Origin of the sequence: Brevundimonas sp. TWP2-3-4b2 (assembly GCF_049897345.1) — a bacterium.
In the GTDB taxonomy this organism is placed as follows: domain Bacteria; phylum Pseudomonadota; class Alphaproteobacteria; order Caulobacterales; family Caulobacteraceae; genus Brevundimonas.
Genome location: NZ_JAFCWB010000001.1, coordinates 504,136 through 613,953 on the forward strand (window position 1 = coordinate 504,136; position 109,818 = coordinate 613,953).

The 109,818-nt window shown below is 66.1% G+C and carries 114 protein-coding genes, 1 tRNA gene and 1 riboswitch (2 of these 116 cut by a window edge); of the genes, 46 read left to right on the plus strand and 69 right to left on the minus strand.

Annotation, left to right across the window (positions count from 1 at the left end; genetic code table 11):
• The 3 genes in view from polA to ACP7AS_RS02405 are tightly spaced (at most 45 nt apart) and all read right to left on the minus strand, a layout consistent with a single transcriptional unit that may run on beyond the window.
• Positions 1-2,646 carry the 5' portion of a DNA polymerase I gene (polA, locus tag ACP7AS_RS02395; RefSeq protein WP_426027222.1) on the minus strand. It extends 258 nt beyond the left edge of the window, so 2,646 of the gene's 2,904 nt are visible here — the first part of the coding sequence; its start codon is at positions 2,644-2,646; its stop codon lies beyond the left edge, outside the window.
• Between the two features lie 45 nt (positions 2,647-2,691).
• Entirely contained in the window at positions 2,692-3,135 is a 444-nt protein-coding gene (locus tag ACP7AS_RS02400; protein ID WP_426027223.1) for a hypothetical protein, read from the minus strand.
• Positions 3,136-3,143: 8 nt separating this feature from the next.
• Complete coding sequence (locus tag ACP7AS_RS02405) at positions 3,144-4,805, minus strand: thiamine pyrophosphate-binding protein (RefSeq protein WP_426027224.1); 1,662 nt, start codon at positions 4,803-4,805, stop codon at positions 3,144-3,146.
• Positions 4,806-4,904: 99 nt separating this feature from the next.
• Between ACP7AS_RS02405 and ACP7AS_RS02410 the strand changes: the two genes are divergently transcribed.
• On the plus strand, positions 4,905-5,042 hold the full coding sequence (locus ACP7AS_RS02410; protein ID WP_426027225.1) for an entericidin A/B family lipoprotein: 138 nt from the start codon (positions 4,905-4,907) through the stop codon (positions 5,040-5,042).
• Positions 5,043-5,107: 65 nt separating this feature from the next.
• Here ACP7AS_RS02410 and truA read toward each other — a convergent pair whose 3' ends face one another.
• The 3 genes from truA to ACP7AS_RS02425 all read right to left on the minus strand — a co-directional run bounded on the left by truA (position 5,108) and on the right by ACP7AS_RS02425 (position 7,937).
• On the minus strand, positions 5,108-5,845 hold the full coding sequence (gene truA / locus ACP7AS_RS02415; RefSeq protein WP_426027226.1) for a tRNA pseudouridine(38-40) synthase TruA: 738 nt from the start codon (positions 5,843-5,845) through the stop codon (positions 5,108-5,110).
• 11 nt (positions 5,846-5,856) lie between these two features.
• Positions 5,857-6,816 (minus strand): methionyl-tRNA formyltransferase, encoded by a 960-nt coding sequence (gene fmt / locus ACP7AS_RS02420; protein ID WP_426027227.1) that lies wholly within the window; start codon positions 6,814-6,816, stop codon positions 5,857-5,859.
• A 68-nt stretch (positions 6,817-6,884) separates the two neighbouring features.
• Positions 6,885-7,937 (minus strand): alpha/beta hydrolase, encoded by a 1,053-nt coding sequence (locus ACP7AS_RS02425; protein WP_426027228.1) that lies wholly within the window; start codon positions 7,935-7,937, stop codon positions 6,885-6,887.
• A 265-nt stretch (positions 7,938-8,202) separates the two neighbouring features.
• Here ACP7AS_RS02425 and ACP7AS_RS02430 point away from each other — a divergent pair, with 265 nt between their 5' ends.
• Positions 8,203-9,132: a dienelactone hydrolase family protein gene (locus ACP7AS_RS02430; RefSeq protein WP_426027229.1), complete on the plus strand. Its 930-nt coding sequence runs from the start codon at positions 8,203-8,205 to the stop codon at positions 9,130-9,132.
• Positions 9,133-9,144: 12 nt separating this feature from the next.
• Here ACP7AS_RS02430 and ACP7AS_RS02435 read toward each other — a convergent pair whose 3' ends face one another.
• From ACP7AS_RS02435 to ACP7AS_RS02460, 6 genes are all read right to left on the minus strand, one after another.
• Positions 9,145-10,128: an ATP-binding protein gene (locus ACP7AS_RS02435; RefSeq protein ID WP_426027230.1), complete on the minus strand. Its 984-nt coding sequence runs from the start codon at positions 10,126-10,128 to the stop codon at positions 9,145-9,147.
• Positions 10,125-10,892, minus strand: coding sequence for a response regulator (locus ACP7AS_RS02440; RefSeq protein ID WP_426027231.1), 768 nt, complete (start codon positions 10,890-10,892; stop codon positions 10,125-10,127). The genes ACP7AS_RS02435 and ACP7AS_RS02440 overlap by 4 nt, the downstream gene beginning before the upstream one ends.
• A complete protein-coding gene (locus ACP7AS_RS02445) occupies positions 10,893-11,303 on the minus strand; it encodes a hypothetical protein (RefSeq protein ID WP_426027232.1) in 411 nt (136 codons plus the stop codon).
• Positions 11,304-11,431: 128 nt separating this feature from the next.
• Entirely contained in the window at positions 11,432-11,686 is a 255-nt protein-coding gene (locus ACP7AS_RS02450; protein ID WP_426027233.1) for a hypothetical protein, read from the minus strand.
• The gene (locus ACP7AS_RS02455) at positions 11,686-12,276 is read right to left on the minus strand and encodes a peptide deformylase (protein WP_426027495.1); all 591 of its coding nucleotides are present in this window, start codon (positions 12,274-12,276) and stop codon (positions 11,686-11,688) included. Before ACP7AS_RS02455 ends, ACP7AS_RS02450 begins: the two co-directional genes overlap by 1 nt.
• A gap of 59 nt (positions 12,277-12,335) precedes the next feature.
• Complete coding sequence (locus tag ACP7AS_RS02460; RefSeq protein WP_426027496.1) at positions 12,336-12,680, minus strand: acyl-CoA thioesterase; 345 nt, start codon at positions 12,678-12,680, stop codon at positions 12,336-12,338.
• 307 nt (positions 12,681-12,987) lie between these two features.
• On the opposite strand from ACP7AS_RS02460, the gene ACP7AS_RS02465 reads away from it, so the two are divergent.
• Both ACP7AS_RS02465 and ACP7AS_RS02470 read left to right on the plus strand, forming a co-directional pair.
• Positions 12,988-14,304, plus strand: a complete 1,317-nt coding sequence (locus tag ACP7AS_RS02465) for a tyrosine-type recombinase/integrase (protein ID WP_426027234.1) — start codon at positions 12,988-12,990, stop codon at positions 14,302-14,304.
• A 105-nt stretch (positions 14,305-14,409) separates the two neighbouring features.
• A complete protein-coding gene (locus ACP7AS_RS02470) occupies positions 14,410-15,039 on the plus strand; it encodes a GIY-YIG nuclease family protein (protein WP_426027497.1) in 630 nt (209 codons plus the stop codon).
• 156 nt (positions 15,040-15,195) lie between these two features.
• Here ACP7AS_RS02470 and ACP7AS_RS02475 read toward each other — a convergent pair whose 3' ends face one another.
• Positions 15,196-16,197, minus strand: a complete 1,002-nt coding sequence (locus tag ACP7AS_RS02475) for an HNH endonuclease (RefSeq protein ID WP_426027235.1) — start codon at positions 16,195-16,197, stop codon at positions 15,196-15,198.
• Complete coding sequence (locus tag ACP7AS_RS02480; protein WP_426027236.1) at positions 16,190-17,146, minus strand: hypothetical protein; 957 nt, start codon at positions 17,144-17,146, stop codon at positions 16,190-16,192. Before ACP7AS_RS02480 ends, ACP7AS_RS02475 begins: the two co-directional genes overlap by 8 nt.
• Before the next feature lie 294 nt (positions 17,147-17,440).
• Here ACP7AS_RS02480 and ACP7AS_RS02485 point away from each other — a divergent pair, with 294 nt between their 5' ends.
• The 3 genes from ACP7AS_RS02485 to ACP7AS_RS02495 all read left to right on the plus strand — a co-directional run bounded on the left by ACP7AS_RS02485 (position 17,441) and on the right by ACP7AS_RS02495 (position 24,806).
• Positions 17,441-18,988: a hypothetical protein gene (locus ACP7AS_RS02485; protein ID WP_426027237.1), complete on the plus strand. Its 1,548-nt coding sequence runs from the start codon at positions 17,441-17,443 to the stop codon at positions 18,986-18,988.
• Positions 18,985-21,333 (plus strand): hypothetical protein, encoded by a 2,349-nt coding sequence (locus tag ACP7AS_RS02490; protein ID WP_426027238.1) that lies wholly within the window; start codon positions 18,985-18,987, stop codon positions 21,331-21,333. The genes ACP7AS_RS02485 and ACP7AS_RS02490 overlap by 4 nt, the downstream gene beginning before the upstream one ends.
• 170 nt (positions 21,334-21,503) lie before the next feature.
• Entirely contained in the window at positions 21,504-24,806 is a 3,303-nt protein-coding gene (locus ACP7AS_RS02495; protein ID WP_426027239.1) for a DUF3427 domain-containing protein, read from the plus strand.
• Between the two features lie 835 nt (positions 24,807-25,641).
• Here the strand turns inward: ACP7AS_RS02495 and ACP7AS_RS02500 are convergent.
• A complete protein-coding gene (locus tag ACP7AS_RS02500) occupies positions 25,642-27,012 on the minus strand; it encodes a DUF6880 family protein (protein WP_426027240.1) in 1,371 nt (456 codons plus the stop codon).
• Positions 27,013-27,378: 366 nt separating this feature from the next.
• Here ACP7AS_RS02500 and ACP7AS_RS02505 point away from each other — a divergent pair, with 366 nt between their 5' ends.
• Positions 27,379-29,418 carry a caspase family protein gene (locus ACP7AS_RS02505; protein ID WP_426027241.1) on the plus strand — a complete coding sequence of 680 codons (2,040 nt, stop codon included), beginning with the start codon at positions 27,379-27,381 and terminating at the stop codon, positions 29,416-29,418.
• A gap of 289 nt (positions 29,419-29,707) precedes the next feature.
• Here ACP7AS_RS02505 and ACP7AS_RS02510 read toward each other — a convergent pair whose 3' ends face one another.
• Complete coding sequence (locus ACP7AS_RS02510) at positions 29,708-30,928, minus strand: hypothetical protein (RefSeq protein ID WP_426027242.1); 1,221 nt, start codon at positions 30,926-30,928, stop codon at positions 29,708-29,710.
• A 543-nt stretch (positions 30,929-31,471) separates the two neighbouring features.
• On the opposite strand from ACP7AS_RS02510, the gene ACP7AS_RS02515 reads away from it, so the two are divergent.
• Positions 31,472-32,146, plus strand: coding sequence for a hypothetical protein (locus tag ACP7AS_RS02515; protein WP_426027243.1), 675 nt, complete (start codon positions 31,472-31,474; stop codon positions 32,144-32,146).
• Positions 32,147-32,150: 4 nt separating this feature from the next.
• Here ACP7AS_RS02515 and ACP7AS_RS02520 read toward each other — a convergent pair whose 3' ends face one another.
• From ACP7AS_RS02520 to ACP7AS_RS02550, 7 genes are all read right to left on the minus strand, one after another.
• A complete protein-coding gene (locus ACP7AS_RS02520; protein ID WP_426027244.1) occupies positions 32,151-32,864 on the minus strand; it encodes a terminase small subunit in 714 nt (237 codons plus the stop codon).
• A gap of 297 nt (positions 32,865-33,161) precedes the next feature.
• Positions 33,162-34,541 (minus strand): AAA family ATPase, encoded by a 1,380-nt coding sequence (locus tag ACP7AS_RS02525; RefSeq protein ID WP_426027245.1) that lies wholly within the window; start codon positions 34,539-34,541, stop codon positions 33,162-33,164.
• Between the two features lie 41 nt (positions 34,542-34,582).
• A complete protein-coding gene (locus tag ACP7AS_RS02530; RefSeq protein ID WP_426027246.1) occupies positions 34,583-34,816 on the minus strand; it encodes a helix-turn-helix transcriptional regulator in 234 nt (77 codons plus the stop codon).
• Between the two features lie 54 nt (positions 34,817-34,870).
• Entirely contained in the window at positions 34,871-35,692 is an 822-nt protein-coding gene (locus ACP7AS_RS02535; protein ID WP_426027247.1) for a hypothetical protein, read from the minus strand.
• A gap of 149 nt (positions 35,693-35,841) precedes the next feature.
• Entirely contained in the window at positions 35,842-36,297 is a 456-nt protein-coding gene (locus ACP7AS_RS02540; protein WP_426027248.1) for a hypothetical protein, read from the minus strand.
• Between the two features lie 79 nt (positions 36,298-36,376).
• Positions 36,377-37,186 (minus strand): DUF3293 domain-containing protein, encoded by an 810-nt coding sequence (locus ACP7AS_RS02545; protein ID WP_426027249.1) that lies wholly within the window; start codon positions 37,184-37,186, stop codon positions 36,377-36,379.
• Positions 37,183-37,866 (minus strand): hypothetical protein, encoded by a 684-nt coding sequence (locus ACP7AS_RS02550; protein ID WP_426027250.1) that lies wholly within the window; start codon positions 37,864-37,866, stop codon positions 37,183-37,185. Before ACP7AS_RS02550 ends, ACP7AS_RS02545 begins: the two co-directional genes overlap by 4 nt.
• A 386-nt stretch (positions 37,867-38,252) precedes the next feature.
• Here ACP7AS_RS02550 and ACP7AS_RS02555 point away from each other — a divergent pair, with 386 nt between their 5' ends.
• Positions 38,253-38,411: a hypothetical protein gene (locus ACP7AS_RS02555; RefSeq protein ID WP_426027251.1), complete on the plus strand. Its 159-nt coding sequence runs from the start codon at positions 38,253-38,255 to the stop codon at positions 38,409-38,411.
• A 423-nt stretch (positions 38,412-38,834) separates the two neighbouring features.
• Here ACP7AS_RS02555 and metK read toward each other — a convergent pair whose 3' ends face one another.
• Both metK and ACP7AS_RS02565 read right to left on the minus strand, forming a co-directional pair.
• Positions 38,835-40,058, minus strand: coding sequence for a methionine adenosyltransferase (metK, locus tag ACP7AS_RS02560; RefSeq protein ID WP_426027252.1), 1,224 nt, complete (start codon positions 40,056-40,058; stop codon positions 38,835-38,837).
• Positions 40,059-40,108: 50 nt separating this feature from the next.
• A riboswitch (SAM-I-IV-variant riboswitch) is annotated at positions 40,109-40,213 on the minus strand.
• Between the two features lie 282 nt (positions 40,214-40,495).
• Positions 40,496-40,572 (minus strand) — tRNA-Arg (locus ACP7AS_RS02565).
• A 179-nt stretch (positions 40,573-40,751) separates the two neighbouring features.
• Here ACP7AS_RS02565 and ACP7AS_RS02570 point away from each other — a divergent pair.
• A complete protein-coding gene (locus tag ACP7AS_RS02570) occupies positions 40,752-42,050 on the plus strand; it encodes a hypothetical protein (protein WP_426027253.1) in 1,299 nt (432 codons plus the stop codon).
• Positions 42,051-42,146: 96 nt separating this feature from the next.
• On the opposite strand, the gene ACP7AS_RS02575 is transcribed toward ACP7AS_RS02570, so the two are convergent.
• Together ACP7AS_RS02575 and ACP7AS_RS02580 are read right to left on the minus strand one after the other, a co-directional pair.
• Positions 42,147-42,938 carry an SDR family oxidoreductase gene (locus tag ACP7AS_RS02575; RefSeq protein WP_426027254.1) on the minus strand — a complete coding sequence of 264 codons (792 nt, stop codon included), beginning with the start codon at positions 42,936-42,938 and terminating at the stop codon, positions 42,147-42,149.
• Positions 42,938-43,237, minus strand: coding sequence for a 4a-hydroxytetrahydrobiopterin dehydratase (locus ACP7AS_RS02580; RefSeq protein WP_426027255.1), 300 nt, complete (start codon positions 43,235-43,237; stop codon positions 42,938-42,940). Before ACP7AS_RS02580 ends, ACP7AS_RS02575 begins: the two co-directional genes overlap by 1 nt.
• Before the next feature lie 117 nt (positions 43,238-43,354).
• Here ACP7AS_RS02580 and ACP7AS_RS02585 point away from each other — a divergent pair, with 117 nt between their 5' ends.
• The 4 genes from ACP7AS_RS02585 to ACP7AS_RS02600 all read left to right on the plus strand — a co-directional run bounded on the left by ACP7AS_RS02585 (position 43,355) and on the right by ACP7AS_RS02600 (position 47,031).
• The gene (locus ACP7AS_RS02585) at positions 43,355-44,065 is read left to right on the plus strand and encodes a Crp/Fnr family transcriptional regulator (protein ID WP_426027256.1); all 711 of its coding nucleotides are present in this window, start codon (positions 43,355-43,357) and stop codon (positions 44,063-44,065) included.
• Positions 44,066-44,132: 67 nt separating this feature from the next.
• Positions 44,133-44,924 carry a class I SAM-dependent methyltransferase gene (locus ACP7AS_RS02590; protein WP_426027257.1) on the plus strand — a complete coding sequence of 264 codons (792 nt, stop codon included), beginning with the start codon at positions 44,133-44,135 and terminating at the stop codon, positions 44,922-44,924.
• A complete protein-coding gene (ubiB, locus tag ACP7AS_RS02595) occupies positions 44,912-46,510 on the plus strand; it encodes a 2-polyprenylphenol 6-hydroxylase (RefSeq protein ID WP_426027258.1) in 1,599 nt (532 codons plus the stop codon). The genes ACP7AS_RS02590 and ubiB overlap by 13 nt, the downstream gene beginning before the upstream one ends.
• A gap of 23 nt (positions 46,511-46,533) precedes the next feature.
• On the plus strand, positions 46,534-47,031 hold the full coding sequence (locus ACP7AS_RS02600; protein ID WP_426027259.1) for a hypothetical protein: 498 nt from the start codon (positions 46,534-46,536) through the stop codon (positions 47,029-47,031).
• 6 nt (positions 47,032-47,037) lie between these two features.
• On the opposite strand, the gene arfB is transcribed toward ACP7AS_RS02600, so the two are convergent.
• The 5 genes from arfB to ACP7AS_RS02625 all read right to left on the minus strand — a co-directional run bounded on the left by arfB (position 47,038) and on the right by ACP7AS_RS02625 (position 51,193).
• Entirely contained in the window at positions 47,038-47,442 is a 405-nt protein-coding gene (gene arfB / locus ACP7AS_RS02605; protein ID WP_426027260.1) for an alternative ribosome rescue aminoacyl-tRNA hydrolase ArfB, read from the minus strand.
• Positions 47,439-47,909, minus strand: coding sequence for a YaiI/YqxD family protein (locus ACP7AS_RS02610; protein ID WP_426027261.1), 471 nt, complete (start codon positions 47,907-47,909; stop codon positions 47,439-47,441). Before ACP7AS_RS02610 ends, arfB begins: the two co-directional genes overlap by 4 nt.
• Before the next feature lie 63 nt (positions 47,910-47,972).
• Positions 47,973-49,325 carry an amidohydrolase family protein gene (locus ACP7AS_RS02615; RefSeq protein WP_426027262.1) on the minus strand — a complete coding sequence of 451 codons (1,353 nt, stop codon included), beginning with the start codon at positions 49,323-49,325 and terminating at the stop codon, positions 47,973-47,975.
• Positions 49,325-50,818 (minus strand): amidohydrolase, encoded by a 1,494-nt coding sequence (locus ACP7AS_RS02620; RefSeq protein ID WP_426027263.1) that lies wholly within the window; start codon positions 50,816-50,818, stop codon positions 49,325-49,327. The genes ACP7AS_RS02615 and ACP7AS_RS02620 overlap by 1 nt, the downstream gene beginning before the upstream one ends.
• A gap of 96 nt (positions 50,819-50,914) precedes the next feature.
• Positions 50,915-51,193: a DUF167 domain-containing protein gene (locus tag ACP7AS_RS02625; protein WP_426027264.1), complete on the minus strand. Its 279-nt coding sequence runs from the start codon at positions 51,191-51,193 to the stop codon at positions 50,915-50,917.
• Between the two features lie 372 nt (positions 51,194-51,565).
• Between ACP7AS_RS02625 and ACP7AS_RS02630 the strand changes: the two genes are divergently transcribed.
• Positions 51,566-53,476 carry a PAS domain-containing protein gene (locus ACP7AS_RS02630; RefSeq protein ID WP_426027265.1) on the plus strand — a complete coding sequence of 637 codons (1,911 nt, stop codon included), beginning with the start codon at positions 51,566-51,568 and terminating at the stop codon, positions 53,474-53,476.
• Between the two features lie 203 nt (positions 53,477-53,679).
• Here the strand turns inward: ACP7AS_RS02630 and ACP7AS_RS02635 are convergent, their stop codons facing one another.
• Positions 53,680-54,609: an electron transfer flavoprotein subunit alpha/FixB family protein gene (locus ACP7AS_RS02635; protein ID WP_426027266.1), complete on the minus strand. Its 930-nt coding sequence runs from the start codon at positions 54,607-54,609 to the stop codon at positions 53,680-53,682.
• Positions 54,609-55,373 (minus strand): electron transfer flavoprotein subunit beta/FixA family protein, encoded by a 765-nt coding sequence (locus ACP7AS_RS02640; protein ID WP_426027267.1) that lies wholly within the window; start codon positions 55,371-55,373, stop codon positions 54,609-54,611. The genes ACP7AS_RS02635 and ACP7AS_RS02640 overlap by 1 nt, the downstream gene beginning before the upstream one ends.
• Before the next feature lie 122 nt (positions 55,374-55,495).
• On the opposite strand from ACP7AS_RS02640, the gene ACP7AS_RS02645 reads away from it, so the two are divergent.
• Complete coding sequence (locus ACP7AS_RS02645) at positions 55,496-55,828, plus strand: hypothetical protein (RefSeq protein WP_426027268.1); 333 nt, start codon at positions 55,496-55,498, stop codon at positions 55,826-55,828.
• 1 nt (position 55,829) lies between these two features.
• On the opposite strand, the gene ACP7AS_RS02650 is transcribed toward ACP7AS_RS02645, so the two are convergent.
• Both ACP7AS_RS02650 and ACP7AS_RS02655 read right to left on the minus strand, forming a co-directional pair.
• A complete protein-coding gene (locus ACP7AS_RS02650; RefSeq protein WP_426027269.1) occupies positions 55,830-56,402 on the minus strand; it encodes a cob(I)yrinic acid a,c-diamide adenosyltransferase in 573 nt (190 codons plus the stop codon).
• Positions 56,403-56,406: 4 nt separating this feature from the next.
• Positions 56,407-56,613 carry a twin transmembrane helix small protein gene (locus ACP7AS_RS02655; protein WP_426027270.1) on the minus strand — a complete coding sequence of 69 codons (207 nt, stop codon included), beginning with the start codon at positions 56,611-56,613 and terminating at the stop codon, positions 56,407-56,409.
• Positions 56,614-56,759: 146 nt separating this feature from the next.
• On the opposite strand from ACP7AS_RS02655, the gene ACP7AS_RS02660 reads away from it, so the two are divergent.
• Positions 56,760-57,881, plus strand: a complete 1,122-nt coding sequence (locus tag ACP7AS_RS02660) for a hypothetical protein (RefSeq protein ID WP_426027271.1) — start codon at positions 56,760-56,762, stop codon at positions 57,879-57,881.
• A 69-nt stretch (positions 57,882-57,950) separates the two neighbouring features.
• On the opposite strand, the gene ahcY is transcribed toward ACP7AS_RS02660, so the two are convergent.
• Complete coding sequence (gene ahcY / locus ACP7AS_RS02665; protein ID WP_426027272.1) at positions 57,951-59,342, minus strand: adenosylhomocysteinase; 1,392 nt, start codon at positions 59,340-59,342, stop codon at positions 57,951-57,953.
• A gap of 162 nt (positions 59,343-59,504) precedes the next feature.
• Between ahcY and ACP7AS_RS02670 the strand changes: the two genes are divergently transcribed.
• From ACP7AS_RS02670 to ACP7AS_RS02680, 3 genes are read left to right on the plus strand one after another with little or no spacing between them, the layout of a single operon-like run.
• Positions 59,505-60,845, plus strand: coding sequence for an amidohydrolase family protein (locus ACP7AS_RS02670; RefSeq protein WP_426027273.1), 1,341 nt, complete (start codon positions 59,505-59,507; stop codon positions 60,843-60,845).
• A gap of 42 nt (positions 60,846-60,887) precedes the next feature.
• Positions 60,888-61,883 (plus strand): biotin synthase BioB, encoded by a 996-nt coding sequence (bioB, locus tag ACP7AS_RS02675; RefSeq protein ID WP_426027274.1) that lies wholly within the window; start codon positions 60,888-60,890, stop codon positions 61,881-61,883.
• Between the two features lie 34 nt (positions 61,884-61,917).
• The gene (locus tag ACP7AS_RS02680) at positions 61,918-62,292 is read left to right on the plus strand and encodes a Tat pathway signal protein (protein WP_426027275.1); all 375 of its coding nucleotides are present in this window, start codon (positions 61,918-61,920) and stop codon (positions 62,290-62,292) included.
• Here the strand turns inward: ACP7AS_RS02680 and ACP7AS_RS02685 are convergent.
• Positions 62,289-62,552 carry a hypothetical protein gene (locus ACP7AS_RS02685; protein ID WP_426027276.1) on the minus strand — a complete coding sequence of 88 codons (264 nt, stop codon included), beginning with the start codon at positions 62,550-62,552 and terminating at the stop codon, positions 62,289-62,291. The genes ACP7AS_RS02680 and ACP7AS_RS02685 overlap by 4 nt on opposite strands.
• Positions 62,553-62,648: 96 nt before the next feature.
• Here ACP7AS_RS02685 and ACP7AS_RS02690 point away from each other — a divergent pair, with 96 nt between their 5' ends.
• Together ACP7AS_RS02690 and ACP7AS_RS02695 are read left to right on the plus strand one after the other, a co-directional pair.
• Positions 62,649-63,032 carry a hypothetical protein gene (locus tag ACP7AS_RS02690; protein ID WP_426027277.1) on the plus strand — a complete coding sequence of 128 codons (384 nt, stop codon included), beginning with the start codon at positions 62,649-62,651 and terminating at the stop codon, positions 63,030-63,032.
• A 175-nt stretch (positions 63,033-63,207) separates the two neighbouring features.
• Positions 63,208-65,379 carry an ATP-binding protein gene (locus ACP7AS_RS02695; protein WP_426027278.1) on the plus strand — a complete coding sequence of 724 codons (2,172 nt, stop codon included), beginning with the start codon at positions 63,208-63,210 and terminating at the stop codon, positions 65,377-65,379.
• Positions 65,380-65,557: 178 nt separating this feature from the next.
• On the opposite strand, the gene ACP7AS_RS02700 is transcribed toward ACP7AS_RS02695, so the two are convergent.
• Positions 65,558-66,532: an ABC transporter ATP-binding protein gene (locus ACP7AS_RS02700; protein ID WP_426027279.1), complete on the minus strand. Its 975-nt coding sequence runs from the start codon at positions 66,530-66,532 to the stop codon at positions 65,558-65,560.
• A 100-nt stretch (positions 66,533-66,632) separates the two neighbouring features.
• Between ACP7AS_RS02700 and ACP7AS_RS02705 the strand changes: the two genes are divergently transcribed.
• A complete protein-coding gene (locus ACP7AS_RS02705; protein ID WP_426027280.1) occupies positions 66,633-66,872 on the plus strand; it encodes a zinc-finger domain-containing protein in 240 nt (79 codons plus the stop codon).
• Between the two features lie 19 nt (positions 66,873-66,891).
• Here the strand turns inward: ACP7AS_RS02705 and ACP7AS_RS02710 are convergent, their stop codons facing one another.
• Positions 66,892-67,173, minus strand: coding sequence for a DUF427 domain-containing protein (locus ACP7AS_RS02710; RefSeq protein WP_426027281.1), 282 nt, complete (start codon positions 67,171-67,173; stop codon positions 66,892-66,894).
• A 185-nt stretch (positions 67,174-67,358) separates the two neighbouring features.
• Between ACP7AS_RS02710 and ACP7AS_RS02715 the strand changes: the two genes are divergently transcribed.
• Positions 67,359-67,736, plus strand: coding sequence for a hypothetical protein (locus ACP7AS_RS02715; RefSeq protein WP_426027282.1), 378 nt, complete (start codon positions 67,359-67,361; stop codon positions 67,734-67,736).
• Positions 67,737-67,753: 17 nt separating this feature from the next.
• Here the strand turns inward: ACP7AS_RS02715 and ACP7AS_RS02720 are convergent, their stop codons facing one another.
• From ACP7AS_RS02720 to ACP7AS_RS02730, 3 genes are all read right to left on the minus strand, one after another.
• Complete coding sequence (locus ACP7AS_RS02720) at positions 67,754-68,665, minus strand: hypothetical protein (protein ID WP_426027283.1); 912 nt, start codon at positions 68,663-68,665, stop codon at positions 67,754-67,756.
• A gap of 113 nt (positions 68,666-68,778) precedes the next feature.
• Complete coding sequence (locus ACP7AS_RS02725) at positions 68,779-69,555, minus strand: ABC transporter permease (protein WP_426027284.1); 777 nt, start codon at positions 69,553-69,555, stop codon at positions 68,779-68,781.
• Positions 69,552-70,496 carry an ABC transporter ATP-binding protein gene (locus ACP7AS_RS02730; RefSeq protein WP_426027285.1) on the minus strand — a complete coding sequence of 315 codons (945 nt, stop codon included), beginning with the start codon at positions 70,494-70,496 and terminating at the stop codon, positions 69,552-69,554. The genes ACP7AS_RS02725 and ACP7AS_RS02730 overlap by 4 nt, the downstream gene beginning before the upstream one ends.
• Before the next feature lie 102 nt (positions 70,497-70,598).
• On the opposite strand from ACP7AS_RS02730, the gene ACP7AS_RS02735 reads away from it, so the two are divergent.
• The 3 genes from ACP7AS_RS02735 (at position 70,599) to ACP7AS_RS02745 (ending at position 73,491) form a co-directional block, all read left to right on the plus strand.
• Entirely contained in the window at positions 70,599-71,504 is a 906-nt protein-coding gene (locus tag ACP7AS_RS02735) for a DUF1206 domain-containing protein (RefSeq protein ID WP_426027286.1), read from the plus strand.
• Between the two features lie 77 nt (positions 71,505-71,581).
• Positions 71,582-72,115, plus strand: coding sequence for a lipocalin family protein (locus tag ACP7AS_RS02740; protein WP_426027287.1), 534 nt, complete (start codon positions 71,582-71,584; stop codon positions 72,113-72,115).
• Positions 72,116-72,138: 23 nt separating this feature from the next.
• The gene (locus tag ACP7AS_RS02745; protein ID WP_426027288.1) at positions 72,139-73,491 is read left to right on the plus strand and encodes a PQQ-dependent sugar dehydrogenase; all 1,353 of its coding nucleotides are present in this window, start codon (positions 72,139-72,141) and stop codon (positions 73,489-73,491) included.
• A gap of 55 nt (positions 73,492-73,546) precedes the next feature.
• On the opposite strand, the gene ACP7AS_RS02750 is transcribed toward ACP7AS_RS02745, so the two are convergent.
• Both ACP7AS_RS02750 and ACP7AS_RS02755 read right to left on the minus strand, forming a co-directional pair.
• The gene (locus ACP7AS_RS02750; RefSeq protein WP_426027289.1) at positions 73,547-74,167 is read right to left on the minus strand and encodes a hypothetical protein; all 621 of its coding nucleotides are present in this window, start codon (positions 74,165-74,167) and stop codon (positions 73,547-73,549) included.
• 155 nt (positions 74,168-74,322) lie between these two features.
• Positions 74,323-74,787: a peptidase S1 gene (locus ACP7AS_RS02755; RefSeq protein WP_426027290.1), complete on the minus strand. Its 465-nt coding sequence runs from the start codon at positions 74,785-74,787 to the stop codon at positions 74,323-74,325.
• 258 nt (positions 74,788-75,045) lie between these two features.
• Between ACP7AS_RS02755 and ACP7AS_RS02760 the strand changes: the two genes are divergently transcribed.
• From ACP7AS_RS02760 to ACP7AS_RS02770, 3 genes are all read left to right on the plus strand, one after another.
• Positions 75,046-76,845 (plus strand): long-chain-acyl-CoA synthetase, encoded by a 1,800-nt coding sequence (locus ACP7AS_RS02760; protein ID WP_426027291.1) that lies wholly within the window; start codon positions 75,046-75,048, stop codon positions 76,843-76,845.
• 79 nt (positions 76,846-76,924) lie between these two features.
• Positions 76,925-77,794, plus strand: a complete 870-nt coding sequence (gene motA / locus ACP7AS_RS02765) for a flagellar motor stator protein MotA (protein ID WP_426027292.1) — start codon at positions 76,925-76,927, stop codon at positions 77,792-77,794.
• 120 nt (positions 77,795-77,914) lie between these two features.
• Entirely contained in the window at positions 77,915-78,178 is a 264-nt protein-coding gene (locus tag ACP7AS_RS02770; RefSeq protein ID WP_426027293.1) for a hypothetical protein, read from the plus strand.
• 94 nt (positions 78,179-78,272) lie between these two features.
• Here ACP7AS_RS02770 and ACP7AS_RS02775 read toward each other — a convergent pair whose 3' ends face one another.
• The 8 genes from ACP7AS_RS02775 to ACP7AS_RS02810 form a co-directional block, all read right to left on the minus strand.
• Entirely contained in the window at positions 78,273-78,596 is a 324-nt protein-coding gene (locus ACP7AS_RS02775; RefSeq protein WP_426027294.1) for a PilZ domain-containing protein, read from the minus strand.
• Complete coding sequence (locus ACP7AS_RS02780) at positions 78,593-79,405, minus strand: kinase (RefSeq protein WP_426027295.1); 813 nt, start codon at positions 79,403-79,405, stop codon at positions 78,593-78,595. Before ACP7AS_RS02780 ends, ACP7AS_RS02775 begins: the two co-directional genes overlap by 4 nt.
• An 8-nt stretch (positions 79,406-79,413) precedes the next feature.
• On the minus strand, positions 79,414-79,734 hold the full coding sequence (locus ACP7AS_RS02785; protein WP_426027296.1) for a 2Fe-2S iron-sulfur cluster-binding protein: 321 nt from the start codon (positions 79,732-79,734) through the stop codon (positions 79,414-79,416).
• Positions 79,735-79,775: 41 nt separating this feature from the next.
• Positions 79,776-80,579: a succinate dehydrogenase iron-sulfur subunit gene (locus ACP7AS_RS02790; protein WP_426027297.1), complete on the minus strand. Its 804-nt coding sequence runs from the start codon at positions 80,577-80,579 to the stop codon at positions 79,776-79,778.
• The gene (gene sdhA, locus ACP7AS_RS02795; RefSeq protein WP_426027298.1) at positions 80,579-82,363 is read right to left on the minus strand and encodes a succinate dehydrogenase flavoprotein subunit; all 1,785 of its coding nucleotides are present in this window, start codon (positions 82,361-82,363) and stop codon (positions 80,579-80,581) included. The genes ACP7AS_RS02790 and sdhA overlap by 1 nt, the downstream gene beginning before the upstream one ends.
• Before the next feature lie 6 nt (positions 82,364-82,369).
• Positions 82,370-82,777, minus strand: coding sequence for a succinate dehydrogenase, hydrophobic membrane anchor protein (gene sdhD, locus ACP7AS_RS02800; RefSeq protein WP_426027300.1), 408 nt, complete (start codon positions 82,775-82,777; stop codon positions 82,370-82,372).
• A complete protein-coding gene (gene sdhC / locus ACP7AS_RS02805; RefSeq protein ID WP_426027301.1) occupies positions 82,774-83,259 on the minus strand; it encodes a succinate dehydrogenase, cytochrome b556 subunit in 486 nt (161 codons plus the stop codon). The genes sdhD and sdhC overlap by 4 nt, the downstream gene beginning before the upstream one ends.
• 119 nt (positions 83,260-83,378) lie before the next feature.
• The gene (locus ACP7AS_RS02810; RefSeq protein ID WP_426027302.1) at positions 83,379-83,819 is read right to left on the minus strand and encodes an HIT domain-containing protein; all 441 of its coding nucleotides are present in this window, start codon (positions 83,817-83,819) and stop codon (positions 83,379-83,381) included.
• Between the two features lie 214 nt (positions 83,820-84,033).
• On the opposite strand from ACP7AS_RS02810, the gene ACP7AS_RS02815 reads away from it, so the two are divergent.
• Positions 84,034-84,588: a peroxiredoxin gene (locus tag ACP7AS_RS02815; protein WP_426027303.1), complete on the plus strand. Its 555-nt coding sequence runs from the start codon at positions 84,034-84,036 to the stop codon at positions 84,586-84,588.
• Positions 84,589-84,778: 190 nt separating this feature from the next.
• The gene (locus ACP7AS_RS02820) at positions 84,779-85,312 is read left to right on the plus strand and encodes a carboxymuconolactone decarboxylase family protein (RefSeq protein WP_426027304.1); all 534 of its coding nucleotides are present in this window, start codon (positions 84,779-84,781) and stop codon (positions 85,310-85,312) included.
• Here ACP7AS_RS02820 and ACP7AS_RS02825 read toward each other — a convergent pair.
• On the minus strand, positions 85,309-85,836 hold the full coding sequence (locus ACP7AS_RS02825; RefSeq protein WP_426027305.1) for an ATPase: 528 nt from the start codon (positions 85,834-85,836) through the stop codon (positions 85,309-85,311). The genes ACP7AS_RS02820 and ACP7AS_RS02825 overlap by 4 nt on opposite strands.
• Positions 85,837-85,885: 49 nt before the next feature.
• The gene (locus ACP7AS_RS02830) at positions 85,886-86,737 is read right to left on the minus strand and encodes a glutamate racemase (protein ID WP_426027306.1); all 852 of its coding nucleotides are present in this window, start codon (positions 86,735-86,737) and stop codon (positions 85,886-85,888) included.
• Positions 86,738-86,896: 159 nt separating this feature from the next.
• On the opposite strand from ACP7AS_RS02830, the gene ACP7AS_RS02835 reads away from it, so the two are divergent.
• A complete protein-coding gene (locus ACP7AS_RS02835; RefSeq protein WP_426027308.1) occupies positions 86,897-89,065 on the plus strand; it encodes a M3 family metallopeptidase in 2,169 nt (722 codons plus the stop codon).
• Between the two features lie 106 nt (positions 89,066-89,171).
• On the opposite strand, the gene ACP7AS_RS02840 is transcribed toward ACP7AS_RS02835, so the two are convergent.
• On the minus strand, positions 89,172-89,471 hold the full coding sequence (locus ACP7AS_RS02840; protein ID WP_426027309.1) for a UrcA family protein: 300 nt from the start codon (positions 89,469-89,471) through the stop codon (positions 89,172-89,174).
• Between the two features lie 432 nt (positions 89,472-89,903).
• Here ACP7AS_RS02840 and ffh point away from each other — a divergent pair, with 432 nt between their 5' ends.
• From ffh to rimM, 3 genes are all read left to right on the plus strand, one after another.
• The gene (gene ffh, locus ACP7AS_RS02845) at positions 89,904-91,442 is read left to right on the plus strand and encodes a signal recognition particle protein (protein ID WP_426027310.1); all 1,539 of its coding nucleotides are present in this window, start codon (positions 89,904-89,906) and stop codon (positions 91,440-91,442) included.
• A 24-nt stretch (positions 91,443-91,466) separates the two neighbouring features.
• Positions 91,467-92,078 (plus strand): 30S ribosomal protein S16, encoded by a 612-nt coding sequence (gene rpsP, locus ACP7AS_RS02850; RefSeq protein WP_426027311.1) that lies wholly within the window; start codon positions 91,467-91,469, stop codon positions 92,076-92,078.
• Between the two features lie 134 nt (positions 92,079-92,212).
• The gene (gene rimM / locus ACP7AS_RS02855; protein WP_426027312.1) at positions 92,213-92,746 is read left to right on the plus strand and encodes a ribosome maturation factor RimM; all 534 of its coding nucleotides are present in this window, start codon (positions 92,213-92,215) and stop codon (positions 92,744-92,746) included.
• A 3-nt stretch (positions 92,747-92,749) separates the two neighbouring features.
• On the opposite strand, the gene ACP7AS_RS02860 is transcribed toward rimM, so the two are convergent.
• The 5 genes from ACP7AS_RS02860 to ACP7AS_RS02880 all read right to left on the minus strand — a co-directional run bounded on the left by ACP7AS_RS02860 (position 92,750) and on the right by ACP7AS_RS02880 (position 96,546).
• Entirely contained in the window at positions 92,750-92,929 is a 180-nt protein-coding gene (locus tag ACP7AS_RS02860; protein ID WP_426027314.1) for a YegP family protein, read from the minus strand.
• A 112-nt stretch (positions 92,930-93,041) separates the two neighbouring features.
• Positions 93,042-93,839 (minus strand): enoyl-ACP reductase FabI, encoded by a 798-nt coding sequence (locus ACP7AS_RS02865; RefSeq protein WP_426027498.1) that lies wholly within the window; start codon positions 93,837-93,839, stop codon positions 93,042-93,044.
• A gap of 231 nt (positions 93,840-94,070) precedes the next feature.
• Entirely contained in the window at positions 94,071-95,300 is a 1,230-nt protein-coding gene (fabB, locus tag ACP7AS_RS02870; RefSeq protein WP_426027315.1) for a beta-ketoacyl-ACP synthase I, read from the minus strand.
• A 60-nt stretch (positions 95,301-95,360) separates the two neighbouring features.
• Positions 95,361-95,894 carry a 3-hydroxyacyl-[acyl-carrier-protein] dehydratase FabA gene (gene fabA, locus ACP7AS_RS02875; protein ID WP_426027317.1) on the minus strand — a complete coding sequence of 178 codons (534 nt, stop codon included), beginning with the start codon at positions 95,892-95,894 and terminating at the stop codon, positions 95,361-95,363.
• Positions 95,895-95,988: 94 nt separating this feature from the next.
• The gene (locus ACP7AS_RS02880) at positions 95,989-96,546 is read right to left on the minus strand and encodes an SH3 domain-containing protein (protein WP_426027318.1); all 558 of its coding nucleotides are present in this window, start codon (positions 96,544-96,546) and stop codon (positions 95,989-95,991) included.
• A 30-nt stretch (positions 96,547-96,576) separates the two neighbouring features.
• Between ACP7AS_RS02880 and ACP7AS_RS02885 the strand changes: the two genes are divergently transcribed.
• The 3 genes from ACP7AS_RS02885 to ACP7AS_RS02895 all read left to right on the plus strand — a co-directional run bounded on the left by ACP7AS_RS02885 (position 96,577) and on the right by ACP7AS_RS02895 (position 99,660).
• Positions 96,577-97,563, plus strand: a complete 987-nt coding sequence (locus ACP7AS_RS02885; RefSeq protein WP_426027320.1) for a 2-hydroxyacid dehydrogenase — start codon at positions 96,577-96,579, stop codon at positions 97,561-97,563.
• A gap of 149 nt (positions 97,564-97,712) precedes the next feature.
• On the plus strand, positions 97,713-99,272 hold the full coding sequence (locus ACP7AS_RS02890) for an alpha/beta hydrolase family protein (protein ID WP_426027321.1): 1,560 nt from the start codon (positions 97,713-97,715) through the stop codon (positions 99,270-99,272).
• A gap of 43 nt (positions 99,273-99,315) precedes the next feature.
• Entirely contained in the window at positions 99,316-99,660 is a 345-nt protein-coding gene (locus tag ACP7AS_RS02895; protein ID WP_426027322.1) for an alpha/beta hydrolase family protein, read from the plus strand.
• Between the two features lie 40 nt (positions 99,661-99,700).
• On the opposite strand, the gene ACP7AS_RS02900 is transcribed toward ACP7AS_RS02895, so the two are convergent.
• Both ACP7AS_RS02900 and ACP7AS_RS02905 read right to left on the minus strand, forming a co-directional pair.
• The gene (locus tag ACP7AS_RS02900; RefSeq protein WP_426027324.1) at positions 99,701-100,441 is read right to left on the minus strand and encodes a HesA/MoeB/ThiF family protein; all 741 of its coding nucleotides are present in this window, start codon (positions 100,439-100,441) and stop codon (positions 99,701-99,703) included.
• Between the two features lie 31 nt (positions 100,442-100,472).
• Positions 100,473-100,862, minus strand: a complete 390-nt coding sequence (locus ACP7AS_RS02905; RefSeq protein ID WP_426027325.1) for a BLUF domain-containing protein — start codon at positions 100,860-100,862, stop codon at positions 100,473-100,475.
• 143 nt (positions 100,863-101,005) lie between these two features.
• Here ACP7AS_RS02905 and hslV point away from each other — a divergent pair, with 143 nt between their 5' ends.
• The 6 genes from hslV (at position 101,006) to mmcB (ending at position 105,462) form a co-directional block, all read left to right on the plus strand.
• Positions 101,006-101,560 (plus strand): ATP-dependent protease subunit HslV, encoded by a 555-nt coding sequence (gene hslV, locus ACP7AS_RS02910; RefSeq protein WP_426027327.1) that lies wholly within the window; start codon positions 101,006-101,008, stop codon positions 101,558-101,560.
• Positions 101,561-101,636: 76 nt separating this feature from the next.
• Entirely contained in the window at positions 101,637-102,014 is a 378-nt protein-coding gene (locus tag ACP7AS_RS02915; protein WP_426027329.1) for a GxxExxY protein, read from the plus strand.
• 133 nt (positions 102,015-102,147) lie between these two features.
• Entirely contained in the window at positions 102,148-103,041 is an 894-nt protein-coding gene (locus tag ACP7AS_RS02920; RefSeq protein WP_426027330.1) for a hypothetical protein, read from the plus strand.
• 19 nt (positions 103,042-103,060) lie between these two features.
• Positions 103,061-104,362, plus strand: coding sequence for an ATP-dependent protease ATPase subunit HslU (hslU, locus tag ACP7AS_RS02925; RefSeq protein ID WP_426027331.1), 1,302 nt, complete (start codon positions 103,061-103,063; stop codon positions 104,360-104,362).
• A gap of 63 nt (positions 104,363-104,425) precedes the next feature.
• A complete protein-coding gene (locus tag ACP7AS_RS02930; RefSeq protein WP_426027332.1) occupies positions 104,426-104,950 on the plus strand; it encodes a lipocalin family protein in 525 nt (174 codons plus the stop codon).
• A gap of 53 nt (positions 104,951-105,003) precedes the next feature.
• A complete protein-coding gene (gene mmcB / locus ACP7AS_RS02935; protein WP_426027333.1) occupies positions 105,004-105,462 on the plus strand; it encodes a DNA repair putative endonuclease MmcB in 459 nt (152 codons plus the stop codon).
• Here the strand turns inward: mmcB and ACP7AS_RS02940 are convergent.
• The 6 genes from ACP7AS_RS02940 to rph all read right to left on the minus strand — a co-directional run.
• Entirely contained in the window at positions 105,447-105,920 is a 474-nt protein-coding gene (locus tag ACP7AS_RS02940) for a COG3650 family protein (protein ID WP_426027335.1), read from the minus strand. The genes mmcB and ACP7AS_RS02940 overlap by 16 nt on opposite strands.
• Positions 105,921-105,985: 65 nt before the next feature.
• Entirely contained in the window at positions 105,986-106,945 is a 960-nt protein-coding gene (locus tag ACP7AS_RS02945; RefSeq protein WP_426027336.1) for a magnesium transporter CorA family protein, read from the minus strand.
• A gap of 27 nt (positions 106,946-106,972) precedes the next feature.
• On the minus strand, positions 106,973-107,497 hold the full coding sequence (locus tag ACP7AS_RS02950) for a CHAP domain-containing protein (RefSeq protein WP_426027337.1): 525 nt from the start codon (positions 107,495-107,497) through the stop codon (positions 106,973-106,975).
• Between the two features lie 38 nt (positions 107,498-107,535).
• Positions 107,536-108,678, minus strand: a complete 1,143-nt coding sequence (locus ACP7AS_RS02955; protein WP_426027339.1) for an acyltransferase family protein — start codon at positions 108,676-108,678, stop codon at positions 107,536-107,538.
• A gap of 56 nt (positions 108,679-108,734) precedes the next feature.
• Positions 108,735-109,094 (minus strand): hypothetical protein, encoded by a 360-nt coding sequence (locus tag ACP7AS_RS02960; protein WP_426027340.1) that lies wholly within the window; start codon positions 109,092-109,094, stop codon positions 108,735-108,737.
• 67 nt (positions 109,095-109,161) lie between these two features.
• Positions 109,162-109,818: the 3' portion of a ribonuclease PH gene (rph, locus tag ACP7AS_RS02965; protein WP_426027341.1), read on the minus strand. 60 nt of this gene lie beyond the right edge of the window; 657 of the gene's 717 nt are visible here — the last part of the coding sequence; its start codon lies beyond the right edge, outside the window; the stop codon is at positions 109,162-109,164.

The following is a 109,818-nucleotide window of genomic DNA, read 5'->3' on the forward strand; positions in this document are numbered from 1 at the left end:
GGGGGCGTTGATGGCGGCGCGTTCGCCGAACTGGCGCTCGGCGCCCGACTTCGAGTGGATGGCGGGGATGTGGATGCGGCGGCCGAAGACGGTACTGACCATGCCGGTCTCGCGCACCTGGGTCTTGGTGGCGTCCATATAGGTGCGGATGCCGGGGAAGCGTTCGAAATAGGTCTTGATATAGTCGCCGGCCTCGCCCTGGCCGATGTTCAGCTGGGCGGCCAGGCCGAAGGCGCTGATGCCGTAGACGATGCCGAAATTGATCGCCTTGGCGCGGCGGCGGGTCTCGGGGTCCATCTGGTCGACGGGGACGCCGAACATCTCGCTGGCCGTGGCGGTGTGGATGTCGATGCCGGCGGCGAAGGCGCGCTTGAGCTCGGGGATGTCGCCGATATGGGCCAGCAGGCGCAGCTCGATCTGGCTGTAGTCGGCGCTGATCAGGACATGGCCGGGGGCGGCGATGAAGGCCTGGCGGATCTGGCGGCCGGTCTCGGTGCGGATCGGGATGTTCTGGAGGTTGGGGTCGGAGGAGGCGAGGCGGCCGGTGGTGGCGGCGGCCAGTTGATAGGAGGTGTGGACGCGGTCGGTGGTCTTGTCGGCGGCCTCGGTCAGGGCGTCGGTATAGGTGCCCTTGAGCTTGGCCAGCTGGCGCCAGTCCAGCAGGACGCGGGGCAGGTCGTGCGTGGGCGCGAGCGTTTCGAGGGTGGCGGCGCCGGTCTCCCACTGGCCGGAGGCGGTCTTCTTGCCGCCGGGCAGGTTGAGCTCGCCGAACAGGATGTCGCCGATCTGTTTCGGGCTGCCGATGTTGAACGGGCGGCCGGCGATCTGGTGGGCCTGGGCCTCCAGCTCGGCCATGCGCAGGCCGAACTCGGAGGACAGGCGTTTGAGGCGATCGGGATCGACGCGGATGCCGGCCCGCTCCATGTCGGCCAGGACCGCGGGCATGCCGCGCTCCAGCGTCTCATAGACGGTGACCAGATGCTGTTCGGCCAGCCGGGGCTTGAGGATGCGCCACAGCCGCAGGGCGACGTCGGCATCCTCGGCGGCATAGGCGGTGGCCGGCTTCAGCGCGACATGTTTGAAGGATTTCTGGGCCTTGCCGGTGCCCGCGACCTGTTTGAACGGGATGGGGTCGTGGCCGAGGTGGAGCTTTGACAGCTCGTCCATGCCGTGGCCGTGCAGCCCGCCCTCCAGCACGTAGGAGATCAGCATGGTGTCGTCGATCGGGGCGACGCGGATGCCGCGTTGGGCCATGACGGCCAGGTCGTATTTGCCGTTCTGGGTGACCTTGAGGACGGCGGGGTTCTCGAGCAGCGTCTTCAGGCGGGTGAGGGCCGTGGCCTTGTCGATCTGGGTCAGGGCTTCGCGCTGTTCCGTCTCGCCGCCGAAATCGAGGCCGCCGGCGCTGGCCGCGGGCTCGTGCTCATGCGTCAGGGGGATGTAGCAGGCGTCATTGGGCCCGATGGCCAGGGACACGCCGCACAGGCCGGCGTGGGTGGCGCTGAGGGCATCCGTCTCGGTGTCGAAGCCGACGACCCCGGCCTCGGTGGCGCGGGCGATCCACTGGTCGAGGTCTTCCAGCGTCTGGACGCAGGCGTAGGAGTCCGTCTCGACGGTCTGGGCCTCGGCGGGGCCCTCGACGGCCTGGCCGTAGCGCGGGGTGGCGACCGGAGCGCTGGGGGCCTTGGGCCGGGCCACGAAGGCGGTGCCGTTGGTCGCCGGGGCCTTGCCGTCGCCGACGCGGTTGCGCAGCGAGCGGAACTCCATCCGGTCGAGGAAGTCGGCCAGGATCTCGGGGTCGGGGTCGCGGACGGCGAAGTCGGAGATGGGCTCGGAGGCCGGGGCCTCGCAGTCGAGAGTGACGAGGCGACGCGACAGACGGATCTGGTCGGCGTACTCGATCAGGGTCTCGCGGCGTTTGGGCTGTTTGATCTCGCCGGCCCGGGCCAGCAGGGTGTCGAGGTCGCCGAACTCGTGGATCAGCTGGGCCGCGGTCTTGGGACCGATGCCGGGGGCACCGGGGACGTTGTCGACGCTGTCGCCGATCAGGGCCTGGACCTCGACCACCTTGTCGGGGGTGACGCCGAATTTCTCGAACACGGCCTCTTCCGCCAGGCGGCGCTCCTTCATCGGGTCCCACATGACCACCGAGGGGCCGATCAGCTGCATCAGGTCCTTGTCGGACGAGACGATGACGGCCTCGCCACCGGCGTCGCGGACGCGGCAGGCATAGGTGGCGATCAGGTCGTCGGCCTCCCAGCCGGGCAGTTCGATGCCGTGGACGCCGAAGGCGGCGGTGGCCTCGCGGACCAGGGGGAACTGGGGGATCAGGTCCTCGGGCGGGGCCGAGCGGTTGGCCTTGTAGAGGTCGTACATCTCATTGCGGAAGGTCTTTTCCGAATGGTCGAAGACGGCCACCAGATGGGTCGGGCCGTCCTCGCCCTTCATGTCGCGGATCAGCTTCCACAGCATGTTGCAATAGCCCTGCACCGCGCCCACCGGCAGGCCGTCGGACTTGCGCGTCAGGGGCGGCAGGGCGTGGTAGGCGCGGAAGATATAGGCGCTGGCGTCGATCATCCACAGCCGCACGGGGGAGCCGTCGTGGGGTGCGGAGGGAGCGGGCGAGTCGGGCGCGGCGTCGGTCATGGGCGGAACATAGGCGGGCGCGCCGCCGCCGTCACCGCTTGAGGCCTATGAGATCCAGCTGTTCTTGCACGCGCCGACGGTCCAGCCGGCGAAGCCCGAGATGACCCGGCACTCGTAGCCCATGCCGGCCAGGGGGCCGTGCATGATCGAGGTGGCCACCACGGCGCCGCGACCGTCGTAGGCCGGGCGGGCGAAACTGACCCAGCGCACCCGCTCGCGCGGATCGCCCGGGGCGTTCGGATCATAAGGCTGGAAGGCGAGGTCGTAGCGGCTCCAGTCGCAGCGCGGGGCGTAGTCGCCCTCGAACCGGATCGGCAGGGGCCGGTTGTCGGTGGTGTTGAAGCGGTAGTGCTCCTTTGCGATGGCGGCGATGACGGCGCAGTCATTGCCGTTGTCCGCCATGGGCGGGCCGCCGGGCGCGGGCTCCATCGGCGTGGCGCAGGCCCCGAGCAGGGCAGTGGTCGCGGCAAGGGCGGTCAGGGCGCGCATGGCGGCTCCTATTGTGAGCGCAGGCCGGTGATGGTGCGGGTCGGGGCGATATCCTCGGCCGAGGTGATCAGGTGAACGAGGGCCGGGCGGCCTGCGTTCCGCGCGGCGGCGAGGGCGGCGGGGAAGTCGGCGGTGGTCTCGCAGCGGATTCCGAAGGCGCCGAAGGCCTCGGCGTATTTGACGAAGTCCGGATTGACCAGATCGGTGGCGATCGTCCGCGCGGCACCGGGGTAGTGAGTTTCCTGGTGCATGCGGATGGTGCCGTAGGTGCCGTTGTCGACGACCACCACCACGACGTTGATGCCGTACTGGACCGCCGTGGCGATCTCCTGGCCGGTCATCAGATAGTCGCCGTCGCCGGCGATGCAGATGACCTCGCGGTCGGGGTGAACCGACTTGGCGGCGATGGCGGCGGGATAGCCATAGCCCATGGCCCCCGAGGTCGGGGCCAGCTGGGTGCGGCAGGCGCGGTGGCGGTAGAAGCGGTGCAGCCAGGCGGCGAAATTGCCCGCGCCGTTGGTGATGATGGCCGTCGGCGGCAGGCTCTCGCCGAGGTGGGCCATGCACTCGCTCATGTTCACGGCGCCGGTGACCGGCACGGGCGTCGAGAAGGCCTGGTAGTCGGCGTGGGCGGTGGCGGCCTCATCGTGCCAGGTTTGGCCCGGATCGATCGTGGACAGGGCGTGGGCGGCGAGGGAATTGTCGGCCGTCGCGCTGAGCGCCGGGGTCCAGACGCGGCCCAGCTCCTCGGCACCCGGATGGATGTGGATCAGGGTTTCGGCCGTCCCGGCCCGTGTCAGCAGGGTGTAGCCCTGTGTTGGGTTCTCGCCCAGCCGCGCGCCGATGGCGAGGATAAGGTCGGCGGCCTTGGCGCGGGCAGTCAGTTTCGGATTGCAGCCGAGGCCGAGGTCGCCGGCGTAGTTGGGCCGGTCATTGGACAGGATGTCCTTGCGCCGGAACGACAGGGCGACCGGCAGGCCGATGCGCTCGGCCCAGTCGCCGATGGCGGCGGCGGCGTCCTCGGTCCAGCCGGAGCCGCCCAGCACCAGCAGCGGGCGCTCGGCCGTGGCCAGACGGGCGCGAACCTGTTCGACGAAGGCCGGGTCCAGCGCGGCCTTGGCGGGCGTCACCGGCCGGATCGGGGCCGGGCCGCCGTCGGCGTGGAGGATGTCTTCGGGCAGGGCGATGACCACCGGCCCCATCCGGCCCTGCAGGGCCGTGGCAAAGGCGCGCTCGACCACCTCAACGGTGCGTTCCGGGCTTTCGATCTCGGTGGCCCATTTGGCCAGGCCACCGAAGACCTCGCGATAGTCGACCTCCTGGAAGGCGCCGCGTCCCCGGTCGCTCAGGGCGATCTGGCCGACGAACAGGATCATCGGGGTGGAGTCCTGGTGCGCCGTATGCACGCCGATGGAGGCGTGGGTCGCGCCGGGCCCGCGGGTGACCATGCAGACGCCCGGCTTTCCGGTCAGCTTGCCATAGGCCTCGGCCATGTTGGCGGCCCCCGCCTCATGGCGGCAGGCGATGACCTGGATTTTGTCGCGAACGTCCGCGAGGGCGTCCAGCACGGCCAGATAGCTTTCGCCGGGCACGCAGAAGACGCGGTCGATGCCGTTCATGACGAGGGTTTCGACAAGGCGGCGGGCGGCGGTGTTGGCGGGCTGGGTCATACAGGGCCGGTTAGCAGATCGACCCCCGGCTTGGCCATGCAACCCCTCTGCCACGCTTGCGTTTCCGGTGAAGGTTCACACTGCCCCCAAGGACATCCCATGAAAAAGATCATCGCCCTGACCCTCGTCGCTGCCGCCCTGGCGGTTTCGGCCTGCAACACCGTCTCGGGCGTCGGCCGCGACGTCTCGGCCGCCGGCAAGGCCGTCACCAGCTCCTCGGAAGAAGTCCGCCGCTAGGCTTTCGCCAAACCTGATGCCAGACAGAAGGCCCGCCGGGTTCCGGCGGGCCTTTTTTCGTGTCCTCAGTAGACGACGCCGGTCAGGTAAAGACCGTCCGACGGCGCGACCGGTCCGCAGGCCGCGCGGTCGCGCGCCGCCAATGCCGCCGCCACATCCTCGACCGCCCAGCGGCCCTGACCCACTTCCGCCAAGGTGCCGGTCATGGAGCGGACCTGCCGATGCAGGAAGCTGCGCGCCTCGAACACCAGATGCACCTCGTCGCCGCTGCGGCTCACCCGGGCGACGTCCAGCGTCTTTTCCGGCGATTTCGACTGGCAGTTCACATCGCGGAAGGTGGTGAAGTCGTGCAGGCCGACCAGCGCCTGCGCCGCCGCCTGCATGGCCCCGGCGTCGAGCGGCTTGCGGAGGTGCCAGACGCGACCGTGATCCAGAGCGGGGGGGCCGGGCCGGCTGAGGATGCGGTAGAGATAGCGGCGCCCGGTCGCCGAAAAGCGGGCGTGCCAGTCGTCATCCACGCCCGCGCAGTCCAGCACCGACACCGCCTCGCCGACCAGATGGGCGTTGAGCGCGTTCATGACCGTGCGCTCGGGCCAGGCCTTTTCGAGGTCGAAGCTGATGACCTGGCCGGTGGCGTGAACGCCGGTGTCCGTCCGCCCGGCGGCGGCGATGCGGACAGTCTGGCCGCAGAAGGCCGTGATCGCCGTCTCGATGGCACCCTGCACCGTCGGCTGACCGGGCTGGGCCTGAAAGCCGTTGTAGCCCGAGCCGTCGTATTCGAGCGTCAGCCGGTAGCGAGGCATGTTGGTTTCCCCTATCGCTCGCCCCGCGCGGGCTCGCTGCTTGAGGGGGACAGATTTGTGCCCGCCGGCAGGGGGAAGCCGCGCAGCAGTTCGTCGGCGGTCTGGGCCGCCTTGCCCGCGCGCTGGACCCGCGTCAGGCGCACCGTGCCCTCGCCGCAGGCGACGCGCAGGCCATCCTCGAGCACCTCGCCCGGCGCGCCGGCACCCGGTCCGGACACCTGCGACATCAGCACCTTGACCCGAACTGGCCCGTCCTCGCCCGGGACCTCGAACCAGGCCCCCGGGAAGGGCGACAGGCCACGGATACGGGCGTCGACCTCGGCCGCCGGACGGGTCCAGTCGATGCGGGCCTCGGCCGGGGTGATCTTCCTCGCATAGGTCGGCTCGCCGGACTGATCCGTGCCCTCGACCCCGCCGCGCTCGATCGCGGCCAGGGCACGCGGCCAGAGGCCGGCACCGATGTGCGACATGCGTTCGGACAGGGTGGCGGCGGTGTCGTCAGGGCGGATATCCAGCACCTCGGACAACAGGATCGCACCCTCGTCCAGACCCTCGGACATGCGCATGATCTGCACGCCCGTCTGCCGGTCGCCGGCCATGATCGCCCGCTGGATCGGCGCCGCCCCGCGCCAGCGCGGCAGCAGCGAGCCGTGCAGGTTGAAACAGCCGAGGCGCGGCGCGTCGAGCACCTCGGCCTTGAGGATCTGGCCATAGGCGACGACGCAGGCCGCATCGACGGCGAGGCTTTTGAACGTCTCGATCGCCTCGGCCGACTTCATCGAGGCCGGGGTGAAGACCGGCAGGCCCATGGTCTCGGCGAAGGCCTGGACCGGCGACGGCGTCAGCTTCTGGCCGCGCCCGCGCGGCTTCGGCGGCTGGGAGTAGACGGCGACGATCTCATGGCCCGAGGCGATGAGCTCGGCCAGCGACGGCACGGCGAATTCGGGAGTTCCCATGAAGGCAAGGCGCATCCCGGCGCTTTGCCCTATGCGCGGGACGGGGACAAGGCGGGGGGAAGACCTGTGTCAGGGCCGTGGGGTCACAAGACCCCCATGCCGAGCAGCCAGGTCCTGACCTGTTCGGGCCAGTCCGTCGTGACGGGATCGGTCGTCGGCCGCATCCCGAAGGCGTGGCCGCCCCTGGCGTACAGACGCATGTCTACCGGCCCGCCTGCGTCGTTGAGCGCCAGCGCATAGGCCATCGCCTGCCGGATATCGTCGACGGGATCGTCCATCGCGTGAATGATGAGCGTCGGCGGTGCCGTTTCGCTGATCCTGACCCAGGGCTGCAGCTGAAGGTCATTTCGGCCTCCGCTGTTGTCCAGCATGCGGGCGGTATAGGCGACGATCGCAAAGTCCGGCCGCCAGGATTGCCGGTCGGCCGCGTCGGTCAGCGGATAGGTCCGCTCATCCGTATTGCTCATATTGGCGACGAGATAGGCGCCGGCCGAGAAGCCGATCACGCCGATTTTCCGCGGATCGATCCCGTAGTCGGCGGCGTCCTGCCGCAGCAAGGACATGGCGCGCTGGGCGTCTTCCAGACCCAGCAGCACCTCCGGTCGCTGCTGCCGGCCGTTCCGCTGCGGCCACACCTGCGGCGTCCGGTATTTCAGGACCACGCAGGTCATCCCCTGCCGGACGACCCAGTCGCAAACCTCCGTGCCTTCCAGGTCCATGGCCACGGCATGAAATCCGCCGCCCGGCAGGACGAGCATGGCGGCCCCGGTGTTTCGTCCCTTCGGCCGGTAGACGGTCATGGTCGGCCGGGTGACATAGGTCGCCCAGTGCCATGGCCTGCCCCCGACCGTCGGCGAACCATTGCCGGTCGCCTCGGGACGATCGCCGCTGTCGGGTTTGGCGAGGGGGATGTTTGCGGGCCAGAGCGGTGTCTGCGTGCCTCCGGGGCCAGGCTGCCAGACGCCCTCCCGCTCCACCTTGGGGACCTCGACCCTTGCCGTCGAAGCCCCGCCGGCCGCAGCCGGAGCCTCGACGTTGGCCGTCCCAGGGTCGGTGTCGCTCGCGGGACCGCAGGCGGCGATGCTGAGGACAAGGGCAAGCAGGAGGAAGGGCGAGGTTATCGGCGGCCGTGACAATTGATGCCTCCTGTCGTGCGCCGTACATGCGTTGCTCAGCGCGCGTCCCGGTCGAACGTCTGGTGAATAAGTGTCAGGCTGGCGGATCGATAGTCAATCGAGCCCTCACGGCGACCGTCCGCGTCCCAGCATTTTGCTGACGCCGAAAAAGTCCGTCTCATCCTGCGGGAGGCCAGTTCCGTTTTGCCGCAGTGGTCGTTCAGTGAACCGTGGTGCACATTGGCCGCACCCCGGTCGCGGGGGCAATGGAACAGGGGTGCCGGCCATGACTGACGACAACCGGAAGATTCCCGCTCCGGCGATCGACCTCTACACACGCTTCATCCATGGCGAGATCGGGCGTCGCGCCTTCATGCAGGGCGTGGGGCGCTATGCCGTGGGCGGGCTGACCGCGACCGCGATTGTCGAGGCCCTGATGCCGAACTATGCCCTGGGCCAGCAGGTGCAGAAGGACGACGACCGGATAATTGCATCCCGCGTCACCGTGCCGTCGCCCGACGGTCACGGCACGATCGGGGGATATCTGGTTCGCCCGTTCAGCGCGGACTCGCGCAGCGCCACGCCCGCCCTGCTTCCGGGCGTCATCGTCATCCACGAGAACCGGGGACTCAATCCCCATACCGAGGACGTCGCCCGTCGCTTCGCCCTGGCGAACTTCATGGCCTTTGCCCCCGACACCCTGACTTCGGTCGGCGGCTATCCGGGCGACGATTACAGGGGCGGTCAGCTGTTCGCCTCGCTCGACCGCGCCAAGATGACCCAGGATCTGGTCGCCGCCGCCCGCTGGCTGAAGGCGCGTCCGGACTGCAACGGCAAGATCGCGGCGACCGGCTTCTGTTTCGGCGGAGCGCAGGCCAATGCGCTGGCCGGCATTCTGGGGCCTGAGCTGGCGGCGGCGGCTCCGTTTTACGGCGGCGCGACGCCCGCGGCCGAGGTGGCGAATATCCGGGCCGCCATCCTGATCCATCACGGGGCCCTGGATTCGCGGCTGGCCGCCGACTATCCGGCGCAGGTGGCCGAGCTGGCTCGCCACAACGTCCGCCACGAAGGCCATCTGTGGCCCGAGTCCGTGCACGGATTCTTCAACGACGCGACGCCCGAGCGGTACAATCCAACGACGGCGGCCCAGGCCTGGGCGCGGACGCTTGAGTGGTTCAATGAACACACGCGGGTGGCGGCACCGGCCCGGGCCTGACCGCAGCGGCGATCAGCCGGGCAGGCCCTCGGTCAGCCGCAGGGTCGCGGACAGACCGCCCTCCGCGCGATTTTCGAGCTCCACGGTTCCGCCGTGGAGGCGCGCGATCGACACCGCGATGGCCAGGCCGAGGCCTGCCCCGCCGGTCCCGCGGTTCCGTGACTGATCCAGACGGGCGAAGGGACGAAGGACGTGCTCAAGCTGGTCCGCCGGGAGGCCCGGACCGTCGTCCTTGACCCGGATGAGCAGGGTCTTGCCCTCGACAGCCACGCCCAGGCGCGCGCCGCCCGCATATCGGACGGCGTTGTCGATGAGGTTCCCGAGGGCGCGGCCCAGGAGTTCAGGCCTGAGAGGCCAGACGATAGCCTCGCCGGGCTCCTGCTCGACCGCCGCCCCCTGGGCCCTGAACTCGTCGACGACGCCGGACACGAGCGCCCGGACGTCGACCCGCGCCAGCGGCTCGGCTGACCGACCCGTCCGCGCAAGGGTGAGGATGTCCTCGATCATCCGCTCCATCCCGTCCACGGTCGAGAACAGGGCCGCCCGCTCGTCGACAGGCCGCATGCTCGCCGCGCGAATCTTCATCGAGGCGAGCGGGGTGCGCAGGTCATGGCCGAGCGCGCCGAGCATCTGGTCCTTTTCGTCCAGCAGATCCGAGATGCGCCGGCTCAGGCCGTTGAAAGCCTCGATCGCGCGCCGCATGTCCGGCGGGCCCTCGGGCTCCAGCGGCTGCAGCGGCTCCATGCCCGAGAATTTGTCGGCGGATTCCGTGAGCCGCTGAAGGGGCCGGGTCACGCGCGCTGACAGCCAGGCCACGGCGGCGAGCAGGGCCACGAAGATCAGCACGCTGACCGGCGTGAGCAGGTGGTTGCCGCCGTGCATGTGCCGCAGGCCGCTGGCCAGGATCATATTCAGCATATGGCCGACGACGAAGCCGCCCACCGCGATCAGCAGCAGTTGCGACCTCAGGGATGGAGACGGCAGGGGCAGCCTCATGTGCGGGTCACCTTCGCATCCAGCATATAGCCCGCGCCCCAGACCGTCTTGATCCAGCGGGGATTGCGGGGGTCGTCTTCGAGGCGACGCCGGAGCCGGCTGATCTGGTTGTCGATGCTCCGGTCGAAGGGTTCGGCGTCGCGGCCAAGGGTCAGATCCAGCAGCTGCTCACGGCTCAGAACCCGTCCCGGGCAGCTGACCAGGGAATGAAGCAGGCGGTACTCTCCGGTGGTCAGGGGCCGGGCCGCTTCATCGCCACGGCGCAGGGACCGGGTCCCGGCCTCCAGCGTCCAGTCGCCAAAGGTGAAGCGGTGCGAAGCCGGGGCGTCTACGGTCTCACGGGTCCGGCGGACGCGGCGCAGGACGGTCCGCATGCGCGCCACCAGCTCCCGCGCGTCAAAGGGCTTGCAGATATAGTCGTCGGCACCGAGTTCCAGTCCGACAAGCCGGTCGGCCATCTCCGTGCGCGCCGTGACCAGTATCACCGGAATGTCGGTGGTCGCCAGGACCTCGCGCGTCAGCGACAGGCCGTCCTCGCCCGGGAGCATGATGTCGACCAGCAGCAGGTCACAGGTGCCGTGCGCCAGGGCGTGGCGGGCGGCTTCCGCGCTGCCGACCGCGGTCACCTTGAAATGGTTGCGGGTCAGATAGCGGGCCAGGGGCTCGCGAATGTCGCCTTCGTCCTCGACGACGACGACCCGGGGCAGGGTACGGGCCGCGAGGCCCGTTTCCCCACCCCGGGCGATGTCGCCGGAAGTCCGCATTCAGTGCGCCTGGCCGCCATGCATCGCGGTACCCAGTTCGGCGACCGTCAACCGGCCGTCCCTGTTGGCGTCCATTTGGGTCGCATGGCCGCGGAGTCCCTCGCGGAACGCCTGCCGGTTGACGGGGGCGGGTGCATGGTTGGGGGCGTGTTCCATCGCCGCGCCGGCCGGCATAATCGCGTGCAGGGCGCGAAGTTCGTCGGCGGACAGGCTGCCGTCGTTGTCCCGGTCCGTCCGGGCAAACAGAAGGTCGGCGTGGGTGTCGAGCTCGGTCGTGGAGATGACCCTGTCGCCATCGGCGTCCAGTGAGGCGGGATTGAAGCCGTGACTCGCCTGCTGGGCCCAGGCGGCGGTGGCGACGGCGACCGTGGCCAGGCTGACGAGAAGGGTCCCCTTGAGAAGCTTTTTCATGCGCTGTGTCCTTTCACGGCGCGGAGGTGCGCCGGCGACCACGATGCTTCGGAGTTGTCGCAAAAGTATCCCGCAGGCCGAGGCGGTTGTTCCCGCCTGAGATCAGCGCGGCACCGCGAACAACAGACCTAGCGCCAGCGGGTCTCGACCCCGCCGCCTTCGTCCCATTCGCCGCCCGCGTCGAGCGCGTCGTCGAAATCAAGCAGCCGGTCCAGCAGGACACCGGCGATGACGCCGAGGGCGGCAACGCCGATCAGGGTCGCGACACTGGCCACGCCGAGCTTTTCATTGCGCGTCAGACGACGTCGGCCGGTGTGGTCGATGATGCGATCACGCGCGCGCTTGAGGCGGGTTCCGGGCCTTGTTCCAGGGCGGGGGGCCATCAGGCGGCCAGCCTTGCGTTCTTCTTGACCCTGGCCACCGCACGGTCCCGCTTCAGTCGCGACAGATGGTCGATGAACAGCACCCCCTCGAGGTGGTCCATCTCGTGCTGGATGCAGACGGCATAGAGGCCTTCGGCCTCTTCCTCGACGGCCTGGCCGGCATAGTCGAGATAGCGCAGGCGGACCCGGGCGGGCCGCTCGACGCTGTCGTAATATTCGGGGACCGACAGGCAGCCTTCTTCGTAGGTGAACAACGCGTCGGAGGCCCAGACGATCTCGGGATTGACGTAGTAGCGGGGGTTGCGACGCGCGAGCTCCCATTTCGCCCGGTCCTCGTCCGACAGCTCGGCGGGGTCCTGATCGTCCGCGACGCCGTCGCGATCGTTCAGGTCCATGACGATGACCCGGCGCGTGTCGCCGACCTGGACGGCGGCCAGGCCGATGCCGGGCGCGGCGTACATGGTCTCGAGCATGTCATCCATCAGCCGGCGCAGATCATCGGTCACCGCCCCTTCGACAGGGGTGGAGATCTGCTTCAGCACCGCCAGGTCGGCGGCGTTGTCGATGGTGAGGATGCGACGAACGGCCATGACCGCGAGGTAGGCGCGCAAGGCCCAAAGGTCAAGATTTCCGGGCGTCGAGGCCCCTTTCAGGCGAGCGTCGGCAAGGGCCTCGGCTTGCGGTCGTCGCCGATGGCGACATAGGTGAAGACCCCCTCGGTCACCCGGACAGAGGCCGCATGGGCCTGACTCCGCGGCCGTTTCCACGCCTCGACATGGACCCGGATCGAGGTCCGGCCGGTCTTGAGAACGCGGGCGTAGATCGACACCTCGTCGCCGACGGAGACCGGCTGGTGGAAGACCATGGCGTCCAGGGCGATGGTGGCGCAGCGGCCCTGGGCCAGCTCGAAGGCGGGCGTCGCCCCGGCCAGGTCCATATGCGCCAGTAGCCAGCCGCCGAAGATGTCGCCCTCGGGATTGGTGTCGGCCGGCATGGCGATAACCCGCCCGACGGGCTGGCCGATGGGCGCGGTCGGAAGGGCGTCGGTCACGCGGGGGAGGCTCCGGATATTCGGCGGAGAAAAATGGCGCACCCGACAGGATTCGAACCTGTGACCCCTGCCTTCGGAGGGCTACGGATGCCGATTATCGGGAGTAGCCGGTGATTTCCCTGAATGTCAATAAGACAAGAAAATCAGAGCTCTATCTTGCCGCCGCGTTCCTGTTGATTCATCGTATTTCCGAAACGGTGGTGACTAGGTGGTGACTCGCTACTGCCAGTCGCCACGGCAAGGAGGTTAGGTGGAACAGGATCGGCGCGTCGAACGGCTCGGCAAAAGGACGGTGGATGCGGCGAAGGCGGAAGCCACCGCCTACCGGGTCTGGGATGCGGACCTGAAGGGGTTTGGTCTCAAGGTGTACCCGGGTGGCCTAAAGACCTACTTCGTCTGGTATCGGGCGGGCCAGGGCCGGTCGGCCGCGCGGCGGGAATACACGATAGCCCGTCATGGCGAGATGACGCCGGACGAGGCGCGAGACGAAGCCGCCAAGATATTGAGCCGCGTCCGCCTCGGCGAGGACCCCCAGAACAACCGCCAAAACGCCCGGTCGGAAATGGACGTCGCCGCCCTATGCGAGTGGTATCTGAAGGACGGCGTGGCGCTGAAGAAGGAGAGCACGCTGGCCTCCGACCGGGCGCGGATCAAGGCGCACGTCCTGCCCCTATTAGGTCGACGCCCGGTGTCCAGTGTGACCAACGCCGACGTGGCCAGATTCCTGAAGGACGTCGCCGGGGGCAAGACCGCGACCTCGCCCAAGCCGACCACCGCCGCCTTGAAGGCGCAAGGCTTGAAGGGCCGCGCCCTGGCCCAGGCGGATCGCCGTCGCCGCACCGACCCGGCATCGAAAGGTGGCAAGGGCACGGCGACGCGCACTGTCGGCTTGCTCGGTGCGATCTTCGCCTTCGCGGTGCGTGAGGGTTTGAGGGCCGACAACCCTGTCCGGGGTGTCGAACGATTCCGGGATGGCCAGTCTCAGCGGTTCCTTAGCGCCGATGAACTGGCGCGCCTGACGTCGGCGATGGCGCAAGCGGAGGCTGACGGTCTGAATCCTCACGGCTTGAACGTCATTCGACTTTTGACCCTGACCGGTGCGCGAAAGAGCGAGATCGAAGGGTTGCGTTGGTCGGAGGTGGACTTCGCGCGGTCTACACTCAACCTCGCAGACTCGAAGACCGGCGCGAGGGGGGTCCCGTTAGGCGCGGCGGCGCTGGCTTGTCTCCAGGCGCTCCCACGGGTCGCTGGGCCCGCCTACGTTTTCCCTTCAGAAGGCAAGGCTGACCGCCACTACATTGGCACGCCGAAAGTCTGGGCTCGCCTAAAGGCCACCGCCGGTCTGCCTGGCGTGCGCATCCACGACCTCCGCCACACCTTCGCCAGCTTTGGTGTCGCCGGCGGCCTGTCCCTTCCGATGCTTGGGGCAATCCTGGGCCATCGCGATTTCAAGACAACGCAACAGTATGCGCATCTCGCGGACGATCCAGTTCGCAGCGCCGCAGATCGCACGGCCGCAGCGATAGCTGGAGCTATGAGGGGCGGGCCAGAGAACGTCGTAGCGTGAAGCGCTAAAGTGGTTTTAGGTCCGCTTGGTGCCAGAAACGAAAGTTGGATTCAGTCCGGAAAGCGGACCTTGCAGGGAGCTGAATGTTCTGGTCCGCTACGCCAGATGCACGTCAGGAGCTTTCCATTTGCCGTTCTAGCAGCCGAATTGCGTTCACGCGATGAGATCCTGAGTCGCCCGTCGCCCGTGCCGTCTGAGCCTGGTATCTACGCCTGGTTCTTCAAGCGAGTGCCGCTACTGATCGACGTGACCGGCTGTTATTCGACTGACGGCATGACTTTGTTGTACGTCGGCATCTCGCCGAAAGAGCCGCCCACCAACGGACGGGCGGCATCTCGGTCAACACTCCGCCAGCGATTGCAGACCCACTACAGGGGGAATGCAGAGGGCTCTACACTCCGCAAATCGCTTGGTTGCCTGCTCGCTTCGGAAACCGGGTTTCCTCTCCGGCGCGTCGGGTCTGGCCAACGGCAGACCTTTACCAACCCTGGAGAGCAAGCGCTCGACGACTGGATGAGCGAGAATGCCTACGTCACTTGGCATCCCTGCGACCGGCCATGGGAGGTTGAGCGAGAGATCTTGGCCTCAGGACTGCCGTTGCCTCTCAACATCCGAGACAATCCCTGCGAGGCACATACGGTCTTGGTTAGGGCCGCTAGGCGGAAGGCCGTCGCAGCAGCCCTCGCAATGCCGATCGTGACCGACAACGGCGGGCCGCGTCGTAGGATCGGCTAAGCGCCGCGGTCCGTCCACATGCACCCTGAGCAGTTTCGGGTGCGGTCTCCCAGCGTAAACGCTTCAACCCGCAGGTTCGCAAACTTCGAGAAGACCGGCCGCCCGGAGCACCAGAGCGACGCCAGCTGACCTCTCACTTCGCACCGCGAACGGCCCTCAGGGGCGCTTGTCCGGATCCGCAAGGAATACGTGGTCTCGATGGTGCCTGACGAAGACGCATTGCTCGGCATTGAAGGAGCCGACGTTTTTGTTCTTCAGGTGAGCGCAACCGAGAGCGTCGAGGTCAGGGCCGCTGAGGTGTGGCGACAAAACGATGTCGCCGCTGTCCTTGAAGCTGATGAGGCCGCGGTCAAATAGTCGGTCGATGTGAGGAGCGAGCAAGAGACCGTTGTCTGCAGTGAGACGCTCGTTGCCGGTGTCACAGACGCCCCACGGCTTGATATGGCTTGCAACCAGCAAGAGTTGGTTTGACAGACCAGTGACGCGGCACCGCGGGTCTCGCTCGAGCAAGGCGTCACGGAATTTCCCTTGGCCTCGGCGGGCCGCGATCAATCGAGATCGCGTTGTTTCATCGAGCGTCACATCTGACGCGATAGTCTGCTCCACGGTCTGCTCGAAAGCTTCTCGAACCGGGTCGCTTTGGCGCTCAGGAGAATGCACCGCCAAGAAAGCCAACAGATCTAATGTAGCCTTGCTCGCAATCAACTCAAAGACCGAGATCGGCACTTCGGCCAGATAGACTTTCTGGTTGCCTCGTCGAGTCTTCCGCACCAGCGGGGAGTAGCTCGGCAAGAGTGGTTCGATCTCCTCCCAAAACTCCCGGTGACGCACCGGCTGCGAGAGTTCGGTCCAGTGAATTGGGACATACCAGCCAATCCTGTTCCAGTTCGAGCCTGCCGTTCCGAACTCGCTGGGCTTTGGAGCTGCGCAGGCTATGTCGGTCGCACGCCCGACGTGCCGGTTCTGCTGCGACGCGTATGAAATGATCAGATCGCCAGGGCGGATCCGGAGCATGTTGTCGTAGGCTTTGCTGCGAGCGAGCTTTTCCCGTTGTGGCGACCAGAGGTAGCCGCCGCCGACCTCATGTCTGAAGGTCGCATTGTGGTTCACCCACCAAGCTCGCGGCACGGCGGGTTGATCGGTTGACGCGTCATTCATGGGGTTGAACGATCACCAACTGACAGTCGAAGCTCCGCGCTGCCCGGTCTGCGACCTCTCGCAGCAAACGTCGCTCAGGTGTCAGGGGCTTTGGCGTCCTCAACGCAACGGGAGCTGGCTCCGGCGTCTCGAGGACTGCTCCATAATCTTCGTCGTCCGTCAGCTCAGGTCGGAATGCTCTCGGGATCGGCTGAGGCGGCTCTGTTTCAAGGCCAGGATAAGGCCCGCCGATCTCAAACAATCGCTTACGCCAAGCCGCGGCTCGTTCTTCTTCGTTGCGCCGTCGCCGTTCCGCGATAAGCCCCCGTCCTCGCTCTTCTGCGCTTGCAAGCTCTTGCGCGAGCTCTGGGAGCTTCTCGCCAAATGGGCGATCGTCAGCCTTCACGGCATCTCTGAGCTTGTCAGCCAGCTGGCGACTGTTCAGACCTTCGATTGAGCGAGGCTCCGAACAGACCCAGAATCTCGAACCATCGAACGCGACCGTATGCTTGCCGGTTGGGAGCAGGCCAATCTGATGCGGCGCTACAAACTGCGATCGGCTCGCCACGGCATTGGCGTGCCAAGCATCATTGATCTCGTCCAAGCGGTGAAAGCGAGGGGCTGCGTAAAAGACGAAGTTCGGCGCAACATCGAGCGCGACCAACATCTCGTGCTGCTGTGAAAGCGTATCTTCGGTGATGGCGAAGCGGTAGTAAGGAATACCGATCTGCTGACCGCGCAGAGCAAGCTCCCGCGCCTCTCTACCGCTGCGCCGAGTTAGAAACTCAGAGCGCTTGAACTGAAGATAGAGCGGAACACCGGGTCGCTCGAGTTTAACGTCGTACCCCCCGCCAGGTCTGCCCTCTTCAAGCAGGCTCGGAAACACCGGCGCGGCCGAAAGCTCCTCCCACGCGACCAACTCATTCGTCAGCGCGAAGCCGTACGAGAACTCTGAGATCTGCGGCTTCAAGGTTTCCCCCAGGTAACTCCGGTCCGTCTGCGTAGGACGCCAGGTGCCGCATACGCAAGCGCAGATTGTTTGAGCGTGAGCTCAGAGCAGTCAAAGAGGTATTGGGGAATCTGATCAGACGATCGCCGCCACCTTGCGACGCGGACTCGCCTTTCCGGAATGCCGCTTTGCGTCAGGAACGGACGTTCGTCCTCCGCGCCTTGTGCGCGTAAGCGCGATTACAAAAGGTGCTACTGACATTGGCATCGCTTGAGTCCCGTAGCTGAGGCGAGGGCTCTGACAGAGGAATAGGCCTTGGCTTACGCTGCCCAACCGGAATGGACAGAACGAGCCGACAAGCGCGGCCTTGATCCCCTTGGGCTTCAGACTAGCGGCATTGCACTCTACCAGGAGCTCCTGCCGGGGGTCAGCAACGTCACCCTGCGTATTCGACCCTATGGGCTCTACGCTTGGCTGACCGCAGCCTACGCTAAACTGTCTGAAGGCAGCACGGATGCGGAGGCTTGGCGGCGTTGGGTGAGGCGGACCGAGGCGCTCTATGCTCTAACGGCCGCAGACGCTGGCGGAGAGACCGGCGTTGCCGGCGTGGAGTGGGCGACCCGTCGGCTTTTGGACGTTGGCCCCGACGATCTGATCGACTTTACCGCTGCTACGGAAACCTCCGGGAGCGGTTTGTACCTTCAACAGAGCATGGGCGTGTACGGGGGTGCCTACGCGACGCAGATGTTGGAGATGGGAGTTCTCGGTCAGGCCGAGGATGAACGAAACCAAATCTGGGTGCCGACGCCCCATCTTGGTCTGCCGTTGGCGACGGCCTTCGCCGAGAGTTTGGGGCCGGAGCGCGAGGCGTTCATGCTCGCGGCGATCTCCAAGCCCGTGGTCCGGCGCTCAGACCTGGCCAAACTTCATGGAATTTTGCCGTCAAGAATCAACCCGGAATCTTCAGAGGCATCCATCTATCTCAGCGCCCTTTTCGGACAGCATGACCTAACGAGCCAGCATGACGAGACACGGAACAAGACGCTCCTTCTTGTCTTGATGCTGGCCAAGAGTCTGGCCGCCAGGCCATCGGCCGATCAGGTGAGATGGGCCTTATTCAATGCGGAGCCGGGATCGTTCGGTGACGGGTTAGAGGCTACGCGCCTGCAGTGGGAAGCCTACCACACCCACGACCTGCTGCAGTTGGCCTTTGCCGTGTTGCTCCGGCTTTCGACCGAGGAACTGCGGATCGGCGGCACCGGACTAACGTTTCGGGATCTCGTTGCGGCGTCCACCGCCCGTACCATGGCCTCACTCCCAGGCACCGACGCCCTTACCTGGTCGACCTTTGTCTCAGGCCTCAAGGTCGAAGACCCTGCCGCATTGGCTACGCCTCTGACGCGACTTAGGCCCGATGGGATAGATCAACGGGTTGCTGAATCCGCCATCTCCCTGATCGGCATCATCCAATCCAGAGTCGACGCGCGCCCCGACCTGGCCGAAGAAATCGAACGGGTTTTCCCGCGGACCGGTCCAACGGTGTTCAACCGCTCGATCCGCAGCGAGCTGGCCTTCCTCAGAACGCGCAATGACGCCGACCTAACGACAGCCATCAGCGACCTATTTGCGGACCGGATTATTCGACGGCACTCCCAGGTCGCGATGACCAAATTCGCTCGTCAGAGGGACTACACCTTTCTGTTCGAAGCTAGCGATGGACGGCTGAAATACCGCGCCAACTATGGGCCGGTTCTGACGACGCCGCGGCTTGGCCCCGCGATCGCCTTTCTGGCGGACCTGGGACTCATTGCTGGCACAGGTCTGACAGCGCGCGGTGAAGCGTGGTTGGGGGATCGCTCATGAAACTGTTTGATCGCTTCGCTCATCAGCTGACCCACCGCGGCTTTCACAGTGCGATCGTGACCACGTTCGGTGTCGAATTCACCGCCTTCGAGCAGGTGCTTGTCCCCCAGTTCTTCGGCTCCGGTTCAGGCAACATTGTGCTTTTGGCCGATCCAGGGATGGTCGCGCTTGCGCTCGGCGACGGTGGAGCGATGCCTACCAAGGCCGGCGCTGAATATGTCGTCCACACCCCCCGAGCCCAGTCAGGCGTCTTCCATCCCAAAATCGTATTCCAGGCAGGCCGAGACGGTGCGCGGGTCGTCGTCGGTTCAGCAAACGCGACGTCTGCTGGGCTGGCCGGCAATCGCGAAGTGGTCACGGAGGTCGAATGCCGCGCTACACCGAGTCCAGAGCGCGCCTTTGCCGTCGCTGTCTGGCACTATCTCGTTGACCTCATTGACGGCGAACCGGGTCCGGCGCGAGACGCCCTGACCTGGCTCGAGGTTCGGACCCCGTGGCTGGTTCAAGCCGAAGACGACCCAAACGTCCGTAGCTGGGACCTGGCTGATGGGAGCCGGCTCGGCTTCTGGGCCAACGAGCCGGGGCAAGAGGTGTCGATCGCGGACCGCTTCGCCACAGAGCTTGGCGCTACGCCCATCGAGCAACTGGTGGTCATCAGTCCCTACTGGGATGGGGGGCTGATCGCGCTTCGCTCGCTCATCCGCGCCCTCAGACCCAAACGAACCATCGTCCTGATACAGCCCAAGGAGTGCCGCTTTCCAACGGATGCTCTTCGGGATCTGAATATCGAGATCAAGGCTTTCACCGCGGGCGATGGATCCGACGCAACGCGCTTCAGCCACGCCAAGATCGTTATCGCGACGGGCGGGGGCTACGACCATGTCTTGTCAGGCAGCGCCAACTGCACGGTCGCAGCCATGGGCCTACCGGGTCGGCAGGGGCAGAACGCCGAGGCCTGCGTCTACCGCAGACTTCCGGAAGGAACGGTCATCGACGAGTTGAAACTCGACAGCGCGCTTGCCGGTTCCTCTCTCAGCGTGGCGGATATTCCGGCGCTGGTCCTGGATGAAGACCTGCCCTTGGACGAGGCTGCATCGGGCTGGCCGGGCCTATTTGAGATGGAGTTCTCCAGCCTGACCTGGCGGCCGGCACCCGGGTTCGATGCTGCAAGCGTCACGATAGAGCTCCTGCAGGATCCCGACCTCGACCCCGTCGCAAGTATCGCCGCGACCGCCTGGCGGGCGTCAGCTGACGCGCTGAAAACTACCGTCGATGAAGAGGGGGAAACGGCACGATTTGCGCGCGCAGTTGGGCCGAGCGGGCGTTCAGGCCTTGCCATCATTTCCCGCAACGAAGTCCTGCGGGCGCGGCGGCGGGAGCGAAATGCCAGGGGCGTCGAAAGCGTGACGAGCCAGCTTCCTCAGATCGCAGGCCTCGACATGCGGCTCTTGGAACTCATGAGCATGCTCGAGCGCGCTGATCAGGAGGAACAAGCCACCATCGTGGCTCCGCGCCGTATGATCGGCAAAGGGTCATCAGCGTCAGAATCTGAGCCTCACATTCAGCTCGGCTATGACGCCTTCATGCGGATCCGTAAGCCCACACCTCAAACAGGGAGGGACGGTCTCGTTGGCGGACGCAACAGCCTGGCTGGAAGTAGCGTCGACCTCTTGCGCGGCTTCTTGAGCGACCTCGTTACCGGTCGTGTAGGACATTTGGACGACGAGATTCTCGAGGAAGACCAGCCTGACAATGTCGATGGCGGTGCAAGGACGCACGGTACTGGTCGACGGCACGTCGCCGATCCAGCCCAATCCGCTCAGTCCGTGCAGGCACAGGCCGCTCTTGATGCCCGTCAGATTGAAAAGGCGGTCGCCGATTACCGTAAGACCGTGCAGGCCCAAGCCGATGCTGGGGTCATAGGTGCCAATCACGTCTTTCGGCTGAGGCTCTGGTTGCTGCTGCTACTTCGGCACCGTGACCAGCTGGCTTGCGATGACAGCGAGACCGGCTGGCCGCGCCTGATCGTTCGCGTGCTTGCAGCCTTCTTCGCCGGGGTGGACGCTCCGATCAAGAAGCTAGCCGTTGACCCCCGCTATGACCGGTTGCCGATCGACATGATCGAGGCCTGGGTCACTGTCTATTTTGCCCTTGATGAACTGGCTTCAGCCATGCCGCGCCTGGCCCTGCTTCAAGGTGGCTCCAAACTGGCCCCTCATGTCGCGCGCCTTGATTCCACCGTCAAAAGTCTGATCGGCCTGACCGAAGTTGACTTGGCTGCAGCTGACGTCGTGAGCGCCAGGAAGACGCTTGATGACTTGCTTGACCGGTCAATAGACAAGTGAGGGGGAGGGCTCGATGCCAGACCCGCGGTGTCGCGCCGTCGGTGCCCCCTGTCGAGACTTCGCCCTTCCTGGTAGCGCGGTGATCACAATGCGCAGTTCCCCCTGGTAATCACGCGGCACTCTTGCCACGCTGACCACCTTGGGTAGGGGCGACACTTCATGGCCAGGCTTTGAACGAGGCGGATCCCTGCCCATTTTGCCTTCCCTCCGAGGATCGAGTCGCGTTCGTCACAGCGCTGACCAAAGGCATTTGGGACGCCTTTCCGGTGACCGAGGGCCACCTCCTGATCGTGCCCCATCGCCATGTCCCCAGCTGGGGCGACCTAAAGCCTTCTGAGCAGGCGGCAATGTTGGATGGCGTCGGGCGCGCTCAGGCTCTGATCGCCGAGCGGTTCTCTCCCGATGGCTTCAATGTCGGATTCAATGAAGGCGCAGCCGCTGGACAGACCATCCCGCATTTCCACATCCATGTGATCCCGCGCCGCGCCGGCGACATGGATGACCCCCGGGGCGGCGTCCGACACGTTATTCCTCACAAGGGCAACTATCTGGCGGACACATCGCCGGCGCCGTCTGTAGCCCCGCCGCTTGTGATGGGCACGCCTCATGACCGAGGGCTGATTGCCGGCGGTGAAGACGCCCTGATCCGACATCTACTGCCCCACATCGACCAGGCGCGCGCCGTCGATCTGGCCGTCTCCTTTGTGCTCGAGAGCGGTGCACGGTTGCTGCAGCCTCACCTGCAAGAACTGCTCAACCGTTCGGGTCGACTCCGCTTGGTGACCAGCGACTATCTGGACGTCACCGATCCGACCGCTTTGCGCCGATTGATGGATCTGGAAGGCGACGCCGAGCTTCTGGTGTTCGAGGCAGACAAGGTCGGTTTTCACCCCAAGTCCTGGGTCTTCCATCTCGAAGATCAGTCAGGCGTCGCCATCGTCGGCAGCTCGAACCTGTCAGCAACAGCCCTGCGCACCGGTGTGGAATGGAACTACCGGGTCTGTTCGCCGGACTCAGGTCAGGGCTGGCAGGATGTGCTCGATGGGTTTGAGGCACTGATCCAACGCCCCGAGATCCGGCCTCTCAATCACGATTGGATCGATCGCTACGAACAGCGCCGCGCCAAGGCACCGCCACCAACCACGCTGCTTGTCGATCTGGCACCCGAGCCGGATGCTCCGCCGCCGACGCCCCACGCGATCCAGGTGGCCGCCCTCGAAGCGCTTGAAGAGACGCGGTTCAGAGGATTCACCGCCGGCCTGGTGGTGCTGGCCACGGGCCTCGGCAAGACCTGGCTGAGTGCCTTCGACACCAACCGCCCAGAGTTCAAACGCGTGCTGTTCGTGGCGCATCGTGAAGAGATCCTCTCACAGGCCATGGAGACCTACCGTCGCTGCCGGCCGAAGGCGCGGTTTGGGCGTTATTCGGGATCGCAAAAGGATCTCGACGCCGACGTCTTGTTCGCGTCGATTCAGACCCTGGGCAAGGCTGCACATCTGCGGCAGTTCTCACCCGACGCCTTTGACTACATCGTCGTCGATGAATTCCATCACGCGGCGGCCCGAACCTATCGCGGCCTGATCGACCATTTCACGCCCAAATTCCTGCTCGGTCTTACCGCCACGCCTGACCGAATGGACGGCGCCGACCTGCTCGGCCTTTGTCAGGAAAATCTCGTCTATCGCTGCGACTTCCTCGACGGGATCGAGCAGAAGCTGCTGTCTGGCTTCCGCTATATGGGCGTCCCCGATGACGTAAACTACGCTCAGATTCCCTGGAGGGGCTCTGGCTTTGATGAGACTGCGCTGACCCAGGCGCTTGCGACCCAGGCCAGGGCGCAGAACGCCCTCGAGCAGCACCAACTACACGGCGGTAAGCGGACCCTGGGATTTTGTTGTTCGCAGCGACATGCCGACTTCATGGCCGACTACTTTGAGCAAAATGGGCTGCGGGCAGTCTCCGTGCACGCCGGGCCGAGCTCCGCACCGCGCGCCAGTTCGCTTGAACGGCTTGAGGCTGGTGAGCTGGACGCGGTCTTCTCCGTCGACATGTTCAACGAGGGCGTCGACGTCCCCAACATCGATACGGTTCTGATGCTGAGACCGACCGAGTCCACGGTCATCTGGTTACAGCAGTTCGGTCGTGGCCTTCGTCGGTGCGAAGGCAAGGAACGGCTCAACGTCATTGACTACATCGGCAATCACCGCGTTTTCCTGACCAAGGCTCGCGCCCTGTTGCACTGTTCAGAGGGGGATCGCGCCTTGGCCCTCAAACTCGAGGCGATGCGCCGTGGCGAGATCAAATGGCCTGAGGGCTGCGAGGTCACCTACGACCTTAAGGCCCTCGACCTGCTGGCGGGATTGCTAAGAAGCTCAAGTCGCGGTGACGCGCTCGAGGCCTATTATCTGGACTTCCGAGAGCGGACCGGCGAGCGGCCTAAGGCACTGGACATCTACCACGCAGGCTTCAATCCCCGCACGACGGGTCATGGCGGCTGGCTGGGCTTTGTCGATCACCACGGCCACCTGTCTGCGGCCGAGCGACAGGTGCTTGAGCGGCATCGCGGCCTGCTCGACACGCTGGCCACCACACAGATGACGCGGTCCTATAAGATGCTGCTGGTTCGGGCGATGCAGCGCGAGGGCGCCTTCCCAGGTGCCATCGCGGTTGATCAGCTCGCTGAACGCATGGCGCAGCTCGCAGCACGTAATCCCAGCCTACGTCGGGACATCAGCGCAGATCTGACGAATAAGACCGAGCTTCGGCGCATGATCGAAAAAGGGCCGATCGATGCCTGGGTGGAGGGCCGGGGATCCAGCGGACGCCGCTACTTCACCTACCAAGAGGGAGTGTTCTCCACGGCCTTCGAAGCTACGGGCGCGCAGCGTCAGAGCCTGAACGACCTTGTCGAGGAGATCGTTGATTGGCGGCTGGCCGACTATTTCCGGAGCGATCCCGCCGAGGCTGAAGTCGCTTTTGCAGGAGAGGCTGAAACGCCCTTCGAGGTCGCACAGTCATTGGCAACGCAGGGGGCGAGCTTGTGGCGCGAGTACATGCGCGAGGAGATTCCCGGTCTTTACGGATTGAAGTTCAGCACCGGGTCCTGGAACCAGGGCTTCGTCGTCCAAGGCAAGCATGTGTTCCTGCTGGTCACGCTCAAGAAGGATGACCTGCAGGAAGCGCATCGCTACGAAGATCGCTTCATCGACGCTCTGCGGTTCCACTGGCAGAGCCAGAATCGCACGACGCAGGCTTCCACTCATGGGCGGATCATTAGCGGGGAGGCGGCGGGCTTCGCCCTTCACCTGTTCGTCCGCATGGAAAAGAAGCGCGGATTGAAGGCCGCTCCGTTCGTCTACTGCGGCGACGTTCAGTTTGAATCCTGGGAGGGCGAGCAGCCGATCGGCGTGAACTGGCTGTTGGCGGAACCGGTGCCCGCGCGCCTGCATCGGACCTTTCAGATCGGCGGATAGCCGCCCCGTATGTTTCAACGGCCAGCTCGGTCGTGCACGATGGCCCGCCAGGTCTTAACCCGCCAAGCCCTCTAAGAAGGGTCTGGGCCGAGCCGATGCGCACGGTCGCCCATGCGGCTGTTCCGTGCGTCGGTGACAAGCTAGGTTTGAGATCGGATTGATCTGGCTGACCAGGGGCGGCGCATGGGACGTGGGGGTTATCTTGGTGGTTCGACGGTCGTGAAGGTTTGGCCGACCAAAAGAAGTCAGCCGCGACGAAAAGGACTTCTCCAACGCGAAGCTGACTTAGCGAAGCATGGCGTGGAGCCTGAAGGCCCGTTGCTCGTCCCAAAGCCAAAAAAGCCAAAAGCGAAACGAAAGACAGCCCCAGCTCCAAAGCCGATACCTTCAGCCGCGCCTAAAAAAGTCTCACCCTCTCCTCCTGCTGCAACCGCAATGGAGAGCCGCGCGAAAAAGAACGTCCCCGAGCCCTCTTTCAGCACCGAGCAGGTGCTCAGCTATCTCGTCACCCATCACCCTCGCTGTCCAAGGATCGTTCGCAAACGGATTGCGAAGATCGCCGGCGAAGGTCGTTGGAAACAGCTCACCATTGACGGTTTGGCTGCGCGCTCAGCGGAGCACTAGGTGGTGACCGACGTCTGCGGCGTTCTTCGGTTGATCGAATGTGGTTTCGACGCTCAGTCAGCCAACCGAATGATCGCACCACACTGCAAAGCCGTCTTGGCGCTCTGGGGCTTCTAGCATCACCACAGGACCGTCCTCAGTGCATTTGTCTTCATCTGCACTGAGCGACGGTTTTCACCGATTGGAGGGGGTTGGTTGCTGAGCTGCAGGCTCACCAGCGCCGACGTCGCGGCGACGCGAGCGTCTGAAGCTCACTCACAAACGATGCGTGGTCGTCGACCAACGCGTCGCCGCCGAGACCGCCCGCGAGCGCCTCCGCCTCCCCGATCAGACCTTGCACCTCTTCGGTGATCCCGCTCCCCAGCGTCACCAGCGCTCTCGCCCGCGCCCTGGTCAGCAACACCGCCGCCAACACATGACGGCCTGCTAGCCGTGACGCCCAAAGCGGTATGTCGTCATGCCCTCCCCTCAGCTCAGAGCGACGAGATACGACCAGCTCAGAGGCCTCCCGAAGCGCCGGCCAGTTCATCAGGAATGACAGGCCCTCCATCGCGTCGGGGTGACCTGCCGCGAGCGCGAACGCACGATCGAGTGCGACGACGTCTGCGAAGTCGGCGAGCTTCGCGATCAGAGCTCGCAGCGCATCGGCCGACAGCGTGCACTCAAACACGCCCCACCGCGCCTCATCCGCTTCATCGGTCCGCCCCTCTGCATCAAGCACCGCGATCTCTGCGATCCGCCAAGGTTCAGACGGAGCCGAGAGACCGCCCGGTCTTCCGCGCAAGCTAGCGGCAAGGGTGGCAGGGTTCCGAGATGCTTCGAGTGCGGCGCGCGCTTCAGCGGCTCGGCCGGCTTCGGCTAGGCGGCGTGCGATTTCGCCGGCAATGTCTGGTTTGCGATAATCGTCTTCAGAGATGGACTGGATCCAGGCATCGAGATCACCGATGCGATCTGCGAGCTTGCGGACCACCAGCGCCAATCGACCGGTCGGCTTGGGCCGCCCCTTGGTCAGCTCGACCAGCAGTCGCTGCGCGAGCTCTGTGCTCAGCTCGTGCGCGCCGCGCCCCATCCAAGAGGCCCATTGGTTCAGGCGCGTCGACAACGCCTCGCCCAACACCGGTGCTGCTACGTCAGGTCCAGCCCTCGATGCGAGTTTGGCAAGATCCGCCGAGGCCGCATCAAACAGCAACGGCAACTCCCCCTTTGCATCGCTGACGCGCGCGCTGAGCGATGGATAGAGATCGAACCAGGCGACCATGCGATCGAGTGCGAGCTTCACATCAAGCGGCACCAAGCGATCTATGATGATGGCGCGCAACGCGTTCACGTCGGCGAGCAACGCAGGTCGCTTCCGCCAGGAGATACGAGCGCGGCTGGTCGCGAGCGTGGTGAGACGCTTGTCGAGCTCGAACGCTAGATCAGCTGCACTGATTTCGGCAGCAAGCTCCATGCGGAGCCGACGTTTGAGGTTCGGATCGCTGTTTGCGGCGTCGAACAGGAGGGTAGCCAGGCGCTCAGGGCCAAGGGCGAGCAGGTTCACCTCGGTGACCGTCTTTTTCGGTGTGGGAGCACGCTTGGCCATTAGGCTGATAGATTGCGGCGGTGCGCGTCAAAGCAAGCCTTCTCGCTCGAGCTACGGAACAAATCCGACGCCAGTTCAAGCCGCATAGCCGAAGTCAGTGCACTTTTCACGATCTACACTGAGCGTGGAAACGTGGGGCTCGCGCCATCAGAGGACGTGAGCGCTCCGCCGAAAAGCCGACTTTCGGGCACCCTTCTCAGGCGGCGCTGCGGACCGGCGGGCGACACTCTAGAGCGAAAGGTCTCAACGCCAGCGCCCGCTCGCCTGACCGCCCTAGATGAGGCGTCGCCCCAGCCGTAGCCAGATCGCCTGACCGTGGTAGATGAACCGGAGGCTGCAGTGAGTGAGCCGTACGAGACCCGCGGGATGTTCAACCTACTTGTGTCTGGAGTCGCCGGCGCCTGGGAAGGCGCGCACTTCGACATGGACCTGGATCGGTTCAACACTTACAGCGGCAAGCAGGGCGAAATCGTTGACGTGGACGACCCCGCCAGCCTGAGCCAGCTAAATGGCGCACCCGTGCTTGCCATGTACGAGCTCGGCGTCGAAGGCCCGAACGCTGACGTAGTCCGCCACGGTCGGCTGAAAAGCGTTGCTCGATATGGCAAGGTCGTATCTTGCCAGATCGAGCTGGACGAGGAGCGACCCTACCTTCTCCGCGAGAAGATCGTGGAGTTCCAACGCCACTTGGACATGGACCGGTTCGAGCAGGGTCGTACGCACTGGGCCATCAAGGACGGCGAGCTTCCTCCGGCGCTGCTTGAGGCTGCATTGAAGGCCCTGCCCGTCCCGGATGACGAACCTGCACAAGCCGCCGTGGTGCCGGAGACCTACTTCGACGACGTCGCCATCCTAGCGGAGGGCGCGCGGGTGGTGGCGGTGATTGTCGGGCTCGAGGCGTATCGGCCCGGGCCAAATCAGATTGAGGCCGTCGCCTTCGCTCAGGCGGACGCCCAGGCATTTCAGCAGGCAGTCGAGACGGCCTTTGCCGCCCATCGCCCCGAGATCTGCCTGCTGACAAACGAAGGTGCCACCTACGGCGACCTGATCAATCAAATCGCTGCACGGGCCTATGGGCTTGGGCCGGCCGACCTCTTCATCTTCTACTATGCGGGACACGGCTTCCACGACGACAGCGGAAACCGGCTCACGGTCTGGGACACCAACCTCATCAACGTCAGCGGCACCACCATTGGCGTCGAGGAGCATATCCTTGGTCCGCTGCGCCGGAGCGAATGTCAGCGCGTCCTGGCTTTCGTCGACGCCTGCGCCAGCAGGGTCAAGCCACTCGGGCGCAAGGCCGTCACTGCCCTCGACGCCGCTGAGTTCGGCAAGCTGCTCAAGACGGCCGCCTTCAACGCGGTTTTTCTATCCTGCCGCGCTGGTGAAGAGTCCTTTCCAGACAGCGACCTCGGCCATGGGATTTGGACGTTCTACCTGCTGCGCGCCTTGAACGGCTTCGCCCCAGAAGCCATCGACCAGCGCGGCTTCATCACCGCCGCGACTTTGCAGGACTATCTGCGCCAAGAGGTCCCGCGCCACGTCGCCAGCCACCCGCGTCTTCAGGCCACCCAGACGCCGGAAGCCATCGTCGCGGCTACGAGCACCTTCGCCATTCGCCACGTGGCAGACTGGCAGTCGACGCCCGCAAAGGCGGGACAGCCCGAACAGGCAAAGGCGGACGCGACGGTGAATGCGGCGGAAGCGGTCAAAGTTCCCGTCCCCGACCACGCGCGCTATATCGGCTCCAGCACGGAATTCTTTGCTCGCAGGTTTGCTCGGGCTTTTCCTGGTGCGCGGAGTATCGCGTGGTTCGACGATCCAGCGGACATTCGCATGCGGATGATGCGTCTGTTGGAGGCTCCGCTTACCTTCGTGGGAGCCTCTCCGGTGTGGTGGTGGCGCGATGGTAATCTTCAGATCGAAAGGTTCTTGCCTCTGTCCAGCGGCCACTTCTTGATGGATGCGACCGAACTTGACATCCGACGGATCGCGGCAGCCCCGGGTCGGGGCTACTGGCAATCTTTCGTCTATGTCGAGACAGCCGGCCTGCCTCCGAGCGGGGCGTACAAGCCGAACCCGGATCGAGCTCGCCGGAGCGTTGAGGATTTTGGCTACGACTACGAGGAGTACGGCTTGGTCGACGGAGAGCATGTCGTGACCCGCGGCGAACTCGATGACGGAGCGGCTCTGCTCGGCGGCGAGTTGCAGGACATACATGATCGTGTCGAGGTACGAGTCCGACATCTCACGCCGTACAACTTCTTAATCGCCGCGAACGGCTCCCCGATAAACAACCCCGCATTTGACCGGGTTCTGGAGGACCGGCTGAACGCGATCCTTCGGACGGGCGATGGGGTCGATGAACTCGCTGCCGAAGTTTGGAAGTTGCCCCGCGTTCGGTAACCCGCCCGCGAATGGGAGCGAATGCTGCTGGGTACTGTCAGTTAAATGTCGATTTTTATTTTTCGCCCGTCGAGTAATCATATTTCGAATAAATAGAGAATTATTTGTTGCACCAACCTTGGACCGCTAGACAAATGCTGACGCTCCAGAATACCAGTTACATTCATGAGCTGCTCCTAGCCTCCAATATTTCGCAAGCGTCGGACGCACAGGTAGGGCATCTCACTTAAGGCGTTTCAGTGAGTGGGCGACCCAAAGCAGGTCTCTCGTGTCGCGGGAGACCGCGAGATCAGCGCTGGTAGGGCGCACTGAAGCCGTGGTCGTCGTCATCCCCAAACAGGTGGGCGGCAAGGAAGCGCTCCTCCAAGCCAGAGGCCGTCAGCGCTGCTTCGCGTCGCGAGAGCTCCTCATGCGCCCATCGAAGGAACTCGCGGAGGCGAACGGTGTCTTGTGTCGTCTGTGCCTGTTTGAGGTCGTCGAGCAGAGCCCGAAGATGACGGAGGGCGTCAAGCTCGGCCAGGATCTCCTCCAGGGCACCCGAGCGACGTTGCGCGATGTGCTCAGCCTTTAGCGCCTCTTGGCGACGCCGGCGCTCTTCCTCGTATGCCTTGTACTGCGCCTCGCGCCGGCGGCTCTCCTCGGATTTAGCGGCCGCAAGGATGACGAGGCCGACCGCGATTTCCCCCGACATCTCCTCAAGGCGTTGAATCTTCGCGTCGCTGAACGACCGCCGCGGGCTCCGGCCTCCCATGACATACACCGTCTCAAACTCGAGCTTTAGTCGGCCGGTGCAGGCATGGTCCCATTCCGGAAACCTCGGACGATCGAAACCAAATGACGACCAGGAGTTTCGGTGTTGGCGAGCTTGCTGCTTCTTCTCCCAAAGCTCCAGCTTGGCCGCTTCCGCCACGGTCAGGACGTGTTTCGTTCGCGCCACCACCTCCGTGATCGAGAAGCCCACACATTGGTCTTTCGCCTTGAAAGCCGCCGCCTTCTCAGTGGCTACGAGCGAGAACCCTTGAGCAGTAGTGGCGGAGACCAGATTGGTCAGGAACATTTTCAGACGATCTATAGAGCCCGGGCCGGTGGAGCACGTGATCAGCCCTGGGCCGGATGATGACACCAGAATTTCTCCTTTGGGCGGAGGCGCCCTGCGCAATCTGGCGATGGTCTTCTCCACGATCGGATGAGGCTCGGAGGCTGCCGGTGCTGATGAAGCGCGCACGCGGGCTAACTCTCTGACCTCAGCCAGCCGCAGATCGGTTAGGCCCAGGTCTGTCGCGACGATGCGGATCCGCGTCTCGTTCTCGACAGGCAGCAGCTGTGTGATGGCGACCGCCTTCCCAACCGCCTTCTTGGCCCACCATCCGGTAGGAGGGGTGGGGATGTCGTGCCTGCGGCAGATTTTGTGTAGCGCGACGTCCGACAGGCCGAACTCTTTGGCCAAATGCGTCATGGGTTTGGACCAAACGAGTTCGTGGAACTCGGCCCGACTGTATTCCCTAGCCATCACGATACTCCTGTCGCGCACCTTGAAGAGCCGAGGCTGTGACGTGAGTCACAGCCCTAGTCCCGGTCCTTGACCGTTCTCGTCGTGCTAGTCGGCTTTAGCGGGTTCGATGTGCAGTGAACGGTAGCTTCAGCGCGCTGGGGAGGGAGGAAGGCACGTTGCCAAGGTTGGGGTCGAGAGTTCGAATCTCTTCGCCCGCTTCAGTCTATAACTTGAAGAAATACAGTTGTTTGTCCTTACGGGACGAACAATTGTCGCTTCCTAATTTTAGCCCGCGGCTACCATCTCGGGCCATTTGGGCGAGCCGGATTATCCGTAGGCTCGACCGATCTGTTCTGATTTTTCCGTTTGCCAATGATTTTGGTGGCAGTTGGCTCGGGCATTGGCTGACTAGCTCGGCTTCGGCGGCCATGCCCTACCGCTTCAACTTCCAACATGGCGAGAGAGAAGCCGAGGTCCATCCTTGGCATTGCAGAGATCCTTTTCCGGTAGATAAACCCGAACACAGCAGTCTCCGCGAACGTGTCTCCTTGAAGGAACATCATGACTTGGAACCCCTTCGCCAAACCGAAGCCGACGCCGCTTACCGACGTGCTGGCAAAGATGACGGCTGCCCACATCGCCAAAGAGTTGGCAGAGCCCCCAGAGGATCACGCCGTTTTAGGTCGGGTCATCGCCTTCCGAACGATGATGGCAGCCAGCCACTACTTGGACGGATTCAGAGAATTCCGGGTGAAAGTGCCCGATTTGGACCTAATCGCGTTCGAGACACTGGCGTTCACCGGCTACGCTATTCGGGACGCCTACAATCCCATGCCACGGCTGGGCCATCCGGACTCCGACGAGCAGGAAGACGCCTATGAACGGCTTTACGACGCTGATGTAAGCGGGTCATTTAAGTTGGCGACTGCGATTTGCACCAGCCTCGCTGAACGCACCACTGGTTGGACTGACCTCATCGAAGTGACCAACCGCCGACAAATGCACTATGGCATGGCCAAGACCGAAGATGAGATGTTCACCCGATTTCTAGACGTCATCCGTGACTGTCAGACAGCATCAAGTCCTATGGTCAGGTACGACCAAGCCCTGCCGCTTGATCAAAAAACGAACGAAAAGCTGACCATCATGTCGATTGGCTACGCGACGATGATGATCCCGCCACAGGCGCGGGAGATCGATAAGGTTATCGAGGAATACGGCTTTCGAGCACCTTAGTGGCCTAATGGTTCGGGTTAGCCTTGGCTGCAGAACTGCTAGCTCGCCGGGCCTGGGCATCGACCGTGGGGCCACGACTGCGATTGGCCGCTTTTGCCGCTGCAGCTCGCGCGTCGGCCGCTCTCATCGCCTCCACGAACCCCTCGCCTAGCGGTGGCTCACGCCTGGCGGTCAGCAGGTTCAAATGCTTCATGAGCTGGTTTGCCGCGTCCAGCTTGTTGACGAGCTTGATCTTGACCCGCCGCACATTGCGTTTGGTTGGTCGGCCGTCCGGGCCAATCTCGCGGGCATCAGTGAAATCCTCGATCGTGGCCTCTTGAATACTGGCAAGCGCGCTGTGCGGGGCATTGTGCAGATCGAGGTAGGGTTCTCCATCAGGGGTCAGATGCAGGAACTGCCCCATGCTGGATCGAGCCGCCTCAGCCAGGATCGCCAGCACTTCGTCAGCGTCCATGCGCATCCGCCGAAACTGCTCAGCCTTGGCCGCATGCACGGCGGCCGCGATGTTAGCATTTGTTAGCAGCTTGCTCGCGGTGATCCTGGCTGATCCGGGCGAATAGCCCGCCTCCCGGGCTGCTTCTGCGCCGTTTAGGGTCCTGACATAGGCCGCAACGAACTTGAGTTGCCGGCCTCCCAGGGCACTGGAGATTTGGCTTGGTTTTGGCTGAACCGAACTCTTTCCAGTCCGGTTCGGTGCTGCTTGCGAAGGCGCTTTCATGTCGAGATTCTAGCATGGAGGGGTCCCAGCCGCTCGTTCCTCGGGCCGACATGACTTCAAAATACCGATCGCTCGCTTGCGATCAGCCTGAGTAACTCGAGGCACATCAAGGCGACGCGCTTGACTGTGTTTCAGCAGGTGAAGCTGTGAACGCGCACCCATTCCAAGGTGCGAAAGCAGTTCCGCTCCACCGCCACCGAGCCACCCCTTTAGGGGGTGGCGCGGGTGGCGCAGTGGCGCAGACGACGTTTGCTCCACCGCCAAAAACGGGGTGGCGCAGGGTGTCGCGGTGGCGCATCAAGCTGCCTCCGCCCAACGGCCAACCTCGATCACCGGTCGTTCTTTTCGTCCCTGATCCTTGGCCATCGTCCTGACCAGCGCCCCGGTCTTGATCCATGTGGCCAGCAGCCACTTTACCTTCTGCATGTCGCCCCGGTTTTCGAGGTCGAGGCCAAGGACTTCGGCAACGGCCCGCCCGACCCATTCGGTGGCCTGGTTGCTCTCGCGCCAGTGCCCGCCGGCGATGTGCTTCTGGACCGCGTAGAGGTCAGCGGCAGTCACTTCGACGACGGGGTCAGGCCTAGTCCACCGGGTAACGACGCCGACCTGATCGCCCTCATTGAAGGCGTCACCGTTGTCTAGATTGACGTTGACCATTTGGAACCAGTCGGACCCCTCCGGCGGCAGGGCCAAGTTCGACTTGCCGTTATCCACCCGGAAATATGAGCGATGACGCTCGACACCAGCCCGGTCGGCTTCCTCCTTCGACATGACGTTTAGGGCGCGGGCAGAGCGGGCGGCATACAGGAGCGCGCTCGCACCCCGCCCATCCTCAACGCCCGTTACATTCCCGTTAGATTTACGTGTGTGGTGGACCAGCTCGACCGAAACATTGGCCAGGTCGGCGATGCGCGCCCATTCCTTAACTACGAGGTTGATAGCGTTGTTATCGTTCTCGTTCACGCGGTGGGTCGACACGAAAGGGTCAATGATGATGACGTCCAGCCCCATCTTCCTCACTGCGTCCAGCACCCGCTCGACATCAGGTGCCCGGATTATGGTGCCACTAGGCTGTTGCTCCGCCAAAATCAGCGGCTGGTCGCGACCGCTCCCGAGAAATAGCCAACCCTCTACGTCGTCCGGCCGTAGGCTGAAGTGGAGCGCGGCGGCTACCGTGCGGCGCTCCACCTCTTCTATCGGGTCTTCACCGTTCCAATAGGCGACCTTCAGGCGGTTAGTGGGCGAGGTCCCCAGCAGTGGCTGATTACTTGCCATCGCTAGCGCCTCAGCAATCACCAGAGACGATTTGCCGACGCCGCCGGGCGCAAAAGTGGCGGATACGAACTTGCGGATGTAATGGCTCCCATAGAGCCATCCACGCGGCGGCAGGGTCGACGGGTCGCGCAGAACAAATCGACGGACCCACGCGTCGAGAGGTATATCGGCCGCAATCTCGAGGCCTGTGTCAGGTTGCCGAATGTCGACGGGCTGGTTTCCCAGCTTAGCGCCAAAGCCGGGCGCTTGGGTCCTGACCTTCGTCGCCATGATCTGCCCGGCAACTTCCAACTCTGCCTCAAAATCCCGCACCTCAATCATCCCCGCGTCGCGGTGATTCCGCAGGTCCAGAGCTGCCGAGCCAACTTGCTTGAGTGACGAAATTCCCGGCTCGCGGGCCAAGCCGCCGGGGTCTTTGGCGTCCCCCGTCAGGCATGGCGGGCCTACGTCCGGTCATCGCGCAAGTCTCGGCCCTGATCGGACGTCGAGGTACGTCGCCGCGACGTTAGCCAGTTGTCCAAATCTCTGGGGTCGTAAACTACTCGGCGGCCGAGCTTGAGGAAGGTCGGACCACCACCATGGACCCGGAGCTTGTTCATCGTACTGACTGAGAGGCCGACGATCAGTGCCGCGGATTTCACTGACAGCCGTCCGGGAAGCGAAGTAGGTGCAAGCATCGGAGTATCTCCAGTTTCCGGCCACTCCCGGTGTCCTGGTCACTCCCGCGGAATCTAGATGCTGTCGTCCGCATTAAGCTGGGCGGCGGCACGCCAGCTTCGTGCGACATGTTCCACGGCCGTGGTGGTTAGGGGGAATGCCAACCGACCATTCACCAGGGGTGCCAATCCCGCGACGAGTTTGCAGAACTCGTAGAAGGGGTCGTCAGCGGTATGCCGTCGCGCTGGAGTGACCATCGGAAGCTTGGCGGTCGCTTCGAACCAAATCCGGCAGAGTTGGAGCGCCAGTTGGTTGCCCCGGTTAAATGCCTTCGGCCGTCGACGCATCTCCTTTACCTCCCGACTCAGCTTGACGACCGCGGGGGTCATCGTTCTCAGGCTCAGCCGAACGCGCCGCAGCGCCTGCGTGAGTTCCTGATCCCGCAGTCCGAGCGGATCCGAAATGACCTCGCCGGTTTCGTTTCGGTGGACCTCTGCCGCGCGTCGGCGGAGTCGCTCCATTCTCATCCGGTCGAAGGCAGGAGGTGAAATGAGCTCCTCGAGGGCATCTAAAGATGCGCTTGCACTCTCAATCCGGCGAGCCGCGCTCAGAACGTATTTCTTGTAGGCCACCCAGTCGTTCGGGTCTGGGAGTCGCGCGTCTTTTCGGAGCGGGTTTGGCTCAAAATTATTCGTCAGGAGGAGCTCCGAAACGACGGACCTGCACTGAGCTATAACCAGACTGCGCCGCTGCTTGAGGTAGCCCTGACTTCGCAGAGCACCCAGGTAGAGAAAGAGGTTCGCTTGGCCGTCTCTATCAAGAGATTTAGCGACCCCCACAGTTGGGAGCAGAAGGTCGTCAACCGCTCCCGCCGCACGGCTACCCTTGATGGCCACCCCAGCTACCTTTCTGAAATCAGCGGTTCAGGACGTCGTCAGTTCGTAGGCGCCGTTCATGTCGCAGGCCATTCGAGACCGTTGGTGGCAGTCGCGATCACGGCCGTTCGAGTGTCACACGGGATTCTTCGGCGGGGCCTAGCTCCACGCTAATCTCCACCCAGGCATTCGGTCGCAAGAGCCCATGCATCTTCTTGCGAGACCAACCCTTCGGTATCGACCTCGTCAAACTGGCGGGTGTTCCATTGCTCTCGCTCCCATTTCCATGACGCCTCAAGAAGCGCCCGTCCGGCAGTAGCAGCGTCGCAGTAGGCCTCGTCGGATGTCGCCCGCAACGCCCAACTCCAAACCCCCCAGTTGTCATCGTACTCGTAGGCCCAGAGCGCCCAAGGCCAAGCTTTTGAACGTCTCTTTTGAATAAAAAGACCATCGCGTCTTTCACTGCCGGGCGAGAACGACCAGTTCACGGCAACTAAGAATTCGAGGTTCGATGGCGCTCTTCGCCAAGCGCGCTCGATCGGGAAAAACGCGGTGGCATGACTGTGCCATTTTTCTTTATGGTCTCTGATGTCCGGGTGTTCTCCATTTCCAAGCCAGAGCGTCATGTGCCGATCCCCGCGTTTAGCCGCGAACAAGGTTCGATGCCGGTCACCCGCCAACGACATTCTTTGTGCACGCCGATCCTCACTCTTGGATGTCGCATCGCAGTAGGGCCTCTCCCACCGTGCCGTCCCAACCAACCGCGGAATAGTCTCCCTCGTTGGGACGGCCATATCTGACGGCCAGTTCGCCATTCATCCCGCCTGAAAAATCCCAGTAGTCCCAGAAAAACTCACCTTCATAGCCGTAGCCCTTTCCCCGCACCGTCAAGGGTTTCCCTGCTTGGACTTTGGCCCACTTGCGAGACGACAGAGTGAGCTGAACGTGAACGCCGTCTCCCCAAGCAGCTTCAAACCGACCGGCTCTTGGGCTGGTGTTTGCCTGTTCGATTTTGGGCCCGACTGTCTGCTCTGTAGGTGTCGGCGCCTCGCCGACCGCACGCGTGCTGTCGGTTGTGTAACGGGGATGCAGGCGCAAAGCGGCTGGGCCGCCGGCCTCGGCCACAACGACGGCGTTCTGCTCGAACGCCTCCATCCAGCCGTCGAGCTGTTCGTCCGACGGGTCCAGGATCGCCAAACTGGGTTCCGGTACCCATTTCTCCTGAGCGTCAACGCCACTAGCGGGAAACCATTCCAGACCCGCCGCCGCGACAGCCTCGATGAGCAAAGCCTGCCTTGCATCGTTCTCGGCGTCCGCAAGGATATTGCTGAATGGATTGCAGGCCGTAACGATGGCTAGCCGATTGCGGCCGACAAATCCGTCGAAACCCACGAATGGCTGGCCGATGTTGAGAACTATCCGACCGGCAGGAAAATCGACCCAGTAGTGGGCGGCTTCATAGTCACGGATTAAATCTTCCGGGATGACCAGCCTCACCAGCTTGTCATGTGTCATGGGGTAACCTCCCTTGCGGCCCACCAGGCCTTAGCCCGTGCCCGCAGCGCGGCGTCAAAGTCCGGGTAGAAGGCTGATTCCCCTTTGAAGAACTCGAGCGCCTCCTCGAGCGAACTGGCCCCGATTGGGAAGTTCCTTTCCAGGACCCGGACCAGGTCCCACGCGCTCAGAAAGAAGTCGGTGAGATCGCCGAGCGACAAAGGACGTGAGGAAGTGCGCTTGATACGACCTTCCAGGCAGTCACCACCGTACTCATCAACGACGCGGTATCGGATGCGGTCGCGACCAGGCGAGGCATATACGCAGGTTACGTCCTGGGTGGTGGACTGGATTGTGATCCTTGCGATCTCGAGCTCGGTTGCCCTGCGATCGGGGAGATATTCACCGCCCATCATCGAGGGGTGAATAGCTCCCCATGAACCGCGAACGTCGTCTGGAAGCGACGGCTCGGCCAGGCCGTCGGCAAATGAATCGCCGCCGGTTCGCAATCTCGAAGCGACCAGATTTCGTCTCTCGGCACCCTTGATGGTGCTGAGCAGGTGGGTCTCCAGGTCCGCCGGTCCGAAATAGCGAGCGGGCCTGTAGCCCTGGTCGATTTGCCTCTGTTCAGAGCCGGTCATCATGATGCTCTCACGTTCGCCGCCGGTGAGGCGGATGCGGAGTCCCGAAGAGATGTCCAATCGGGTTCTGGAGGGGCAGTAAAAGCGAGGGTCCAGTACCGTGTGGTGACCCCGCAGGGTCGTTGGACCGGCTCCTCGAATTTGCAGTAGGCCTTTCGCGCGTCAGCAGGCGGAAGGGCGTGTTGAACCATTCTGCGACTGGCTCGAATCCGCCTTATCGCCAAGGCCAGATGACCGGGTTGCTCGATCTCGCTTGTTCTTGCTGCACGCCAAAACGCTGGAAAACACTGCGGACAGGAGCAGGCGTCAAATGCTTCAAGGTAGCTCTCTAGCCCCGCAAACACGGTTCGCTGGGACATCAGCTGCGCGACAGCCACGACATGGGCCGCCGTCGGGCTGCCGCCGAAAGCACCGATGTGATGATCTATGTAGGCGAGAAGCCTTGAGTGAAGCGCTCGGCCGCGCGCCAGCTTCTGGTACGCCGCCGCCATGCCAAAGCGTCCCTTCCACTGATGGAACTTTTCGGACGCCGCCAGTTCTGCGACATCAGCCGCAGCCGGTCCGGAACCGAACAGCGGCTCAATCTGCACACCGGCCTGGGCTAGCGATGCCCCTGCAGCGCCAACCGCAACGCTGGTCGACGCAGCCACGAAGACGCGGCGGCTAGACCCGACCATCGGAGGCCTCCTGACATGGGACAACTCGGGCCTGCGTCAGACGCAAGATGTCTGGAAAGTCGCTATCCAGTACCCACGGATTCATGCCGGTGGGGCTTCGGCCGTCAGGTGGCCGAAACTCGATCATGACCACCGATGCCGCCGAAAGGTGCTCGGGGCCCGGCGCGGCACCGGCCAACCCCTGATACCAGGTGGCGTAAGCCGCGAGACGGGCGGTGAAGTGCTCGCGTCGGGCGACCACGTAGGGCCCCGGCGCGCCCCCGGAAATCTTGAGACGCGCCAGGGCGTCAATGGATCTTCCGGTGTCTTCATCTAGCGGAGGGGTCAACGGACCGCTTCTGTCCGGGGCGCTCATGCCGGGCTCCTCGCTGGCTGTGATCTGCGGGCGAGCTTGGGGGCCGGCGGCGCGAGCGGCGAACTGCGAAGCTCCCCAAACAGCGCATCGGGAGCCGACCTCTCCCAGGCAAAGTCCGGGCGTCCGAAATGTCCGAAGGCCGCCGTCGGCAAGAACCTGGGTGAGGTCAGCGCGAGCCGGTCGATGATCGCGCGAGGCCGCAAGGCGGCGAGCAGACCGGCGGCTGCGCCGGCATCCAACTCGAGCCCTCGCCCTCCGCCCAGATCGAGGTGCACAGCAACGGGCTCGGCCACGCCGATTGCATAAGCGAGCCTCACCTCACAGGCTTCTGCGAGGCCGGCCTCGACTATGGTTAGAGCCAACTGCCGCGCGGCATAGGCCCCTGCCCGGTCGGACTTGGTCCCGTCCTTACCGGAGAAGGCCCCGCCGCCGTGTCTGGCAAAGCCGCCGTAGGTATCGACGATGATCTTGCGACCGGTCAGCCCGGCGTCGGCGACGGGACCACCTTCAATGAAGGTCCCGGCAGGGTTCAACAGCAGCTCTGCAGCGTCGGCGTCGGCGCCCAGGACCGGCCGGATCACCTCTTCGCGCAGCAACTCCCTGACGTCGGAGAGGGAGACGTCTGCCAGGTGCTGGCTGGAAAGCACGATCGTGTGCAGCCCGGCCGGCCGGCCATTCTCATAGCGAACGCTCACCTGCGCCTTGGCGTCGGGGCCAAGTAGTCCGAGCCGCTCTCGCACCTGCTTGTGGCGACGCATCAGCCGGTGAGCCAAGGCGATCGGCGTCGGAAGGCGCTCATCGGTCTCTCGGCTGGCGAAGCCGAACATCATCCCCTGGTCGCCGGCACCGGTGTCTGGTCCCCCGCCCACGCCGTCACCGATCTCGGCGGCCTGCAGGCTGATCGTGGTCCGGACGTCCAACTGGGCCAGGTCGATGCCCCATCGGTCGTCACTGTGGCCAATGCTGGAGAGCACGCCTCGGACAATCTCCGGAAAGTCGAGCGATAGATCTCGCCCGGTCAGCTCTCCAAACAGCCAGACTGAAGACCCCTTGATGGCGGCCTCGACAGCGACACGGGCCTGGGGGTCCTGCCTGAGCGCAGCATCCAGCACCGCATCGGACAACTGATCGGCAATCTTGTCGGGATGGCCGTCGGCCACACTCTCTGACGTGAACAGGCCCTCAACGGGGGCCAGGCGGCCTACAGACACTCGGCTCATGGGGAGCGCTCCTTCGCATCAGCGAGAACCGCGAACAGAGATGTGACCCGTAGAGCCCGTATAATTGCCGGTCGGCCACATCCCCTTTCGGGAGCCACCTTGCCCGGGAGGGCAGGTTGGCGACGGCCAACATGGCCGCTCTCTTAATGTCGAATGCAGGCTGGCGACGGGGGGGACGGATGTCAAGCGGAACGGTCGGGCCATCACCGGCTACGCACGGCAACAATGCCAACGTCAGAGAGGCCCCCGCTCGCCGCACCCATCGTAGGTGTTGATCCGCTCGTCCAGGTAGGAATGAGGTCAGGTCGATTTTTCGATCCAGTCGTCGCGTCTTTGAAGGAGGCCAGAAATCTGCCGACACCACACTTCGTGGTGACTATGTGGTGACTGAAGAGCGTATCTCCAGCCGGCTCTCAGTGCCAACATGTTGAAAAGAATGGCGCACCCGACAGGATTCGAACCTGTGACCCCTGCCTTCGGAGGGCAGTACTCTATCCAGCTGAGCTACGGGTGCGTCTGCGGCGAAACGCCGGACGGAGGGCCTTACAGCAGGACCGCGCCGCCCTCAATCCCGAATGCGCGCCGGAAGCGCCCGGGCACGTGGCCGAGCCCGGGCCTTTCTGAATGATTTGAAAGGTGCGGCCCGGCGCATCGTCATCTAGCGTGCGCGCCTCTTTGCCGATGGAGGTCTCGATGCGCGCCTTTCTGCTTGGATTGTTGATGCTGGTGGGGGCCTGTGCCATTCGGCCTGACGATGTGACGACCGGCCATCCCGGTGTCGCGCCTGACAGTCTGGACGCCATCGCCGAGTCCTATGTCGCCCTGATCCTCGAGATCGGCGAGCGCGAGCCGGGCTATGTCGACGCCTATTATGGCCCGGCGGAATGGCAGGCGGCGGCCCACGCCAACCCGCGCACCGTGCCGCAGCTGATCGAGGGTGCGGCGGCGCTGACCGCGCGATTGAACGCCGTCCCGACCCGCGGAGCAGAACCCATGGCGGTTCAGCGGCGCAAATATCTGCTGGCCCATGTCTCGGCGGCCTCGGCCCGTCTGCGCATGCTATCGGGCGAGAAGATGGGCTTCGCCGACGAGGCCGAGGCCCTGTTCGGCATCCGGCCTGAACTGCTGCCTCTCTCCACCTACGACCCCGTCCTGGCCGAGGTCGACGCCCTGCTGCCGGGACCCGGCGCGCTGACCGACCGGGTGACGGCCTTCAAGGCCCACTATGTGATCCCGAAGGAACGGCTGCAGACGGTGATGGACGCGGCCATCGCCGAATGCCGCCGCCGCACCGTCCAGCACATCGCCCTGCCCGCCAATGAGCGGTTCAGCCTCAGCCTTGTCGACGACAAGCCCTGGTCAGGGTATAATTATTATCTGGGTGACGCGGCCAGCCGCATCGAGATCAACGCCGACTTCCCCATCTATACGGAACGGGCGATCGATCTGGGTTGTCATGAGGGGTATCCGGGGCACCACGTCTACAACGCCCTGCTGGAAAAGACCTTCGTGCGCGATCGCGGCTGGGTCGAGATGAGCGTCTATCCGCTGTTCAGCCCGATGTCGTTCGTGGCCGAGGGCAGCGCCAACTACGGCATCGATCTGGCCTTCCCGGGCGAGCAGGGCACGGTGTTCGAGCGCGACGTGCTGTTCCCCCTGGCCGGACTGGATCCGTCGACGGCCGACAAGAAGGCGCAGCTGGCCGCGCTGCAGCGCCGTCTGGCACGGGCCGAGTACACGATCGCCGATGATTATCTGGCGGGCCGGGTCGGGCGCGAGGAGACCATCGCCCGGCTGTCCAAATACACGCTGGCCGAACCGGCCAAGGCGGCGCAGCGGCTGCGCTTCATCGACACCTATCGCAGCTACATCATCAACTATGGACTGGGTCGCGACGTGGTCCAGGCCTGGGTCGAGCGGCAGGGCCCGGATCGGTGGGCGGGAATGGAGACGCTGCTGTCGAGCCAGATTTTGCCGGTGGATCTGGACTGAGGGCAAGGGCTTAGGGCTTGGGGCTTAGGGAGTAGGCGATCGTTCAGGCCGAGCGCGATCGGCTAAGCCCTATTCCCTAGGCCCTACTCCCTTCGCTCACTGCGCCAGCATGCCGCCGTCGATCTTGAACTCGGAGCCGGTGACGAATTTCGACTCGTCGGCGGCGAGGTAGAGCACGCAATACGCCACATCGTCCGGCTCGCCGATCCGTTTCATCGGGATGCCGCGCGACAGGCGTTCGTGGGCCTTGGCCTCGTCGCCACCGGCCATGGCGATGAAGGGGTCGAGAATCGGGGTCTTGATGAAGACCGGATGGACCGAGTTGCAGCGCACGTTCCAGTCGCCCTTGGCGGCCTCCAGCGCGATGGTCTTGGTGTACATCCAGACCGCCGCCTTGGTGGCGTTATAGGCGCCCATGCCCGGGGCGGCGGCGAGACCTGCCACCGAACTGATATTGATGATCGACGAAGGTGCCGAAGCCCGCAGGTGGGGCATGGCGTGTTTGCAGCCCAGCATGATGGATTCGATGTTGACCGCCTGGACGCGGCGCCAGTTCTCCAGCGTGTCGGTCTCGACGAACTGAAGGTCTCCCGCGATGCCGGCATTGTTGACCAGGATCGACAGCCCGCCCATGGCCGCGACGGCCCCGTCGATGACCGAGGCCCAGTCGGCCTCGTCGGTGACATCGTGCTGGAAGGCGAAGGCGGCTCCCGGAACCTCGGCGTTGATCGCGTCGGCGAGGGCCGCGACACCCTTCTGATTGACGTCGGTGACGGCGACCTTCGCGCCCTCGCGCGCCAGCATCCAGGCCATGGCCTCGCCCAGCCCGCCGGCCGCGCCGGTGATCAGGGCCTGTTTGCCCGCGACCCGTCCCGCCTTGTTCGCCATCACTTTGCTCCTGTTTCGGTCGCGGCCTGGTCGATGAACCGGGCCATATCGGTGTCCTTGGCGGTGATACCGCCGGCGTCATGGGTGGTCAGAAGGATTTCGACGCGGTTGTAGACGTTCGACCATTCCGGATGGTGGTCCACCTTGTCCGCCAGCAGCGCCACCCGGGTCATGAAGCCGAAGGCGGCATTGAAGTCGGCGAAGACCAGGGACCGCGTGATGGCCGGGCGGTCACCCGCGTGTTCGCGCCACGCCGGCAGGCCCTGCAAGGCTTCCGCAACGTCAATCCGGTCCGTCATGTCGTCCTCCGCATCCCCCCCGCCCTATCCCGCCGGGCGGGCTGTCACAAGCGCCGGGAACGCGCGGCGAAGCTTTGGCGTTACCGAGCGTCGCTGTTCAGGGACCGGGAGCCAGCCATGGACAATATGTGGATCGCCGCGCTCGACCCCGTCGACCGCCGCAGGATCGAACCGCATCTGCATGAAAGGCCCTTCGCCCAGGGACAGATGCTCTACGACGCCGGCGAGGAGGTCACGGAGGTGTGGTTCCCGATGAGTGGCGTGGTTTCGTTGATGACCCTGCTCGACGGCGACCGGATGATCGAGACCGCCGCCATCGGTCGGGAAGGGCTGGTCGGCGTGACCTGCGGCCCCCTGAACGCCCGCGCCGCCAGCCGCGCCATCGCCCAGGTCGACGGGGTGTCGGCCTGCTGTCCGGCCGATGTCTTCGCGGAGGCCCTGCATGCCAGCGAGGCGATGCGGACGGCCCTGGCCAAATTCACGGAGAGCCTGTTCGCCCAGGTGCAGCAGACCGCCGCCTGCAATGCCCAGCACAGGCTGGACGAACGCCTGGCCCGCTGGCTGCTGACCATCCACGACCGCGCCGACAGCGACCGCTTCAGCCTGACCCAGGCCGATATCGCGGGCATGCTGGGCGTGCGCCGCGCCACGGTGTCCGAGGTCGGTGCAGACCTGGAGGACAAGGGGCTGATCCGGCGTGGCAGGGGATGGGTGGAGGTCACCGACCGCCCCGCGCTGGAGGCCGCGGCCTGCGGCTGCTACGCCGCCATGCGCGGCCTGATGAAGGACCTCGGCGTGCCACGCCCGAAGGCGGGGGCCGGGGCCTGAGCCACGGTTCGCCGCCGCGACGACGCAGCCCGGTGACGGCGGGCCGACGACGCGCTAGACCGCCCGCATGACCGACACGGCCCCACCCTCAGGCAAGACCTCATCCTTCGGCTTTCGCGACGTCGACGCGAAGGAGAAGGTGCAGTTGGTCCGCGGCGTGTTCGACAGCGTGGCCTCCAGCTACGATCTGATGAACGACCTGATGAGCGGCGGCGTGCACCGGCTATGGAAGGACGCGGCGGCGGCCAAGCTGAACCCCCGGCCGGGCGAGACCATCCTCGACGTCGCCGGCGGGACCGGCGACATGGCCCGCCGTTACTCGAAGATGGCGCGGGCGGCCCAGACGCGGCGCGGCGGTCCCGGACCGTCCAACCCCGACGCCTCGGTCTTCGTGCTGGACTACAACGCCGAGATGATCATGGCCGGCGTCCAGAAGGGCGGCGAGCCCGAGATGTCGTGGTCGGTCGGCGACGCCATGGCCCTGCCGATGCCGGACGCCTCGGTGGACGCCTATTCGATCAGTTTCGGCATCCGCAATGTCGCCGACATCCCCCAGGCGCTGAGGGAGGCGCGGCGGGTGCTGAAGCCCGGCGGGCGGTTCCTGTGCCTGGAGTTTTCGCGGCCCACGGCCTCGGCGATCCGCAAGGCCTATGACGCCTGGTCCTTCCACGCCATTCCCCGCATCGGCGGCTGGGTCGCGGGCGACCGCGAAAGCTATCAGTATCTGGTCGAGAGCATCCGGCGCTTCCCGGACCAGTCGACCTTCAAATCCATGATTGAGTCCGCGGGCTTCAGCCGGGTGACGGTGACCAATCTGTCGGGCGGTGTGGCCGCCATCCATCACGGGTGGGCGATCTGACCAGCGCGGCCGACTACAAGACCGCGCCCCCGCCGCCGGTCGCCGAACCGGTGCGCCATCCGGTGGATGCGACCCTGCGCCTGCTCGGCTGGGCCTGGGTGCTGGTGCGGCACGATGCGCTGGCACCGCGCGAGATCACCCATCTGCTGCCCGTCTGGGTGCGCCCCCTGATCCATCTGCTGCATATGTTCGCCGGCCGCGAAGGCCGCGAGGGCCGCCCCGGACAACGGCTGGGCAAGGCGTTCGAACACCTCGGGCCCGTGGCCATCAAACTGGGGCAGGTGCTGGCCACCCGCGCCGACATTTTCGGCGTCGAATTCGCCCGTGACCTCGGGCGGCTGAAGGATGCCCTGGCCCCCTTCCCGGTCGATCAGGCCCGGCGCGAGATCGAACGGTCGCTGGGCCGCACGGTCGAGAGCCTGTTCATCGACTTCGGCCCCCCCGTCGCCGCCGCCTCACTGGCGCAGGCGCACCCGGCCTGGCTGGCCGACGGCCGCAAGGTGGCGGTCAAGGTGCTGCGGCCCGGGGTCGAGCGCCGCGTGACGCAGGGACTGGATTCCATGCGGCTGGCGGCCCGGCTGGCCGTGCGTTTCGTGCCTCTGGCCCGCCGGCTGGAGCCGTCGGCCTTCGTCGAGACCATCGCCCGGGCCCTGCGACTCGAGCTCGACATGCGGCTCGAGGCCGCCGCTGCGTCCGAGCTGAAGGACATCATGGACAAGGGCCGCGAGGCCGTGGGCGGCCATATGACCGCGCCCGCCGTGATCTGGGACGGTGTCGGCAAACGCGTGCTGACGCTGGAATGGGCCCCCGGCGTGGCCATGACCGATCCGCGCGCGATCGAACAGCCCGGTCTGGACGTCAATGCCCTGGCCGACAATGTCGTGCGCGCCTTCCTGACCCAGGCGCTGGACCACGGGACGTTCCATGCCGATCTGCATGAGGGCAATCTGTTCTGCCACGCGCCGGCCGAGCTGACGGCCATCGATTTCGGCATTGTCGGCCGGCTGGGCCCGGCCGAGCGGCGCTATCTGGCGGAAATCCTGTGGGGCTTCCTGAGCCGGGATTATGACCGCATCAGCCGGGTGCATTTCGAGGCCGGCTATGTGCCGCCCGAACATTCGGTCGAGGCCTTCGCCCAGGCCCTGCGCGCCGTCGGCGAGCCGGTCATCGGCAAGGCCGCCTCCCAGGTGTCGATGGGACGGCTGCTGGGCCAGTTGTTCGAGATCACGGCCCTGTTCGACATGCATCTGCGGCCCGAGCTGATCCTGCTGCAGAAGACCATGGTCTCGGTCGAGGGGGTGGCCCGGCGGCTGAACCCCGACCACGACCTGTGGGAAGCCTCCCGGCCGGTGGTGGAACGCTGGATCCGCCGCGAGCTGGGGCCGCAGGCCCAGGTTCGCGACGCCCTGGAGGAACTGCGCGCCACGCTGAAGGCCCTGGCCCGGCTGGCGCAGACTCCGCCCCAGCCGCAGACCGTCGTCATCCGCGAGACCCGGACCCCGGCGTGGATGATCGCGACCGTGACCCTGGCGGCAGCGGCCTCGGCCGCCGCCCTTGTTCTGTCGCTTTGGCCCGGCATCGTCTGATCTCCAGTACCGGAGTTGACTGCATGAAGCCGCTTTTGATCGCCGCCGCCCTGTTGCTCGTGCCCGCCCTGGCACCGACCGTCGCCATGGCGCAGGTCGCCGCCGCCTCGATGCCCAACAGTTTCGACCGACCCGCGTCACAGGCCGCGCGCGCACCGGCCCAGCCCGCAGCTCCGGCGAGCCCTGCTGCCCCGGCTCCTGCCGCCGCTCCGGCCGTGTCAATGACGCCCGCCAACGCGCGATCCGAAGAGGTGCTGCGCGAGATCATCGCCGGCGGCCAGGCGGGAACCCTGCCTTATGCCCTGATGACCGAAGACCTCGGCGGCAAGGTCCGCGCACAGGAAGCCACCGTGCTGCCGCTGCTGAGCGGCCTGGGGGCCATCCAGGCCCTCGATTTCGTGGGCAGCCGCGATGGCGTGGACATGTTCGCCGTCACCTTCGCCACCGGCGCGACCCAGTGGGTCATCGGCTTCGACGACAGCGGCAAGGTCGCGGCCCTGCTGTTCCGTCCGGCGACCTGAGCCCGCTCAGTCGTCGCTGCCGGGCCGGCCGCGTCCGCTCTTGATCGTCGAGCGTTTGGCCTTGCCGTCCAGCCGCCGCTCCTTCGAGGCGCGCGTCGGCCGGGTCGGGACGCGATAGACCGGGGCGATCGAGGCCTTGTCGACCAGACCCTGCAGCCGCTCGATGGCGTCGGCGCGGTTGCGCTCCTGGGTGCGATAGCGGACCGCGGTGATCAGGATCACGCCGTCCAGCGTCAGCCGGCTGCCCGCCGCCTTCATCAGTCGCGCCCGCACGGGCTCGGTCAGGGACGGCGAATTGCGGGCGTCGAACCGCATCTGCACGGCGGTCGAGACCTTGTTGACGTTCTGGCCGCCCGGTCCGCCGGCGCGGAAGAAGCGGAACTCCAGCTCGCTCTCGGGGATGACGGTCACCCGAGCACCTTTTTTGCCCGCACCACGGCCTGGTCCAGCGCCTGCAGAAAGGCGGAGCGGTCCCTGGGCCCGAACGGCGGCGGCCCGGAGGTGGCCACGCCCATCGATCGCAAATGTTCGCCGACCATCCGCCCGGCGAGGGCCGAGCCGATCGAATCCGGGGTGAAGGGCTGGCCGTTGGCCTTCAGCGCCTGGGCACCGGCTTTCAGGCAGCGGTCGGCCAAGGGGATGTCGGCGGTGATGACGATGTCGCCGGCGACGGCCCGCTCGGCGATCCAGTCGTCGGCGATATCCGGCCCTGCGTCGACAACGACCTGCTCAATCCATTTTTCGCGCGGCGTGTTGATCCAGCTGTTGGAGACCACAAACACATGCAGGCCGTAACGGGCGGCCACGCGATAGACCTCGTCCTTTACCGGACAGGCGTCGGCGTCGATGAAGAGGCGGGGCGAAGCGGACGCGGTCATCCCGCCAACCTAGCGCGAATCGCGCTCAAGCAGCGAGTGACCGCGTCACGAGCGTTAGCGCCCTCACCGCGTATACGCCGGCGGCATCGCGCCTTCGCCGCCGCTGCGATAGCGGTCGCGGAGCAGGAACTGGCGGCTGGTCGGGGCCTGTTCGGCACCGCCGATGAAGATGGTCTCGGCGATGCTGAGCGGCTCCAGAGGGTCGCCGGACCAGACCACCACATCGGCCGCGGCCCCGGCGGTCAGCTCGCCGAACTGGCCGGCCATGCCGAAGATCTTGGCCGGATTGACCGTGATCGCCTCGATGGCGGCTTCGTACGGCAGGCCGTGAGAGACCGCATTGCCGGCGTTGTAGCGAGTCTCGCGCACCCGGTGGGAGCCGTCATTGCCCTTGATGGCGATGACCACGCCCGCGGCGTCGAGGGCGGCGGCGTTCTGCATCCGCGCGGCCCGGGTCTCGAGATTGCCCGGCAGGTTGGCGATGGGGTTGAGCAGCACGGGAACACCCGCGGCCCGGATCTGGTCGGCGACCAGCCAGCCCTCCTCGGTGCCGTCGAGGATGAGTTTGATCCCCTCCTCGCGCGCCAACCGCAGGACCTGCTGGATGTCCGCCGCCCGGTGCACGGTGACGATCAGCGGCAGGGTCCCGTTGGCGACGGGGATCAGGGCCTCGAGATCGGCGCGCGACAGGCTGAGGTCGCGCAGGCCGGCACGGTCGTAGGCGGCCTTGTTGCGGGCATACAGGCGGGCCTCGGCGAGGGTTTCCCTGAACTGGGTGAACTGGGCCCCCCGCGCGCCGCCCGAGATGCCGGCTCCGGCCTCGCCGAACGGGGCGATCATGGCCACGCGGGGTTTGACGAGGATATCGGTGCCTTCGGCCAGATGGATGATCGCGGCCTGGCCGGCGAACAGGCCCGGGGCCTGGTACCCGCCCGCGCCGACGCCGGCGAAGTCGGTGTCGCCGTCGTCGCGATGGTTGCCGCCGCCGCCGCCCGGATGGCTGGGCACGACGATGGCGCGGGTGATACCGCCGAGACGCGCCACCGGCAGGGTGAAGGACCAGGGGTCGAGGCCGTAGCTGATGTCGAACGAGGCGCTGATGGAGTTGGCGCCGTTGGACTGGTCGTCAGACCCGCCGACCGACGAGACTTCCGAAACGCCGAGGCCGGAGTCCACGGCGACGAAGCCGGGGGCGACGACCTTGCCGCGCGCGTCGATGATCCGGGCGCCCGACGGCGCGCCACCGGTCCCGACCGAGACGACCCGGCCGTTCTGGATGACGACGGTGCCGTTCTCGATCACCGAGGTGCCGGTCAGGACCCGTCCGCCGGTAATGGCGGTCAGGGACTGGGCCAGGGCGGGTGATGCGAGGGCTGCGGCGCAGACGGCGCCGAGGATGAGGCTCTTGAGGCGCATCAGCGGGCTCCCTGCGGCACGGTGGCGGCGGACAGGCCGAAGCCCGGCTGGCCCAGTTCGAAGTCGGACACCGGCTGATAGGCCGGGTTCATGCGGTCAAAGGTCAGGGCTCCGTCGATGAAGACCTGGTCGGCGCGGGCGTAGACGCTGAACGGATCCGCGCTCCAGATCACCACGTCGGCGCGCTTGCCGGCCTCGAGCGAGCCCGTCTGGTCGGCGATGCCCAGCGAACGGGCCGGGTTGAGGGTGATCCAGCTGATCGCATGTTCCTCGGAGATGTTCATGCCGATGCGGCGACCGGCGGCCACGGCGGCGGCGGCCTCCTGGTTCAGACGCTGGGTCAGTTCGGCGTCATCGGAGTGGATGACGGCGCAGGATCCCGGCGGCGCATCGACGAGGGCGGCATTGGCCTCGACCGCGTCCAGCCCCTCCATCTTGAAGCCCCACCAGCCGGTCCACATGTCGGCGCAGATGCCTTCGCGGGCCAGCATCGGCGCGACCTTGTAGGCCTCGATGGCGTGGTGGAAGGCGGTGATGCGGTAGCCGAACTCCTTGGCGATATCGATCATCACGGCCATTTCGTCGGCGCGATAGCAGTGGTTCTGGACCAGGATCGACCCGTCCAGCACGCCGACGAGGGTCTCGAGCTGCAGGTTGCGGGTCGGGGGCGAGCCCTCGCCGTCCTCGCGCCACTTGTCCCATTTTGCCCGGTAATCCTGGGCGGCGATGAAGGCGGCGCGATAGCCGGCGACATTGCCCATGCCGGTGGCGGGCGAGCTGTTGCGGCCGCCATAGACGCGGCTGGGGTTCTCGCCGCAGGCCATCTTCAGGCCATAGGGGGCACCGGGCATCTTCATGCCCTGCATGGTCACCGAGGGGATGTTGCGCACAGTGACGCCGCGGCCGCCGAACAGATTGGCCGAGCCGGGCAGGATCTGAAGGGTGGTCACGCCGCCGGCGCGGGCGGCGTTGAAGCCGGGGTCCTGGGGCCAGATCGAATGCTCGGCCCAGACCTGGGCGGTGTTGGGGTTGGTCGCCTCATTGCCGTCGCTCATCCCCGAAACGCCGGGCGAGGGATAGACGCCGAGGTGCGAGTGGACGTCGATGATGCCCGGCGTCACGAACCGGCTCCGCGCGTCGACGACGCGATAGCCGGCGGGGACGGCCGTCGAGGCACCGCCGACCGAGGCCACCTTGCCGTCGGTGACGATGACCACGCCGTTCTCGATCTTCTGGCCGGCCCCGGTCAGGACCGTGCCGCCGACGATGGCCATGTTCTCGCGCGGCAGGCCGCGATAGGTCGAGGGGAAGGGATCAGGGTTGGCCGCATAGTCGAGGCCCCGGGCCAGAGGCGTGCGGGCCTCATCGGACGGTTTGTCGGAGGACGGCGTGTCGGCCCCGCCGGTGGTGGCGCAGGCCGACAGGGCCAGAGAGCCCGCAACCGCGCAGGCGAGGACGGCGAGGCTGGAACCCCGCAAGGCGTGAAGTCTCATCGAACGCTCCCCTGATACGCCCAAGCCCGCGAGTGGGGAGCGTACGTTGTGACGGATTACAAAAGGGTCCGGCGCGATCCGTCAAAGCCGGAAACATTACAGATCGGTAAGGCGGGCTTTCAGTTCGGGTTCGGACAGACCTTCAACCCCGACCATCTTGGTCCGCGACTGCCCGCCGCGCTGGAGGGTCACGGCGGATTTCGGCACCCCCAGCGCCCTGGCCATCAGTTTGATCAGGGCCTCATTGGCCTCGCCCTCGATGGGCCGGGCGCGCACGCGCACCTTGAGGACGGGCCGGCCTCCGGCGTCCACGTCCCAGCCGTCGATACGGTCAGAGGAGGCGCCGGGGGTCAGTCGGACGGCGAGATGGGCCATGGCGATGGAAGATCAGAGGGGCGGCGGGATTTCAACACCGGTTTCGCCGGATGTCCGCTTTCGACCAAAAGCGGACATTCGCCGCGTCCCTTTTCAGGAGCAGCGATCACTGTACTTCCCACATTAAACGTCGTTAGTTTTCCGATGCGGCGCGGAGTGGGCGACGGCAGTTTCCGTCGGCTTCGGCGCTTTATGGATTAGTTTAGGCATGGTCCTCTGACGAATAATCCTGACGAACCATCGACGGAGAAGACCTCCATTTTTGCAGGCGGGGGCGAAATGGGCGCGTTGATGCGCGCCCATGACTGGTCCACATCCCCAATTGGGTACCCGGACACATGGCCCCAGGCCCTGCGATCGGCGGTCAGCCTGATGCTTCCGAACAAACAGATTATGTTTGTCGCCTGGGGTCCCGAGCTCGCTTCCCTCTACAACGACGCCTACCGGCCAGTGTTCGGCAAAAAGCATCCTTGGGCGCTCGGGCGACCGTTCCGGGAAATATGGTCGGAAGTCTGGCACGAAGTCGCGCCATTGGTCGACGCCGCCCTGGGGGGCGAGGCGACCTGGTCCGAAGACCTCCACCTTGTGCTGGAGCGCAATGGCTATCCCGAGGACTGTTGGTTCACCTTTTCCTACTCGCCAGCGCGCGACGAGAGCGGCAAGATCGCCGGCCTGTTCTGCGCCGCGACGGAGACGACGGCGCGGGTTCTGGCCGACGCGCAACTGATCGACCACGCGACGGAGCTGGAGCGTCGGGTCGCCGAACGCACCGCCGAATACGCCCGGGTGTGGAACAATTCGCACGACATTCTGGTGATCGCCGGAACCGACGGGGTGTTTCATGCCGTCAGTCCGGCGTGGACGACGATCCTGGGGCACGAGCCGTCGGAGGTGGAGGGGCGCAGCTTTCGCGACTTCGTCTGGGAGGACCACACCGAGGAGACCGCCGAAGCGGTGAAGGCGGCGGCGGCGGGCGTCGACGTCGAAGGCTTCGAGAACCTGTATCGCCACAAGGACGGCTCGCTGCGCTGCCTGACGTGGCGGACGTCGGAAGAGGGCGGGCTGATCTACGCCTATGCCCGCGACGTCACCGAACAGAAAGCCCAGGCCGAGGACTTGCAGGGAGTGGCCGAAAGCCTGCGCCAGGCGCAGAAGATGGAGGCGGTCGGGCAGCTGACCGGAGGCATCGCGCACGACTTCAACAACATGCTGACCGGGGTGATCGGTGGGCTGGACATCGTGCGGCGGCGACGGAGGGATGGCCGGCAGGACGATGTCGACCGCTTCATCGACGTGGCATACCAGTCGGCCGAGCGGGCCGCGACCCTGACCAAGCGGCTGTTGGCGTTTTCACGGCGGCAGTCGCTGGAGCCGAAGATTCTGGACGTCAACGTGCTGGCGGCGGGGCTGTACGATATGCTGCAGCGGACCCTGGGGGAGTCGACGCCGCTGACCCTGACGCTCCAGCCGGACATCTGGCCGATCGAGGCGGACGCCAACCAGCTGGAGAACAGCCTGCTGAACCTTGCCATCAACGCGCGCGACGCCAAGCCGGACGGCGGCTCGCTGACGATCGAGACGATCAACGTCAACGTGGACGCCGCCGACCGCGACCTGAGGCCAGACCTGCCGCCGGGGGACTATGTCCAGATCAGCCTCAGCGACGAAGGAATCGGCATGTCCCAAGCGGTGATGGATCGGGCCTTCGACCCCTTCTTCACGACCAAGGCGATCGGCCAGGGCACGGGTCTTGGCCTGTCGATGATCTACGGCTTCGTGAAACAGTCGCACGGCCATGTCGCCATCGACAGCGCGCCGGGACAGGGCACGCGGATCAAGCTGTGGCTGCCTCGGGCCGTGGGTGATGTGGCCTTCGACGAACTGACGGTCGCGGCCGTGGCGTCGCGTCCGCGCGCGGGCACCACGGTGATGATCGTGGAGGACGAACCCTCGGTGCGAATGCTGATCGGCGAGGTGCTAACTGAACTGGGCTATGATTTCGTGGAGGCCGCCAACGGCGACGCGGCCCTGCCGATCCTCCGCTCCGACCAGAGGATCGACCTGCTGGTGTCCGAGGTGGGCCTGCCTGGCATGAACGGGCGCCAGCTGGCCGAGATGGCGCGGGCGATCCGGCCGGGACTGAGGGTGCTCTTCGTCACAGCTTATGCGGAGGGGGCGGTGGTGCGCGGTGGATTCCTCGACGACGGAATGGACATGGTCGCCAAGCCCTTCTCTGTCGATGTGCTGGCCGAGAAGATCCTCAGCATGGTCCTCGACGCCTGACAGTCGCGGCAGAGTACGAGGCGTTCGAACGCTCGACAAAGTTTCTCGGAGGGGAACTGCGGCGCGGAAATGGGGTCCGCTGTGCGACCTGAGCGCCAAAGCCCGATTCCCACCCATCGCGGACAAAGGGTCCGGCTTCTGCCCATGAAAAAGGGCGCGGCCCTCTTCGGCGCCGCGCCCCTGTCGATCGGATTAATCTGACGCTAGCCCAGCGCCTTCATCAGCTCCGGCACCACGACCTTGTAGTCGCCGACGATGCCGTAGTCGGCGACCTGGAAGATCGGGGCGTCGGCGTCCTTGTTGATGGCGACGATGATCTTGGAGTCCTTCATCCCGGCGAGGTGCTGGATGGCGCCCGAGATGCCGATGGCGATGTAGAGGGCCGGGGCGACGACCTTGCCGGTCTGGCCGACCTGATAGTCGTTGGGCGCGTAGCCGGCGTCGACGGCGGCGCGGGAGGCACCGACGGCGGCACCCAGCCGGTCAGCCAGCGGGTCCATGACGGCGTGGAATTCCTCGGCCGAGCCCATCGCCCGGCCACCCGAGACGACGATCTTCGCCGCGCCCAGTTCTGGACGGTCCGACTTGACCATTTCCTCGCTGACGAAAGCCGCCTTCCCGGCGTCGGCGCCCGCCACGGTCTCGACCGGGGCCGAGCCGCCCTCGCCCGCCGCGTCGAAGCTGGTCGGGCGCACGGTGATGACCTTCTTGCCGTCGCCGGACTGGATCGTCTCCAGCGCATTGCCGGCATAGATCGGACGCACGAAGGTGTCGTTCGAGACGACCTCGATGATGTCCGAGATCGGCGCGACATCGAGACTGGCGGCGATCCGCGGCATGAAATTCTTGCCGTCGGTGGTGGCCGGCGAGAAGATGGCGTCATAGCCGCCGGCCAGACCGGTCACGGTCGCAGCGACCGCCTCGGCCAGCTGGTGGCCCAGGCCGGCGCTTTCGGCCAGCAGCACCTTGCGCACGCCGGCGATCTTCGCGGCGGCGTCGGCGGCGGCCTTCGAGCCCTGGCCGATGACCAGGATGTCGACATCGCCCGACAGCTTCAGAGCGGCAGTGACGGTCTTGTGGGTGGTGTCGCGGACGGTATCCCCGTCGCGGTCGGCGATGACGAGAACGGCCATTACAGGACCCCCGCGGTCTTGAGTTTGGAAACCAGTTCGGCGGCATCGGCCACCTTGATCCCGGCCGAGCGCGTCGGCGGGGCCGTGACCTTGACCACCGTCAGGCGCGGGGCGGTGTCGACGCCATAGTCGGCGACCGCCTTGACCGCGATCTCCTTCTTCTTGGCCTTCATGATGTTGGGCAGGGAGGCGTAGCGCGGGGTGTTCAGGCGCAGGTCGACCGACACCACCGCCGGCAGGGCCGCCGACAGGGTCTGCAGGCCGCCGTCGACTTCACGCGTGACCGTCGCCTTGCCGTCGGCCAGCACGATCTTGCCGGCGAAGGTGGCCTGGGGCCAGTCCAGCAGGGCGGCCAGCATCTGGCCGACCGCATTGTTGTCGCCGTCGATCGACTGTTTGCCCAGCAGGACCAGATCCGGCTTCTCCTCGTCGACCACGGCCTTCAGCAGCTTGGCGATCGCCAGCGGCTCGAGGTCGGAGTCCGACTGGATCAGCAGGCCCCGATCCGCCCCCATGGCCAAGGCCGTGCGGATGGTTTCCTGGGCCTGGGTCACGCCGATGGAGACGACCACGATCTCGTCCACCGTTCCGGCGGCGTGATGCTCCTTGCCTTCCTTCATGCGCACGGCTTCCTCGACGGCGATTTCGTCGAACGGATTCATGCTCATCTTGACGTTGGCGAGATCAACGCCGGTCTGGTCCGCCTTGACGCGAGCCTTGACGTTATAGTCGATCACCCGTTTGACGGGGACGAGAACCTTCATTGTGCTATCCACGAAAGCGCCGGAATGTTGCGTCAGGGAATGGTACGCCGCATCGGGCCTGTCAACGTAACGCCGCGTCAACGCCCCTGTTCGGTCCCCCGCCAACCTTCCGGAATCCGTAGATGAACCGCCTCCTGACCATGAAACGGCTCAGCATCGCCTTTCTGGTGACCTTCGCCGTCCTGATCGGCGCGATGTTCACCTATGACGCCATCGTCGTCGCCCCGGGCGACCGCTGCGAGGCGGGCGGCAAATGGTGGGATCCCGATGGCCGGGTCTGCGCCCAGCCCGTCTCCATCGCCGAGATCACCGGGCGACCGCTGCCGGGCACGCGCGCCCAGGCCTCGGCCGAGAAGAACCGCGAGCTGGTGGCCATCGAGGATGACCTGGCCGCCCGGCAGAAGGCCCGCGACACCGACGCCGACCGCCAGCGCGCGGCGCTGGCCGCCCAGTAGGTCAGCGCGTCGCGCCCGGTTTCCACTTCACGTCGTCGGCACCGTTGGCATTGGCCCGGCGGGCGGCGACGAACAGATGGTCCGACAGGCGGTTCAGATAGCGGACGGAGGCCGGAGTCACCGCCTCGCCTGCTTCCATCAGACGCACCGCGTCGCGCTCGGCCCGGCGGGCCACGGTGCGGGCCAGATGCAGATGCGCCGACAGGGGCGAGCCGCCCGGCAGGATGAAGCTGTCCAGTTCCTTGAGGCTTTCGTTCATCCAGTCGATCTCGGCCTCGAGCCGGTCGACCTGGCTGTCGACGATCCGCAGCGCCTCCCATTTCGGCGGCGGCTCCAGCGGGGTGGCGAGGTCGGCGCCCAGGTCGAACAGTTCGTTCTGGATCCGGCCCAGCATGGCGTCGATGCGGTCGTTCTGACCCGAATGCAGCCGGGCCAGGCCGATGATGCTGTTGAGCTCGTCGACCGCGCCATAGGCCTCGACCCGGGGATGGCTCTTGGACACCGGCGCGCCCGAGGCCAGCCGCGTCTCACCGCCGTCACCCGTCTTCGTATAGATGCGATTGAGGACGACCATGACGTCAGGCGCCGTGCGTGGATTTCCACCACATGCCGACGCACAGCAACACCACCGCCAGGGCCTGGAGCGCGACGCGCAGTCGCATCAGCCGGTTGGAATTCGACCGCGCGAATTCGCCGCCCCGGTACAGGGAATAGATGCCGAACCCGAGGGTTACAGCCACCGCCGCGATGGCCAGCAGGATCAGGATGTTCAGTACGTCGCCCATGGCCGTAATCTAGGCCCGCCCGAACCGCATGGCCAGCGCGCTGACGCCGCAACCCCCCGGGCGAGGAAGCTAAGCCGTTGGTCATCATTTCGGCTAGGCTGTTGGTCATCATTTCGTGGCTCTTTGCACCCCCCGAAGGGCGAACGATGACCGACCGCACCATCCGCAATCTCGCGCACCTGCGCCGGTCGGCCTCGACCGCCCGGGTTCTGAATCTGCTCAATGTCTATAACGAATACGGCCGCGATCCGGACTGGGCCGCGCGGCCGCTGTTCCGGACCCCCGCCCTGAACCGCGCCCTGATCATCAAACATCGCCTGCGCCGGGATGAGATGGATTCGTTCCGGGACCGCCGTCAGGTGGCGACGAAGATCGTGATTCCGATCGACGCCAGCGACCTGAAGACCGGCGGCCGGTACGTCTTTGTCGGCCAGCGCGGATTCAACCGGATCATGCAGGAAGCCTTCGGTCTGCCCCCCGGGCATCAGGACATGACGACGATGTCCCTGCTCGACCGGCTGCCGTCGCTGGACCCCTTCCTGCTGCGCGAGCAGCTGAAACGGGGCGGGATTGAACTGGCACCCTGCTATCTGTCGATCAGCGAATGCGACCTGAAGCGGATGGTTCTGTTCGTCGAGGACGAGATTCGGCCGCTCGTCACGCTCAGCCTCGGCGAGGGCCTGGGGGCTGTGGGCTCGACCCGCAGACTGGCGGGAAAGATCCTTTCCAACGACCCGCGCGACCGCATGGAGGCGCTGCGCCGGACCCTGCGCCTGGGGGAGGACGAGTACGAAGAGGGCATGTTCTGCTGGAAGGGCTTCCTCTACTACAAATGGGTGCTCAACAGCCTGGCGGTCGAGATCGCCGCGGTCGCGGACGCCGTCGCCACGGTCAAGCCGGTCGGCAAGATCGATCAGGGCTCGCGGGAGTATCTGGACCGGGGGCGCACCGTGCTGCGGGCCCGCATCCACAAGACCTGCCAGGACGTCGCTTCCACGCTCGGTATCTATGACAATGCCTATGCCGGCCTGACCGTCACGGGCCAGCCGGCAGGGTTCCGGGAGTTCCTGCTCGATGCCCCGCGCCTGTTCACCCGCCTGGGCGAGCAACTGGGTGCGATCCAGCATGTGGTCAGCTTCTGGCGGTTCCGCTTCAGCCCCGGAGCCTCAATGGTCAGCCCCGAAGAGCTGATCGACATTTTCATGGATTTCGAAACCGGTCTGGCGGAACGCGATCAGGAACCGGCCCGGATCATTCTGGCGGCCTGAGAAACCCCGCATGAAAAAGGCCGGGACGCGCGCGTCCCGGCCTTTTTCAGCTTCGATCGGCCATCGCGATCAATAGCGGTAATGCTCGGGCTTGAACGGGCCTTCGGTCGGGACCGAGATATAGTCGGCCTGTTCCTTCGACAGCGTCGTCAGCTTCGCGCCCAGCTTGGCCAGGTGCAGCATGGCGACCTTCTCGTCGAGGTGTTTGGGCAGGGTGTAGACCTGATTGTCGTAGGATCTGGCGTTGGTCCACAGCTCGATCTGGGCCAGCGTTTGGTTGGTGAAGGACGCCGACATGACGAACGAGGGGTGGCCCGTGGCGTTGCCCAGGTTCACCAGACGGCCTTCGGACAGCAGGATGATCTTCTTGCCGTCCGGGAACTCGACGTGGTGGACCTGGGGCTTGATCTCGTCCCACTTGAAGTTCTTCAGGCCGGCGACCTGAATCTCCGAGTCGAAGTGGCCGATGTTGCAGACGATGGCGTTGTTCTTCATCGCCCGCATGTGGTCGACGGTCAGGACGTCCTTGTTGCCGGTGGCGGTGACGAAGATGTCGGCCTCGCCGGCCACGTCCTCGACGGTGACGACCTCATAGCCTTCCATGGCCGCCTGCAGGGCGCAGATCGGATCGACCTCGGTGACCTTCACCCGGGCGCCGCCCTGGCGCAGCGAGGCGGCCGAGCCCTTGCCCACGTCGCCATAGCCGCAGACCACGGCGACCTTGCCCGACAGCATGACGTCGGTGCCGCGACGGATCGCGTCGACCAGCGATTCACGGCAGCCGTACAGGTTGTCGAACTTGGACTTGGTGACGCTGTCGTTGACGTTGATGGCGGGGAACGGCAGGTCGCCCTTCTTGGCCATTTCGTACAGGCGGTGGACGCCGGTGGTGGTCTCTTCCGACACGCCGCCGATGGCGTCGCGGATCGCGGAGTAGAAGCCGGGCTTCTCGGCGATGTAGCGCTTCATCACCTTGTAGAGAGCCTCCTCTTCCTCGTTCTGCGGGTCGGACAGCAGGGACAGGTCCTTCTCGGCCTTGGGGCCGAGCACGCACAGCAGGGTGGCGTCGCCGCCGTCGTCGAGGATCAGGTTGGGATAGCCGCCGTCAGCCCATTCAAAGATCTTGTGGGCGTAGTCCCAGTATTCTTCCAGCGTCTCGCCCTTGGTGGCGAACACCGGGGTGCCGTTGGCGGCGATGGCGGCCGCGGCGTGGTCCTGGGTCGAGAAGATGTTGCACGAGGCCCAGCGGACGTCGGCACCCAGGGCTTCCAGCGTCTGGATGAGCACAGCGGTCTGGATCGTCATGTGCAGGCTGCCTGCGATGCGGGCACCCTTGAGGATCTGTTGCGCCCCGAACTCTTCGCGCAGCGCCATCAGGCCCGGCATTTCGGTTTCGGCGATGGCGATTTCCTTGTTGCCGAAGGGGGCAAGCGAAATGTCGCGGACGATGTAGTCGGTCATGGAGCGGGGCTTTCCGGGAGAGTGTTCGCGCGGCCTATAGACCGGTCCCGGCCCGGGGGCAAGAAACACATAAGGATATCTTTATGTGATTGCCGTGACAGCGGCTCTGGCGAAACGGCACCGGTTGCGCTCAACATGGCGAAGGATCCGGAGAGGGTGACAATGAACAGACTGATGGCAAGCCTTGGCGGTGTGGCGCTTCTGGCCCTGACAGCGGCCGCGGCGGGCGCGCAGCCCGCGCCGGCTACACCCCAGCCAGGGCCGGTTACCCTGATCCAGGCCGGACGGTTGCTGGATCGCCCGGGGCAGGCCCCGCGCGGGCCTTCGACCATCGTGGTGCGGGACGGGCGGATCGTCGAGATTCGCGACGGCTTCGTCGACGCCTCGGCCTTCCCCGGCGCGACCGTCATCGATCAACGCGACCGTTTCGTCCTGCCGGGCCTGATCGACAGCCACGTGCATCTGGTCTCGGACCGCGCCGGTCAGGAGGGCCTGCTGGCCGGTTTCACCGACAGTCTGCCGGCCAATGCCTATGAGGCGGCCGAAAACGCCCGCAAGACCCTGATGGCCGGCTTTACCACGGTGCGGAATCTGGGCGACGGCGACGGGGTGACGCTGGCGCTGCGCGACGCCATTACGCGCGGCACCCTGCCGGGCCCCCGGATCATCGATGCGGGCACCAGTATCTCGACCACATCGGGCCATATGGACGGCCGGCTCGGCCTGAACGACGAGCTGCGCGAGATGATGGGTGACCAGCACAACGTCTGCAACGGCGTGGAGAGCTGCCGCGAGGCGGTTCGCCTCCAGATCGGGCGCGGCGTCGACGTCATCAAGATCGCCACCACCGGCGGGGTCAACAGCCGCATCGGGGCCGGCCTGGGCGCGCAGATCTTCGAGGACGAGGCCCGGGCCCTGATCGACACCGCGCATCTGTACGGCAAGAAGGTCGCGGTCCACGCCCATGGCGCGGACGGCGTGAATCTGGCGCTGCGCCTCGGCGCGGACTCCATTGAGCATGGCACCATTTTCGACGATGAGACCGCCCGCCTGTTCCGCGACAGCGGGGCGTATTATGTCCCCACCCTGTCGACCGTGAACGGCTATCGCGAGCGGCTGGCGGCCAATCCCAACGCCTATCCGCCCGAGGTCCTGCCCAAGATCCTGTGGCGCATCTCGATCACCGGCGAATCGCTGCGCCGCGCCGTTCCGGCCGGGGTTCGGATCGCCTTCGGCACCGACGCGGGGGTCTCCAAACACGGCCGTAACGCCGATGAATTCCCGTTGATGGTCGCCAATGGCATGACGCCGGCCACGGCCATCCAGGCGGCCACCGTCAACGCCGCCGACCTGCTGGGCCTGTCGGCGGAGGCCGGCAGTCTGGAGCCGGGCAAGCGGGCTGACATCGTGGCCGTCGATGGCGATCCATTGACGGACGTGACGGTGCTGACGTCGATGGACTTCGTCATGAGGGGCGGCGTGGTCTATCGCGACGAGCCGTAAAGGTGGCTTGGCGGGCCATCGCGGCGAGGCTAAGCAGCCCCCATGAGCCATGACCCGTCTACCCCCCGCCACGACTGGACCCTGCCGGAGGTCGAGGCCCTGTTCGCCCGGCCGTTCATGGACCTCGTCTATGAGGCCGCCACCGTGCACCGGGCGTGGTTCGACCCTTCGGAAGTCCAGAAGAGCCAGCTGCTGTCGATCAAGACCGGCGGCTGCGCCGAGAACTGCGGCTACTGCTCGCAGTCGGCCAGTTTCGACACCGGGCTGAAGGCCGAAAAGCTGATGGACACCACCGCCGTGCTGGCCGAGGCCATGGCGGCGAAGGCGGGCGGGGCCAGCCGGTTCTGCATGGGGGCGGCCTGGCGCGAGCTGAAGGACCGGGACACACCAAAGCTGGCGACCATGATCGCCGGGGTGAAGGCGCTGGGGCTGGAAACCTGCGCGACCCTGGGGATGCTGACCGCCGATCAGGCGCGCCAGCTGAAGGACGCCGGGCTCGATTATTACAATCACAACCTCGACACCGGGCCGGAATACTATGCCCAGGTGGTGACGACGCGGACGTATCAGGACCGGCTCGACACCCTGCAGCACGTCCGCGACGCGGGCATGGCGACCTGCTGCGGCGGCATCGTCGGCATGGGCGAGGCGCGGCGCGACCGGGCCAGTCTGCTGCAGGCGCTGGCGACCCTGCCCGAGCACCCGGACAGCCTGCCGGTCAATGCCCTGGTGCCGGTGACGGGCACGCCGCTGGGCGAGCGGATGCTGACCGAAGGCCAGATCGATCCGATCGAATTCGTCCGCACCGTCGCCGTTGCGCGTCTGGTCTGTCCCCGGGCCATGGTCCGGCTGTCGGCCGGGCGCGAGACGATGAGCGCCGAGATGCAGGCCCTGTGCTTCCTGGCCGGGGCCAATTCGATCTTCGTCGGCGGCAAACTGCTGACCACGCCCAATCCCGAGCAGGATGAGGACGCGGCCCTGTTCGCCCTGCTGGACCTCAGGCCGATGGAGCCGAAAGCGCTGGGGGCGGCCGCGTAACCACGCCTTAAGCCGCATGTGTCAGGGTCGCCGCATGGATCGCCGCGCCCTTCTCGGACTGAAGTCACAGACGCTCAAGACCAGCGGGGGCTCGGGCGCGACCCAGGCCAGCTATCTGCGTCTGCCCACCATCACCGCCAACATCATGCGGCCCGGCGGCCGGCGCGGTGTGATGACGGTCGAGACCGGGATCGACACCCCCGATGCGGCCCTGCGCGCGCGCGTGGCCCAGTCCGCCCCACGGCTTCGCGCCGCCTATGCCGCCGTGGTGCAGCAGTCGGCCAACGGCCTGCTGCCCGGCACGGCACCCGACGTCGAGCGTCTGGTGGCCCAGCTTCAGGCGGCGACCAATACGGCCCTGGGCCGGGCCGGCGCACGCCTGCTCATCGGCACGGTGATGGTGGTCTAGACCTTTCGGGCGGACAGAAAGCGGCTGTTCCTCAACAACGCCGCCGAAATGACCGACACCAGCACGCCGACCGGGAATATCTCCGAAAAGGTCATCGGCAGCCGGTACAGGGGATTGGCGTACTGGACCGCGAATGCGGCCATCTTTGCGCGCAAGGCCTCGATCTCGGCGGCACTGGCCCCCGCCGCCAGCACGGCTCCATAGAAGGCGATGCGCTTCCAGATGGGGCCTGAGACGGTCACCCCCCACAGCGCCGTCAACCCTTGAGGTCATGACCGGAGGCGGACGATGAGAGGGTCTGTTGAGGGTGGTGAGCGGACATTGGCTGACAGCACTGACAAAGTTAAGCTGAGCCAATGAAGCAACTATCTGCGCTTGAGATCGCTGTCGCTGTCCTTCTGGCAGAACAGATCAGCCCCGACGAAAGCCCCGCTCTCATCGAGCAGCTAAAGACGGCTGAGGTCTCTACCCGCGATTTCACCGGGATGGGCTTCTACACGGAGTTCAGCGTGGACAAGACATTGCCCCCAGCACTGGTCACCGTCAGTCCGGGCGGATGGGTTCGCTCCGAAGTGGGTCCGAAGGCCTACCCCTTGGAGTTCATGCTCTATGTCAAGGATGGCTACGCAGAGATGATCGAAGCCTACAGCTTCTTCGACGGCTACGGCGACCTCGACCTCTTAACCGCTTCCTTCACCGAGCCGAGAGCGTTCGACCCGGACAGATCAAAGGTCAGCTAAGGGTCGAAAGCAGCGTTCAGCGGCCGACCAAAAAGCGGACGCTCCGGCGGATCCCGGTGGCATTCCGAATATCATGTTCCCGGCCATGGATGAATTACCGCACCCTCGGCGTTAACCGAAAATGGAAAGCCCGTGTGCTTGCATCCGCTCGACGAACGACGATCGGAGAACTGTTTTGGATTTTGGGTCAGAAAAACCAATCGCCGGCCCGCCCCTCTCCCGGGAGACGCCCTCGCTGGACGTCCTTGGTCTGGATCTGTCTCTGTCGGGATCCCTCGAGGCCATCGTGAGGCTTGCCGAGCGGACTCATCCTGGCAGCGTGGCCAGCATCATGCTCGTTGACGCGGAAAGGGAGCATCTTCTTCTTGGAGCGGCTCCAAGTCTGCCGGACATCTACAACGAGACGATCAGCGGGTCCGCCGTCGGTCGGGAGGCCAACCCGTGCGGCACAGCAGCCTTCGGAAACTGCCTGGTTGTTGTCGAGGATATTCAGTCTGATCCGCTATGGGCCAAGTTCAAATCCTTCGCGGCAGAGTTGGGTCTGCGTGCGTGCTGGTCGCAACCCATCCGGGGCCTGGTGGGGCAAGTCCTCGGGGTAATCGCGTTATATCACCGGGAAGCTCGCTTGCCGACAGGCGCGCAGATTCAATCCATTCAGGACTTATCTGTCCTGGCATCAGGCGTCATCGAAAGGCACGCAACCCGGGCGACAACGACCGAGATCGAGCGCCGTCTGTGCGAGACATCTTCCCGCCTGACCGAAGTGGAGGCGCGGGCTGAAGGCGAACGTCGTTCGGTCGCAAAAAGAGAAGCGTTCTACGGGACGATCATGGAAATGATGCCGGCCCTGCTCATCGTGAAGGAGGCCCGCACCGGCAAGCTTGTCCTCATCAATCGAGCAGCTGAAGCGGCCACGGGCCTGTCGTCGGCCAAGGCCGTCGGCAAGACGGTTCATGAACTTTTTCCCGCAGAAGAGGCGAAACGATCCTGGAACGAGGATCAGGAGGTCATTCACACCAAACAGGTGAAGGTCGAGCAGGGCGCGCTGGTCACAACCCGGGACCTGGGCGAACGGTACTGGACGACCAGGAAAACCGCGACCTTTGAGGAGGGTGAGCCCGCCTACATTGTCACTGTCAGTGAGGACGTAACCGAGCAACACCAACTGAATGTTGCACTCCGGGCCGCCCTGGACGCTGCAGAGGCCTCCGGGCGTGCGAAATCGGCCTTCCTGGCGAACATGAGCCACGAACTCCGTACGCCGCTGAACGGGATTGTAGCGGCGTCGGACATTCTGACCCGAAAATGCGATCGGCGCGACCAGCTTGAACTGCTGGATATCATTCGCTCATCCGGCGAAACGCTGACGGCCTTGCTGGCGGACTTGTTGGATACGGCCAAAATCGAGGCCGGCGAACTCAAAATCGAAAGCGAAGCTTTTAATTTGGGGGAGTTGGCTGAATTCACTCTCGAAAAGTTCAAACTACAGAACACAAATCCAAACCTGACGTATGAACTCAACCTCGAAGACACCCTTGGCGGTTTTTATAGAGGAGACGAGCTGCGAATCCGGCAGATTTTGAGCAACTTCCTTAGCAACGCTGCCAAGTTTACCTCGGAGGGCAAGATCGTCCTTTCGGTCGAACGAACCTCAAGCGGGCTGATCCGTTTCTCTGTGTCAGACACGGGGATCGGCTTTGCGCCAGAACACAGGGACCGGCTCTTCAACAGATTCCAACAGGCGGATGAGACGATTACCCGCAAATTCGGTGGAACCGGCCTTGGTCTTTCCATCTGTCGCGATCTGGTGGACGTCATGGATGGCACCCTCGACTGCGAGAGCCAGCCGGGACAGGGGTCGACCTTCTGGTTTGAGCTTCCCCTGGACTCCGCAAATGCCCCGAGAGACACGAATTCGACTGCCACGACGCTAGAATCTCCGGATCGCCCCCTGCGGGTGCTCATCGCCGATGATCACCCCACAAACCGCAAGGTCGCCGAGTTGATGTTGTCCGGCGTGGCCGACGTCGTTTGTGTGGTCGATGGACAAGAGGCCGTAGACGCTGCGTTCGCTTCACATTTCGACATCATCCTGATGGACATGCAGATGCCCGTCATGGACGGCCTCACAGCCGTGCAGATGATCCGCGCGTCTTCATCAACCTGCCGGGACGTTCCGATCGTCATGATGACAGCGAATGCGATGCGGGAGCATATCGAGGCCAGCAGGGCCGCAGGCGCAGACATCCACCTCGCCAAGCCGATCACCGCCGAGACCCTGTTTGCGGCGATGAACGAGGCCATGGACAGAGCTGTCCCCGATCAGCAGAACGCAGGCTACGCGTGACGTTCGGGCCGGTCCTGCCAGCCCAGACTTCAGTCGCCCGGTAAGACGATCCGAGCCACGCTCCCGGCATGGCGAAAGCGGTCAGACGCTGAGGGTCCGCAATGGATCGAAGGCCGTCTTTCCCTGACAGATCTGGACCCGACGTCCGGCCACCCCGCGTGAGGCTCCGCCCGCGCCCTCAATCCTTCGTCGGACTGACCTGGCTCGCATCGCCATAGGTCAGGGCCAGGAAGACGTCTTCCAGATCGGGGTCCTCGGTGGTGATGTCGGCGATGGTGACGCCGGCGGCGCGGACGGCGGCCAGGACCTGCTCCACCGACGACTGGCCCTTGCGGTAGGTGACGACGAAAGAGCCGTTGGGACGGGCCACGGCCTCGAACCCCTTGAGCACCGGCAGGCCGTTCAGCGCGCCCTCGGGCGTGACCACGACGTTGCGGGTGTCGAGCCGGCGCAGCAGCTGCGGCGTCGGCTCGCAGGCCACGACCTCGCCCCGGTTCATGATGGCGATGGTGTCGCAGAGTTCCTGCGCCTCCTCGAGATAGTGGGTGGTCAGCAGCACGGTCACGCCCTCGGCGTTGATGCGGCGGACGTAGTCCCACAGCTGGCGGCGCAGCTCGACGTCGACGCCGGCCGTGGGCTCGTCGAGGATCAGGATCGGCGGATTGTGCACCAGGGCCTTGGCCACCATCAGCCGGCGTTTCATCCCGCCCGACAGCGCCCGCACATAGGCATGGGCCTTGTCGGACAGCCCCAGGGCGGCCAGCAGCTCGTCCGAGCGGCGCTCGTTCGCGGGCACGCCATAGAAGCCGGCCTGGACCTCCAGCGCCTCACGCGGGGTAAAGAAGACATCGGCCACGATCTCCTGCGGCACCACCCCCAGGGCGGCGCGGGCGTCGCGCGGCTGTTTGTCGATATCGCGATCCCAGATCGAGGCCGTGCCGCCGGTCTTGTTCACTACCCCGGCCAGAATGTTGATCAGGGTCGACTTGCCCGCGCCGTTGGGCCCCAGCAGACCGAACATCGAGCCGCGCGGAATGACCAGATCGACACCGCGCAGGGCCGTCTTGGGCGGGGCCTTGCGGGTGCCGGCGTAGGTCTTCTCCAGACCGTGCACCTCGATGGCGTTGACGGGCAGGGCAGCGGGTTCGGTCATCGGACGCTTTCAGGTATCGGAGCCGCCCCGTTTGACGATATGAGGCGCGGGCGCATACCTATGCCCGCGCACCTGCCCCGCCAAGACCAGAGCTGAACGAATGCCGCCGCGCCACCCCGAAGCCATCATCCCGCCGCCCGAGGACATCGTGGTCCCGACGAAGCGCGTGGCCTGCGACGGCGGCGGCGGGGCCCTGGGTCATCCGCTGGTCTATATGGACATGGGCGGCGAGGATTTCGTCGAATGCGGCTATTGCGACCGCCGCTTCGTGCTGGACGCCCATCCCCGGCCCGAGAACGAATATCTGAGCCCTGCCGCGCGGCCGCCCGAGGCACACTGAGCGCCCCCCGGACCGGACGTCAGCCGACCTCGACGCCCTTCCAGAACGCGACCCGCCCGGCGATCTCGGCAGCGGCCGGCTTCGGATCGGCGTAGTACCAGGCCGCGTCGCGGTTTTCGCTCTCGCCGACCTGGACGGAATAGTATTCCGCCGTGCCCTTCCACGGGCAGACGCTGGTCCGCGAGGACGGGTTCAGGACGCCCGGCTTCACGGACTCGAGGGGAAAGTAGTGGTTTCCCTCGACCACGACGGTCTTGTCGCTCTCGGCGATCGTCTCGCCTTTCCAGATTGCCTTGATCATAACCGTCTCCCTGATGCTGGACAGATGGGGAGCAGCGGGCGGAGTGCCAGAGCGGTGAGACGTTTCGCCCACGGCTGCGTCCGGAGCGCGCGACCGCTCCACCGATACCGCACCCGGATCCCACCGAAACCCCTCGTTAATCGACCGGGCGCACCCTTGGCGCAGCCCTGTTCGGGAGAGGTGCGATGTCCACGATGCAGACCGGCAGCTATCGCCGCCAGCGCGATCATTTCGAGCCCCAGGACGCCGACCCGGCCGAACAACGCCGCGTGCGGGGTCTGTTGGAGCAGATCGACTATTCGGTGTTTGTCGCCAATCGCGAAATCATCAGCCAGATGCTGCCGAAGGTCGATGCGCCGACCTTTCAGCGGCTGGCGATCCTGACCGCCACGGCGCGCGGCAAATGGGTCGCGGAGAGCCTGCGCCAGTCGGAATCCGGTGCTCCGTCGACGCTGGACCAGATCGCCCGCCTGACCTCGGCCCGCACCGCCTATGAGGAATTGGCCGAGGCCTATGAGGGCCTGCGCCGCATGGTCGAGCGCGGCTACATCCCGATCCGCTAGGACCGGGTGCAAAAACCCTAGCCCACCGGCTGGGGCCGGGTGGCGATCGGGGCGTCGGGGTCGGCGGAGGGCCGTTCCGCCGCGGTCGGGGCCGGTGCGATCACGACCAGAGGCGGGGCGGCGACCGCGGCCGGCGGCGGCGTCACCACCGTCGCGGGGGCCCGCGTCGGTGCCGCGCGCACGGGTGTCGCGGCAGCCGGACGGGCCGCGCCGGACGTCGCAGCCGGTCGCGGCGCGGGCGTTGCGCTGGCCGCCGTCGGAGTCGGAATCGGAACCGCGGTTTCCTTTGCGGGAGGCTCGGCCACAACCGGGGTGACCGGCTCAGCGGCGACCGGAACCGGACCAGGGACAGGCGCCTCAACGACAGCGGGGACCGGAGCCGGCGTCGGGGTGCGGGTCAGCATCCATCCGCCCGCGGCGATCACGGCAACCACGGCGACGGCGATGCCGCCATACAGGACCGTCCGGCCCGAGGCCTTGCCGCGCGCGCTGGCCGATCGCAGGGCCGAACCCGCGACCGCGGCCTCAGCATCGACAGGGCGCGACGCGACGGGCGAAACCGCGGTTTGTGGTGCTGAAACAGGTCTGGCCGCGGCGGGTTCGACCGTCGGCAGCGGGCGGACGGTCAGATCCGGCGCCGGGGCCGGGACCGGCGCGGCGACGGGCGCTTCGGTGACCGGTACCGCATCCGTTGGCGTGACCGTCTCCGGGGTCGGGCGCGGCGCGGCTCGGGGGATCATCGAGCCGCTGAAAATGCCGGCAGCGGGCGCGGGCCGGGCCGCCGGCGGGGCCTTCGGCAGAGGCGGCAGACTCTGGTCCTTCGGCAGGGGACCGACGCGGAACACGGTCGCGGGCGGGCGGCCCCAGACCACCGGACGGCGGAAGGGCTCGGGCGTTCCGTTGAGGGGTTTTCCGGACTCGGTGGACATTCAGACTCCCGCGCCCCGTCGGGCGCACTTCATCGACGCGAAGGCCACGGTTTCGAGGCACCCACAGGGTGTCCGCCGAAATGGCCCGTTTCGTGACCCGTGCGGTTTCCGGGTCAGTTCTTGAGCCGGTAGCCGGTCTTGAACATCCAACCGACGATGGCCAGGCAGACGAACAGGAAGGCCAGGGTCGCTGCGACACTGACCCCGATGCCGACGTCGCCCGCGCCGTAGAAGGTCCATCGGAAGCCCGAGATCAGATAGACGACCGGATTGAACAGGGTCACCGTCCGCCACGCCGGCGGCAGCATGTCGATCGAATAGAAGGATCCGCCCAGGAACGTCAGGGGCGTGACCACCAGCATCGGGATCATCTGCAGCTGCTCGAACCCGTTGGCCCAGATGCCGATGATGAAGCCGAACAGGCTGAAGGTCGTGGAGATCAGGATCAGGAAGGCCAGCATCTCGACCGGGTGCAGGATCTTCAACGGCACGAAGAAGGCCGCCGTGGCGAGGATGATCAGCCCCAGCACCGCCGACTTGGTCGCCGCCGCCCCGACGTAGGCGATGACGATCTCGAACGGTGACACGGGTGCCGACAGCAGCTCGTAGATGGTGCCGGTGAATTTGGGGAAATAGATGCCGAACGAGGCGTTGAAGATCGACTGGGTGAACAGGCTCAGCATGATCAGGCCGGGAACGATGAAGGCCCCGTAGGGGACGCCGTCGATCTCGGTCATGCGGCTGCCAATGGCCGAACCGAACACGACGAAATACAGGGCCGTGGTGATGACCGGGGTGACGATCGACTGCCAGACGGTGCGCAGGGCGCGCGCCATCTCGAAGCGGTAGATGGCCCAGACGCCATAACCGTTGAAACCCGCTCCGGTCATGCTGCGGCTCCGGTCGTCTTGTCCTGGTGGACCAGGCTGACGAAGATGTCTTCCAGCGAGCTCTGGCGGCTGTTCAGGTCCTTGAAGGCGATGCCGAGGTCCGACAGCCTGCGCAGCAGGGACGGCACGCCGGTCTCCTCCAGATTGGAATCGAAGACGTATTCCAGCTCATTGCCCTCGGCCTTCAGGGTCGGCGACCATTCGGCCAGTTCGGTCGGCACGGCCTGCAGGGGTTCCTGCAGGTTCAGCGTCAGCGTCTTCTTGCCCAGCTTCTTCATCAGGGTGGCGGTCTGTTCGACGAGGATCAGTTCACCCTTCAGGATCACGCCCACCCGGTCGGCCATTTCCTCGGCCTCCTCGATATAGTGGGTGGTCAGGATGATGGTGACGCCCTTGTCGCGCAGGCCGCGGACCAGGTTCCACATGTCACGGCGCAGTTCGACGTCCACGCCGGCGGTCGGCTCGTCGAGGAACAGGATGTCGGGCTCGTGGCTCAGGGCCTTGGCGATCATGACCCGGCGCTTCATGCCGCCGGACAGGGTCATGATCTTGGCGTCCTTCTTGTCCCACAGGCTGAGGTCGCGCAGGACGCGTTCGATATGCGCCGGGTTCGGGGCCTTGCCGAACAGGCCGCGGCTGAAGGTGACGGTGGCCAGCACCGTTTCGAAGGCGTCGGTGGTCAGTTCCTGCGGCACCAGGCCGATCTTCGACCGGGCCGCACGATACTCGGACTGGATGTTGTGCCCGTCGGCGGTCACCGTCCCCGTACTCGGGGTGACGATGCCACAGAGGATCGAGATCAGCGTTGTCTTGCCGGCCCCGTTGGGACCCAGCAGGGCGAAGATCTCGCCCTTGGCGATGGTCAGGTCGATGGGTTTGAGGGCTTGCAGCCCGGACTTGTAGGTCTTGGTCAGACCCTGGATCGAAATGACCGGTAGCATGCACGCCCTCCGCCGCGGCTCGCAGATATGCCGACACCGGCCACACCTCAAGGCCGACCCTTGCCGCGGGAGCCATATTCGGGGCCGCGAGTTACCGTCGCCGTGCCCAGCCCCCTGTCCTCCCTCCGCTCCCGTCTGGCCCGCGCGGGCGATTTCGGACGCAAGACATCGCCGATTCTGCGCCGGGTTCCGCCGATGCATGTGCTGCTCGAACTGGCCGCGCGCGTCGGCTATGGCGCGCGCGGCTTCGTCTATCTGTCCGTGGGCGTTCTGACCCTGCTGGCCGCCGCCGATCTGATCGGCGACGCCGTCGGACCCAAGGGTGCCATCGCCTGGATGGCGTTGAGGCCGTTCGGGCGTCTGTGGCTGTTGCTTCTGGGGCTCGGCCTTGCGGCCTTCGTCATGTGGCGGCTGTTGCAGGCGGTGTTCGACGCCGACCACGAAGGCACCGGCCGACAGGGCCTCAACACCCGGATGAGCCAGGGGTTCAGCGCCATGGGGTACGGCTTTCTGGCCTTCAACACCTTCGGCCTTTTGGTCCATACGCCGTCCGATCCTGCCGCCACCGACATCACGAAGAGCCATGAACAGGCGGCCACGGTGTTGTCCCTTCCGTTCGGCCACTGGCTGCTGGCCGGGGCGGGGTTGTGCATTCTGGGGATCGGGATCGCCAACATCAGCCGCTCGTGGCGCGAGGATTTCACGCAATACCTCGCCTGTTCGCCGAAGACCTGCCGGTGGGTCGCGCCCCTGGCGCGGGCCGGCTATCTCGCGCGCGGCCTCGCCTATCTGCCTCTGGGCACCCTTGTGGTGCTGGCCGGCCTGCGACCCGCGGCGTCGGAGGTGACCAGCTTCGGCTCGGCGCTGGATGCGGTGGAGCGCCAGCCCGCCGGCCCCTGGATCCTGGCGCTCGCGGCGCTGGGCTTCATCGCCTTCGGGACATTTTCCTTCATCGAGGCGCGGTTCAGGCGCATCCGCCCGCCCCGGGATCTGAACCCGCTGACGTGAATGCGACGATCCGGAGCGTCCCAAGGGAACCTGCGCCGTATATGCTGTGTTCATCTGCTGCAGGAGCCCGCCCCGTCATGCGTATCGCCGCCGCCGCCCTCGCCCTTTCGCTCGGCCTTTCGGCCTGCGTCACCGCACCGACCGCCGACCAGGTGCGTGCTCCCCAGCCCGCCAAGGCTGTCGATCTCGACCGCTTCTATTCCGGGCGCTGGCTCGAGATCGCCCGTCTTCCCATGAGCCTCACCGACGGCTGCGTCGCGGGGGCCACCAACTATGTCGTGGTCAATCCGACGCGCGTCGACATCCGTGACACCTGTCAGGTGGATACGCCCCAGGGCCGGGAGAAATCCATCGGTGCGCGCGGCGAGATCCTCGATCCCGGCACAAACGCCAAACTGCGCGCGCGCTATGTCGGCGGCCTGATCACCTGGGATTACTGGGTGCTGGACCACGCCGACGACTACAGCTGGTTCATCTCCGCCGACCCGACCTTCAACAAGCTCTGGATCTATACCCGCGAGGTTCCCAGCGCGGATCAACGCCAGCGCCTGGTCGCCCGTGCCCAAGCGCTGGGCTACGACGTCAGCCGGCTGGAATTCCCCGCCTTCTGAGCCGTTCAACCGGAAAGTCGCCCATGTCCCGCCCACTTCTGTTCGCCGCCTCGGCCGCGGCCCTGACTCTCGCCGCCTGCAGCGGCAACGAGGCGCTGGACCCGGCTCTCGGCTTCGGACCCAATCCGACCCTGCCCGCGCCAGGCCGGTCGCTGTTCCCGACCGTGAACGTCGCCGACGCCACGGGCTGGCCAGCCGGACGCATGCCCGTGGCCGCGCCGGGCTTCCGGGTCCAGGCCTTCGCCAGCGGGCTGGTCCATCCGCGATGGATTTACCGGCTGCCGAACGGTGACATTCTGGTGGCCGAGACCAACGGCCCGCCCAAGCCCGAGAACCTCGACAAGACGGCCGAGAGCCGCATCCGGGGCTGGGCCCAGGGCCTGTTCATGAAGAAGGCGGGTGCCCGGGTCCCCAGCGCCAACCGCATCACCCTGTTGCGCGACGCGGATGGCGACGGGGTGGCCGAGACGAAGACAGCCTTCCTCGAAAACCTGATGTCGCCGTTCGGCATGGCCCTGGTCGGCGACACCTTCTATGTCGCCAACGCCGACGCCGTGGTGGCCTTCCCCTATCAGGCCGGCCAGACACAGATCACCGCGGCACCGCGCAAGATCGTCGACCTGCCGGCGCAACGGAACCACCACTGGACCAAGAGTCTGGTGGCCAGCGCCGATGGCTCGCGCCTGTACGTCGGCGTCGGGTCCAATTCCAATATCGGCGAGAACGGCCTCGCCGAGGAAGAGGGCCGGGCGGCGATCTGGGAGATCGATCCGGCGACGGGCGTACACCGTATCTACGCCTCGGGCCTGCGCAATCCCGTGGGCCTCGCCTGGCAGCCGGACAGCGGCAAGCTGTGGGTCTCGGTCAACGAACGCGACGAGCTCGGCAACGACCTGGTGCCGGACTATATGACTTCGGTTACGCCCGGGGCCTTCTACGGCTGGCCGTGGAGTTACTATGGCCAGACCGTCGACACCCGCGTCGAGCCCGCCAACCCCGCCATGGTCGCCCGCGCCCTGAGGCCTGATTATGCCTTGGGCGCTCACACGGCCTCGCTGGGCCTGACGTTCGGTGAGGGCAGTCTGTTCCCGGCGCAGTTCCGGGGCGGGGCCTTTGTCGGCCAGCACGGATCCTGGAACCGCAAGCCGCGCAACGGCTATCGGGTGATCTTCGTGCCCTTCTCGGGCGGGGTGCCTTCGGGGCCGCCGCAGGACATCCTGACCGGCTTCGTCAATGACCAGGATCAGGCGATGGGCCGACCGGTCGGCGTCCAGTTCGACCGCCTCGGTGCCCTGCTGGTCGCGGATGATGTCGGCAACGTCATCTGGCGGGTTTCCCCGGGGGCCGCAGCGCCGGCCACACGCCCGGCGTCCTGAACGAAAAAGGTCCCGGCGGAGCGATCCGCCGGGGCCTCGTCTGGTCAGGGTTCGATCAGCCCACCGGTTCGACGATGACGAACGGCGGCGGCGACTGGGTCGCTGCCGGGGCCGGGGCGGGTGCGGGCACGGGCGCCGCGGTCGGGGCCATCGGGGCCATGTTCAGCATCGGGGTCGGGGATGATGCGGCCGGGGCGGCCGGGGCCGGGGTCACAGCACGGGCGACTGGAGCCGGGGCCACGGGTCTCGGCGTCGCTACCGTCGGGTTGCGGCGAGCGGGGACGGGAGCCGTCGCGGCGCGGCGAACCGGCGCGGTCGGGCGCAGGACCGGAGCCGGCATCGGGGCGGTCCGGGCCGCCGGAGCCGGGGTCTCAGCGTTCGCAACGGCAGCCGCGGGCGACGAGGCCGAGACGACGGGGGCGGTCGCGGCGGGCCCGGCCAGCGGGGCCATGGTCTCGTCACCGCCTCCGATCGCGACCGCGCCCAGGCCGGCGAGGACGATGATGCCGACCGGAGTGAGGATCATCCAGGTCTTGATCTTGCCGCCGTTGCGGCGCGTCGACTTGCCGGTTCGCGCATAGACAGGAACGAAGGGCTCGTCGTTCGCGCCGTCGGCGTTCGGGTTCACTTCGACACGGTCGCCATACGGCTTCAACGGGTCGGCGGGATAGGTCACGGACATAACTGTTCCTCCAAATATCTGGACAAGAAACAGTCTTGCGAGACCGCAGTTCCGCGATTCTTCATTTGCCTCGAAGAAATACCGTTGTCGCCACAATTGCGGCGACAACGGTGCAGCTTCGGATGGCTGTTTTATTCAAACAGTATTTATCAGAAGTTGGCGAGTTCTGAAATGGACAGGACAGCCGGAGCCGGGCTGCTACTGGAATACGTACCAACCCAGATTTCATAGCGGCCGGCCTGAGAGCCGAGCGTCACCAGCGGATTGTTGTCCTCGCCGGTGTCATCGTCGCAATACCACTCGCCGTTGGGACCATTGACCACCAGGGTGGTGTCGGCCTTGGACAGGACCGATATCTTCAGGTTCAGCGAACCCTTGCCACTCCAGTTCAGCCGGTAGTCCGGTGCCCGGGTGATGTAGCCCGAGCAGCCGCTGCCGGCATTGGAGGCGCTCATATCACCGCCGGCCCGCAGGCTGACCAGATAGGGGTCAGGCGTGAAGCCGGGCGCCAGGGTGATGTCGCCGTAATTGGGCGTGGCATTATAGTCTTGGGCCGAAGCGGCACCGGCGAAAGCCAGGGCGCAGGCCGTGGCGGCCATCAGAAGTCTCATCATGTGTCGTCCCCCGGGGCCTCCCCGCGGCCGGACGCCGCAAACCCCTGTTCGTTGATTTAGCGCCGGTCCTCGAGAATCTTCAAGCCGCCGCCCTGAATTGCCAGGTTCACGCGACGTCACCGCCGCATCGGCGCCACGCCTTCCCGCAAACCACCCTGAGGATCGTCTCAAAAGCCGGTCAGATTCCCCTGCCGGTTGACCGCAAGGAGCGGCTTGTTCATCACCAACAGGGCGGCGGACGACGGAGTGGACAGAACGATGGGCCTCGTGGCGAACATCAGGCGCAACATTCGGTTCGCCAAGGGGCTGAGCCGTCTTTTGAAGCGGATCAAGCCGATCACCCTGGACGGTGCCGATCTGGTCTGTGACGACTGGGAAGAGGCCGTCGACAAATACCCCGACCACATTGCCATCGAGGACGACCGCCGCAGCCTGACCTATCGCGAGCTGGACGCCATGGCCAACCGGTTCGGCCATTGGGCCCAGAGCCGGCGGCTCAAGCGTAGCGACACCATCGCCCTGGTCATGCTGAACCGCGCCGAATACATCGCCGCCTGGCTGGGGTTCGCAAAGGTCGGCGTCGCCACCGCCCTGATCAACACCAATCTGACTGGCCACGCCCTAGCCCACTGCCTGTCAATCTCGAACGCTTCCCAGGTCGTGACCGACGAGGACTGCTGGAAGCGGGTCGAGGACGCCCGGGCCCTGTCGGGACGCAACCTGATGCTCTGGGTGCTGGGCCTCAAGGACGAGGACGAGGCCGACGAGCGTCGCAGTCTCGACAAGCCGGTGCGCAGCGGCTCGTCGGTGCGGCCCGCCCGTTCGGCGCGTTCAGGCCTGACCAACCGCGATACGGCGATGTTCATCTACACCTCAGGCACCACCGGCCTGCCCAAGGCGGCGCGTATCACCCATGCCCGCGCCCGTACCTATATGCGCGCCTTCGCCGGGGCCACGGGGGCGACCGACAAGGACGTCACCTTCAACGTCCTGCCCCTGTATCACTCGACCGGCGGTCTGGTCGGGGTCGGCCCTGCCCTGCTGAGCGGCGGCAAGCTGGTTCTGCGCAAGCGATTCTCTGCCACGACCTTCTGGCCGGACGCCAAGGCGTCGGGCGCGACCCTGTTCGTCTACATCGGCGAACTGTGCCGCTATCTGGTCAACTGTCCGGAAAACCCCGACGAGCGCTCTCACAAGCTGCGGCTGGCCTTCGGCAACGGCCTGCGGCCCGACGTCTGGTCCGAATTCCAGAAACGGTTCGCCATTCCAGACATCCTGGAATTCTACGGCTCGACCGAGGGCAATGTCTCGGTATTCAATTTCGACGGCAAGCCGGGGGCAATCGGCCGCGTCCCGGGCTTCCTCAAAAAGCAGATCAATTTCCGCCTGGTCCGCTTCGATGTGGACTCCGAGGAGCCGATGCGCGGCGCGGACGGCCTGTGCCAACTGGCCAAAGCCGGCGAGGTCGGCGAGGCCCTGGGCCAGATCAGCGACGACATCCGCCACGCATTCTCAGGCTATGCCGACAAGGCGGCGTCCGAGAAGAAAATCCTCCGCGACGTGTTCGCACGCGGCGACCGCTGGTTTCGGACGGGCGACCTGATGAAGCAGGACAGTGAGGGCTATGTCTATTTCATCGACCGCATCGGCGACACCTACCGCTGGAAGGGCGAAAACGTCTCGACCGCCGAGGTCGAACAACGGCTGGCCGACGCGCCGGGCGTGCAGGAAGTCATCGCCTATGGCGTTCCGGTGCCGGGCCACGAGGGCAAGGCCGGGATGGTCGCCTTGGTGATGGACGGAAAATTCGCGCCCCGTTCCTTCGCCGACTGGGTCGACCAGGAGTTGCCGGTCTACGCCCGACCCGCCTTCGTGCGACTGATCCGGTCGGCCGACACGACCGGTACCTTCAAATACAAGAAGACCGACCTGATGGCCGACGGCTTCGACCCGGACAAGATCGAGGGGGCCCTGTACGTGCGCGGCGGCAAGAACGGCTATGCCAAATTCACGGAGGCGGCGCGCGACGCCATCCTGAACGGCGAAACACGGCTCTGAAGGATCGCGGTTCGCAACCGCCCCTTAATCATTAACGGCGAAGGTCCGCGTATATCGCGCGCAGGATTCCCCGCCTCCCATGTTCCAGATTATCGGCATCGTCCTGCTGTTCGGCCTCGTGTTCGGCAGCTACATCATCTCGGGCGGCAAGATGGAGGTGATCCTTCACTCCCTGCCGCATGAGATGATGGCCATCGGCGGTGCCGGCGTGGCGGCCTTCCTGATCTCGAACAGCGTCACCACCATGAAGGCGACGCTGGGAGGCCTCGGCAAGTCGTTCGCCGGCCCCAAATGGAAGAAGCAGGACTACAAGGACCTGCTGTCCCTGCTGTTCCAGCTGACCAAGACGATGAAGTCCAAGGGCGTCATCGCCCTGGAAAGCCACATCGAAAAGCCGGCCGAGAGCGCCATCTTCCAGAAATATCCCAAGGTGCTGAAGGACCATTTCGCTACCGACTTCATCTGCGACACCCTGCGGATGATGACGATGAACCTCGAGGACCCTCACCAGATCGAGGACGCGATGGAAAAGCAGCTTGAAAAGCATCACCACGAGGCGCTCGAGGCCCCGCACGCCCTGACCAATCTGGCCGACGCCCTGCCGGCCCTGGGCATCGTCGCGGCCGTGCTCGGCGTCATCAAGACCATGGGTTCGATCACCGAGCCGCCGGAGATCCTCGGCGGCATGATCGGCGGGGCCCTCGTCGGCACCTTCCTCGGTGTGTTCCTGGCCTATGGTCTGGTCGGGCCGATCGCGACGCGGCTGAAAGCCATCGTCGACGAGGAATCGGCTTTCTACAAAATCATCCAGTCTGTGCTGGTCGCCCACCTGCATGGCAATGCGGCGCAGATCTCGGTCGAGATCGGTCGCGGCGACATCCCCTCGGCGGCACAGCCCTCCTTCCTTGAAATGGAAGAGAGCCTGTCGGCCGCGCCGGCCGACGCCTGATCGCGCCAGAAAATTCTCCCCGGCGGCTGTAACCTTCCAGCCGCTTCGGGCGAACCGGGTTCTGGGGGGCATGACGCCCCGTGACCCGGCCATTCCGGCCGCTCGATTCAGGGGTTCAACATGATCCGCAAACTGCTCGTCGCCGCCTTCAGCATGACCGCCCTTTCGGTCGCCGCCTGTTCGCCCCCCGCCGAAGAGAAGACCGAAACCGTCGCCGCGGACGCCATGGCCCCGGCCGCTGATGCCGCGATGGCCCCGGCTGCCGATGCCGCCATGGCTCCGGCCGCTGACGGTGCCATGGCTCCCGCAGCCGACGGTGCCATGGCCCCGGCCGCTGACGGCGCGATGGCTCCCGCAGCCGACAAGATGGCTCCGGCCCAGTAAGGCCGGTTCCAGGCCGCACTCGTCAGAAGGGTCGCGGAAGACGGAGGCACCGACCCGGTGCCTCCGTCACGCGTCACCTGGAGCGAAAGCGGCTCTAGCCGCCCGCACGGCGGAAGGCCTCGCGCGCGGCGGCGAAACGCGACGGCACGAGCCCGCGCAGCGACGCCTGTCCCGCCTGCTTCAATCCGACTTCCAGCCCCTTGCTCCAGGCCAGGTCGGCCTCGATCGCCATGCCACGCGCCAGGTCGATGACGATGATCCGGGAGGGCAGGGCGAACCCGCGGTCGAGGCGAAGACGCAGGCCGGCCTGTGACTGGTCGATGATCAGACAGGGCAGTTCCAGACCCGGCGCGACCACCACACCCCGGGTGTTCGCGGGCTGACGCGATTCAAAACGACGATCAGAGGGGGGTGTCATGAGGGTAGTGAGCCCGGCAGCCGCTCGCGATCAAGGGGCACGATGATGTCCGCTCGCACACCGCCGTCGAGCATCCGGCGCGTAATCCGTTCGAAATACTGGATAAAACCCGCCAGCCGGTCGCGTTCGGCCGGCGCAAGGTCAGCCGGGGCGATCCCCAGCAGGTCGGCCTCCTGCTGGCAACGCCAGTCCAGCACCACGTCGAAGCCGGGGGCCTTGAGGAAGACCACGGCGTCGAACCGGGCGATGAAATCGGCATAGGGGCCGGCGACATAGCCGTTGACGGCGCGCCGCCAGCGACCGTCCGGGTCCCGCTCGCGCTCCAGCGCATTGACGGGCGCGGCCAGCGCCGCCGTCTCCTCGGCCACGGCACCCAGGCACCAGGCGTCGATGAGGATCGCGGAGGGGCGGCCGGCTAACACCCGTCCATCCGTGGCCGGCCGGCGGTCGTCGCCGCGCTTGTCGAAATCGGGGATCACCGTCACTGCGTCCGGCCCCGCCGTCGACAGGGTGTCGATCAGACCCTGCAACAGCACCAGATCGTGGGTGCCCGGCGGGCCGCGGGTGACGAACAGGGGATGGACGTCGCGCGCCATCGCCTCGCGCTCCGCCCGGGTCAGATAGACGTCGTCAATCGAGATCTGGACCGCGCCGAACCGTTCGGCGGCGGCCCGGGCCAGGGTGGTCTTGCCGCACCCTTGTGCCCCGACGATTGCGATCAGGGGCGGGCGATCCGTACCCGCGCTCCGGGGGCCATCCGCGATCAGGCCGCCGACCCGTTCGACCAGCCGCGCATTGGCCGGGCTCATGGCGACGGTCAGTGCTGGTTTTCGGGCAGGCGCACGATCAGGCCGTCCAGATCGTCCGACACCCGGATCTGGCAGGACAGGCGGCTGTTGGGTTGGACGTTCTCGGCGAAGTCCAGCATCGACTCCTCCATGGCCGAGGCGCGGCCGGTCGCTGACTGGAAGGCTTCATCGACGTAGACATGGCAGGTCGCGCAGGCGCAGGCCCCGCCACAGTCGGCGTCGATCCCCGGGACCGTGTTGCGGACCGCCCCCTCCATGACGGAGAGGCCGTTCTTCACCTCGACCACATGCTCGCGGCCGTCGTGCTCAATATAGGTAATCTTAGCCATCCGCCCTCAAGTAGCGGAAGCGATAGGGCAAGCAACAATCATCAGGCCGCCACTTCCGTCTTCTTGCGCCCCGACGAGACCATCAACTTCTTCGTTTTCGCGATCGCCTCGGCCGGGTTCAGCCCCTTGGGGCAGACCTGGGCGCAGTTCATGATGGTGTGGCAGCGGTAGAGTTTGAACGGGTCCTCAAGATCGTCGAGCCGCTTGTCGGTCGCGTCGTCGCGGCTGTCGGCGATCCAGCGATAGGACTGCAGCAGGGCCGCCGGGCCGAGGTATTCCGTCTGGTTCCACCAGTAGCTGGGGCAGGACGTCGAGCAGCAGGCGCACAGGATGCACTCGTACAGGCCGTCCAGTTTCGCCCTGTCCTCGGGCAGCTGGATGCGCTCCTTCTCCGGGTCCGGGTCGTCGGACTGGAGATACGGCTGGATCGAGTCGTACTGGGCGTAGAACAGGGTCAGGTCCGTCACCAGGTCCTTGACCACCGCCTGGTGCGGCAGGGGGGCGATGGAGATGGTCGAGGACGAGCATTCGTCCCAGCCCTTGGTGCAGGCCAGGGTATTGCGCCCGTCGATGTTCATCGAGCACGAGCCGCAGATGCCCTCGCGGCACGAGCGCCGGAAGGTCAGGGTCGGGTCGATCTCGTTCTTGATGTGGATCAGGGCATCCAGCAGCATCGGCCCGTGATCGTCGGACGAGATCTCGAACGTGTCCCAGCGCGGGTCGGCGTCAACCTCGGGGTCGTAGCGATAGACCTTGTAGGTCTTGACGTTCTTTGCGCCGGCGGGGGCCTTGTGGACCTTGCCGCGCGTGGGCTTGGAGCCCCTGGGGAGAGTGAGTTGAACCATCAGTACACCCGCGCCTTGGGCTCGATGTAATCGATGTCCTTGGACATCGTATAGTTATGCACCGGGCGATAATCGATCTTCACCGCATCGCCCGGGACCTTCCAGGCGAGGGTGTGTTTCATCCACTGCTTGTCATCGCGATCGGGATAGTCCTCGCGGGCGTGGGCACCCCGGCTTTCGGTGCGGTTCAGGGCGCTTTCGATGGTGACGAGGGCCTGATCGATCAGGTTGTCGTATTCCATCGTCTCGACCAGATCGGTGTTCCAGATCAGGCCACGGTCGGTGGTCTTGATGTCGTCGCCCGCTGCGTGGATGGCGCGCAGCTTGGCGACACCCTCTTCCAGCGTGGTGCCTGTGCGGAACACCGCGGCGTCCGACTGCATGGCCCGCTGCATGTCGATGCGCAGCTTCGAGGTCGGGGTGGAGCCGTTGGCGTGACGGAAGCGATCGAGCCGGGCCAGGTGGCCGTCGGTGAGCGCGGCCGGGGCGTCCGGCACGCTGGAGGCCTTGTCCACGACCTCACCACACCGAAGCCCGGCGGCCCGGCCGAAGACGACCAGATCGGTCAGGCTGTTGGAGCCGAGGCGGTTGGCCCCGTGTACCGAGACGCAGGCCGCCTCGCCCACGGCCATCAGGCCGGGCACGACGGTGTCGGCATTGTCCCCGACCTTGGTCAGGACCTCACCGTGATAGTTGGTGGGGATGCCGCCCATATTGTAGTGGACCGTCGGCAGGACCGGGATCGGCTGTTTCGTGACATCGACGCCGGCGAAGATGCGGGCGCTCTCCGAGATGCCGGGCAGACGCTCGTGCAGCACGGCCGGGTCGAGATGGTCGAGGTGCAGGTGGATGTGGTCCTTGTTCGGGCCCACGCCGCGGCCTTCACGGATCTCGATGGTCATGGAGCGCGAAACCATGTCGCGCGGAGCCAGGTCCTTCACGGTCGGCGCATAGCGCTCCATGAAGCGCTCGCCCTCGGAATTGGTCAGGTAGCCGCCCTCGCCGCGCGCGCCCTCGGTGATCAGGCAGCCGGCCCCGTAGATGCCGGTGGGGTGGAACTGGACGAACTCCATGTCCTGCAGCGGCAGGCCGGCCCGCAGCACCATGGCATTGCCGTCGCCGGTGCAGGTGTGGGCGCTGGTGGCGCTGAAATAGGCCCGGCCGTATCCGCCGGTGGCCAGGATCACCAGCTTGGCGCGGAAGCGGTGCAGGGTGCCGTCATCCAGCTTCAGCGCCGTCACGCCGGTGCAGGCACCGTCCTGCATGATCAGGTCGAGACCGAAATATTCGACGAAGAACTCGACCTCGCGGCGGACCGACTGGCCGTACAGGGTGTGCAGGATGGCGTGGCCGGTGCGGTCGGCGGCGGCGCAGGTGCGCTGCACCGGGCCCTCGCCGAAATTGCGCGTCATGCCACCGAAGGCCCGCTGGTAGATCTTGCCCTCGTCGGTGCGGCTGAAGGGGACGCCCCAGTGTTCCAGCTCGTAGACGGCCTTGGGCGCGTTGCGGACGAGATATTCGATCGCGTCCTGGTCACCCAGCCAGTCCGAACCCTTGACGGTGTCGTACATGTGCCACTGCCAGGAATCCTCGCCCATATTGCCGAGCGAGGCCGAAATGCCGCCCTGGGCCGCGACGGTGTGCGAGCGGGTGGGGAAGACCTTGGTGACGCAGGCGACCTTCAGCCCCTGTTGGGCGGCGCCGAGGGCGGCGCGAAGGCCCGAACCGCCCGCGCCGACGACAACAACGTCATAGGCGTGGTCGACGAACTCGTAGCTAGCCATACGCAGTCAGATCCCGAAACCGGCGGGCAGCGGCGCAGAACCCAGCGCCAGCCGCACGATGAAGAAGACGCCAGCCGCCGCGATAACGAGGCAGAGCAGGCCGATCAGGCCCAGGATCGCGGTGCGCGATTCGGGCTTGTGGATATAGTCGTCGACGATGACCTTGAGGCCCATATTCATGTGCCAGACGCTGACCAGCAGGGTCACGGCCAGCAGGACCGCGTTGACCGGCGAGGTGAACCAGTCGCGCGCACCGTCATAGCCGCCACCCGACAGGACAAAGCCGCTCCACAGGCCCCAGAGGGTCAGGGGTACCAGGATCAGCGAGGACAGCCGCTCGGCCGTCCATTCGCCGGCCCCGTGGCGCTCGGAGATCTTGACGCCGTTCACGAAGGCCTTGGTTGCGCGGCTCACAGCACGACCCTCCCCGAGGCGAACAGCACGGCCCAGAAGACCACCGTGCCGACGATGCCGAAGATGATCGAGGCCCAAGACAGGGCGTCGGCCGTCTTCGGGGCAAGGCCGACGGCGGCGTCCCAGATCAGATGCCGCACACCGCCGGCGAAATGCAGGAACAGCGCGAGCGTCAGGCCGAACCAGACCAGCAGGCCCAGCGGCGACCCCATCCAGCCGGTGAAGGTCGCATAGGAGTCGGGCCCAAAGGCGAGGGCCAGCAGCCACAATGCGATCAAGACCGATCCGACCGACAGGGCGGCACCCGTCATCCGGTTCAGGATCGAGGCCAGCATGGTGACATGCCAGCGCCAGATCTGCAGGTGGGGCGACAGGGGGCGGGCACGACCGTTGGGGTGGGCCGCGAAACGACCGGCCTGGTCGTCACCGGCCTTGGTGACCGGATCATGGGAGGCGTCGCCCGGCAGGGGGGTGGTCGACATACTGCGAATGGTTCTCAGAAACCTGAGCGAAAACAGGCGCTCGAAATGTGTGATCAGGCTTTAGTCCAGTGGGACGGCGGGGGTCAACGAACCGTGAGCGTGTATGGCGATCTGCCGCGTCATTTCGCCGGCGGCCGGCTCATTTCGAGCCGAACGCGGGACACCGCCGCCTGCAAGCCGTTCACGCCATAGGGCCGGGCGGTGCCCCGGCCCCACACCGGATCGGGCCAGAGCCCGTCGTCATGCCGCCGCCCGAGAACGTGCACATGCAACTGGGCGGTCACATTGCCCAGCGCCGCCACATTCAGCTTCTGCACGGGCCGACCCGCCGCCTCGCCGAGCATCCGGACCACCGCGCCGGCCCGGACGATCTCGCCCATCAGCAGGGCCGCGTTGGCGGGGCTCAGATCCTCCAATTCATGCAGTCCGGTTCGGCGCGGGATCAGGATCAGCCACGGGAAGCGCGCATCATCCTGCAGCCGGACCTCGCATAGCGACCAACCGCAAACGGCGACGGAGCCGGACTCGAAAGCGGGATCGACTTTGAACGAAGCGGTCATGACCTTCGGTCGCGCGCCGCCGCTTCCCAGTCAACCGCAACCCGGCGGACGGCGGCCAGCCTATGGCAGCAATAGAAAAAATCTATGGACTTGCGGGGTCTCGACATATTGACTTTGTGCACCGCACAAGCCATTTCGCAACTGCGGCGCCGCTCCTCCCCCCCTCGGCGCCCCAGAGATCACCCTTCTTTCAAGAGACTTCAGGAGAACAGCGATGCTGGGCGTCGGTCAGAAACTGCCGGACTTCAAGATCATCGGCGTCAAGCCGGGCTTCAACAACCACGAGGAAAACGGCGTCTCGGCCTTCGAGGCCGTCACCCAGGACAGCTTCGAGGGCAAGTGGAAGGTGATCTTCTTCTATCCGAAGGACTTCACCTTCGTCTGCCCGACCGAAATCGCCGAGTTCGCCTCGCTGTCGCGTGACTTCGACGACCGCGACACCGTCGTTCTGGGAGGTTCGACCGACAATGAGTTCGTGAAACTGGCCTGGCGCCGCGACCACGCCGACCTGTCGAAGCTGCCGATCTGGCAGTTTGCCGACAACGGCGGCAAATTCGCCCGCGACCTGGGCGTCCTGGACGAGGCCGAAGGCGTCGCCCTGCGCGCCACCTTCGTGGTCGACCCGCACAATGTCGTTCAGCACGTCTATGTCACCAACCTGAACGTCGGCCGTGCGCCCGCCGACACCCTGCGTGTCGTCGACGCCCTGCAGACCGACGAGCTGTGCGCCTGCAACCGCCCGGTGGGCGGCGAGACACTCGCTGCTTAAAGGCGGCTGACCGCGTGGTGGAAGGCGGCGGTATTCGCGTCGCCGCCTTCTCGCCGCTCGCTTCTTTTTTTGGGCGCTATGCTCGGCTCGCGGAGCCTCGCGGCTTGAGCGCGGTCGCACCCGGAACGATTTGCCCCACATGCGGCTCATGCAGCGAGCGATAGCCGCTTCCCGAAGGGAACCCCACAAAATGTCGATTGACGCCCTGCGCGACCTGATGCCCGCCTATGCCAAGGACATCTCGCTGAACCTCAGCTCCCTGGCTTCCGAGACCGTGCTGAATGACCAGCAGAAATGGGGCTGTTTCCTCGCCTCCGCCCATGCGATCGGCGTGGTGCCGGTGGTCAGGGCGATCGAGGCCCAGGCGGCGACCGTGCTGTCGCCCGAGGCCATGAACGCGGCCAAGGCCGCGGCCGCCATCATGAGCATGAACAACGTCTACTACCGGTCGCTGCACCTGATGAAGAACCACGAGTACACGACCATCCCGGCCCGGCTGCGGATGAACGTTCTGGCCAATCCGGGCGTGGACAAGATGGACTTCGAGCTGTGGTCCACGGCGGTGTCGGCGATCAACGGCTGTGGTTCCTGCCTCGACGCCCACGAGGGCGCACTGCGCCAGCACGGCGTGCCGGCGACCCATGTCCAGGCCGCCCTGCGCATCGCCGCCGTGGTCCACGCCGCCAGCCGGATCGCGGCCTCGGAAGCGGCGCTGGCGGGCTAGTCCGGCTCTCCGTGTTCGATGAAACGGGCCAGCCGTCCGAACTGCTGGCCCATGACGCCGTCCACGGCTTCTGCAAAGGCCCCGATGCCGGGACCGCGCACCACATAGGTCATGACCAGGGTCCAGCCCCCGTTGACCGGTGACCAGCCGATGCTCCACCGGGCCATCGTCGTCTTGCCCTTGAGCGGACCCAGCGGCGCTTCCAGCAGGACGCCGGTTTCCGGGTCCGCGGCAATCACCTGTCCATGGTCGAAGGTCGTCCCGTCAGCGAGGGCTTCGCAGTAGCAGCCCCCCGCCACCAGCGGCATGGACAGGTTGGCCGAAGAGCCGCTGTAGGTGTGGGAGCCGGCCCACCAGTGGCTGACGTCGCCGATGGCGGCGTAAATGTCCTCGGACGTGGTCTCCAGCCCGACCCCGTATCTGAGGATGAAATGATCGGAGTCGCGCTCCACCACCTCGGCGTCGGCTGGCGCGGCGATCAGGGCCAGCGCACCGGCGGCGATCAGGGATGTGAGTTTGAGCATGTGATGGCCTCCCGCCGCCATCGGGCGACGATCGGGCGACGACGTCAAGTCAAGCCGGGTTGAACGTCAGGGGCGCGCCCCAGAACTGGCTGACCAGATCCGACTGGGGGCCGGGCTTGCCGCTGGTCAGGAAGTCGCGCCGGCCCGAACCGCCGAGGTCGTATTCCGGATGACGCTCGAAATAGCGCGCCAGCGCATCGGCCACGGCCGTCGGCTGGTGGATCACGGGCGTACCGGGGGGCAGCGCCGCGGCGAAAAGATCGGCCACGATCTCATAGTGGGTGCAGCCCAGAATGGCCTGGTCAGGATGGCGGCCGATGCGGCGTCGCAGGGCGTCGACGTGGTCCTCGACCACCACCTTCAGCTCCTCGGCCGGCGCGCCAAGTTCGATCAGGCCCGCCAGACCGGGGCAGGGTTCGGAGAAGACGGCCAGATCCTCGCGCCGCTTGTCGATCTCGATCTCATAGACCCGGCTCATCGCCGTGGCCGCGGTGCAGAAGACGCCGGTGATGTCGATGGCCTCGACCTTGTCCCCATGCCGTTCCGCCTCATAGGTCCAGGGCAGGCCCGTGGCCGCCTCGATGGTCGGCACGATAATGCCCAGCACATTGACGGGGCGACCGTGGCGGGCCCGCGCTTCGGGGACCCAGCTCTGCTGCAACCGGCGCAGGGCAATGGCACTGGCGGTATTGCAGGCCAGGACGATGACATTGGCTCCCGCGTCGAACAGCCGTTCGCAGCCCGCGCGGGTCAGGTCGACGATCTCCTCGCCGCCGCGTCCGCCATAGGGGGCGTTGGCCTGGTCGGCCAGATAGACGAAGTCCCGGTCGGGGAACCGTCGTGTCAGTTCGCGGTGGACCGTGAGGCCGCCCACGCCGGAGTCGAATACGCCAATCGCCATGGCGCGGGCTTTAGACTTGCCGCCCGCCCCCGTCCATCCGCCCCGTTCAACACGGTGCCGCCCGCCCTCGCGCCGGCGAAGATTACGGGCCGTTCAGGTGACAGTCAGGCTGCGAAGAGCCTAGGTTCCCGGGAACAGACCCTCGGACGGAGTTTTCCCATGCACAGACGTCACCTTCTTATCGGCGGGGGCAGCCTGATTGGCCTTTCCGCCTGCGCCTCGACTGGAATGAGCATGGGTAGCGGCGCCTCCGCACCGACCCTCGCCGCGGACGCCGCCATCGCCCGTGCGGTGCTGCCGGCCCAGACGCCGCGCGCGGAACTGCTTCAGCCCTGGACCGGCCCTTACGGCGGCACGCCGCCGTGGGACAAGGTGACGGCCCCCAAGCTGCGCGCGGCCCTGCTGGAAGGCATCGACCTGCAACGCGCCGAGATCGAGGCGATCGCCAACAATCCGGAACCCGCCACCTTCGCCAACACCATGGTCGCTTTCCAGATGGCTGGAGAGCCGCTGGATCGCGCGTCGTCGATCTATGGCGTGATGACGTCGAACATCGGTTCGGACGACTACAACGACGTCGACACCGAGCTGTCGCCGCTGCTGTCTGCCGCCAGCGACGAGATCAATTTCAACCCGGCCCTGTTTCGCCGCGTGAAGGCCGTGGCTGACGGCGCCGATGCCGCGGGCCTGAGCCCCGATCAGAAGCGGATCGCTGTTCGTAGCCGCGACGCCTTCATCCGCAGCGGTGCGGCGCTGGATGCGGCCGGCAAGGCCGAGCTGGGCCGGATCAACACCGCCCTAGCCAACGCCTTCACCACCTTCGGCCAGAAGGTGGTCAATGACGAGAAGACCTGGACCGTCGTCCCCACCGAGGCCGGGGTGGCCGGCCTGCCGGCGTCAAACAAGGCCGCCGCGGCGGCCGCGGCGCGCAGCCGCAATCTGCAGGGCTGGGTCATCGTCAACACCCGCTCGAGCGTCGATCCCTATCTGAGCTTCGCCGACGACCGCGGCATGCGCGAGGTGGTCTGGCGCAAATTCGTCAACCGCGGCGACAACGGCGACGCCAATGACACCAATGCCGGCATCGCCGAGATTGTCAGGCTGCGCGACCAGCGGGCCAAGCTTCTGGGCTACCGCAACCACGCCGAACTGCGCATGCAGGACACCATGGCCAAGACCCCGGCCGCAGCCTTCGATCTGATGAACCGTGTCTGGGCTCCAGCCAAGGCCCGGGTCGCCGAGGAGGTCGCCGACATGCGCGCGATCGCCGGTCACGACATCGAGCCATGGGACTATCTGTATTTCGCCGAAAAGGTCCGGAAGGCCAAGTACGACCTCGATCAGAACGAGCTGAAACCCTATTTCGAGCTCAACAACGTCCGCGCCGGATCGTTCGAAATGGCGCGCCGCCTGTACGGCTTCACCTTCGAAAAGCTGGCCCCGGGAACCGTGCCGGTCTTTGAGCCGAACGTCTCGGTCTATCAGGTCCGGGACGCGGGTCGCCCGATTGGCCTGTACTACACCGACGACTATGCCCGCTCGGGCAAGCGTTCGGGTGCCTGGATGACCACCTACCGGTCGCATTCGACCTACGACGGCGACAAGAACACGCTCGGCTCGAACAACAACAACTTCATCAAGGCCGAGGGCGACGAGCCGATCCTGATCTCGCTGGACGACGCCGAGACCCTGTTCCACGAGTTCGGCCACGCGCTGCACGCCTATTCCTCGACGGTGACCTATCCGTCGCTGGGCGGCACCCCGCGCGACTTCGTCGAATATCCGTCGCAGGTGCACGAGCACTGGGTGCTGAGCCGTCCGATCCTGAACGGCTATATGAAGCATGTGGAGACGGGCGAGCCGATGCCCCAGGCCCTGGTCGACAAGATCGAGGCCGCGTCCACGTTCAACCAGGGCTATGCGACGGTCAGCTATCTGTCGTCGGCCCTGGTCGACATGGACCTGCATACCCAGGCCGCGCCGCCGACCGACATCGACGCCTTCGAGCGCGCCTCCCTGGCCCGCTACGGCATGCCGAAGGAGATCGTAATGCGGCACCGCCTGCCGCAGTTCAATCACCTGTTCACCTCGGACGCCTATTCGGCCGGCTATTATTCGTACCTGTGGTCCGAGACCATGGACGCCGACACCTGGGCCTATTTCGAGGAGTCGGGCGACGTCTTCAATCCGGACATCGCCGGCCGGTTCAAGTCGATCATGCTGGCCCCCGGCAACACCACGGACCGTGGCGAGGCCTATCGCCAGTTCCGTGGCCGTGACCCCGACGTCCGCGCCCTGCTGAAAGTGCGCGGCTTCCCGACGTCCTAGAGTCCTGACGCCCTTCGCACTGCTTGAGGGCGGCGCGCGGTGGCGAGGCGATGAAGCCCGAGAGGCCGGCGGGGCAATCCGCCGGCCTCTTTCGCTTTTCCGGCCGTCAAACGACGATCGGCAGGCGGCTCAGGGCATACTCGACCTGAACCCGGCCGGGCAGACGGCGCACAGCTTCGGTCCGCACGGCGACGCGGCAGAATGCGCGGTCAGGGATCCGGCTACCGGGCGCGTATGCGTGCAGGCAAAGCTTGCGTGCGGCGGCCTCGACGCGGGCGTCAAAGACGGCGGCACCGGCGGCGCTGGACATGTCCAGATCACCCCAGCGGATGCGTGCTTCCTGGGCCGAGGCGGAGCCGGCGGCGGCGAGAGAAAGGATGGCGGCGAGAGACGCGAGGGTCTTCATGACGAACTCCTGGGGAGATCAGCGTCGCTCGGGGCGGCGACGCGGGTCAGATGCGCCCGGTCGATTGCAGCCACGTGAGCGTTCGGCGGCGAAATAGCGACGGAGGATGAATTCGCGGAAAGCTGAACAGCGATCAGGCGCGCGGCCCGGCCTGCCTTGTCTTCGCCCCGCTTTTCCGCCATAAGCCGCCGCTTACGACGCAAGTGAACCTCGCGTCTCCACCATCACGACAGCTTTTTTGTTGTGCTACCGCGCTTCGCGCTACTTGAGCACGGCCCTATGGGCTCAAGCAGGCCGCAAGGCCGATAGCCCCAAAAAGGAACGAGGATGGCGAGAACCCTCCGCCGACGTGATCGTCGCCGGAGGCTATTTCTCTATGGGGACCGTTGCGACCGTCGGTTTGGGTGGCCCGCAGGGCCGACGAGGTTGTGAATGTTCGAGGCTCTGAACGAGCGGCTGACAGGCGTCTTCGACCGGATCACCGGGCGCGGTGCCCTGTCCGAAAAGGACGTCTCCGAGGCGATGCGCGAAGTCCGCGTGGCGCTGCTCGAGGCCGACGTCGCCCTGCCCGTCGTCAAGGACTTCATCGCCTTCGCCACCGAGCGCGCCACGGGCGAGGACGTCATCCGCTCGGTCAAGCCCGCCGATCAGGTGGTCAAGATCGTCTATGACGGCCTGGTCGAGATGCTGGGCGGGGACGAGCCGACCCCGATCAACCTGAACGCCACGCCGCCCGCCGTCATCCTGATGGCCGGCCTGCAGGGTTCGGGCAAGACCACGACCTCGGCCAAGCTGGCGCTGCGGCTGACGAAATTCGATCGCAAGAAGGTCATGATGGCCTCGCTGGACACGCGTCGTCCGGCGGCCATGGAGCAGCTGCAGACCCTCGGCAAACAGATCGAGGTCGCCACCCTGCCGATCGTGGCCGGCGAGTCGCCGATCCAGATCACCCGCCGCGCGCTGCAGTCGGCCAGACTCCAGGGCTATGACGTCCTGATCCTCGACACCGCCGGCCGCATCACGCTGGACGAGGCCCTGATGGCCGAGGTGGCCGAGGTCGCCGCCGTCGCCAAACCCGTCGAGACCCTGCTGGTCGCCGACAGCCTGACCGGTCAGGACGCGGTGCGTACCGCCAAGGCCTTCCATGACCGCCTGCCGCTGACCGGCCTGGTCCTGACCCGCGCCGACGGCGACGGGCGTGGCGGGGCCATGCTGTCGATGCGGGCCGTCACCGGCCTGCCGATCAAATACATCGGCGCGGGCGAAAAGGTCGACGCGCTGGAAGTGTTCGACGCCCGCCGCGTCGCCGGCCGCATCCTGGGTCAGGGCGATATCGTCGCCCTGGTCGAGAAGGCCTCGCAGGAGCTGGACCAGTCCAAGGCCGAGGCCATGGCCCGCAAACTGGCCAAGGGACAGTTCGACCTGAACGACCTGGCCGCCCAGCTGCAGCAGATGAAGAAGATGGGCGGTCTGCAGGGCATCATGGGCATGCTGCCCGGCGTGGCCAAGATGAAGGCCCAGATGGCCGACGCCAACATCGACGACCGCATGATCGCCCGCCAGGAAGCCATCATCTCCTCGATGACCAAGCTGGAGCGCAAGAAGCCGGACCTGCTCAACGCCAGCCGCAAGAAGCGTGTCGCGGCCGGTGCCGGGGTCGAGGTCCAGGACATCAACCGCCTGCTCAAACAGCACCGCCAGATGGCCGACATGGTCAAGTCCATGTCGCGCGGCGGCGGCAAGGGCATGAAGCAGATGGCTGCCATGATGGGCGGTCTCGGCGGCGGTGGCCAGATTCCAGGCATGGGCGGCGGCCCGGACATGGCCCGCCTCAAGGCGATGGGCGGCGGCAAGATGCCCGCACCCTCGGCCGACGAAATGAAAGCCCTTCAGGACCGGCTCGCCGGCCTGTCGGGCGGACAACTTCCGGGGGGCCTGCCGGGCCTGCCGGGCTTCCCTCCCAAGAAATAGAACGACCAAAGAAAGAGACTGAAAATGTTGAAGATTCGTCTGGCCCGCGGCGGCGCCAAGAAGCGCCCCTACTATTATATCGTCGTTGCCGACAGCCACTCGCCGCGCGACGGCAAATTCATCGAGCGCGTCGGCACCTACAACCCGATGCTGCCGCGCGACGGCGAGCAGAAGCGCGTCACGCTGAAGACCGACCGGATCGCGGAATGGCTCGCCAAGGGTGCCCAGCCGACCGACCGCGTCGCCCGCTTCCTGAGCCAGGACGAAGCCCTGGCCGGCAAGGTCAAATGGACCCAGTCGAACAACCCGAACAAGGCGCAGCCGGGCAAGAAGGCCCAGGAACGTGCCGCCGAGCGCGCCCAGCGTGAAGCCGACCGCGCCGAGGCCGAAGCCGCCGCCAAGATCGAGGCCGCTGAAGCCGCCGTCCGCGCCAAGGAAGAGGCGGCCGCCGCCGCTGAAGCCGCCAAGAACGCACCGCCGGCGCCCGAGCCCGAAGCCGTCGCTGAAGACGCCCCGGCCGAGGCCGCTGCTGAAGAGGCTCCGGCCGCTGAAGTGACGGAAGAGGCCCCGGCCGAAGCTGCTGCTGAAGACGCTCCGGCCGCTGAAGCGACCGAAGAAGAAAAGACCGAGGCCTGAACCATCCGTGCACCCCAGCGAATGCCGGGGTCCAGATGACGGAGAGCAGCGCCTGGGGTCCCGGGCGCTGCTCTTCTGCTATCTGAGGAGGGTTTTCCTGATCTGGATCCCGGCCTTCGCCGGGATGCATGGAGGTGAGCGTGACGACCGACAGCAAACTCATCCTCGTCGGCCAGGTCGCCGGCGGGTTCGGGGTCAAGGGTGAGGTACGGGTCACGGCCTGGACCGCCGACCCCATGGCCCTGCTGTCCTATGGCGTGCTGCTGCGCGCCGACGGCTCGCCCGGCCTCACCCTGACCTCGGCCCGGCCCGAGAAGACCGCCGTGGTCGGCCGCGCCAGGGAAATCGCCACCAAGGAACAGGCCGACGCCCTGCGCGGGCTGAAGCTGTTCATCCACCGCGACCGCCTGCCCGAGCCCGACGAGGACGAATTCTACCTGACCGATCTTGTCGGGCTGGAAGCGCGCGACCCGGACGGCGTCGTGCTGGGCAGCATCCGCGCGGTGCAGAATTTCGGGGCCGACGACATGCTGGAGATCGCCCCCGCGAACGGCGGCCCGACCTGGTTCCTGCCCTTCACGAAGGATGCCGTGCCGGACCTGCACATCGCCGACGGCTGGCTGCTGGCCGTCAAACCGACCGAGATCGGCGAGCGCGAACCGGACTGAACGTCAGTCGGTAGTGTCGTCGACCGGGGCGTCGGGACCGTTCTTCTTGATCGAGTCGATCGCATTTTTGGCGGAGGCCTTGGTCGCATAGCCCTCGGTCGAGAACATCACTTCCGAATTGTATTTGAAGCGGACCCGGAACTCGCCCGCCTTGTCCTTGTAGATCTCGAATTTGTGCGCCACGCGACGGGCTCCTGTGTCCGACCCCGGTTCGGGGCGGATACAGGCTGTCACAGTCAAGCTTGGCGGCAAATCGCAAAATACGGTTCGCCCGACACAGGCACGTGATCGGGCGTCAGGCGTCCTCGTCCGCCGCCATGCCCATCATATGGAAGCCGGCGTCGACGTGGATGACCTCGCCCGTGGTCGAGAAGCCGAGGTCCGAGCACAGCCACAGGGCAGCACCGGCGACGCCCTCCATCGAGGTGTCCTGCTTCATCGCCGACATGGCCCGGCCCTGGCTGATCATGCCGCGACCGCCCGAGATGCCGGCCAGTGACAGGGTGCGCATGGCCCCGGCCGAGATGGCGTTGCAGCGGATGCCCCTGGGCCCCAGGTCACGGGCGATGTAGCGGGTCGCCGCCTCCAGCGCCGCCTTGGCCACGCCCATGGTGTTGTAGTTGGGGATGGCCCGCTCCGAGCCGAGATAGGTCATGGTCACCAGCGAGCCGCCGTTGGGCATCAGTTTCGAGGCGCGCCTGGCCACATCGACGAAGCTGAAGGCCGAGATGTTCATGGCCAGCAGGAAGCTGTCGCGGCTGGTGTTGTCGACGAAGCTGCCCTTGAGCTCGTCCTTGTTGGCGAAGGCCACGGAGTGGACGACGAAATCGATCGTGCCGAAGGCCTTTTCCAGCTCGGCGAAGGCCTGGTCCATGGAGGCGTCGTCGGTGACGTCGGCCTGGATCAGCAGCTTGGCGCCGACGCTCTCGGCCAGCGGACGCACCCGGCGCTCCAACCCCTCGCCCAGATAGGTGAAGGCCAGTTCGGCACCTTGGGCCGCCAGCTGGGAGGCGATGCCCCAGGCGATGGAGTTGGCGTTCGCCACCCCCATGATCAGGCCCTTCTTGCCCTTCATGAGTTCGCCGGTGGGCATGTTCCAGCCGCTCTCGCTCGCCATGGGTGTTCTCCTCAATTCAGTGGGGCCTTTCTGAACGTCTGCGCGCTCAGGGGCAAGCAAGGGTCGGGAGGCGGCTCATCCCCCGCCGTCATCCTCGGGCTTGACCCGAGGATCGGGTGTGGGACCGCGGGTGCGACGCCCGCGTCGCACGAGCGACGGGTGGTCCGTCACCCTCGGGTCAAGCCCGAGGGTGACGGACGAGAGAGGTCAGACCTTGCTGAGGATCAGCGTGCCGTTCGTCCCGCCGAAGCCGAAGCTGTTGGACATGACGTGCTTCAGCTCGCCGTCGTGGCGTTTGCGCAGGATCGGCATGCCCTCGAACTCGGGGTCGAGGGTTTCGATGTGGGCGCTGGCGGCGGCGAAGCCGTGCTTCATCATCAGCAGGCAGTAGATCGCCTCCTGCGCCCCGGCCGCGCCCAGCGAATGGCCGGTCAGCGACTTGGTCGACGAGATCATCGGCAGGGCGTCGCCGAAGACGTTGCGCACCGCGCCCATCTCCTTGGAATCGCCCACGGGCGTCGAGGTGCCGTGCGGGTTGAGGTAGTCGATCTTCGGATTGCCGGCCATGTCGAGGGCGATCTTCATGCAGCGCTCGGCACCCTCGCCCGAGGGGGCGACCATGTCATAGCCGTCGGAGTTGGCCCCGTAGCCGGTGACCTCGGCATAGATGGTCGCGCCGCGCGCCACGGCCCGCTCATACTCTTCCAGCACCACGATGCCGGCCCCGCCGGCGATGACGAAGCCGTCGCGATCCTTGTCGTAGGCCCGGCTGGCGACCGACGGCGTGTCGTTGAAGTTGGACGACATGGCACCCATGGCGTCGAACATGGAGGACATCGACCAGTCGATGTCTTCCACGCCGCCGGCGAAGACCACGTCCTGCTTGCCCCAGGCGATCTGTTCGGCACCCGCGCCGATGCAGTGGGCCGAGGTCGCGCAGGCCGAGCTGATCGAATAGTTGATGCCGCGAAGCTGGAACCAGGTGGCCAGAACGGCCGACGGGCCCGAAGCCATGGCCTTGGGCACGGCGAACGGCCCGATGCGCTTGGGCGAGCCCTTTTCGATGGTGGTGGCGGCCGCCTGCAGGATGACCTGGGTCGAGGGGCCGCCCTCGCCGACGATGACGCCGATGCGGTCGGACTTGATCTCGTCCGCCGTCATGCCGGAATCCTTCAGCGCCTCCTCGAAGGCGATGTGGCCCCAGGCCGTGCCGTTGGCGAGGAAGCGGGCGGCGCGGCGGTCGACCAGCGGGGCCCAGTCCTCGGCCGTCACGCCCAGCGACGGCGGGGCCCAGACCTGGGACCGGAAACCGTGCTGGATATGGTCCGGCGCGGCGACGACGCCCGATCGGGCGTCGCGCAGCGAGGCGCTGACCTCATCCTGGCCCGTGCCGATGGAGGAGACGATACCGAGGCCGGTGACGACGACACGCCGCATGATGGTTTTCCCTTGTCAGTCTTCAGTCGCCGCGTTGGCCGCGGTCTGGGTCGTGAGAATTCAGCCGCCGACCGGTTCAGCGGTGCCGCCGAACAGGCCGACGCGCATGTCCTGGCAGGTATAGATCACCTCGCCGTCGGCCTCGAGCACGCCGTCGGCGATGCCCATGACCAGCCGGCGGTTGATGACCCGCTTGAGATCGATCTTGTAAACGACCTTCTTGATGTGCGGCTGCACCTGGCCGGTAAATTTGACGTCACCGACACCGAGGGCGCGACCCCTGCCGGGCCCGCCGATCCAGCCGAGGTAGAAACCGACCAGCTGCCACATGGCGTCCAGCCCCAGACAACCCGGCATGACCGGATCGCCAATGAAGTGGCACTGAAAGAACCAGAGGTCCGGATGGATATCCAGCTCGGCCTCGACATAGCCCTTGCCGTGGGCACCGCCATCGGCGCTGATCTGCGTGATTCGGTCGAACATCAGCATCGGCGGGGCCGGAAGCTGGGCGTTTCCGGCCCCGAACAGTTCGCCCCGGCCCGAGGCCAGAAGGCCCTCGTAATCGAACGACGACGGATATTTTAATTCGCTCAACGCATCGCTCTCCGGCGGGTGTCGCCGTCGGCGTACACGACGGCGGCGGTCGGCTCAACATGCGTTGTCTTCCCGGCTGATGGCGAGGAGCAGCCTAGCGTCGGGGTCCCGCCGGACGGCCGGCGCTGCACAGCGCCCGCGCCTCGGCCCCGAACACCGCGCTCTGGCGGACCCAGCCGCGCATCCGGCGCACCCGCACCTCGCACCAGCCCTCCTCGCACCCGTCCATCGGCGCGAGGGACCGGGGGCTCAACCGCGCCCGCAGCGGTGCCGTATCGGACCGCCCGCTGCGGATCGGCACTTCGACGTCCGAGGTGTTGAACACGCTGCGGCGGCTGGAGACCACGCTGCGATGGACCCAGGCGACGGCACCGGCCGGGTCACAGATCTTGCGCCACTCCGTCGTCTCGGCGACCACCTGCACCGGCAGGCCCGAGGCGCGGTATTCCCACAGGATGCTGTAGTCCAGGCCGGGCCCCGAGCGGGCCCGCACCTCGGAGGATTTGAGCGACAGCCAGCGCGGCACGGGCTGGCCGCTGGGCGTGGGCCGCCCGTCAGGCATGGTCTGGCCCGCGCCACCGACCAGTGCGGCACCGAGAACTGCCGCGATGACAGCCAGCCTTTGGAGGCGGGAGCGAGCTTTGCTAGACACCGTCTGCTTCCGTAAATCTCAAGGCCCAGAATGTCCTCGCCCCGCCTTAAGGTCGTATTAACCAGACGCCTGCCGGACGCGGTCGAAACCCGCGCCCGCGAGCTGTTCGACGCCGAGCTGAACCTGACCGACCGGCCGATGGACCGGGCGGCGTTGGAGGCGGCGGTCCAGCGGGCCGACGTGCTTTTGCCGACCATCACCGACGTGATCGACAGCGCGCTGATCGCCCGGGCCGGCGACCAGCTGAAGATGATCGCCAATTTCGGGGCCGGCGTGGACCATATCGACATCGATGCCGCCGTGGCGCGCGGGATCATCATCACCAACACCCCCGGCGTCCTGACCGAGGACACCGCCGACCTGGCCATGGCGCTGATCCTCGCGGTCAGCCGCCGCATCGTCGAAGGGGCCGAGGTGGTGGCCGCAGGCGGTTTCGAGGGCTGGACCCCGACCTGGATGTGCGGCCGCAAGCTGTGGGGCAAGCGGCTGGGCATCGTCGGCATGGGCCGCATCGGCCAGGCCCTGGCGCGGCGGGCCCGGGCGTTCGGGATGCAGGTCCACTATCACAACCGCAAACCCGTCCCGGCGATGATCGCCGAGGAGCTGGGGGCGACCTACTGGGACGACCTCGACCAGATGCTGGCCCGGATGGACCTGATCTCGCTGAACTGCCCGGCGACGAAGGACACCCATCACCTGCTGTCGGCCGAACGGCTGGCGCGGCTTCAGCCGCATGCCATCCTGATCAACACCGCGCGCGGCGACCTGATCGACGAGGCGGCGCTGGCCGATGCCGTCGCCAGCCGCGCCCTCGCGGGTGTCGGGCTGGATGTCTATGAGCACGAACCCGCCATCCATCCCGGCCTGATGGGCCATGCGAACGTCGTGCTGCTGCCCCACCTCGGCTCGGCCACGCTGGAGGCGCGTCAGGACATGGGCGACCGGGTCATCGCCAACATCCTGACCTTCCAGAACGGCCATCGGCCGTCGGACCGGGTTATTCCGGCGATGCTCTGAATCCTTGCGCTTGACGCTTGACCAAACCTTAGGTTGGTAGAGGTCGAGTAGCGTTTCGGGGTGGAACCATGACAATCAGATTGAGCAAGGCGGCGCGAGCCGTCCTGTCACGGCGCGGCCTGCTGGCCTGAACGGTGGCGCTGGGGGGTATGGCGGCCCTGCCTCCGGGCGTGGCGCGGGCCGAGGGCGGTGCCTACCCGCTGACCGAGTTCTTCAAGCCGACCATGAGCAGCGGCGCGGCCCTGTCGCCGTCCGGAAACCGGATCGCGGTGGCCGAAAATCTCGGCAACGATGAAAACCCGGTCAGCGCCATCGACTTTATCGACGCCGCCGACCCTGAAGGTCAGCGTCGCCGGGTCCCCCTCGGCGCGGTCATGGTCAGCTTCATCGACTGGGCCAGCGACGAGCGCCTTCTGGTCAGCGTGATCATGAAGGCCGAGACCTCGGCCCGGTCGCAGGCCGGATCGAACCGGAGGGTGGCGGGCGTCGAATACTATATGCGCCGCACGGTCTCCGTGAACGCCACGACCGGCGAGGTGGTGCTGCTGTTCAGCGATCAGCGCAACCGCATGCGCAACTCGTTCGATATGGGCCGCATCATCGACATGCTGCCCAACGATTCCGACCATGTCCTGTTGGCCACCTGGGAGGCCGACGGAGTGATGGGCCTGTACCGCGTCAATGTGAACACGGGGGCGGCGACGCGGATCGAACGCGGCGGCTCGGGCACCTATCACTGGCGGGCCGTCAACGGCGTGCCCGTGCTGCGTCATGACATGAACAGCCGCAGCACGGTCGAGACCATCATGGTCCGGGCGCCCGGCGAGACCGAGTGGAAGGTGGCCCGCCGTACGCGGGTGCGCGAGGCACCCGACTTTCTGTGGGTCGGCGCCGGCGAGACACCCGGCAAGGTGCTGGTCATCGCCCGTTTCGACAACGAGGACGTCCAGAGCGTCCGCGAGATGGACCTGACCACGACGGCGCTCGGTCCGCCGCTGAACCCGCGCCCGGGCCGGGACGTCGCCTATGGTCTGCCGGATTCGGCCGGCAACTATCTGGGCGCAGCCTACTACGGCGAACGGCTGGAGTATGAGTTCGTCGACCCCGCCCTAGCGGTCCACCACCGCGCGCTGAACCGCTTCTTCGGCAATACGTGCAACGTCCATTTCACGGACGTCGACATGGCCCGCAACCGCTTCATCGCCCGTGTGGACGGGCCGGCGGAGCCCGGGGCCTGGTTCTTCTACGACAAGGCCGCACGGGCGATCGTCAACCTCGGACAGGCGCGGGATCTTGACCCGGCGCGACTGGGCGCGGGCGAGGTCCTGCAGGTGCAGACTCGCGACGACGCGGCCATCGAGGCCTATCTGACGGCGCCGCCCGGAGGCCGTCCCGGCCCGCTGGTGGTCCTTCCGCATGGCGGACCCGAGGTGCGCGACACGCCGAGCTGGGACCGTCAGGTCCAAGTGCTGGCCGCACAGGGCTGGTGGGTGCTGCGGCCGAATTTCCGCGGCTCGGGCGGCTATGGCCAGGAATTCGCACAGCAAGGCTGGACCCGCTGGGGCGACCGGATGCAGGACGATGTCGAGGACGCCGTCGCCCACGCCATCGCCGCCAAGGGTCTGGACGCGTCGAAGGTCGCTATCATGGGCACCAGCTATGGCGCCTATGCAGCCCTGATGGGGGCGGTGAAGCGGCCGGACCTGTAACAAGGCCGCGATCGGCATATGCGGCGTCTACGACCTGCCCGACGTGCTGGCGTGGGAAGACCGCGAGGACGACACCCCGGGCAAGCCGATCTATGAATTCTGGACCAAGCGGATCGGCGACCGGTCGGTCATGGGGCCGGCGCTGGAGGCGGCCTCGCCCCGTCGCCGGGCCGGCGAGATCACGTGCCCGGTGATTCTGGTGCACGGGGTCGACGACCCGGTCCTGCCGCTGATCCAGTCCCGCCGGATGCGCGACGCCCTGCGCAGCGCCGGCAAACCGGTCGAACTGATCGAGGTCGAGGACGCGGGGCACGCGGACTGGGAAGACGCCAGGGAGCAGGAATTGATGACCCGCTATGTCGCCCTGCTGCGGCAAGCCTTCGCGTAGTGCGGAATCGCAAAGCGTTTCCGCCTCAACCGTTCGAACTTCAGCCGCCCGCACACACCGCACAGTCCGGGTCGGCGACGATGCGGACCACCCGGGCAGTGCCGGCCAGGCCGTCGTAGATCAGCAGTCGGCCGATCAGCGGTTCGCCCGCGCCGGTGATCAGCTTGACCGCTTCCAGCGCGGCCATGGAGCCGACGACGCCGGCCAGGGCTCCGACCACGCCGACGCGGGCGCAGGTCTCGGCCTCGGGCGGCACCTCGGGCGTCAAACAGCGGTAGCAGGGCCGGCCCGCGAACACCCCGACCTGCCCGCTCCAGCGGCCCAGCGCCCCCGACACCAGGGGAATGCGAGCGACGACGCACGCCCGGTTGACGGCGAGGCGCGCGGCAAAGTCGTCGGTGCCGTCGATGACGACGTCGCAGCCCGCGACCAGACGCGCGGCATTGGCATCCGTCAGCTGTTCGGCGACGGGCTCCATGCGGACATGAGGGTTGAGGGCGGTCAGGGCGTCCGCGCCGGCCTCGACCTTGGCGCGCCCGATGTCGCGCGTGGCGAAGGTGATCTGGCGCTGGAGATTGGACAAACCGACGGTATCGTCGTCGATCAGCCGCAGGCTTCCGACACCGGCGGCGGCCAGATACAGGGCGGCCGGGCCGCCGACGCCGCCCATGCCGACGATGGCGACGCGCGCGGCCTTCAGTCTTTGCTGGCCCGGTCCCCCCACCTCGGCGAGGACCAGATGGCGGGCGTAGCGTTCGATTTCATCGTCGGAGAAGGTCACCCTTCTCCGTTAGGCCGGGATCGGCCTGACGTCACGCGGCCATGCTGTACTCGATCAGGGCTTCAGCCTCGCGCGCCGTTACCTGCGACAGGCACGGCAGGCCCAGCTGTTGGAGGAGGGCGGCCGGATCGGCGCACATGGACATCGGCTCCTGCAGGGTGCGGGCGTTGATCGGCATGTCGACGAGGGTGCGCATTCCGCTGTGACGGGGATCGGCCAACAGGCGTCGCATCAGGCGATCGATGTCGACGCGTCCGCCCTCGACGACCTGCAGGATGTGGCCCTGATGGAACATCACGCAACTGGTGATGTGGTCACGCCGGTTTGTGCCTTCGGCGTGGCCCAAAATCTGGGCGATCGACAGCGTCGAGACGCCTGTCGCGCCGACAGCTTCGCTCGAGTAGATGACACGATGAAGCAATATGATTGCCCTGAATACGCAGTTATTTGAATGAATTTTGCCTTTGTAACCCGTTACAAGGGCAAAAACGTGGCGCTTTCTCGAAATTGTATTTGCTGGGTAAACGGCTTGCCGCGCCGCATTTCGGTCGCCATCTCTGGAAGATGACAAACGCGAGCACTTTTCCCGACTGGCACGGCACCACCATCCTGGCCGTCCGCAAGGATGGCCGGACGGTCATCGCCGGCGACGGCCAGGTCTCCATGGGCCCGACGATCGTCAAGGGCGCGGCCCGCAAGGTCCGGGTGCTGGCCGGCGGCAAGGTGCTGGCGGGCTTCGCCGGAGCCACCGCCGACGCCTTCACCCTGATCGAACGGCTGGAAGCCAAGCTGGAGCAATACCCCGACCAGCTGGCGCGCGCCTGCGTCGACCTGGCCAAGGACTGGCGCACCGACCGCTATCTGCGCCGGCTGGAGGCCATGCTGCTGGTGGCGGACAGGACGTCGATCTTCACCGTCACCGGCGTCGGCGACGTGCTGGAGCCCGAGCACGGGGTCGCGGCGGTCGGATCCGGTGGTAATTTCGCCCTGTCGGCGGCCCGCGCCCTGCTGGATCACACCGAGATGGACGCGGAACAGATCGCGCGGCGCGCCATGGCGATCGCCGCCGACATCTGTGTCTACACCAACGGCAATCTGACGGTTGAGACGCTGAACTGAGGGCCGAGGCCAAGCGCCGGTTGGTTCATCACCAGGGACACGAGGGACCACAAAGAGCGCGAAGGGGACCGGGTGCGTGTCGGAAGACGGTGAACGGATCGGACGGGTAGTCGTGGATTCGGCCTTGGCGGTGCATCGCGCCCTCGGTCCGGGCCTGTTCGAGTCGGTCTATGAAGCCTGCCTCGCGGAAGAGCTTAAGCAGAGAGGCTTGAACGTCGAGCGTCAGGTTGGCGTGCCAGTCGTCTATGGCAATACCCGCCTGGAAGTTGGCTTTCGTCTCGATCTTCTCGTCGAGAAGCGCGTGGTGGTGGAAATCAAATCGATCGACGCCCTGGCGTCGATCCATACGTCTCAGGTCCTGACTTATTTGCGCTTCTCAGGCCTTCGGCTCGGCTACCTGATCAATTTCAACTCTACCCTCCTCAAGAACGGCCTTCGCCGCCTCGTTCTCTGACCGCTTAGTGTCCTTGGTGACCCTTGGTGTCCTTCGTGATGAATTAGCAATCGCGGCACGGCACCGCGCCTTGCCGAGATTTAACGGGACAGGCGGATGGTTTCGGCGATCAATGCAGGCCGGAGGACTTCACATGCGCGCCATTGTCTTCGCCGCCGTTCTGCTGGCCGCCGGCCCGGCCCTCGCCCAGGCTGAGGATGCGGCACCCATCGTGGCGGCCGAGCGGGCCTTCGCCGCGGACGCGCCCCTGCTGGGGCTGACGGCCAGTTTCAACAAATGGTCGGTCCCCGATGCCGTGATGATCGGCGACGGCGAGGTCCAGACCGTACGCGACGTCTTTCCGCCGGACATCCCTCGTCCCGCCGATGAGATCCGCCTGGAATGGTGGCCGAATTTCGCGGGCATCTCCCGCTCCGGCGACCTGGGCTTCACCACCGGCGGCGTGGCGGTGAACGGCCGGAGAACCGGGCACTATTTCACCATCTGGAAGCGCCAGCCCGACGGGGACTGGAAATGGGTCTACGACAGCGGCTCGGGGGCCAGCGCGGCCGACGTGCCCGGGCCGGACACCGAGCCGGCCATCCTGCCGCCGGGGCCTGAACTCCTGCAGGTCGTCACCTCTCTTGACCGCCCTCCGCCGCCGATGGCCGCGGACTGGGCGATGACGAGGGTGCGGGAGGAGGAAGCCGCCCTCGCCCGCGCCGCCATGACCGACCAGAGGGCCGCCCATCTGGCGGCGATGTCCGACAACGGCCGGCTTTACGTCGCGCCCCTGCCCCCGGCAATCGGGCGGACCGCCTTCGCGGAGGCGCTCGCCGGCTGGCCGGCGACGTTCCGGTTCGGCCCGACGGAGGGCGGCGGGCAGTCGCAGTACGGCGACCTCGTCTGGACCTATGGTCCGGCCGCCTGGATCCGCGACGGACAGGAATGGACCGGCCATTACGTGCGGCTGTGGCAGAGGCAGGAAGGCGGCTTCCGGATCGTGCTGGCGCAGCTGATTCCCGCACCCCCTCCCGCCGGGGGCTGAGCCGCCCTATCTGCAAACCATGACCGATCTGTCCCCCCGCGAAATCGTCTCCGAACTGGACCGTTTCATCGTCGGCCAGGACGACGCCAAACGCGCCGTCGCCGTGGCCCTGCGCAACCGCTGGCGCCGGAAGCGGGTGCCCGATGAGCTGCGGGACGAGGTCACGCCCAAGAACATCCTGATGATCGGGCCCACCGGCGTCGGCAAGACCGAGATCGCCCGGCGGCTGGCCAGGCTGGCCGGTTCGCCCTTCCTGAAGATCGAAGCGACCAAATTCACCGAGGTCGGCTATGTCGGCCGCGACGTGGACTCGATCATGCGCGACCTGGTCGAGGCGGCGCTGGTCATGGTGCGCGACAAGCGGCGGGCCGGGGTCAAGGCCAGGGCCGAAGCCGCCGCCGAGGAGCGCATCCTCGACGCCCTGGTCGGCCCCGGCTCCCAGCCGGCCACACGCGAGAGCTTCCGCAAGAAGCTGCGCGCCGGCGAAATGGACGACAAGGAGATCGAGGTCTCGCTGGCCGAGACCGCCTCCCCCGTACAGGGGCTCGACATCCCCGGCGGCGGCAATGTCGGCATGATCAATCTGTCCGAAATGCTGGGCAAGCTGGGCGGAGGACGGACCAAGACCGCCAGGCTGACCGTCCGCGACGCCGTCGGCCCGCTCGTCACGGATGAAAGCGACAAGCTGCTGGATCAGGAAAGCCTGACCGCAGAGGCAATGGCGCTGGCCGAGAACGAGGGCATCGTCTTCATCGACGAGATCGACAAGGTCGCCGGACGCTCGGATCGTTCGGGGGGCGACGTGTCCCGCGAAGGCGTCCAGCGCGACCTGCTGCCCCTGATCGAGGGCACCACCGTGTCCACCAAATACGGGCCGGTGAAGTCGGACCATGTGCTGTTCATCGCCTCGGGTGCCTTCCATGTGGCCAAGCCGTCGGACCTGCTGCCCGAACTGCAGGGCCGGCTGCCCATCCGGGTCGAGCTGAAGGCCCTGACCCGCGACGACTTCGTGCGCATCCTGACCGAGCCCGAAGCCAATCTGATCCGTCAGAACCAGGCCCTGCTCGCCACCGAGGACGTGACCCTGACCTTCACCGCCGACGCGGTCGAAGCCATGGCCGACGCCGCCGTCGCCGCCAACAGCGCGGTCGAGAACATCGGTGCCCGGCGGCTGGTGACCGTCATCGAACGGGTGCTGGAAGAGACCAGCTTCAAGGCCTCGGACCTGGGCGGCCAGACCGTGGCCTTCGACGGTCCGAGGGTGCGCGACCTTGTCGGCGACCTGGCGCGCGACGCCGACCTGAGCCGGTTCATCCTCTAGAATCGGCAACCGATGGGCCCCTTTGTGCGTATCTTTGCGCGACGACCACGCGAAGGACGCTTGATGACCCTGATCCGCCCGGCCCTTCTGACCGCCGCCCTGTGCGCCCTGGCCGTCCCCGCTGCCGCCCAGTCACGCGATGTGAACCTGGACCAGTTCGATGGTCGCTGGTTCGAGATCGCGCGCAGCCCCAACGACGCCCAGAAGCCATGCCGTCGGGCCCAGATCGATTTCAATCCGCAGCGACAACCGAACCGGTACGGCATCGTTGTCACCTGCACGCGCAGCGTCGACGGTGGAGTCGAGACCCTGCGCGCCAACGCCCGCGTCACCGATCCCGGGACCAATGCCCGGTTCCGCTTCACCCTGACCGGTCTGCTGGGCGTCGGCGGCCTGGCGGGCCAGAACTACTGGGTCTGGGACCATGCGCCCGACTACAGCTGGGCCATCATGGCCCTGCCGAACAGGTCCGACTGGTGGGTCTGGCACCGCAGCCAGAGCCCGTCGGAAGGCGAACGGACCCGGCTGGTCGCCCGCGCCCGCGCCCTGGGCCTCGACACGGCAGCGGTGGTCCATACCGGCCGCTGACGCACCGCACCGTCCGGCTTGAAATCGGAACACAAGCGGAACATAAGTCGGCCATGCCCGCCGCCGCCGTGTCCATCGACCTGGTTTTCAGCCGCCCCGGAACGACCCTGTCGGTGACGCGCGGGGCGGCCCGGCTGATGGTCGACCTGGGCTATGCCCCCCTGCTGGAAGTGGGCCTGCCCAACGGCCGCCGTGCCGACGTCATGGCCATCGGACCCCGCGGCGACATCGTCATCTGCGAGGTGAAGTCGGGGATCGAGGACTATCGGGTCGACCGCAAATGGGGCGAGTACGGCCCCTTCTGCGACGCCTTCTATTTCGCGGTGGCACCCGGATTTCCGTCGGAGGTCCTGCCCGACCACCCGGGACTGATCGTCGCCGACGGTTTTGGCGGGGCCGTGGTGCGCGACGCACCGTCGTCACCCCTGGCCCCCGCGCGCCGCAAGGCCCTGACCATCGCCTTCGCGCGTCTGGGGGCGATGCGGACCTTGCGCGACTACACCGCCGGCTGAGCCGGTTCGGCGACCGGGCCGCTCTCGCCGCTGGACAGGATGGCGGCCGAAGAGGCGGCGCAGCCGGTCAGGGTCTCGTCGCCGACCTTGACGATGGCCGACAGCGGATAGGTGCGGTCGCTCATGCCGTCCGAGCATTCCGTGGCCGCCAGCATCACGCTGATGGCCGTGCCGCCGGCGGTCGTGCCCGCCAGGGTGACGGTGGTGCCCTGAATGACCGCTTGAGGCTGGGGCGCGCGCTGTACCGGCCGGTCGACGCCCGAATAGATGATCTCGGTACCGGTCAGTTCGACCCCCCAGAACGGCTCTGTGCCCAGGGCGCGGACCGGTTTCGTAAGATCGACGCCGGCCAGGATCGTCGCCGGCTCGGGAGCGGGCGGCGGGGCCGGAACCGTCTCCGGCTGCGAACAGGCTGACAGAAACAGGACCGGGGCGCAGGCAAGGACGATCAGACGCATGGCACGCTCTCCGGTTTCGCCGCGCAACAAGCGCGGACGGGCGGGCGGGGTCAAGTCCGGCGGCGCTACAGCCAGCCCTTCTTCTTGAACCAGGCGAGCGGCAGCAGGGCCGAAACCACCATGGCCCCGACCGCCACCGGATAGCCCCACGGCTGCGACAGCTCCGGCATGCTGTGGAAATTCATGCCGTAGATCGAGGCGATCAGCGTCGGCGGAAGGAAGGCCACCGCCGCCACCGAGAAGATCTTGATGATCGACGACTGCTCGATGTTGATCAGCCCCAGCGCCGCTGACAGCTGGAAATTGATCGAGGCGGCGACCGCGTGGTTGTGGGCCGACAGGCTTTCGGCATCCCGGGACAGCGAACGCAGGTGGGCGCGGCCATCGCCCTTGTTCATCCGCTCGTCGACGCCGACGAAGGCAAAGATGCGGGTCAAGCCGGCCAAGCTCTGCTCGATGCGGGCGTTGGTCATCTGGGCGCGGCCCAGTTTGGTGATCAGCTTTTCGAACCCGACCGTCTTGCCGCCAGAGAAGACGTGGCCGGCGATACCCTCGACCCGCCCCACCGTGCCCGACAGAATGTCCGAGACGCGGTCGATCACCGTCTCCATCAGGTGCAGGAAGATGTCCGTCCCCGTGGCGCACAGCTGAGGCTCCCGCTCCAGCTTTTCGACCATCAGGGTGAAGGGCTTGGGGTCGACGTAGCGGATGGTCAACAGCGGGCCGTCCGTGACCATGAATGTGACGGGCTCGATCCCGGGAAGCTCATCGTCCCCGTGGGTGATGATGTCGGCGGTGGCGTAGATGGCACCGTTCTCGCGATAGACGCGGCTGGAGGCCTCCAGCTCGGCCATCTCCTCGCGCGTCGGTATCGACAGGCCCAGCGCCTTCTCGACAGCGGCGTCTTCCTCTCGCGTCGGCTTAACCAGATCGATCCAGACCGCGTCCCGCGGCATCACCCAGGTCGAAGAATCCTCGGGATATTGCTCACAGGCGGTCTTGCCCGCGCAAAAGACGCGGATCACGCTGGCCGTCCGTGACTTATGCGAAGGTCAGGGCTGGCCCGAAGGGCTGTCCGTCGAGGCCATGAGCAGGCCCTCGACGGAGCGGGTGGCCGGGGCTTTGTAGATGAAGCCATAGGTCGGATAGACGGAGGTGCCCAGATCATGGATCGGGTTGTACCAGACCTTGACCGCGCTCCAATCACCCGAGGGCGAAACATCCACCACGGTGACGTTTTCCTCGACCCGACCGCGGCTGCCGCCCCAGTTGGCATGGGTCACGCGGATGACGCGGTCGGTCAGGATGTCGGACACGACAGCGACATGGCCCCGGGACATGCGGCCGCTGGGCTGGAAGGCGAGGACCGCGCCGGTCTCGGGGCGTCCGCCGGTGCGGAACTTGCCCTGGGCCTGGTTCCACCAGGTCAGGGCGTCGCCGAAGATGTTGATGCCCGAGAACATGCGGGCGAAGGTCACGCACTGCCAGTAGGGCTCATCGGCCTTCGCGACGGGCGCATAGCCCAGCGCTGAAAATCCGATTGTCGCTGCAACCGCAGCGGCTGTGAGCCGTTTCATCATGCTGGCGTGTGTCCCGACCTGTCGAAGACCAAGCCTTAGACGATAGTTTCCGGGGGTTGAAGAACCCTTTCAGGCGAGTCGGTGTGCGCCTTTGTCGCGGTTGACCGTGCCCGCCGCCGATCGGCGAATCCCCTCAAAGCCTTGCGGCACAGGCGTTCAACGAGGTGATAGGTCGCCATCGCCGTGACCGGAATGGCCGCCACGATCCCCAGCCACACAATGATGTGAAATTGCTTGTCCCCGGCCCCCGTCAGCCGCGCCGCGACATTTGTCATGACCAGCAGGACCGGCGCGCAGACCATGTAGATCGAATAGCTGATCTCGCCGAGATAGACGCTGACTCTCGAGCCCAGCAGGCCCGCGCGGGCATTGTCCAGCGAGCCCAGACCCAGGATCAGCCCTCCCGCCAGCAGGACCGTGACCGGATCCCACAGGCCCAGAGAGGCGCTGGTCAGCAGGGCGAGGCCGCTGATCAGGGCGACCGGTCCCGCATACGGGATCGGGGCGCGGCGATGGACGAGGTACAGCGCGCAGCCGAGGGCGAAACACGGCACGATCCTGAGCGCGCCCCAGCGGAAGGTCGCCTCGGTCAGGGAAAAGCCGGCCAGCGGCTGGAAGGCGGCGTAGATGCCGAGGGCCAGCGCGACGGCCCCGACAACGGCCAGCACCGGCCGTTCGCGCATTCGCCAGGCCACAAAGGCATAGGCCGGGAAGGTCAGATAGGCGAACCACTCGGCCGAGATCGACCAGGAGGGGTGGTTGAAGGCCGAGGTCGGGGCCAGACCCCAGGCATGGGTCATGGTCAAATGCGCCGGCAGGGCGCGCCAGTCGGTCAGGCTACCGTCGATGCTGAGCCCGGCAGCCGTCCCGGCGACCCCCAGGGCGACCATGCCGAACAGGGTGACCAGATGCAGCGGATAGACCCGGGCGATCCGCGCCCACAGGAAGCCGCCGTACAAATACCGCTTCTGTCCCGCCGCCTCGAGATAGACGTGGCTGAGGATGAACCCTGACAGGACGAAGAAGACCTCGACGCCCAGATACCCCTTGGTCACGGCCAAGGGGACCCAGCTGACATCCAGATGCGGCCAGGCCGTATAGAGCACCACCCAGAGGGCGGCGAGGAAGCGCAGGCCGGTGAGGGCGCGCAGGTCAGTCGGGGTCTGGACAGGCGTCATGGTTCGCCAGCATGGCGGAACACCGTTGGAAAACGATTAAGTCCGGTCGACCGGCCTCAGGCCGCGCATTCCGCCGGCCTGGTTTCGCCCGGCGCATACATTTCACACGACCGGTCGATCTCATCCTGGATCATCTGGCAGGGATTGGCGACGTTGCACGGCGGATGGGTGGCCGGGCTGACGGCGATGCAGCGGTTCACGAGCGCCTGGGCGGCGTCGGCACCCTGGTCGAGGTTGCAGGCGGTCGAGCCCGCCTCTGTCGGGGCGATAGCCTCTTCCTGCGGGGGAGCATCCGCCGGCATGACCGGATCAGGGACGCTGGCGACCGCCGGGGCCGCGCTGTCCGCGGCCTTGGGTTCGGACGGCTGCTGGCAGGCGGCCAGCAGCAGGAGGGTCAGCAGGATCGGCAGGCGCATCGGCTCGTCTCCCCGGGATGGAGACGGACGATGCCTCGTTTCGATGGCTGATGATACCCCGGGCGGGCTACCGCCCCAGGGCGGCCCGCTGCAGGACGAACAGCTCGGCGCAGCCACCTTCGGCCAGCTGGAACAGCCGGTCGAACTCACCCCGCGAGAAGCCACGTTTCTCGCCGGTGGCCTGGATCTCGACGATCGCGCCCGCGCCGGTCAGGACGAAGTTGGAATCGGCCTCGGCGGTGGAATCCTCCTCATAGTCGAGGTCCAGCACCGGCAGGTCATTGCACACGCCGCACGAGACGGCCGCGACCTGGTCGAGAATGGGGTCGGTCTTGAGCACGCCCTCGGCGCGCAGATAGTCAAAGGCCGAAGCCATGGCGACCCAGGCGCCGGTGATGGCCGCGGTCCGGGTGCCGCCGTCGGCCTGGATGACGTCGCAGTCCAGCACCACCTGCCGCTCGCCCAGCAGCTTCATGTCCACGACCGCGCGCATCGAGCGGCCGATCAGACGCTGGATTTCCTGCGTCCGACCCGTCTGTTTGCCACTGGCGGCCTCGCGGCGGCCGCGCGTGTGGGTGGCGCGCGGCAGCATGCCGTATTCCGCCGTGACCCAGCCCGCACCCTTGCCGCGCATCCAGCCGGGGACATTTTCCTCGACCGAGGCCGTCACCAGCACCTTGGTATGACCGAAGGTCACGAGGCACGAGCCCTCGGCGTAGCGGTT

Excerpts from the sequence above, each read along its gene's own strand:
- ACP7AS_RS02400 (WP_426027223.1), bottom strand. The coding sequence starts at position 3,135 with ATGCGCGCCCTGACCGCCCTTGCCGCGACCACTGCCCTGCTCGGGGCC.
- ACP7AS_RS02405 (WP_426027224.1), bottom strand. The coding sequence starts at position 4,805 with ATGACCCAGCCCGCCAACACCGCCGCCCGCCGCCTTGTCGAAACCCTC.
- ACP7AS_RS02410 (WP_426027225.1), top strand. The coding sequence starts at position 4,905 with ATGAAAAAGATCATCGCCCTGACCCTCGTCGCTGCCGCCCTGGCGGTT.
- truA (WP_426027226.1), bottom strand. The coding sequence starts at position 5,845 with ATGCCTCGCTACCGGCTGACGCTCGAATACGACGGCTCGGGCTACAAC.
- fmt (WP_426027227.1), bottom strand. The coding sequence starts at position 6,816 with ATGCGCCTTGCCTTCATGGGAACTCCCGAATTCGCCGTGCCGTCGCTG.
- ACP7AS_RS02430 (WP_426027229.1), top strand. The coding sequence starts at position 8,203 with ATGACTGACGACAACCGGAAGATTCCCGCTCCGGCGATCGACCTCTAC.
- ACP7AS_RS02435 (WP_426027230.1), bottom strand. The coding sequence starts at position 10,128 with ATGAGGCTGCCCCTGCCGTCTCCATCCCTGAGGTCGCAACTGCTGCTG.
- ACP7AS_RS02440 (WP_426027231.1), bottom strand. The coding sequence starts at position 10,892 with ATGCGGACTTCCGGCGACATCGCCCGGGGTGGGGAAACGGGCCTCGCG.
- ACP7AS_RS02445 (WP_426027232.1), bottom strand. The coding sequence starts at position 11,303 with ATGAAAAAGCTTCTCAAGGGGACCCTTCTCGTCAGCCTGGCCACGGTC.
- ACP7AS_RS02450 (WP_426027233.1), bottom strand. The coding sequence starts at position 11,686 with ATGGCCCCCCGCCCTGGAACAAGGCCCGGAACCCGCCTCAAGCGCGCG.
- ACP7AS_RS02455 (WP_426027495.1), bottom strand. The coding sequence starts at position 12,276 with ATGGCCGTTCGTCGCATCCTCACCATCGACAACGCCGCCGACCTGGCG.
- ACP7AS_RS02460 (WP_426027496.1), bottom strand. The coding sequence starts at position 12,680 with ATGCCGGCCGACACCAATCCCGAGGGCGACATCTTCGGCGGCTGGCTA.
- ACP7AS_RS02470 (WP_426027497.1), top strand. The coding sequence starts at position 14,410 with ATGCACGTCAGGAGCTTTCCATTTGCCGTTCTAGCAGCCGAATTGCGT.
- ACP7AS_RS02475 (WP_426027235.1), bottom strand. The coding sequence starts at position 16,197 with ATGAATGACGCGTCAACCGATCAACCCGCCGTGCCGCGAGCTTGGTGG.
- ACP7AS_RS02490 (WP_426027238.1), top strand. The coding sequence starts at position 18,985 with ATGAAACTGTTTGATCGCTTCGCTCATCAGCTGACCCACCGCGGCTTT.
- ACP7AS_RS02500 (WP_426027240.1), bottom strand. The coding sequence starts at position 27,012 with ATGGCCAAGCGTGCTCCCACACCGAAAAAGACGGTCACCGAGGTGAAC.
- ACP7AS_RS02505 (WP_426027241.1), top strand. The coding sequence starts at position 27,379 with ATGTTCAACCTACTTGTGTCTGGAGTCGCCGGCGCCTGGGAAGGCGCG.
- ACP7AS_RS02510 (WP_426027242.1), bottom strand. The coding sequence starts at position 30,928 with ATGGCTAGGGAATACAGTCGGGCCGAGTTCCACGAACTCGTTTGGTCC.
- ACP7AS_RS02515 (WP_426027243.1), top strand. The coding sequence starts at position 31,472 with ATGACTTGGAACCCCTTCGCCAAACCGAAGCCGACGCCGCTTACCGAC.
- ACP7AS_RS02520 (WP_426027244.1), bottom strand. The coding sequence starts at position 32,864 with ATGAAAGCGCCTTCGCAAGCAGCACCGAACCGGACTGGAAAGAGTTCG.
- ACP7AS_RS02530 (WP_426027246.1), bottom strand. The coding sequence starts at position 34,816 with ATGCTTGCACCTACTTCGCTTCCCGGACGGCTGTCAGTGAAATCCGCG.
- ACP7AS_RS02540 (WP_426027248.1), bottom strand. The coding sequence starts at position 36,297 with ATGACGCTCTGGCTTGGAAATGGAGAACACCCGGACATCAGAGACCAT.
- ACP7AS_RS02545 (WP_426027249.1), bottom strand. The coding sequence starts at position 37,186 with ATGACACATGACAAGCTGGTGAGGCTGGTCATCCCGGAAGATTTAATC.
- metK (WP_426027252.1), bottom strand. The coding sequence starts at position 40,058 with ATGAGCCGAGTGTCTGTAGGCCGCCTGGCCCCCGTTGAGGGCCTGTTC.
- ACP7AS_RS02570 (WP_426027253.1), top strand. The coding sequence starts at position 40,752 with ATGCGCGCCTTTCTGCTTGGATTGTTGATGCTGGTGGGGGCCTGTGCC.
- ACP7AS_RS02575 (WP_426027254.1), bottom strand. The coding sequence starts at position 42,938 with ATGGCGAACAAGGCGGGACGGGTCGCGGGCAAACAGGCCCTGATCACC.
- ACP7AS_RS02580 (WP_426027255.1), bottom strand. The coding sequence starts at position 43,237 with ATGACGGACCGGATTGACGTTGCGGAAGCCTTGCAGGGCCTGCCGGCG.
- ACP7AS_RS02585 (WP_426027256.1), top strand. The coding sequence starts at position 43,355 with ATGGACAATATGTGGATCGCCGCGCTCGACCCCGTCGACCGCCGCAGG.
- ACP7AS_RS02590 (WP_426027257.1), top strand. The coding sequence starts at position 44,133 with ATGACCGACACGGCCCCACCCTCAGGCAAGACCTCATCCTTCGGCTTT.
- ACP7AS_RS02600 (WP_426027259.1), top strand. The coding sequence starts at position 46,534 with ATGAAGCCGCTTTTGATCGCCGCCGCCCTGTTGCTCGTGCCCGCCCTG.
- ACP7AS_RS02610 (WP_426027261.1), bottom strand. The coding sequence starts at position 47,909 with ATGACCGCGTCCGCTTCGCCCCGCCTCTTCATCGACGCCGACGCCTGT.
- ACP7AS_RS02615 (WP_426027262.1), bottom strand. The coding sequence starts at position 49,325 with ATGCGCCTCAAGAGCCTCATCCTCGGCGCCGTCTGCGCCGCAGCCCTC.
- ACP7AS_RS02620 (WP_426027263.1), bottom strand. The coding sequence starts at position 50,818 with ATGAGACTTCACGCCTTGCGGGGTTCCAGCCTCGCCGTCCTCGCCTGC.
- ACP7AS_RS02625 (WP_426027264.1), bottom strand. The coding sequence starts at position 51,193 with ATGGCCCATCTCGCCGTCCGACTGACCCCCGGCGCCTCCTCTGACCGT.
- ACP7AS_RS02630 (WP_426027265.1), top strand. The coding sequence starts at position 51,566 with ATGCTTCCGAACAAACAGATTATGTTTGTCGCCTGGGGTCCCGAGCTC.
- ACP7AS_RS02635 (WP_426027266.1), bottom strand. The coding sequence starts at position 54,609 with ATGGCCGTTCTCGTCATCGCCGACCGCGACGGGGATACCGTCCGCGAC.
- ACP7AS_RS02640 (WP_426027267.1), bottom strand. The coding sequence starts at position 55,373 with ATGAAGGTTCTCGTCCCCGTCAAACGGGTGATCGACTATAACGTCAAG.
- ACP7AS_RS02645 (WP_426027268.1), top strand. The coding sequence starts at position 55,496 with ATGAACCGCCTCCTGACCATGAAACGGCTCAGCATCGCCTTTCTGGTG.
- ACP7AS_RS02650 (WP_426027269.1), bottom strand. The coding sequence starts at position 56,402 with ATGGTCGTCCTCAATCGCATCTATACGAAGACGGGTGACGGCGGTGAG.
- ACP7AS_RS02655 (WP_426027270.1), bottom strand. The coding sequence starts at position 56,613 with ATGGGCGACGTACTGAACATCCTGATCCTGCTGGCCATCGCGGCGGTG.
- ACP7AS_RS02660 (WP_426027271.1), top strand. The coding sequence starts at position 56,760 with ATGACCGACCGCACCATCCGCAATCTCGCGCACCTGCGCCGGTCGGCC.
- ahcY (WP_426027272.1), bottom strand. The coding sequence starts at position 59,342 with ATGACCGACTACATCGTCCGCGACATTTCGCTTGCCCCCTTCGGCAAC.
- ACP7AS_RS02670 (WP_426027273.1), top strand. The coding sequence starts at position 59,505 with ATGAACAGACTGATGGCAAGCCTTGGCGGTGTGGCGCTTCTGGCCCTG.
- bioB (WP_426027274.1), top strand. The coding sequence starts at position 60,888 with ATGAGCCATGACCCGTCTACCCCCCGCCACGACTGGACCCTGCCGGAG.
- ACP7AS_RS02680 (WP_426027275.1), top strand. The coding sequence starts at position 61,918 with ATGGATCGCCGCGCCCTTCTCGGACTGAAGTCACAGACGCTCAAGACC.
- ACP7AS_RS02690 (WP_426027277.1), top strand. The coding sequence starts at position 62,649 with ATGAAGCAACTATCTGCGCTTGAGATCGCTGTCGCTGTCCTTCTGGCA.
- ACP7AS_RS02700 (WP_426027279.1), bottom strand. The coding sequence starts at position 66,532 with ATGACCGAACCCGCTGCCCTGCCCGTCAACGCCATCGAGGTGCACGGT.
- ACP7AS_RS02705 (WP_426027280.1), top strand. The coding sequence starts at position 66,633 with ATGCCGCCGCGCCACCCCGAAGCCATCATCCCGCCGCCCGAGGACATC.
- ACP7AS_RS02710 (WP_426027281.1), bottom strand. The coding sequence starts at position 67,173 with ATGATCAAGGCAATCTGGAAAGGCGAGACGATCGCCGAGAGCGACAAG.
- ACP7AS_RS02715 (WP_426027282.1), top strand. The coding sequence starts at position 67,359 with ATGTCCACGATGCAGACCGGCAGCTATCGCCGCCAGCGCGATCATTTC.
- ACP7AS_RS02720 (WP_426027283.1), bottom strand. The coding sequence starts at position 68,665 with ATGTCCACCGAGTCCGGAAAACCCCTCAACGGAACGCCCGAGCCCTTC.
- ACP7AS_RS02725 (WP_426027284.1), bottom strand. The coding sequence starts at position 69,555 with ATGACCGGAGCGGGTTTCAACGGTTATGGCGTCTGGGCCATCTACCGC.
- ACP7AS_RS02730 (WP_426027285.1), bottom strand. The coding sequence starts at position 70,496 with ATGCTACCGGTCATTTCGATCCAGGGTCTGACCAAGACCTACAAGTCC.
- ACP7AS_RS02740 (WP_426027287.1), top strand. The coding sequence starts at position 71,582 with ATGCGTATCGCCGCCGCCGCCCTCGCCCTTTCGCTCGGCCTTTCGGCC.
- ACP7AS_RS02745 (WP_426027288.1), top strand. The coding sequence starts at position 72,139 with ATGTCCCGCCCACTTCTGTTCGCCGCCTCGGCCGCGGCCCTGACTCTC.
- ACP7AS_RS02755 (WP_426027290.1), bottom strand. The coding sequence starts at position 74,787 with ATGATGAGACTTCTGATGGCCGCCACGGCCTGCGCCCTGGCTTTCGCC.
- ACP7AS_RS02760 (WP_426027291.1), top strand. The coding sequence starts at position 75,046 with ATGGGCCTCGTGGCGAACATCAGGCGCAACATTCGGTTCGCCAAGGGG.
- motA (WP_426027292.1), top strand. The coding sequence starts at position 76,925 with ATGTTCCAGATTATCGGCATCGTCCTGCTGTTCGGCCTCGTGTTCGGC.
- ACP7AS_RS02770 (WP_426027293.1), top strand. The coding sequence starts at position 77,915 with ATGATCCGCAAACTGCTCGTCGCCGCCTTCAGCATGACCGCCCTTTCG.
- ACP7AS_RS02775 (WP_426027294.1), bottom strand. The coding sequence starts at position 78,596 with ATGACACCCCCCTCTGATCGTCGTTTTGAATCGCGTCAGCCCGCGAAC.
- ACP7AS_RS02780 (WP_426027295.1), bottom strand. The coding sequence starts at position 79,405 with ATGAGCCCGGCCAATGCGCGGCTGGTCGAACGGGTCGGCGGCCTGATC.
- ACP7AS_RS02785 (WP_426027296.1), bottom strand. The coding sequence starts at position 79,734 with ATGGCTAAGATTACCTATATTGAGCACGACGGCCGCGAGCATGTGGTC.
- ACP7AS_RS02790 (WP_426027297.1), bottom strand. The coding sequence starts at position 80,579 with ATGGTTCAACTCACTCTCCCCAGGGGCTCCAAGCCCACGCGCGGCAAG.
- sdhA (WP_426027298.1), bottom strand. The coding sequence starts at position 82,363 with ATGGCTAGCTACGAGTTCGTCGACCACGCCTATGACGTTGTTGTCGTC.
- sdhC (WP_426027301.1), bottom strand. The coding sequence starts at position 83,259 with ATGTCGACCACCCCCCTGCCGGGCGACGCCTCCCATGATCCGGTCACC.
- ACP7AS_RS02810 (WP_426027302.1), bottom strand. The coding sequence starts at position 83,819 with ATGACCGCTTCGTTCAAAGTCGATCCCGCTTTCGAGTCCGGCTCCGTC.
- ACP7AS_RS02815 (WP_426027303.1), top strand. The coding sequence starts at position 84,034 with ATGCTGGGCGTCGGTCAGAAACTGCCGGACTTCAAGATCATCGGCGTC.
- ACP7AS_RS02820 (WP_426027304.1), top strand. The coding sequence starts at position 84,779 with ATGTCGATTGACGCCCTGCGCGACCTGATGCCCGCCTATGCCAAGGAC.
- ACP7AS_RS02825 (WP_426027305.1), bottom strand. The coding sequence starts at position 85,836 with ATGCTCAAACTCACATCCCTGATCGCCGCCGGTGCGCTGGCCCTGATC.
- ACP7AS_RS02830 (WP_426027306.1), bottom strand. The coding sequence starts at position 86,737 with ATGGCGATTGGCGTATTCGACTCCGGCGTGGGCGGCCTCACGGTCCAC.
- ACP7AS_RS02835 (WP_426027308.1), top strand. The coding sequence starts at position 86,897 with ATGCACAGACGTCACCTTCTTATCGGCGGGGGCAGCCTGATTGGCCTT.
- ACP7AS_RS02840 (WP_426027309.1), bottom strand. The coding sequence starts at position 89,471 with ATGAAGACCCTCGCGTCTCTCGCCGCCATCCTTTCTCTCGCCGCCGCC.
- ffh (WP_426027310.1), top strand. The coding sequence starts at position 89,904 with ATGTTCGAGGCTCTGAACGAGCGGCTGACAGGCGTCTTCGACCGGATC.
- rpsP (WP_426027311.1), top strand. The coding sequence starts at position 91,467 with ATGTTGAAGATTCGTCTGGCCCGCGGCGGCGCCAAGAAGCGCCCCTAC.
- ACP7AS_RS02865 (WP_426027498.1), bottom strand. The coding sequence starts at position 93,839 with ATGCCCACCGGCGAACTCATGAAGGGCAAGAAGGGCCTGATCATGGGG.
- fabB (WP_426027315.1), bottom strand. The coding sequence starts at position 95,300 with ATGCGGCGTGTCGTCGTCACCGGCCTCGGTATCGTCTCCTCCATCGGC.
- ACP7AS_RS02885 (WP_426027320.1), top strand. The coding sequence starts at position 96,577 with ATGTCCTCGCCCCGCCTTAAGGTCGTATTAACCAGACGCCTGCCGGAC.
- ACP7AS_RS02890 (WP_426027321.1), top strand. The coding sequence starts at position 97,713 with ATGGCGGCCCTGCCTCCGGGCGTGGCGCGGGCCGAGGGCGGTGCCTAC.
- hslV (WP_426027327.1), top strand. The coding sequence starts at position 101,006 with ATGACAAACGCGAGCACTTTTCCCGACTGGCACGGCACCACCATCCTG.
- ACP7AS_RS02920 (WP_426027330.1), top strand. The coding sequence starts at position 102,148 with ATGCGCGCCATTGTCTTCGCCGCCGTTCTGCTGGCCGCCGGCCCGGCC.
- hslU (WP_426027331.1), top strand. The coding sequence starts at position 103,061 with ATGACCGATCTGTCCCCCCGCGAAATCGTCTCCGAACTGGACCGTTTC.
- ACP7AS_RS02930 (WP_426027332.1), top strand. The coding sequence starts at position 104,426 with ATGACCCTGATCCGCCCGGCCCTTCTGACCGCCGCCCTGTGCGCCCTG.
- mmcB (WP_426027333.1), top strand. The coding sequence starts at position 105,004 with ATGCCCGCCGCCGCCGTGTCCATCGACCTGGTTTTCAGCCGCCCCGGA.
- ACP7AS_RS02940 (WP_426027335.1), bottom strand. The coding sequence starts at position 105,920 with ATGCGTCTGATCGTCCTTGCCTGCGCCCCGGTCCTGTTTCTGTCAGCC.
- ACP7AS_RS02950 (WP_426027337.1), bottom strand. The coding sequence starts at position 107,497 with ATGAAACGGCTCACAGCCGCTGCGGTTGCAGCGACAATCGGATTTTCA.
- ACP7AS_RS02955 (WP_426027339.1), bottom strand. The coding sequence starts at position 108,678 with ATGACGCCTGTCCAGACCCCGACTGACCTGCGCGCCCTCACCGGCCTG.
- ACP7AS_RS02960 (WP_426027340.1), bottom strand. The coding sequence starts at position 109,094 with ATGCGCCTGCCGATCCTGCTGACCCTCCTGCTGCTGGCCGCCTGCCAG.